The 113,310-nt window shown below is 59.1% G+C and carries 105 protein-coding genes, 4 pseudogenes and 2 riboswitches (1 of these 111 only partly in view); of the genes and pseudogenes, 59 read left to right on the forward strand and 50 right to left on the reverse strand.

Going from position 1 to position 113,310, the window contains the following annotated elements:
* From AO388_RS29505 to AO388_RS24410, 14 genes and pseudogenes are all read left to right on the forward strand, one after another.
* Positions 1-1,222 (forward strand): HNH/endonuclease VII fold putative polymorphic toxin (locus tag AO388_RS29505; protein ID WP_269085769.1); only part of this gene is annotated, 1,222 nt, incomplete at its 5' end.
* On the forward strand, positions 1,212-1,847 hold the full coding sequence (locus tag AO388_RS24350) for a hypothetical protein (protein WP_236713960.1): 636 nt from the start codon (positions 1,212-1,214) through the stop codon (positions 1,845-1,847). The genes AO388_RS29505 and AO388_RS24350, both read left to right, overlap by 11 nt.
* A 995-nt stretch (positions 1,848-2,842) precedes the next feature.
* Positions 2,843-3,298 (forward strand): hypothetical protein, encoded by a 456-nt coding sequence (locus AO388_RS24360; protein ID WP_153004017.1) that lies wholly within the window; start codon positions 2,843-2,845, stop codon positions 3,296-3,298.
* Positions 3,299-3,556: 258 nt separating this feature from the next.
* Positions 3,557-3,736, forward strand: a pseudogene (locus AO388_RS28125) (transposase); the annotation flags it as partial.
* Positions 3,737-3,912: 176 nt separating this feature from the next.
* Positions 3,913-4,449: a DUF5625 family protein gene (locus tag AO388_RS28135; RefSeq protein WP_226995490.1), complete on the forward strand. Its 537-nt coding sequence runs from the start codon at positions 3,913-3,915 to the stop codon at positions 4,447-4,449.
* A 535-nt stretch (positions 4,450-4,984) separates the two neighbouring features.
* Complete coding sequence (locus tag AO388_RS24370; protein WP_080348697.1) at positions 4,985-5,896, forward strand: LysR family transcriptional regulator; 912 nt, start codon at positions 4,985-4,987, stop codon at positions 5,894-5,896.
* 277 nt (positions 5,897-6,173) lie between these two features.
* Positions 6,174-7,202 (forward strand): nucleoid-structuring protein H-NS, encoded by a 1,029-nt coding sequence (locus tag AO388_RS24375; protein ID WP_046719274.1) that lies wholly within the window; start codon positions 6,174-6,176, stop codon positions 7,200-7,202.
* Positions 7,199-8,389: an isocitrate/isopropylmalate dehydrogenase family protein gene (locus AO388_RS24380; protein ID WP_058417336.1), complete on the forward strand. Its 1,191-nt coding sequence runs from the start codon at positions 7,199-7,201 to the stop codon at positions 8,387-8,389. The genes AO388_RS24375 and AO388_RS24380 overlap by 4 nt, the downstream gene beginning before the upstream one ends.
* Positions 8,373-9,086, forward strand: a complete 714-nt coding sequence (locus AO388_RS24385) for an RraA family protein (RefSeq protein WP_046719276.1) — start codon at positions 8,373-8,375, stop codon at positions 9,084-9,086. Before AO388_RS24380 ends, AO388_RS24385 begins: the two co-directional genes overlap by 17 nt.
* Before the next feature lie 77 nt (positions 9,087-9,163).
* The gene (locus AO388_RS24390; protein ID WP_005731727.1) at positions 9,164-9,646 is read left to right on the forward strand and encodes a flavin reductase family protein; all 483 of its coding nucleotides are present in this window, start codon (positions 9,164-9,166) and stop codon (positions 9,644-9,646) included.
* Between the two features lie 40 nt (positions 9,647-9,686).
* A complete protein-coding gene (locus AO388_RS24395) occupies positions 9,687-10,049 on the forward strand; it encodes an antibiotic biosynthesis monooxygenase (RefSeq protein ID WP_046719277.1) in 363 nt (120 codons plus the stop codon).
* Positions 10,050-10,126: 77 nt separating this feature from the next.
* A complete protein-coding gene (locus AO388_RS24400) occupies positions 10,127-11,098 on the forward strand; it encodes an NAD(P)H-dependent flavin oxidoreductase (protein WP_058417337.1) in 972 nt (323 codons plus the stop codon).
* A gap of 72 nt (positions 11,099-11,170) precedes the next feature.
* A complete protein-coding gene (locus tag AO388_RS24405; protein WP_003364638.1) occupies positions 11,171-11,944 on the forward strand; it encodes a hypothetical protein in 774 nt (257 codons plus the stop codon).
* Positions 11,941-12,798: a DUF6282 family protein gene (locus AO388_RS24410; protein WP_058417338.1), complete on the forward strand. Its 858-nt coding sequence runs from the start codon at positions 11,941-11,943 to the stop codon at positions 12,796-12,798. Before AO388_RS24405 ends, AO388_RS24410 begins: the two co-directional genes overlap by 4 nt.
* Before the next feature lie 50 nt (positions 12,799-12,848).
* Here AO388_RS24410 and AO388_RS24415 read toward each other — a convergent pair whose 3' ends face one another.
* The 3 genes from AO388_RS24415 to AO388_RS24425 form a co-directional block, all read right to left on the reverse strand.
* Positions 12,849-14,027: an LLM class flavin-dependent oxidoreductase gene (locus AO388_RS24415; RefSeq protein WP_054081040.1), complete on the reverse strand. Its 1,179-nt coding sequence runs from the start codon at positions 14,025-14,027 to the stop codon at positions 12,849-12,851.
* An 82-nt stretch (positions 14,028-14,109) separates the two neighbouring features.
* Positions 14,110-15,087, reverse strand: coding sequence for an LLM class oxidoreductase (locus AO388_RS24420; RefSeq protein WP_058396285.1), 978 nt, complete (start codon positions 15,085-15,087; stop codon positions 14,110-14,112).
* On the reverse strand, positions 15,084-16,649 hold the full coding sequence (locus tag AO388_RS24425) for an MFS transporter (protein ID WP_058417339.1): 1,566 nt from the start codon (positions 16,647-16,649) through the stop codon (positions 15,084-15,086). The genes AO388_RS24420 and AO388_RS24425 overlap by 4 nt, the downstream gene beginning before the upstream one ends.
* 159 nt (positions 16,650-16,808) lie before the next feature.
* Here AO388_RS24425 and AO388_RS24430 point away from each other — a divergent pair, with 159 nt between their 5' ends.
* Positions 16,809-17,705, forward strand: a complete 897-nt coding sequence (locus tag AO388_RS24430; RefSeq protein WP_054081039.1) for a LysR family transcriptional regulator — start codon at positions 16,809-16,811, stop codon at positions 17,703-17,705.
* A 42-nt stretch (positions 17,706-17,747) separates the two neighbouring features.
* Entirely contained in the window at positions 17,748-18,374 is a 627-nt protein-coding gene (locus AO388_RS24435; protein WP_058417340.1) for a glutathione S-transferase N-terminal domain-containing protein, read from the forward strand.
* 120 nt (positions 18,375-18,494) lie between these two features.
* On the opposite strand, the gene AO388_RS24440 is transcribed toward AO388_RS24435, so the two are convergent.
* Complete coding sequence (locus AO388_RS24440) at positions 18,495-19,823, reverse strand: sensor histidine kinase (RefSeq protein ID WP_058417390.1); 1,329 nt, start codon at positions 19,821-19,823, stop codon at positions 18,495-18,497.
* A gap of 464 nt (positions 19,824-20,287) precedes the next feature.
* Here AO388_RS24440 and AO388_RS24445 point away from each other — a divergent pair, with 464 nt between their 5' ends.
* The 8 genes from AO388_RS24445 (at position 20,288) to AO388_RS24480 (ending at position 29,535) form a co-directional block, all read left to right on the forward strand.
* Positions 20,288-21,895, forward strand: coding sequence for a M10 family metallopeptidase (locus AO388_RS24445; RefSeq protein WP_058417341.1), 1,608 nt, complete (start codon positions 20,288-20,290; stop codon positions 21,893-21,895).
* A 310-nt stretch (positions 21,896-22,205) separates the two neighbouring features.
* Positions 22,206-23,609, forward strand: a complete 1,404-nt coding sequence (locus tag AO388_RS24450) for an amidase (protein ID WP_058417342.1) — start codon at positions 22,206-22,208, stop codon at positions 23,607-23,609.
* 80 nt (positions 23,610-23,689) lie between these two features.
* Complete coding sequence (locus AO388_RS24455) at positions 23,690-24,448, forward strand: DeoR/GlpR family DNA-binding transcription regulator (protein ID WP_003364616.1); 759 nt, start codon at positions 23,690-23,692, stop codon at positions 24,446-24,448.
* The gene (locus tag AO388_RS24460; protein WP_058396280.1) at positions 24,426-25,706 is read left to right on the forward strand and encodes a Zn-dependent hydrolase; all 1,281 of its coding nucleotides are present in this window, start codon (positions 24,426-24,428) and stop codon (positions 25,704-25,706) included. Before AO388_RS24455 ends, AO388_RS24460 begins: the two co-directional genes overlap by 23 nt.
* A gap of 10 nt (positions 25,707-25,716) precedes the next feature.
* Positions 25,717-26,670 (forward strand): aminoglycoside phosphotransferase family protein, encoded by a 954-nt coding sequence (locus AO388_RS24465; protein WP_058417343.1) that lies wholly within the window; start codon positions 25,717-25,719, stop codon positions 26,668-26,670.
* Entirely contained in the window at positions 26,667-27,602 is a 936-nt protein-coding gene (locus AO388_RS24470) for a choline kinase family protein (RefSeq protein ID WP_003364609.1), read from the forward strand. The genes AO388_RS24465 and AO388_RS24470 overlap by 4 nt, the downstream gene beginning before the upstream one ends.
* 146 nt (positions 27,603-27,748) lie before the next feature.
* A complete protein-coding gene (locus AO388_RS24475) occupies positions 27,749-28,009 on the forward strand; it encodes a hypothetical protein (protein WP_003364607.1) in 261 nt (86 codons plus the stop codon).
* Entirely contained in the window at positions 28,006-29,535 is a 1,530-nt protein-coding gene (locus tag AO388_RS24480) for a sodium:solute symporter family protein (RefSeq protein ID WP_004413851.1), read from the forward strand. The genes AO388_RS24475 and AO388_RS24480 overlap by 4 nt, the downstream gene beginning before the upstream one ends.
* A 13-nt stretch (positions 29,536-29,548) precedes the next feature.
* Here the strand turns inward: AO388_RS24480 and AO388_RS28140 are convergent.
* Both AO388_RS28140 and AO388_RS24485 read right to left on the reverse strand, forming a co-directional pair.
* Positions 29,549-29,659, reverse strand: a pseudogene (locus AO388_RS28140) (LysR family transcriptional regulator); the annotation flags it as partial.
* Positions 29,660-29,671: 12 nt separating this feature from the next.
* Positions 29,672-30,508, reverse strand: coding sequence for a pirin family protein (locus tag AO388_RS24485; protein ID WP_058417344.1), 837 nt, complete (start codon positions 30,506-30,508; stop codon positions 29,672-29,674).
* A 112-nt stretch (positions 30,509-30,620) separates the two neighbouring features.
* On the opposite strand from AO388_RS24485, the gene AO388_RS24490 reads away from it, so the two are divergent.
* Positions 30,621-31,532, forward strand: coding sequence for a LysR family transcriptional regulator (locus tag AO388_RS24490; RefSeq protein WP_004413849.1), 912 nt, complete (start codon positions 30,621-30,623; stop codon positions 31,530-31,532).
* Between the two features lie 30 nt (positions 31,533-31,562).
* On the opposite strand, the gene AO388_RS24495 is transcribed toward AO388_RS24490, so the two are convergent.
* From AO388_RS24495 to AO388_RS24525, 7 genes are all read right to left on the reverse strand, one after another.
* On the reverse strand, positions 31,563-32,012 hold the full coding sequence (locus AO388_RS24495) for a helix-turn-helix domain-containing protein (protein WP_054081032.1): 450 nt from the start codon (positions 32,010-32,012) through the stop codon (positions 31,563-31,565).
* Positions 32,013-32,296: 284 nt separating this feature from the next.
* Positions 32,297-32,920 (reverse strand): PqiC family protein, encoded by a 624-nt coding sequence (locus AO388_RS24500; RefSeq protein ID WP_044309353.1) that lies wholly within the window; start codon positions 32,918-32,920, stop codon positions 32,297-32,299.
* Positions 32,917-34,596: a PqiB family protein gene (locus tag AO388_RS24505; RefSeq protein ID WP_003364592.1), complete on the reverse strand. Its 1,680-nt coding sequence runs from the start codon at positions 34,594-34,596 to the stop codon at positions 32,917-32,919. The genes AO388_RS24500 and AO388_RS24505 overlap by 4 nt, the downstream gene beginning before the upstream one ends.
* Positions 34,589-35,203, reverse strand: coding sequence for a paraquat-inducible protein A (locus tag AO388_RS24510; RefSeq protein WP_003364588.1), 615 nt, complete (start codon positions 35,201-35,203; stop codon positions 34,589-34,591). The genes AO388_RS24505 and AO388_RS24510 overlap by 8 nt, the downstream gene beginning before the upstream one ends.
* Positions 35,200-35,829: a paraquat-inducible protein A gene (locus AO388_RS24515; RefSeq protein ID WP_044309352.1), complete on the reverse strand. Its 630-nt coding sequence runs from the start codon at positions 35,827-35,829 to the stop codon at positions 35,200-35,202. The genes AO388_RS24510 and AO388_RS24515 overlap by 4 nt, the downstream gene beginning before the upstream one ends.
* Before the next feature lie 266 nt (positions 35,830-36,095).
* Positions 36,096-36,395: a protealysin inhibitor emfourin gene (locus tag AO388_RS24520; protein WP_003364583.1), complete on the reverse strand. Its 300-nt coding sequence runs from the start codon at positions 36,393-36,395 to the stop codon at positions 36,096-36,098.
* Between the two features lie 41 nt (positions 36,396-36,436).
* On the reverse strand, positions 36,437-37,507 hold the full coding sequence (locus AO388_RS24525; protein ID WP_004413842.1) for a M4 family metallopeptidase: 1,071 nt from the start codon (positions 37,505-37,507) through the stop codon (positions 36,437-36,439).
* Positions 37,508-37,774: 267 nt separating this feature from the next.
* Here AO388_RS24525 and AO388_RS24530 point away from each other — a divergent pair, with 267 nt between their 5' ends.
* Complete coding sequence (locus AO388_RS24530; protein WP_003364578.1) at positions 37,775-38,116, forward strand: hypothetical protein; 342 nt, start codon at positions 37,775-37,777, stop codon at positions 38,114-38,116.
* A 91-nt stretch (positions 38,117-38,207) separates the two neighbouring features.
* Here AO388_RS24530 and AO388_RS24535 read toward each other — a convergent pair whose 3' ends face one another.
* Positions 38,208-38,525: a DUF883 family protein gene (locus AO388_RS24535; protein WP_003364576.1), complete on the reverse strand. Its 318-nt coding sequence runs from the start codon at positions 38,523-38,525 to the stop codon at positions 38,208-38,210.
* A gap of 153 nt (positions 38,526-38,678) precedes the next feature.
* Here AO388_RS24535 and AO388_RS24540 point away from each other — a divergent pair, with 153 nt between their 5' ends.
* The 3 genes from AO388_RS24540 (at position 38,679) to AO388_RS24550 (ending at position 41,085) form a co-directional block, all read left to right on the forward strand.
* Complete coding sequence (locus AO388_RS24540) at positions 38,679-38,933, forward strand: hypothetical protein (RefSeq protein WP_003315380.1); 255 nt, start codon at positions 38,679-38,681, stop codon at positions 38,931-38,933.
* Between the two features lie 117 nt (positions 38,934-39,050).
* Positions 39,051-40,412 carry an MATE family efflux transporter gene (locus tag AO388_RS24545; RefSeq protein WP_058417345.1) on the forward strand — a complete coding sequence of 454 codons (1,362 nt, stop codon included), beginning with the start codon at positions 39,051-39,053 and terminating at the stop codon, positions 40,410-40,412.
* A 22-nt stretch (positions 40,413-40,434) separates the two neighbouring features.
* Entirely contained in the window at positions 40,435-41,085 is a 651-nt protein-coding gene (locus AO388_RS24550) for a TetR/AcrR family transcriptional regulator (RefSeq protein ID WP_004413838.1), read from the forward strand.
* Between the two features lie 16 nt (positions 41,086-41,101).
* On the opposite strand, the gene AO388_RS24555 is transcribed toward AO388_RS24550, so the two are convergent.
* A complete protein-coding gene (locus tag AO388_RS24555) occupies positions 41,102-43,843 on the reverse strand; it encodes a glycoside hydrolase family 3 protein (RefSeq protein WP_058417346.1) in 2,742 nt (913 codons plus the stop codon).
* On the reverse strand, positions 43,840-44,082 hold the full coding sequence (locus AO388_RS24560; protein ID WP_044309348.1) for a hypothetical protein: 243 nt from the start codon (positions 44,080-44,082) through the stop codon (positions 43,840-43,842). The genes AO388_RS24555 and AO388_RS24560 overlap by 4 nt, the downstream gene beginning before the upstream one ends.
* Positions 44,083-44,673: 591 nt before the next feature.
* On the opposite strand from AO388_RS24560, the pseudogene AO388_RS30120 reads away from it, so the two are divergent.
* A pseudogene (locus AO388_RS30120) lies at positions 44,674-44,970 on the forward strand (hypothetical protein); the annotation flags it as partial.
* Between the two features lie 37 nt (positions 44,971-45,007).
* Here AO388_RS30120 and AO388_RS24565 read toward each other — a convergent pair.
* Together AO388_RS24565 and AO388_RS24570 are read right to left on the reverse strand one after the other, a co-directional pair.
* The gene (locus AO388_RS24565) at positions 45,008-45,886 is read right to left on the reverse strand and encodes a glycoside hydrolase family protein (protein WP_058417347.1); all 879 of its coding nucleotides are present in this window, start codon (positions 45,884-45,886) and stop codon (positions 45,008-45,010) included.
* Between the two features lie 130 nt (positions 45,887-46,016).
* Positions 46,017-46,496 carry an LEA type 2 family protein gene (locus AO388_RS24570; protein WP_003411342.1) on the reverse strand — a complete coding sequence of 160 codons (480 nt, stop codon included), beginning with the start codon at positions 46,494-46,496 and terminating at the stop codon, positions 46,017-46,019.
* A gap of 190 nt (positions 46,497-46,686) precedes the next feature.
* Between AO388_RS24570 and AO388_RS24575 the strand changes: the two genes are divergently transcribed.
* Both AO388_RS24575 and AO388_RS24580 read left to right on the forward strand, forming a co-directional pair.
* Entirely contained in the window at positions 46,687-47,895 is a 1,209-nt protein-coding gene (locus AO388_RS24575; protein ID WP_058417348.1) for an acetyl-CoA C-acyltransferase, read from the forward strand.
* Positions 47,896-47,984: 89 nt separating this feature from the next.
* On the forward strand, positions 47,985-48,758 hold the full coding sequence (locus AO388_RS24580; protein WP_058417349.1) for an enoyl-CoA hydratase: 774 nt from the start codon (positions 47,985-47,987) through the stop codon (positions 48,756-48,758).
* Here AO388_RS24580 and AO388_RS24585 read toward each other — a convergent pair.
* Entirely contained in the window at positions 48,698-50,320 is a 1,623-nt protein-coding gene (locus tag AO388_RS24585) for a type VI secretion system Vgr family protein (RefSeq protein ID WP_046719292.1), read from the reverse strand. The two genes, AO388_RS24580 and AO388_RS24585, sit on opposite strands and share 61 nt — an antisense overlap.
* A gap of 326 nt (positions 50,321-50,646) precedes the next feature.
* On the opposite strand from AO388_RS24585, the gene AO388_RS24590 reads away from it, so the two are divergent.
* Positions 50,647-51,351, forward strand: coding sequence for a YebC/PmpR family DNA-binding transcriptional regulator (locus AO388_RS24590; protein ID WP_003364547.1), 705 nt, complete (start codon positions 50,647-50,649; stop codon positions 51,349-51,351).
* 20 nt (positions 51,352-51,371) lie between these two features.
* Here AO388_RS24590 and AO388_RS24595 read toward each other — a convergent pair whose 3' ends face one another.
* Both AO388_RS24595 and AO388_RS24600 read right to left on the reverse strand, forming a co-directional pair.
* Complete coding sequence (locus AO388_RS24595; protein WP_046719293.1) at positions 51,372-52,676, reverse strand: leucine-rich repeat-containing protein kinase family protein; 1,305 nt, start codon at positions 52,674-52,676, stop codon at positions 51,372-51,374.
* A 78-nt stretch (positions 52,677-52,754) separates the two neighbouring features.
* Entirely contained in the window at positions 52,755-53,300 is a 546-nt protein-coding gene (locus AO388_RS24600; RefSeq protein ID WP_046719294.1) for a TetR/AcrR family transcriptional regulator, read from the reverse strand.
* Positions 53,301-53,406: 106 nt separating this feature from the next.
* Here AO388_RS24600 and AO388_RS24605 point away from each other — a divergent pair, with 106 nt between their 5' ends.
* Positions 53,407-54,636: an MFS transporter gene (locus tag AO388_RS24605; protein WP_058417350.1), complete on the forward strand. Its 1,230-nt coding sequence runs from the start codon at positions 53,407-53,409 to the stop codon at positions 54,634-54,636.
* Positions 54,637-54,672: 36 nt separating this feature from the next.
* Here the strand turns inward: AO388_RS24605 and AO388_RS24610 are convergent, their stop codons facing one another.
* From AO388_RS24610 to AO388_RS24620, 3 genes are all read right to left on the reverse strand, one after another.
* Positions 54,673-55,809, reverse strand: a complete 1,137-nt coding sequence (locus tag AO388_RS24610) for a M14 family metallopeptidase (protein WP_024662357.1) — start codon at positions 55,807-55,809, stop codon at positions 54,673-54,675.
* A gap of 101 nt (positions 55,810-55,910) precedes the next feature.
* Complete coding sequence (locus AO388_RS24615) at positions 55,911-56,462, reverse strand: DUF4880 domain-containing protein (RefSeq protein ID WP_003350221.1); 552 nt, start codon at positions 56,460-56,462, stop codon at positions 55,911-55,913.
* A 492-nt stretch (positions 56,463-56,954) separates the two neighbouring features.
* Positions 56,955-57,422, reverse strand: a complete 468-nt coding sequence (locus AO388_RS24620) for an Lrp/AsnC family transcriptional regulator (protein WP_004413813.1) — start codon at positions 57,420-57,422, stop codon at positions 56,955-56,957.
* Positions 57,423-57,594: 172 nt separating this feature from the next.
* Between AO388_RS24620 and AO388_RS24625 the strand changes: the two genes are divergently transcribed.
* Complete coding sequence (locus tag AO388_RS24625; RefSeq protein ID WP_054081107.1) at positions 57,595-61,077, forward strand: indolepyruvate ferredoxin oxidoreductase family protein; 3,483 nt, start codon at positions 57,595-57,597, stop codon at positions 61,075-61,077.
* 87 nt (positions 61,078-61,164) lie between these two features.
* Here AO388_RS24625 and cobM read toward each other — a convergent pair whose 3' ends face one another.
* From cobM to AO388_RS24645, 4 genes are read right to left on the reverse strand one after another with little or no spacing between them, the layout of a single operon-like run.
* Complete coding sequence (gene cobM / locus AO388_RS24630) at positions 61,165-61,914, reverse strand: precorrin-4 C(11)-methyltransferase (protein ID WP_003364531.1); 750 nt, start codon at positions 61,912-61,914, stop codon at positions 61,165-61,167.
* 32 nt (positions 61,915-61,946) lie between these two features.
* Positions 61,947-62,396, reverse strand: coding sequence for a cobalamin biosynthesis protein (locus AO388_RS24635; protein ID WP_044309339.1), 450 nt, complete (start codon positions 62,394-62,396; stop codon positions 61,947-61,949).
* The gene (locus AO388_RS24640) at positions 62,374-63,096 is read right to left on the reverse strand and encodes a CbtA family protein (protein ID WP_046719297.1); all 723 of its coding nucleotides are present in this window, start codon (positions 63,094-63,096) and stop codon (positions 62,374-62,376) included. Before AO388_RS24640 ends, AO388_RS24635 begins: the two co-directional genes overlap by 23 nt.
* A 10-nt stretch (positions 63,097-63,106) precedes the next feature.
* Positions 63,107-63,289, reverse strand: a complete 183-nt coding sequence (locus AO388_RS24645) for a CbtB domain-containing protein (RefSeq protein WP_003342053.1) — start codon at positions 63,287-63,289, stop codon at positions 63,107-63,109.
* A 99-nt stretch (positions 63,290-63,388) separates the two neighbouring features.
* A riboswitch (cobalamin riboswitch) is annotated at positions 63,389-63,603 on the reverse strand.
* A 58-nt stretch (positions 63,604-63,661) separates the two neighbouring features.
* Positions 63,662-63,883, forward strand: a riboswitch (cobalamin riboswitch).
* A gap of 119 nt (positions 63,884-64,002) precedes the next feature.
* Here AO388_RS24645 and cobW point away from each other — a divergent pair.
* The 4 genes from cobW to AO388_RS24665 are packed head-to-tail and all read left to right on the forward strand — an operon-like array spanning position 64,003 to position 70,534.
* Positions 64,003-65,067 (forward strand): cobalamin biosynthesis protein CobW, encoded by a 1,065-nt coding sequence (gene cobW, locus AO388_RS24650; protein WP_011268157.1) that lies wholly within the window; start codon positions 64,003-64,005, stop codon positions 65,065-65,067.
* A 3-nt stretch (positions 65,068-65,070) separates the two neighbouring features.
* Positions 65,071-68,835, forward strand: coding sequence for a cobaltochelatase subunit CobN (gene cobN, locus AO388_RS24655; protein WP_004413802.1), 3,765 nt, complete (start codon positions 65,071-65,073; stop codon positions 68,833-68,835).
* Positions 68,835-69,869: an ATP-binding protein gene (locus tag AO388_RS24660; RefSeq protein WP_003364520.1), complete on the forward strand. Its 1,035-nt coding sequence runs from the start codon at positions 68,835-68,837 to the stop codon at positions 69,867-69,869. Before cobN ends, AO388_RS24660 begins: the two co-directional genes overlap by 1 nt.
* A 53-nt stretch (positions 69,870-69,922) precedes the next feature.
* On the forward strand, positions 69,923-70,534 hold the full coding sequence (locus AO388_RS24665) for a vWA domain-containing protein (RefSeq protein WP_042930244.1): 612 nt from the start codon (positions 69,923-69,925) through the stop codon (positions 70,532-70,534).
* Between the two features lie 158 nt (positions 70,535-70,692).
* Here the strand turns inward: AO388_RS24665 and AO388_RS24670 are convergent, their stop codons facing one another.
* Positions 70,693-70,959: a hypothetical protein gene (locus AO388_RS24670; RefSeq protein WP_003315350.1), complete on the reverse strand. Its 267-nt coding sequence runs from the start codon at positions 70,957-70,959 to the stop codon at positions 70,693-70,695.
* Positions 70,960-71,287: 328 nt separating this feature from the next.
* Between AO388_RS24670 and AO388_RS24675 the strand changes: the two genes are divergently transcribed.
* Positions 71,288-72,613, forward strand: coding sequence for a sigma-54-dependent transcriptional regulator (locus AO388_RS24675; protein ID WP_004413796.1), 1,326 nt, complete (start codon positions 71,288-71,290; stop codon positions 72,611-72,613).
* Here the strand turns inward: AO388_RS24675 and AO388_RS24680 are convergent.
* Positions 72,590-73,135, reverse strand: coding sequence for an AAA family ATPase (locus AO388_RS24680; protein WP_003364515.1), 546 nt, complete (start codon positions 73,133-73,135; stop codon positions 72,590-72,592). The genes AO388_RS24675 and AO388_RS24680 overlap by 24 nt on opposite strands.
* On the reverse strand, positions 73,132-73,695 hold the full coding sequence (gene pnuC / locus AO388_RS24685) for a nicotinamide riboside transporter PnuC (RefSeq protein ID WP_004413793.1): 564 nt from the start codon (positions 73,693-73,695) through the stop codon (positions 73,132-73,134). The genes AO388_RS24680 and pnuC overlap by 4 nt, the downstream gene beginning before the upstream one ends.
* Positions 73,696-73,946: 251 nt before the next feature.
* Between pnuC and AO388_RS24690 the strand changes: the two genes are divergently transcribed.
* Together AO388_RS24690 and AO388_RS24695 are read left to right on the forward strand one after the other, a co-directional pair.
* A complete protein-coding gene (locus AO388_RS24690; protein ID WP_004413791.1) occupies positions 73,947-74,777 on the forward strand; it encodes an undecaprenyl-diphosphate phosphatase in 831 nt (276 codons plus the stop codon).
* Entirely contained in the window at positions 74,774-75,208 is a 435-nt protein-coding gene (locus tag AO388_RS24695) for a DUF1294 domain-containing protein (RefSeq protein WP_032609763.1), read from the forward strand. The genes AO388_RS24690 and AO388_RS24695 overlap by 4 nt, the downstream gene beginning before the upstream one ends.
* On the opposite strand, the gene AO388_RS24700 is transcribed toward AO388_RS24695, so the two are convergent.
* Entirely contained in the window at positions 75,203-75,571 is a 369-nt protein-coding gene (locus AO388_RS24700) for an MmcQ/YjbR family DNA-binding protein (RefSeq protein ID WP_058417351.1), read from the reverse strand. The genes AO388_RS24695 and AO388_RS24700 overlap by 6 nt on opposite strands.
* 126 nt (positions 75,572-75,697) lie before the next feature.
* Here AO388_RS24700 and pcaD point away from each other — a divergent pair, with 126 nt between their 5' ends.
* The 4 genes from pcaD to AO388_RS24720 all read left to right on the forward strand — a co-directional run bounded on the left by pcaD (position 75,698) and on the right by AO388_RS24720 (position 79,801).
* Positions 75,698-76,489: a 3-oxoadipate enol-lactonase gene (pcaD, locus tag AO388_RS24705; RefSeq protein WP_003364505.1), complete on the forward strand. Its 792-nt coding sequence runs from the start codon at positions 75,698-75,700 to the stop codon at positions 76,487-76,489.
* A gap of 80 nt (positions 76,490-76,569) precedes the next feature.
* Entirely contained in the window at positions 76,570-77,529 is a 960-nt protein-coding gene (locus tag AO388_RS24710) for a LysR family transcriptional regulator (RefSeq protein ID WP_003364502.1), read from the forward strand.
* 74 nt (positions 77,530-77,603) lie between these two features.
* Positions 77,604-78,212 carry an FMN-dependent NADH-azoreductase gene (locus AO388_RS24715; RefSeq protein WP_003364501.1) on the forward strand — a complete coding sequence of 203 codons (609 nt, stop codon included), beginning with the start codon at positions 77,604-77,606 and terminating at the stop codon, positions 78,210-78,212.
* Positions 78,213-78,760: 548 nt separating this feature from the next.
* A complete protein-coding gene (locus tag AO388_RS24720; RefSeq protein WP_004413784.1) occupies positions 78,761-79,801 on the forward strand; it encodes an alpha/beta hydrolase family protein in 1,041 nt (346 codons plus the stop codon).
* Positions 79,802-79,810: 9 nt separating this feature from the next.
* On the opposite strand, the gene AO388_RS24725 is transcribed toward AO388_RS24720, so the two are convergent.
* The 10 genes and pseudogenes from AO388_RS24725 to glgA form a co-directional block, all read right to left on the reverse strand.
* Positions 79,811-80,464, reverse strand: coding sequence for a glycosyltransferase (locus AO388_RS24725; RefSeq protein ID WP_003364497.1), 654 nt, complete (start codon positions 80,462-80,464; stop codon positions 79,811-79,813).
* Positions 80,433-81,059, reverse strand: a complete 627-nt coding sequence (locus AO388_RS24730; protein WP_003364496.1) for a class I SAM-dependent methyltransferase — start codon at positions 81,057-81,059, stop codon at positions 80,433-80,435. The genes AO388_RS24725 and AO388_RS24730 overlap by 32 nt, the downstream gene beginning before the upstream one ends.
* Positions 81,056-81,829, reverse strand: a complete 774-nt coding sequence (locus AO388_RS24735; protein WP_054081016.1) for a PIG-L deacetylase family protein — start codon at positions 81,827-81,829, stop codon at positions 81,056-81,058. Before AO388_RS24735 ends, AO388_RS24730 begins: the two co-directional genes overlap by 4 nt.
* A 13-nt stretch (positions 81,830-81,842) precedes the next feature.
* A pseudogene (locus AO388_RS24740) lies at positions 81,843-82,843 on the reverse strand (acyl-CoA dehydrogenase).
* Positions 82,840-85,023, reverse strand: coding sequence for a glycogen debranching protein GlgX (gene glgX, locus AO388_RS24745; protein ID WP_004413777.1), 2,184 nt, complete (start codon positions 85,021-85,023; stop codon positions 82,840-82,842). The pseudogene AO388_RS24740 and the gene glgX overlap by 4 nt, the downstream one beginning before the upstream one ends.
* A 156-nt stretch (positions 85,024-85,179) precedes the next feature.
* Positions 85,180-85,581, reverse strand: a complete 402-nt coding sequence (locus AO388_RS24750; protein WP_058417352.1) for a DUF2934 domain-containing protein — start codon at positions 85,579-85,581, stop codon at positions 85,180-85,182.
* Positions 85,582-85,598: 17 nt separating this feature from the next.
* Positions 85,599-88,382, reverse strand: a complete 2,784-nt coding sequence (locus AO388_RS24755) for a malto-oligosyltrehalose synthase (RefSeq protein WP_058417353.1) — start codon at positions 88,380-88,382, stop codon at positions 85,599-85,601.
* Entirely contained in the window at positions 88,379-90,457 is a 2,079-nt protein-coding gene (malQ, locus tag AO388_RS24760) for a 4-alpha-glucanotransferase (RefSeq protein WP_058417354.1), read from the reverse strand. The genes AO388_RS24755 and malQ overlap by 4 nt, the downstream gene beginning before the upstream one ends.
* Positions 90,447-92,261 carry a malto-oligosyltrehalose trehalohydrolase gene (treZ, locus tag AO388_RS24765; protein WP_004413771.1) on the reverse strand — a complete coding sequence of 605 codons (1,815 nt, stop codon included), beginning with the start codon at positions 92,259-92,261 and terminating at the stop codon, positions 90,447-90,449. The genes malQ and treZ overlap by 11 nt, the downstream gene beginning before the upstream one ends.
* A gap of 16 nt (positions 92,262-92,277) precedes the next feature.
* Complete coding sequence (glgA, locus tag AO388_RS24770) at positions 92,278-93,876, reverse strand: glycogen synthase GlgA (RefSeq protein WP_004413769.1); 1,599 nt, start codon at positions 93,874-93,876, stop codon at positions 92,278-92,280.
* Positions 93,877-94,492: 616 nt separating this feature from the next.
* Here glgA and AO388_RS24775 point away from each other — a divergent pair.
* Positions 94,493-94,984 (forward strand): GNAT family N-acetyltransferase, encoded by a 492-nt coding sequence (locus AO388_RS24775; protein ID WP_058417392.1) that lies wholly within the window; start codon positions 94,493-94,495, stop codon positions 94,982-94,984.
* A gap of 161 nt (positions 94,985-95,145) precedes the next feature.
* Here the strand turns inward: AO388_RS24775 and AO388_RS29470 are convergent, their stop codons facing one another.
* Positions 95,146-95,319, reverse strand: a complete 174-nt coding sequence (locus tag AO388_RS29470; RefSeq protein WP_003364475.1) for a DUF6026 family protein — start codon at positions 95,317-95,319, stop codon at positions 95,146-95,148.
* Between the two features lie 263 nt (positions 95,320-95,582).
* Between AO388_RS29470 and gnd the strand changes: the two genes are divergently transcribed.
* From gnd to AO388_RS24795, 4 genes are read left to right on the forward strand one after another with little or no spacing between them, the layout of a single operon-like run.
* A complete protein-coding gene (gnd, locus tag AO388_RS24780) occupies positions 95,583-96,608 on the forward strand; it encodes a phosphogluconate dehydrogenase (NAD(+)-dependent, decarboxylating) (protein ID WP_072366055.1) in 1,026 nt (341 codons plus the stop codon).
* On the forward strand, positions 96,608-98,140 hold the full coding sequence (zwf, locus tag AO388_RS24785) for a glucose-6-phosphate dehydrogenase (RefSeq protein WP_004413763.1): 1,533 nt from the start codon (positions 96,608-96,610) through the stop codon (positions 98,138-98,140). Before gnd ends, zwf begins: the two co-directional genes overlap by 1 nt.
* Positions 98,133-98,942: a Cof-type HAD-IIB family hydrolase gene (locus AO388_RS24790; protein WP_058417355.1), complete on the forward strand. Its 810-nt coding sequence runs from the start codon at positions 98,133-98,135 to the stop codon at positions 98,940-98,942. The genes zwf and AO388_RS24790 overlap by 8 nt, the downstream gene beginning before the upstream one ends.
* A gap of 50 nt (positions 98,943-98,992) precedes the next feature.
* Complete coding sequence (locus AO388_RS24795; protein WP_058417356.1) at positions 98,993-100,810, forward strand: glycoside hydrolase family 15 protein; 1,818 nt, start codon at positions 98,993-98,995, stop codon at positions 100,808-100,810.
* On the opposite strand, the gene alkB is transcribed toward AO388_RS24795, so the two are convergent.
* Genes alkB through AO388_RS24810 form a run of 3 tightly spaced genes read right to left on the reverse strand, consistent with a single transcriptional unit; the run spans position 100,811 to position 102,024 of the window.
* On the reverse strand, positions 100,811-101,497 hold the full coding sequence (gene alkB / locus AO388_RS24800) for a DNA oxidative demethylase AlkB (protein WP_054081010.1): 687 nt from the start codon (positions 101,495-101,497) through the stop codon (positions 100,811-100,813).
* A gap of 24 nt (positions 101,498-101,521) precedes the next feature.
* Positions 101,522-101,704 carry a hypothetical protein gene (locus AO388_RS24805; protein WP_003364465.1) on the reverse strand — a complete coding sequence of 61 codons (183 nt, stop codon included), beginning with the start codon at positions 101,702-101,704 and terminating at the stop codon, positions 101,522-101,524.
* A 14-nt stretch (positions 101,705-101,718) separates the two neighbouring features.
* Positions 101,719-102,024, reverse strand: coding sequence for a DUF1883 domain-containing protein (locus AO388_RS24810; RefSeq protein ID WP_003364463.1), 306 nt, complete (start codon positions 102,022-102,024; stop codon positions 101,719-101,721).
* Between the two features lie 167 nt (positions 102,025-102,191).
* Between AO388_RS24810 and AO388_RS24815 the strand changes: the two genes are divergently transcribed.
* Positions 102,192-102,545, forward strand: a complete 354-nt coding sequence (locus tag AO388_RS24815) for a hypothetical protein (RefSeq protein ID WP_003411257.1) — start codon at positions 102,192-102,194, stop codon at positions 102,543-102,545.
* Positions 102,546-102,600: 55 nt separating this feature from the next.
* On the opposite strand, the gene AO388_RS24820 is transcribed toward AO388_RS24815, so the two are convergent.
* A complete protein-coding gene (locus tag AO388_RS24820; protein ID WP_003400694.1) occupies positions 102,601-102,882 on the reverse strand; it encodes a hypothetical protein in 282 nt (93 codons plus the stop codon).
* Positions 102,883-103,256: 374 nt separating this feature from the next.
* On the opposite strand from AO388_RS24820, the gene galU reads away from it, so the two are divergent.
* The 3 genes from galU (at position 103,257) to AO388_RS24835 (ending at position 106,924) form a co-directional block, all read left to right on the forward strand.
* Positions 103,257-104,096 carry a UTP--glucose-1-phosphate uridylyltransferase GalU gene (gene galU / locus AO388_RS24825; RefSeq protein ID WP_003364457.1) on the forward strand — a complete coding sequence of 280 codons (840 nt, stop codon included), beginning with the start codon at positions 103,257-103,259 and terminating at the stop codon, positions 104,094-104,096.
* Positions 104,097-104,198: 102 nt separating this feature from the next.
* Positions 104,199-105,557: a glutathione-disulfide reductase gene (gene gorA, locus AO388_RS24830; protein WP_058417357.1), complete on the forward strand. Its 1,359-nt coding sequence runs from the start codon at positions 104,199-104,201 to the stop codon at positions 105,555-105,557.
* Between the two features lie 92 nt (positions 105,558-105,649).
* Positions 105,650-106,924, forward strand: coding sequence for a hybrid sensor histidine kinase/response regulator (locus tag AO388_RS24835; RefSeq protein WP_058417358.1), 1,275 nt, complete (start codon positions 105,650-105,652; stop codon positions 106,922-106,924).
* Between the two features lie 10 nt (positions 106,925-106,934).
* Here the strand turns inward: AO388_RS24835 and AO388_RS24840 are convergent, their stop codons facing one another.
* Positions 106,935-107,945, reverse strand: a complete 1,011-nt coding sequence (locus AO388_RS24840) for a DNA-binding protein (protein ID WP_054081008.1) — start codon at positions 107,943-107,945, stop codon at positions 106,935-106,937.
* 177 nt (positions 107,946-108,122) lie between these two features.
* On the opposite strand from AO388_RS24840, the gene AO388_RS24845 reads away from it, so the two are divergent.
* From AO388_RS24845 to ahpF, 3 genes are all read left to right on the forward strand, one after another.
* On the forward strand, positions 108,123-109,082 hold the full coding sequence (locus AO388_RS24845) for a site-specific integrase (RefSeq protein WP_058417359.1): 960 nt from the start codon (positions 108,123-108,125) through the stop codon (positions 109,080-109,082).
* 110 nt (positions 109,083-109,192) lie between these two features.
* Positions 109,193-109,756 carry an alkyl hydroperoxide reductase subunit C gene (gene ahpC / locus AO388_RS24850; protein ID WP_002553298.1) on the forward strand — a complete coding sequence of 188 codons (564 nt, stop codon included), beginning with the start codon at positions 109,193-109,195 and terminating at the stop codon, positions 109,754-109,756.
* 124 nt (positions 109,757-109,880) lie between these two features.
* On the forward strand, positions 109,881-111,443 hold the full coding sequence (gene ahpF, locus AO388_RS24855) for an alkyl hydroperoxide reductase subunit F (protein ID WP_058417360.1): 1,563 nt from the start codon (positions 109,881-109,883) through the stop codon (positions 111,441-111,443).
* Positions 111,444-111,536: 93 nt separating this feature from the next.
* Here the strand turns inward: ahpF and gloA are convergent, their stop codons facing one another.
* Positions 111,537-112,058: a lactoylglutathione lyase gene (gene gloA, locus AO388_RS24860; protein WP_003364444.1), complete on the reverse strand. Its 522-nt coding sequence runs from the start codon at positions 112,056-112,058 to the stop codon at positions 111,537-111,539.
* Between the two features lie 100 nt (positions 112,059-112,158).
* On the opposite strand from gloA, the gene AO388_RS24865 reads away from it, so the two are divergent.
* A complete protein-coding gene (locus AO388_RS24865) occupies positions 112,159-112,767 on the forward strand; it encodes a DUF4946 domain-containing protein (RefSeq protein WP_032609761.1) in 609 nt (202 codons plus the stop codon).
* A gap of 471 nt (positions 112,768-113,238) precedes the next feature.
* Here AO388_RS24865 and AO388_RS24870 read toward each other — a convergent pair whose 3' ends face one another.
* Positions 113,239-113,310, reverse strand: partial view of a histone-like nucleoid-structuring protein, MvaT/MvaU family gene (locus tag AO388_RS24870; RefSeq protein ID WP_058417361.1) — the end only. 291 nt of this gene lie beyond the right edge of the window; the window shows 72 of its 363 coding nt (coding positions 292-363); its start codon lies off the right edge, out of view; the stop codon is at positions 113,239-113,241.

The following is a 113,310-nucleotide window of genomic DNA, read 5'->3' on the forward strand; positions in this document are numbered from 1 at the left end:
TACGGGAATCGCTACGGGTGGCGCCATTGCCGCAGGCAAGATCGGTGATTTCACTCTGTTCGATGAGGGAAAACTCACCAAAGTCGGCATGCATGCCGTGCTTGGCGGGTTGATGTCCGAGGCAATGGGCGGCGATTTCCGAACGGGTGCCTTGGCCGCTGGCGCGAATGAAATGGTTGTCGATTATCTGGCGGAGAGGCTTCTGCCAAAAGGCGTTGACAGAGATTCTCAAGCCTATCAGGCAGGAGTCAGCAAGCTGATGACTGCTTCGCAGCTGATCGGTGCTTTGACTGCTGCCGCAACGGGCGGGGACGCATCGGCAGCAGCGGCGGTGACGGCTAATAGTACGCAATACAACAATCTTGACCACCCTTCGGCCCAGCGGTTGCTCGATGAGCTGCAAGGCTGTCGGGCTTCGCAAGGTTGCTCAGAGCAGAACATCCGCTCAATCATTGCTGACTACGAGAAGCTATCGAGCGAACGCTCAATGGCTATCAATGCTTGCACAAGCCGATCCTGCGTCGAGGACATTCAGAGAAGCGCGGTCTCGCTCACAGAGCCTGTCGCCAAAGACTTGCTTAACTTCTTGAAGCACAGCGTTTCGTACGATATGGCCGGTTTGCTTACAGGCAATCCCGGGGCGATTGCTGTTCCGTCACAAGGCGTGGATGGTTGGGGCGCGCTATTCGTTTCTGATAAGCAGATGGCTTACGCCAAAAACGTGAAGGAAGGATGGCTGACACCGGAGGAAACGGCCGGGCTTGATCAGTGGGTCAAAGACACGAGCTGGCTCGATGCTCAGAAGGGGAGATCAATAACAGATGTAAAAGAGCGTGCTACTCTGCTTACCGACCTGATGGCTGCTGGTGGGATAGCACTTCTTGGTCGAACTCCTGCGACCGTGGGTACAGTCGCTGTAAAAGGCACAGTTCCAGAAAATATGAGTCCCATTGGTGCTGCGCGAAGTGGTGCATTTAACGAAGCTAAGCGTCGATCAGGTATCCCGACAAGTCAGCAGCCTAGCAGTGTGCTACCCAACGTAGACAAGCGAGGTAATCCTCAGCCGGGAAAAATTTATGAATTTGAGGTGCCTGCGTCGGGTGGCGGCACTCGAACGGTAAGAATTCGCGACGATGAGGGAGGGCATGATTTCGGTGTAGGAAATCCACAAAATCGAGGCTCTCACTTTAATGATGAATCGGGGAACCATTATGACTACTGATGTCAGAGTCGCTAGTACGGTTAATGTTTTAAAGGAAAATGAAATAATCTATATCCCGTGCGCAGCCATCGCGGAGGGTGCGGTATTGTCGGCTGCAAGTTTTTCGATTTCACTAGAGGCACAAAAGCCACTAGGTCTTGTTCTAAGGTTTATCTATAAGTTGGTAGCCGAAAGATTTTCTCAGTATGATTTTTGGTTGTTCTTAGGTAATTCGGCAACACAGCCAGATACACGAGTGGTACGTCATAAGAAATTATGGGGGGCGTTGAGGTCGAGAGGGTTTGAGATACCTGATAGTAATGACGCGATTGAGACTATGGTTGAAGTTGGTGGAGGCGTGAAGTTTTTTGGCGTTATGTGTTTTTACGAGTCATCCATAGAAATAGTTGCGGATTTGATTGTGCATGAACGCTGTTCATACATTGCTGCATTGCCGAAAAGTTTTGATTTTCGGCGTGCTCTCGATATGAGATGGACTGGGGAGATATCTAAAGACTTTGATTGGCTCCGTTGTGTAAGTAAGGCAGCAGGTATTGTTTTTAAACGTGCCGGTGAGTTTGATGATGCCGAGAGAGGATTTGTGGCGATCGCGCTACCGGAGGTTATTAAAGAACTATTGATCTAAATTGTTCGTTTTAAGCTGCGGATGAACGCACCATGTTCAGGGGGCAAACACTTACTGTGCCTCTGCCTGATACACGGCATTTGGACGCGCACATGCCAGGAGGTTTTAGATATAATCCGGGCGGTCCAGAGGCTGCTCTCCCGGCATACCCGTCGAAAAAAGGAGCTGAATAATGCATTCAGAACCGCTAGAGCATGAAAAGCAACAGTTAACTTTCTACGTGGCTCAGGATTTGGATCAGCACATTAGATCTAAGGTGCAGCAGTTTGTGAATGAGGTCGCCGCCTCAAGAATATGGAGCATTGCCCCCGCCAAACTTTATTTATCCAATAGATGAAGGGAGCGCAGAAGTAGTGGGTAGAATATTAGAGCTTTATTCAGCACTGCAGCAAAATACACTCTCTATTAATATGGGCTCGAAAAATCTAGATGAGGTGGAAGAACTAATTCGTGCCGTAAAAAACTACCTGAAAAAAATATTTCCTTTGATTTTCAGTTAGTTACTACTTTTGTGAGCACCATTGATGATGGTGTTATTGATCGAGTCTTGCTGGAGGAGCTGCTTGTCCCGTGGCGAAATCATATCAAAGGCAAAAGTTGAGTTGGTCCAAAAGGCGTTCCCTCTACTGCTGAGTCAGGAGCGAGCAGCGCGGCCGAGAGGCGATTGGAACGACGCATGAAGGTACTGCGTTGTCTAAAATACCTAGCGGACTAAAAGAGCTTGGCTTTGAAGGGGGGCAGAGTATATGTCAGCTTTAAATGTAGACATTATTACCGATTCTATCCAGAGTGGCGCTTCAGTTGTAGCAAGTGTTAGGGCCGGTGCTGGTGCACATGCGATTGTTGTTGAGTCCGTTCAAAGTGGTCGGGCATTCATCAAAGACCCCTGGCCAGTTGGGGTGGGATCGTCTTACTCGGTGCCAATAGATAGCTTGAAATCAGTGTTGACTGGTAGTGGCGTGGTGATTCGACCATAAGATATTGTGAGGTTGAGAATGAAGTGTGATGCATTTGTATTGGGTCAGCATAAAGGTGCCGAATTTGGACCTTTGCATATATTTGATAAGAATTTTGTGTGTATGCCCGGGAAAAAATATTCTGGTTATCTGGGGTTGAATGTAGAAAGAGTGAAGATGGTTTCAATAGTTACTGAGTTGAAGCGTAAAGGGATTGAGGTCTTCAGCTCTCCTGTCAGATACAGAGATGTGAGTAATATTGAATTTGAAAAAGCTGCTGCTTTTGCCGTTGACTATGCGAGAGCTAAAGGTTTTGATGTCGTATTCGATTCTTCTCGGACGGAGAAGTCACCGCCAGTATTTTGGGTTTTTAGTATTGTTGGTGGAGATGAGGGGAAGGTTGGTGGGGTAGTTATGATTGACAGGCTGGATGGTCATGTGTGGGGTGAGTTGGAGTATATTGAATATATGTATGATTATAATAATGTTTTGTAGTTTTTAAGGCGAGAAATAGAGGGTGGGTCAGAACGGCTTGCTTGAATTTTTCGGATGTTGGATGTCCATTTTTTCTAGGTTTTGTACGAAAAGTCGGTTGGGTAGAATTGCCGCCATGATTGATTGAGAACTTTCTGCCAAAGCCCACTGGCGATATGGAAACGTGGTCATTACAACCTAAGTTTGCTACTCAAAAGTATATAGATGCGCCTGAGAGCTATTTGCGTGATATGGATTCCGAATTCAAAATACTCGAAACTTAACGCGCCGAGCTCGACCAAAAACAAGGAAGGCAAGCGCGATCCTGATATGCATCAGACGAAGAAAGGAAATCAATATTTCTTCGATATGAAAGCGCATATCGGCGTCGATGCCGAGTCGGGTTTAGCCCATAGCCTAGTGGGAACTGCGGCGAATGTAGCTGACGTGACTCAAGTCGGCTAGTGTGGACATCAAGCTGCCGCTGGACATGGCGGTGACGGCGGAAGCTAAGACCGGCAAGCAGCGGGTGATTGAGTATTTCCTGCGTACGTTACAGCGGCATGCGCAGGAGAATTTGAGAGAGCGGTTGTGGAAAAACTTTGGTGGGAGGGTGATTTTTCACGTATATAGATGTGTTGCTTTTTACTATATTAGGAGCTGTTCATATATGTCTTTTTTTTAACGGTTTCTTTACGCTGTTGTTATGTTTTCTTTTTGCAGGGTGTTCAGAAAAGGTGTTGATAGTTAAACCTATTGATGTTTCTTTGCCGAGTAAATCTGCGGTCGCACAATTCAGGGTTGGCGAACGTGGTGGCTATAGGATCGCTCTTTTATTCGTCTGGAGCAAAAATAAATCTGAAGCGGCTCGACAAGGGAAAGTGTGGGGCGGAGATATGCATAACGGGAAAGGTGTTGCTATTCCTGTTCATTTGCGAATTCTGAAAAATGGGAGCGTTTTTTTTGATGAGGTCGTCATAACTGAAGGTGTTAATTCCGGGCAGGCTTTTGAATATGAGGGTGATTATAAGTCTTCACAGGTCAGAGATATAAAACACTCTGCTTTTTTGCCGGGCGAGTACACTGTTGATGTGCTGACCCTTGAGCGGATTGATGCGTTTAGTGGTATCGAAAGTTATGTTGAGTTTTCTTATTATAATCGAAAAATTTAAGCTGGATTTCGCGGCGTTGGTGGAAGGGGTTTAAGGGGGGGCGTATAATGTACGTATATGGATAAGGAGGTGGAGCGTCGATGAAGCATTTGAAAGTGTTTTTTATGAACGTGGGTGATGTATTGCTGAGGAGTATGAATCTATTGGGGTAATGATTGAGTTCAACCTGAGAAGGTTGCCGTTCTACTCATTATGAACTGAAAGGCAACTGTAATAGTGTTTCTAGATGGGTATATCCCGTATAAAGCTAACAAGCAAAGATGCTCTATGCTTAGCAGTAACCTCTCTTTTCAATCTCACCACTTCTATCCCAAACCAATGCCCCCACTCCGGACACCCCCGTCCTAAAACATCCGACCCCCTCTCCGCAATACCCACCCGCCACTAATCTAAACTACCCAGCGGCACCCGCTCGCTCTTCGGGCCTGAGGAAGTTATCAGCATTATCCTTATCGTTCTGCACGTCTGCCACTACTCATCGTTGATATGTAATGAAGACCTTTATTCGCGCGAACCGTATAAGGATATGGCTTGAATGACAATGACTCCATCGGATGGATCAGTTTCCCTTGACGTTAACAACCTGTTCAAAAAACCGAAAGTCTGTTTTGACTGGGAGGACTTGCATTACTTTGTGATGTTTTCCGCCATCCGTTCCTTGAGCGGCGCTGCCAGGGTGCTGGGTGTGGAGCACGCTACTGTTTCGCGGCGTATCGCTTCGCTGGAAAAATCCCTGAATGTAAAGCTTGTCGACCGTCGCAAGCGGTTGTACGAGTTGACTGATGAAGGGCGGCGTCTGGCGGCTATCGGGCGGCAGATCGAGGCGCAGACCCAGGCCATTGGCCGTCTCGCTGTTGCCGCGCAGGTGGCGCAGGGTGTGGAAGTGACCATCAGCGCGCCGCCCTCGGTGGCGGTCGAGAAGTTGGTGCCGCAACTGGGGGCGTTTCGTGCCATGCACCCCGGCATTGTGCTGCGCTTGCTGGGGGATCATCAGTATTCGTCGTTATCCAGTTGCCAGTCTGACTTGTGCATACGGTTTTCCAGACCGGTTGAAAGTGGCATCGTCGCACGACGTATCGGCACCGCCTCATTTTCATTTTATTGCGCACGTTTTTATCTGGAGGAGCGGCACCCGGAGCACTATGAGTTTATTGCCTACGACAATGAACTGATGAGCGACAGTCAGAACGGTTGGCTCAGAAATATTGTCGGTGAACGCCCCTTCGTGCTGGAAGCCAAAACAGTAGAACTGCAAATTCGTGCCGCGGAAACCGGTGTGGGCATTGCCTTGCTTCCAAGTTTTGCGGTAGAGGCTAACTCTCGTCTGTGCCGGGTAGAGCTGTCGGCACCGCTGGAGGTTGATGTCTGGCTGGGCGTGCATGAAGACTTGCGCGCGGTGGCTTCCATTCAGGCCGCGATGAATTATGTAGAAAGCTGTTATCGCTAGTCGGGCCAGTGCTAGAAGTCGTTATTTCGGCAGACACATAAGGTGGCGGTGAAAAAATTCCCATCCCCTGATCAAATATCGACAATTTACAATGCGGTCGATTTTGACGAGGATCAATGTCGAGTTAAGAAGTCAATGATTCGAAACTCCGAGACGTTCAGGTGTCGGCTCGGCAATGTTTGCAGGTGCGGCGCTGTTGGATAACGACAAGAATAGAGGCAGTGGCAAGATCATCTCAAGCACCCTGTTTACAACCTAAGGACAGCCGGAGATTCTCATGGCCGACATAAAGATTCTCGACGTTACATTGCGTGACGGTGGTTATCGAAACAACTTCAACTTCACGGAAGACCAGGCTCGAGCTATTACTTCAGGCCTGGCGGATGCAGGCGTCGACCTCTGTGAAATTGGTTACTGCAAGGGATCATTTGCGCCGAAGGGCGAGCACGGGCTGACCAGTGATGTAGGCGCACGCTTTATTGAGAACATTGCGCAGGCCGCCGCTGGACGTATTGAGCTGGCGGTTATGGTTCACCCGAAAAACATCACGGTAGATGACTTCGCCATGCTCAAGGAGCAGGGTGTTTCGATGATTCGTGTCTGTCTGCGCCGCGATCAACTGGATGAAGGGCTGGCGACCTTGTCACTGGCCCGGGATCACGGCTTCAGTGTCAGCGCCAATGTAACGCATGTGACATCGCAGACGCCGGGAGCCGTGCTCGATACGGCCGCTCGTGCAGAGGGTGCCGGTGCGGACATCATCTGTTGCGCGGATTCCAACGGTCATATGCTGCCAGCCGATGTGCATCGGCTGTTCAGTCGCCTCGCAAGCCGGTTGCTGGTGCCACTGGGGTTTCACGCCCATAACAATCTGTCGCTGGCGCTGGCGAATGCATCGGCGGCTATCGAGGCCGGTGCTGAATACATCGACACGTCCATCTGCGGCATGGGTAAAGGGGCCGGGAATCTTCACTTGAGCATGCTGGTGGCTTATCTGGAGCGTATAGGCGTCAGCCACGGTTTTGACTTGGTCAAGGTGATCGAATTGTCCGCTGTCACAGCCAACTCGATACCGCATAACAATATGCCCAGCCCGCTGATGGATATCATTCTGGGCACTTACAACTTCCCCTACGATGTCAGTCAGCGGGTGCGAGACACCCTTGAACGGTTTCAATTGACCTCCGAGTACCGAGCGATCGAGGTCATGCATCAACAGGACAAAGTGGCGCGCCTTGCTCCGCGAGCGGCGTTGTCGAATATCTTCAGTGACCTGTCGCAAAGCGTAAAAGGAGTTGCGCTATGACCGGCCAAATATCCCGTAAGCGTATATGCATTCTGCCCGGCGACGGTATCGGCATTGAGGTCATGGAAGCGGCGCTTCCGGTGATTGCAGCGTTGCACCTGCCGTTTGATCTGATACCGGCGGATATCGGCTGGGAATGCTGGAAGCGCGAGGGTGAAACGGTTCCTGCCCAGACCTGGGAAGTCATGGCCAGCTGTGACGCAACGTTGCTGGGGGCAATAACCAGCAAGCCGCTGGCAGAGGCGGAAGCAGAGCTGCCCCTGGCACTCCAGGGCCAGAACCGCCGCTACGTCAGCCCGGTCATTCAGCTCAGGCAGAACCTGGACCTTTACGCCAATGTACGCCCGGTTACCGACATGACCGGTGAAGACAGATTTCGCTTTGTCGTGATCAGAGAAAACACCGAAGGTCTTTATGCGGGGCTGGACTTCGGGCATGTCCCGGATGCGCTGGTGCCCTTGCTTGAAGAGCGCGAAGCACTTGGCGCGCCGTGGCAGCGGGAAGGGCAGGAGGACGCGACCGTCACGTTGCGCCTGCAGACGCGCAGTGGTTTGACTCGTATTTTTGAATACGCATTCGATTACGCGCGCAAGAACACCTTCACCCGGGTCACGTTTGTCGACAAGCCGATGGTGCTGCGACACAGCAGTGCGTTTGCACGGGGTATCTTCGAAGAAATCGCACAGCGTTATCCGGACATAACCGGTGTTATCGAAAATGTCGATGCGGTTGCCTTGTGGATGGTGCAACGGCCCGAACGCTTCGGGGTGATTGTTGCCGAGAACATGTTCGGCGACATCCTTTCCGATCTGGGTGCTGGCGTAATGGGTGGCCTGGGTTTTGCGCCCAGCGGCAACTTTGGCAATTCAGGTGCTTACTTCGAACCTGTACATGGCAGTGCGCCTGCTCATGCAGGGTTGAACAAGGCCAACCCCAGCGCGATGTTCATGGCCATTGCACTGATGCTGGAACATCTGGGATACCCGGCCCAGGCGGCATGTATCACTCACGCCGTCAGCCTGGTTTCACAATCTGGCGTTCGCAGTTACGACCTTGGCGGTTCCCACACCACTGACCAGGTGGGCGAAGCGATTGTCCTGCAGTGCATCGAGTTGCAGGCCAGCTCTGTCGGCTACCGCGCCGAACAGGCCTCAGTTCAGGGAGAACGTTATGTCAGCGCACTTTGAAACGGTGGCAATTACGCAAACCGTGCTGGACGCATGTGAACATCTGGATACCGCTTCGCTGTCTGATGCACTGGACAGTCTCGGGATCAACGGAGGGCTGCCGGGTATTGTTTCGCAAGTGCCGGGCACTCGTTGTGTCGGTGTTGCGTTCACCGTGCAGTACGAAGCGGTCGATGCGCCAACAACCTTCAAGGGGGCGGCCAACTACATCGATCAGGTGCCTTGCGGCGCGGTGATTGTCTCCTCCAACGCCGGGCGTCATGACTGCACGGTATGGGGCGATATCATGACCCACTTCGCCTTGGCCAACGGCATCAAAGGCACTGTTATCGATGGCGTGGCACGTGATATCGATACCGTTATCAGGTGCAACTATCCGTTGTTCAGTCGTGGCCGTTTCATGCAGTCAGCCAAGAACCGCGCACAACTCAAAGCGGTACAAGTGCCTGTGGTCATTGATGGGGTTACTGTCCGGCCCGGTGATCTTCTGGTCTGTGATGGCAGTGGTTGCGTGGTTATTCCACAGCAACTGGCCGCCGAGGTTGTACGCCGTGCTCAGGCGGTCGAGCAGACTGAGCGCAGCATTATCGAGGCCATATCCACGGGCTCGACACTGGAGAATGCCCGCAGCACCTATCGTTACGACCAGCCCTGGCTGACGGACGCTGAAAAAGTCAGCGTGGGAGAACGACCATGAATCAGGCTTCCCGATTGGCAGCACGCGCAAATGTGCCTGAACCTCAAACTCGACTCAGCGCACCTGAGTCTCCCGACATGGATGTCGCTGCCTTCAAGAAAGCCATGCGCCGCCTGACGTCGACCGTCACCCTTGTGGCAACCGAACATGAGGGCACGCCTTACGGTATGGCAGCCACTGCCGTCAGTTCGGTATGCAGTGACCCGCCGTCCATTCTGGTGTGCATCAATCACAGCGCCAGTGTTTACCTGCCTTTGCTTGAGCGGGGAAAGTTCTCGGTCAACCTGTTGCAAACCGGGCAGGCTGAACTGGTCAGCGTGTTTGGCGGAGCAGTCAACGGGCCTGCGCGGTTTGAAAGCGGAGACTGGCAGCAGGACCAGGGGGTGCCTTATCTGCGTACCGCCCAGGCGACGCTTTTCTGTTCGGTGGCCCAACGAATGACCTGCGGCACTCACGAGATCATTATCGGGCTGGTCGAGAAAACGGCAGTGGCCGAGGTGATTTCACCGCTGCTCTGGCAAGACGGTAAACCGGCGGCTTCAACACCGCTTCTGGCTTGACTACGTGTTCTTATACTTCTTTTTATAAATGGAACTGATTATGAAAATGGAATTGTTCGATGCTCACTCCGTCACCGATGACAAGGCGGTGTATCTGATCAATGTTGTACAGGTCAATGAAGGTGCTCAGAACCTGGCTATCGAGATTCTCGAAGAAACGGTCAGTTATGTCGCACGGACTTACAGTGCATTCAAATGGAGCCGGTTGATGAAGAGCACGGACGGCAAGACCGTCATCAATCAGGCGCAATGGAGTGATCGCAGTCAGTTCGAGTCGCTGTTTACCGACAAAGAGTTTCTGTCGCGATACTCGCGGTTAAAGGAAACCGGTACCTGGGAATATCACCTCTATAACGTGGCCGAGTACATCACCCCTGAAATTGCATTACAAAAAGCGGGTTGATCCATTAGCTGCAGACGAAGGCTGCTTAGACGTCGCCTTCGTCTGACATTCACTCGGATTTTCACAGGTATCAGGCGATGGCCACGATCAATACAGCACTGACTTCTCTTCTTGGAATTGAACATCCTCTGATTCTGGCACCGATGGGTGGGGCGTCCGGAGGGCGTCTGGCGGCTGCAGTTTCCCGGGCCGGTGGTCTGGGTTTGGTGGGTGCCAGTTACGGCGATCCGCAATGGATGGCGCGTGAACTGGAGATGATGCACGACGTGCAGCAACCATGGGGTGTGGGCCTGGTCATGTTTACCGTGGCGAAGCAGTTCGAATTGCTTCAGCTGGCTCTCGAGTACCGCCCGGCAGTGGTTGCGTTGTCGTTTGGTGATGTACGTCCTTTCGTCCGGCCCATTCAACAGGCCAACGCCAAAGTCATCGTTCAGGTGCATGACGTCGACCAGGCGCTAGAAGCGCTGGACGCCGGTGCCGATGCGCTGATCGTGCAAGGCGCCGAGGCGGGTGGTCACAGTTTGCGCCGAGCTTCATTGCCGCTGTTTCCGGCAGTTCGCGACGCGGTGGGTGACGATGTTGTGCTTATCGGTGCCGGCGGGATTGCCGATGGCCGTGGCATGGCTGCTGCGCTTGCGCTCGGCATGGATGGCGTGATGATGGGGACGCGCTTTCTGGCTTCGAAGGAAGCACTGCCTTCCGAACGGGTAAAACAGCGCCTGGTGCAGGCTGTCGCGAGCGATACGGTGCGAACCCGGATCTTCGATGAGGTGCGCGGCATCGACTGGCCGCAGGGCTACAGCGGACGAGTGATCGCCAATAAATTTTCCGACAGTTGGGTAGGTGAGGAGCAGGCGTTTGCTGCATCAGCCGATCAATTGCGTCTTGAGTATGAAGCAGCACTGGCGGCCGATGATGTGAGTATCAGGGCGATCTGGGCCGGCGAAGTCGCGGACCTGATCAAGGAAGTGCTGCCCGCGCAACTGATCATCGAGTCGACCCTGCGCGGCTATGCCGCCAGTGTCGAACGCCTTCGCACGACCCGCTGAGCCTTCACGATGGAGCAACGACCTGACCCGCTCGACAAGGCGGGTCTTGTCATTTTTGCAGGAGCAAAAGCCATGAGTCATTGCATCACCTGCCAGACCTTCGGTGTCGGGCAATCAAGCGTATTCATTCTTTCACCGGTGATGCCGGTCTGGGACGCGGGTGGCTTCGCCAAACCGCTGATCGAGCATTTCACTGCGGCGGGTTATCAGGTCAGGGTTTTTGATTCCCTGTCCCTGCCGGTCAAGGCGGGCGAAGACTTTGACGGGTTTTCCCAGCGCTGGGTCAGCGCGCTAGAGCCTTGGGGTGTGCCGGATGTACTCGTCGGCGTGGCCTTGGGAGGTGCGTTGGTACAGGCGTTGGCAGGCACTTCATTACTGCGTTCGACGCCTGCGTTATTGCTGCTTTCTTCTCCCGCCAAAGCCGATGCGTTGCTGGATTCCAGGCTGGGACGTATGGCGGATCTGGCAGAACAAGGGCATGTCGAGCAAGCCAAACGCCTGCTGGACGATCTGGTGTTGCCTGAAGGCCAGAAACACGAGCACCCGTCCGTCAGCGAGAATGACGCAACGCTACCAACCCAGGGACAGCGTCTGACCCTGGGATTCCGGCTACTGAGCGGTCTGGATATCAGTGAGTGCCTGCTCGATTTCAAAGGGCGTGTGCTGAGCGTGTTTGGCGGGAAGTCGCAACTGGTTGGGGCGCGTCATGTGCTGCATACCAAAGGCCATAGACAACGCTCACTGTGTGTGCCTGATGGCGGGATGCGCCCGCTGGCAGATGATCTGGACCGGGTGCTGGAGAGCATCGATACATTTCTGATCGCCAGAGCGGAGTGTGTGCAATGAGTCAGATTGAGGAGCCAGGCTTCATTGATCTGCATTACCACGCCAATCCTGACGCGTTCATTCGCCGTCATGGAGCGATAGAGGCGGGCAGACGCTACGCTGCGGTGCAGGGCCGGGTCGTATTGAAAAATCACCTGGGGTGTACGGCGGCCCAGGCATGGGAAGCACGCAATCAGGGTTTTCCGGTCAGCGGCTCGGTGGTGCTGAACGAGATTGCCGGCGGCATCGACTACCGTGTGGTCGAGCGCAGCCTCTGTTTGCGTGGCGATGAATCTGGACGTTTCATTGTTCACTTGCCAACCGTCACAGGCAGAACGCATACCAGCACGCTGGCCCGCAACCTGAGCCTTCCGCTGTTGCGGGACAAGCCCATCAAGCCTGCCAGAGTGACATCGGAGAACGGCCGCCTGACGCCACAGGCGCTGGATATTCTGAGAATGGCGCGTGACTATCCGCTGGTGATCTCGACCGGGCATGCCGATGCCAATGAAGTCAGGACGTTGATCGACGAAGCGCTGCGGATCGGCGTGCCGAGGTTGATGCTCAACCAGCCTGCCAATCCGTTGACCGGTCTAGACGCGGCCGAGCTTGCGCTGATCGGCAAAGAGCCATCGGTCTACATCGAGCAGACCGCACTGACGTACCTGCTGGGCTATCAGGACCGGCAGGATTTCAGCGATGTGTTGAGTCATGTCGGCAATGTGGTCTACAGCTCGGACCTGGGGCAGACCAGTCAGATCGATGTCCACGAGTGGCTGTCGTTGAGCGGGCAGTGGTTCGATGCGTTCGGCTTGAGCGGCGAGCGCCGCACCGAGGTGACGCTGTTGAACCCGCAACGCATGTTGGCCCTTTAAGCTGTCCGGATAAAGCCGCCCTGGCCAGCACTGCCAGGGCGGCCTGGCCATCAGGCTACTTCTGCGGACACCTTCGAAGCAATCGCCTCCACAACTCTGGATTCACGCAGGCCCGCGTCTTCCATCAGTGGCAGTGTTTCTCTCACGAAGTCCTTTATACCCTCGTGGTAATCGAGCCACGTCAGGGCAATGCCGTCGATCCCCCAGTCAGAATACTTCCTGAACAGCTCCACGATCTTTTCGGGTGTGCCCACCAGTGGTACCCCGGCGAATCCGGCCTTGAAGTGGAAACGGAAACGCACGGCGTCTTCGGGGGTGAAAATGCCGGTCTGGATACCCAGCTCGCCGGTGATGATGTCGCAGCCCTCATCGTCACCCAACTGGTTGGCGTAATAGTCCAGGTAAGCGTCTGCTTGCTCCTGCGTGTCTTTCTGCACCACGTAGCCATAACACCATATCTTTATGTCACGACCGAACTTCTGTTTCGCGAGGTCCTTGTAGGATGCAATCTGCTCTCGCACCGCTTGTTCACCGTCCAGATGTTTGACGATCAGGAATGCGGCATCGCAATGTTCTGCACAGAACAGTTTGCCGCGCGGCGAGCCTCCTGCATTGATCAGGTAGGGTTTATTCAGGGGCTGTGGCTGCGAGATTGCGCCGCAGATGTTGAAATACTCGCCTTTGAAGTCGAACGGGGTCTGCTGCTCCCACGCATTTTTTGCAATGTGCAGCCACTCTTCTGCGTAGTCGTAGCGTTTGTCGTGCTCCATCATGTGGCCGCTGAACATGCGCATTTCCGCGCCATACCAGCCGCAAAGGATATTCAGTCCGAAGCGCCCGCCGCTGATGTGGTCGATGGTCACCGCCTGTTTGGCCGCGAACAGCGGGTGTACGGTGGGCAGGTGCGAGGTGGTGAAGACCGCGATCTGACTGGTCAGGGCTGCAATCCCTGCAGCCCAGGTATAGGTCTCGAAACAGACACCGCCCGTATTGTTGGTACCGCCGAAACCTTTCCAGCGGCCTACCGGTATGAAGGCTTCAAACCCCGCATCGTCGGCAATCCGTGCGATTTCCAGGTTGCCAGCCCAGTCGTCTCCGCGCAGGCGTTCAGGCGCATTGGTGACGGTGCAGCCACCCTCGGTATTGGTGGAGAAAACACCCAGCTGTATCTTGTTCGGGCTGCTGCGCATCGGGTTGGTTTTTATCGGATAGGATTTTTCAGCGCGCATCGTGACCTCCCAGGTCGGTAGTTGAATCGTTCGTCCTTACTACATCCTGAACCTGCGGTGGCCGTGCCGATGAAGTATTCGGTCAGGCATGATCACCCCGGCGGGTCGGGAAGTACGGCAGCACATACTCTTCCAGCTCTTGCAACACTTCTGTGGCCGGACGCCTCAGGGGCTTGAGGTTCAGCGCCACATGCGAAACCCCCTGTTCCCGCTGACGCTGCCACAGGGCGATGAGGGCGTTGCGCCCGGTACTGATTCCGCGTCCGACTTTCATCGGCGCGTCCTTGTTCTCGTCGAGGTCGAAGAACGTCGCATAGCCGTAGGGCTTGAAGTGCCTTTGCTCATTGGCACTGCGCCAATGATTGATCACTTCAGGCAAGGTGTCGAAGCCGCTCTGATGCCATATCCAGCCATCCATGTGATTGGCCAGCCATTTGATATCCTGCTGACAGCGCCCGATGGCAAGCATAGGCAGCCGCCCGAAAACCGGTTTCGGCAGTAGATCCAGCGTGCCATTGAGTTGCCCGTAATGGCGCGATCTGAACACTGGAAAAGACTGCTCGGTCACCGCGTGCAGCAGTTCGACGCCGTCTCTGAAGCGTTCCGCGCGGGTGTCGAAATGCTCGCCGAACGCAGGATATTCGCCGGGCCTGTCCCCCGTCGACACACCCAGCAGGAAGCGTCCCTCGAGCAACACGTCCACGCTGCACGCCTGTTTGGCGACCATCAGCGGATTACGCAGCGTCAATATGATGCCTGCCGTGCCGATGCAGATTTGCCGGGTGACGGCAGACAGCAGCGCGGCGTAGACAAAAGGATCGAACACCTGACCGGCGTCGCCGAACCCCGGGTCGAGAAGCGGTACGTCGCGCAGCCACAGCGCGGCGAAACCGGCTTTGTCGGCCTGAATGGCCAAGGCCAGATGGTCTTTCATGGTCGGTGCTGCGGAGTCGGGGTAGCCCTCCAGAGGCGCGATCAGCCCGAACGTGAGGTGACCTGGCGCGAATACCTTTGCAAAGGCGGGATGCCGCTTTGCGCCTGATATTTCATAGGGACTCACTTGATTTCGCCCGCCAGTTCAAGCGTGTCGGAGGCCTCTATGGGTGGTTCTTCATGAGCGCGGACGCGACCAAGCAGCGCAAAGACCGCCACGGCCGTCAGCACGGTGGCGGCGCTGAGAATGAACAGCAGATTGCGGAACGCGGTGGCGTACTGTTGGTGCAGCAGTTCTGCCTGGCCGGGCAGAAGACCGGTCGCATTCTGCAGGTCGCCCAATGCGGCGCGGTTGGCAGCGTTTGTCACCACATCAGGCGCGACACCCGTCAGGGCATCGAACAGACCCCACTGAATGAACGTGGCGAGCAGTGCGCCTGCGATCGCAATGGCTATGCCGTCGGCAGACACGCGTACGGCATTGAAGATGCCGGTAGCCATACCGGCGCGTTCCTTTTCAACCACACTGATCGCCATGCCATCCATCAGCCCCCAGGGCAGACCGATGCCGATACCGATCAAGGCCATCGGCAGCAAGGCGGTTTTGATTGCTCCGCCGTCCAGAGCCAGCGCAAGCCACAGCAGACCGACAGCCACCAGCAGCAAACCGATACCGGACAGTAGCCCGGAGGTGAAACGACGTGCCAGTTGTGCGGCAAGCATCGGTACGATCAGCAGGGGCGCGGCCAGTGCGGTCATCATTTGCCCGGTTTCCAGAGCGCTGAGACCGTCGATACCAATGAAGCGCGCTGGCAACATGATGATCAGCACGACAAAGAAAAATGCCGGACTGGCTGCAAGAATCTGCACGCCGACAAAGCGCGCGCTATTGAACAGTGACAGGTCCAGCATGGGACGGGCAACGCGCCGCTCCACGGCGATGAATATCCAGAACAGCAGCAGTGAGCCAATGATGCCACCCATCACCAGTGGATCGCTCCAGCCCTCTTCAGGGGCGAGCAGGATTGCGTAAGTGGACAGGGCCAATGCTGAGGTAAAACTGATTGCGCCCGGCCAGTCCATACCCGTGGCGTCGGGATCCTTTGATTCGGTGGCGCTGAACAGCACTAGCAGGAACCCCGCGACGCCGATGAGTGCAGTCGCATGAAATGACCATTTCCAGCCTGCCGAATCCACCAGCGAACCGGCTGCGAGTGGGCCGAAGGCCAGACCTATGCCGAAGGTGGTGCCCAGCAGGCTGAAGACTCGGGTGCGCTCGGCGCCATGAAAGGTCTGGGCAAGCGACGACATCGCCCCGGCGAACGCTGCCGCGCCGCCCAGGCCTTGAACCAGTCTGAGCAGGTCGATCTGGACCACGGAGGAAGCTGCCGGAATGGCGAAGGTGGAGAGCACGAATATCGCCAGCCCGATCAGCCAGACGCGTTTTCTGCCGTAGATATCCGTCAGGCTCCCGGCGGCCATCATGGCGCTGCCGTAGGTCAGGATGTAGGCGTTGATGACCCAGGTCAGCTCGACCGCTGATCCGCCCAGCGCCTGGTTTATCGAAGGCAGAACCACGGCAGGGCCGGTGAAGCATAACGGGATCAGAATGCCGGTCAGGCAAGCCGCGAGCAGTTGCCCCCATCGTCCCGCAGTGGGTTGTGTTTGGACCCGATGTGCTGTGGTCATGTGCAATGTCCCTGTGAAGCGTGCCCGGGTTTTGCTGTGATGCACGCGTTTTATCCAAGAGCGATTGCCCTGCCGGGAGATTAGGGGTTGCGCCCGCAAACAAAAACAGGCTTATGTTCCGAACGTATAGGACAGGGTTGTCCTGAATAGGAGTGGGTATTGGAATCGCTCGGAAGCATTGCCGTGTTCGTTCTGGTTGCCGAAACACGGAGTTTTACCCAGGCCGGAAAACGCCTGGGCATCTCTTCGTCGGGTATCGGCAAGAGCATTGGCCGTATGGAGGAGAGCCTCGGTGTACGGCTTTTTCATCGCAGTACGCGCAGTATCGCCCTGACGCTGGAAGGCTCGATATTCCTGGAGCGTTGCCGACGCATTCTGTCGGAGCTGGAAGCGGCGGAAATGGAGTTGATCAATGCCAGGGATCTGCCCAGGGGCAGGTTGCGGATCAGTCTGCCGTTGGTCAGCGGACTGGTCATGCCGGTGATCATCGACTTCATGCGCACCTACCCCGATATCGAACTGGATATCGATTTCTCGGACCGGATGGTCGATATCATCGAGGAGGGCTTCGATGTCGTGTTACGCACCGGAGATCCCGTCGACTCGGGCCTGATGTCGAAGCGGATGGGCAGCTTCCAATTGCGCATTGTCGGCGCTCCGGACTATTTTGCCCGGCATGGTATACCCCGGCATCCTGGCGACCTGAGTCAGCACGCCTGCCTGTTGCACAAGTTTCCCTCCTCGGGAAAGTTCGAACACTGGCCGCTGTGTCGTGAGCCAGGCGTCGATGATCTCGAGTTACCTCAGGCCATGGTGTGTAACACCACCGAGATTCTGGTGGACGTTGCGCGGGCCGGGTTGGGCATTGCCTGTCTGCCGGACTTCATGATTTCATCGGCCGTCCGCGACGGCGAGCTGATACCTGTCCTGGCTGATTACACGGTGCATACCGGAACGTTCAGATTGCTCTGGCCGTCCAGCAAGCATCTTTCGCTGCGCCTGCGAGTCTTCATTGATTTCATGCACGCCCATTTGTTTGCTCCTCCATCAGTATGACTGTACGGAGCGAGCCTGCAGCACCTGGCAAGGAGCACTGGCATGTACACGCTTTTCGGCACGGAACGTTCGGGTTCAGCGGCTATCGAGATAGCGCTTCAGCGCTGCTCGGTACCTTTTACAGTGTGCAACGCCTGTGGATGGGAGGAGGGGCCAGGCAAGGAGGCGTTGAGGCGGGTCAACCCGTTGATGCAAGTTCCCACGTTGGTGCTCGCCGATGGCTCGGTACTCACTGAAAGCGCTGCGATCCTGATCCATCTGGGCCTGGAGTACCCAGGTTCCGGGCTTCTGCCTGGCGATTCCGCGCAGCGTGCTCAAGCGCTTCGCGCGCTGGTTTACATGGCAGCCAACTGCTATGCCGCCATCGGGATCATTGATTACCCGCAGCGCTGGCTGACGAGTGCCGACGATGGGCTGGAGAGGCTGCTCGAAGCGGGCGCCCGGAGGCGGTTGCATCAAAACTGGGAGACGTTTGCCGACCTGTTTGCTGATGCCGGGGTTTGGCGTTGCGATTCACCCGGCGCAGTGGAGATTCTGGCCTCTGTCGTGACGCGATGGAGTGGCGCCCGGGAGCACCTGCATAACGCCCGACCGGATTTTCATGCGTTGTTGTTACGGGTTGAGGCTGAGCCGTTGGTCAACGCGGTCATAAGACGCCATTGGCCATGAAACACCCGACGTTAATGATGACGCAGGTTATAAAATTAAAAGGGCCGAACATTGAATGTTCGGCCCTTTTAATTCAAAGCGTGCCTGAAGTAACCACGCCTCGCTGGCGATGAGCTGTTGTTAATGTTCGGTTATGTGGGCTGGCGCGTTGGTTGCACTGATCGGCCCCAGTATTCTCAAATAGAGATGCACCGTAGTACCGCTTCCCGGTGCTGTTTCGACGCGTGCGCCTCCGCCGGCATTTACCGCGAACTCCTGCACCTGAACAAGGCCGAGCCCGGCACCCGGGTCGGCACTTCTGGTCGTGAAGAAAGGTTCGAAGATCTGCTCCTTGAGCTCGGCTGTCATGCCAGGCCCGTTATCGTTCACGCTGAGTACCAGATAATCGCCTTCCGGGAATTGCGGGTCTTCCTTGATGGACTCCAGCCGGGTCGAGATATGCACCTTGCCGGGGCCTGAAATTGCATCACGCGCATTGCTCAGCAGATTCAATAAGGTGGTATGCAATTGCGCTTCTGCGCACAACACGCCCCAGCCTCGGGCGGACAGGTCGAATGAAAGGTCCAGCGTGTCGCCTGCCGAACGCAACAGAAGGTCACGCGCGGCATCGATCCGTTCGCTGACATCGATGCAGATCAGTTCGGGACCGTCATGGCGAACGCTGTTGAGCAGGCGAGTCACCAGGTGGCGACCGTGATCCACTGCTCGCAGTCCGGTATCGCTGAGCGTCTCGACGTCGGTAGGGCGGCGTGAGCGCATGCGGATCAGTTGCAGGCTGGCACTCAGTGCCTGGAGCAGGTTGTTGAAGTCATGAGCGATGCTTGCCGTGAGCATGCCCAGCGAAGACACCCGTTGCGACTGGCGCAAATTGCGCTCCAGAGCCAGGCTTTGGCTCTGTGCGCTTTCGAGCCCCAGCGCCAGTTCGGCGGCGTGCTGGTCACGTTGCTCCGAGACCAGGCGGTATTGCATCAGGGCTGCGGTTTGCCGCGCCAGTGCCAGCAGGGCACGACGTTGCTGTTCGCTCAGTACGCGCGGCCAGATGTCGATCACGCAGACGGTGCCCAGCGCATGACCGGCCTCGGTACGAATCGGCGCACCTGCATAAAAACGGATGTAGGGAGGCCCGAGCACCAGCGGACTCTCTCTGAAGCGAGGGTCAGTGGTTGCGTCTTCCACCACCAGCACATCGGAAGGCTGCAGGATGGCGTGGGCGCAGAATGCCAGGTCGCGATGCGTCTCCTGCACGTCCAGGCCGATGCAGGCCTTGAACCACTGGCGTTCTCGGTCAACCAGCGAAACCAGCGCGATGGGCGCGTCGCACAATGTGGTGGCGAGCAGCACAATGTCGTCGAAGTCTTGCTCGGGAGCACTGTCCAGTATCTTGAGATGCTCAAGAGACAGGACTCGTTCTTCCTCGCTGGCGGGGAGTGGCGCAGGGTGGTGGGTCATGGGGCGCACCGCGATCGGATGAAATTGGGTCTTATGATGCCTATGATCCATAGAGTGCAGCAAGGTATACGCCGCATAAATCAGCTCGGCGTGCGCAGGTTTGAACGATGTCCCCTTTATTCAGCCTCCCCCCTCGACACGCAGTGAAGCAATCCTGCGCAATCGAAGGGCGTTCCGATCGTGTTCGAATACCCTCGAAACAGTCACTTCTTACTGTCTTGGCTGGTGCTCCGAACCCTATATGGCGACGCGCTATTAAATGGCACTTGTAATAGAAGTTAAAGTTCACTCGTCATAAGAAGTTGGCAGGTATTGAGAGTAATGAACCGGCCGTTCTGAACGCTATTTTTGTAACTTATTATGTCCATATTATGTGTGCTGTGTAATAAACTGCTGTCCGGTTTTTGCGCTGGCAAAGATCGTTGGCCTATCACTAACGTCTGTATTCTTCAGGAGCAACGCCGATGCCCGGCCCAAATGAATCAAGTCCTGCCGAACTCTTGCCCGAGGGGGCTGCCGACGACCGAGTTACCAGTCTGCTATGGGGGCCATTCTGGCTCGGGGATTCTTCCGGTACCCATCTGACTTACAGTTTTCATCGGGCCGACTCTGTCTATGCCACTGACTACAGTCGCTCTCAGGAACCCGGCGATGCCTATTCGCTGACCGACGCCCAGGCGGCAGCCGCAAAAAGCGCACTGGATGCCTGGAGCGCGGTGGCTGATATCAAGTTCACCGAGGTTCAGGACACCCCCGATAATGTCGGAGACATTCGCTTCGGCGGCTTCAAGGGCCTGCAAGGCACCGAGTTTGGCCAGGCTTACGCGCCGGGCACGCTGGGCCGCTCCGGCGATGTCTGGATCGGACCGAACGTCAACGCGGCCGATCCAGCCAAGGGCACGGACGATTACCTCACGTTCATGCATGAAACCGGTCATGCACTGGGCTTGAAGCATTCGTTCGAAGGCTCGCAGTACAACGATGTCCTGCTCGATGCCAAATTCGAAGATGCGCGTTACACCATCATGAGCTACACCAACAATTACAGCTTCAAGCCCACCACGCCGATGCTGCTCGATGTCGCGGCCATGCAGTTTATATACGGTGCCAACACCCACTATCACACTGGCGACGACGTCTATAAGTGGGCGCCCGGGCAATCGGTATTCGAGACCATCTGGGACGCTGGCGGCAAAGACACCATCGATGCCAGCAATCAGGAAGCTTCGGTGAAAATCAACCTCAACGAGGGTGAGTTCAGCACTATCGGCAAGGCGTTTCTCGATTACAACGCGAACCCTGACGCACCCACGCTGATGAATTCCGGATTGGCGATTGCCTACGGTGCGCACATCGAAAACGCCATAGGTTCTGCCTTCAATGACACGTTGATCGGCAACGATCTGGATAACGTGCTCAATGGCCGCGGTGGTCTGGATACCATGATCGGCGGACTGGGCAACGATACCTACGTCATCGATCAGGTCGGCGAACTGGACCTTGTTCAGGAAAAGGCCGATCAAGGCGTCGATACGCTGAAGATCACTTACGACAATACCTCGCCCATTGCACAGGTGATCAACCTCAATGCCGGGACGCTGGCGAACTTCGAGAATGTGCATCTCAAAGGCGAGGGTGCATTCACCGTGCTGGGCAATGACCGCAACAACACCCTGACCGGTAATGATGCGGACAACGTTCTGTTCGGCGGTGCCGGCAATGACAAACTGGTGGGCGGTCAGGGCGCCGATATCATGACTGGTGGTAGCGGTGCTGACCGTTTCGTGTTCAACGATCTGTCGGAAATGGGCAAAGGCCACAACAGCGACGTGATCACCGACTTCAATAGCCAGCAAGGCGACAAACTGAGCTTCCTGAAAATGGATGCCAACGTGGACACCAAGGCCCTCAATGCTTTCAGCTTCATCGGCAGCGGCGAGTTCACTGGCGCTGGCCAGCTGCGTTTCGCTGATCATGTGCTGTCCGGCAACGTCAACGCTGACCTACATGCGGACTTTGAAATCCAGCTGGTTGGCGTCACCGAGTTCCATGCCCACGATCTGGCGGTCTGATCGCTGACCTGAAAGACCGATCACAATGACAGGACTGCGCCGCTGACAGGCGCAGTCCTTTCCCGCCGACTTTCCCCTTCTTTTCTGGTTTTAATCGCGCACCGCAATTGGGCGAGGCAGCGTTTTGCGCGTTTTTTGGCACCGTGACGGTGCTGTTACAAAATTTAAAACCACAAATTCAATATATCCAACAAAACCCACTTGACTCATAAGGGCCTGCTGAATGTAATGCCCCGACAGCCGTTGGTGCCGTGCATTGCGCATAAGTGTCTGAGAGGTATCTGCTTTGATTGAGTCCAAGCCATCTTCCATGCCTAACGTGATTGAAGCTGCCACGCTTGTTCGCGAAGGGGGCCTGACGCCGATACGCTTGACCGAGTTGTGCCTTTCAGCGATTGAAACCCACAATTCCACACTGAATGCATTTGGTGATGTGTATGCCGAGGCGGCGCTTGAACAGGCCGCAGGCATGACAGCCGAACTGCAGCGCGGTGAGGTGCGCGGGCCGCTGCACGGCGTACCCTTTGGCATCAAGGATCTCTTTTCCACCGCAGGGCTGCGCACCACGCGGGGGTCGTTGACTGCGCTGGAGTCGGTGCCGGTTCAGGACGCACCCATCATCCGTCGCCTCAAAAACGCTGGCGCGATCATTCTTGGCAAGACCGCGACCACCGAGTTCGGCTGGACGGGCGCCAGTACGTCGCGGGTGTTCGGCAACGGGCGCAACCCGTGGGACCCGAACCTCACCAGCGGCGGCTCCAGCTCCGGTTCGGCCATTGCCGTGGCGGCGCGAATGGTGCCAGCCGCACTGGGCTCCGACGGTGGCGGCTCGGTACGTATTCCGGGCTCGTTCTGTGGCGCATTTGCCCTCAAGGGCACGCTGGGCCGTATTCCCACCTGGCCCTGGTCGGCCACCGAGATGCTCAGTCATGCCGGACCGATCACCCGCACCGTGCGCGACAGCGCATTGCTGTTCGACATTCTGTCGGGCCCCGATCCACTGGATCATCAGGCGCTGCCAGCCCCTGACGAGTCCTTTCTGGCCCGTTGCGACCAGCCGCTGAAACCCTTGCGCATCGGTTTCTGCCCGACGCTGTTCGACACGCCAGTCGATGCGCAAGTCGCAGCAGCGGTTGATGCCGCCGTGGGTACTATCGCCAGGTCGCTGCCCGTCACAGTCAGCACACTCAAACCGGATTGGCATGACCCGCTGGCGACCTTCGAAACCCTGTGGGTCGCCGGGCGCGGTATTGCCTATGGCAAGGCGCTTGCGCAGAAACTGGACCAGCTCGATCCCGGCTTTGCCGATCTGATCAAGCGGTCTGCCCAGTACAGCCTGAGTGATTATCTGCAGGCTCTTCAACAGCGTGCGGCGTTCGCCAATCAGGTGCACGCGCTGTTTGAAGATTACGATCTGCTGCTCATGCCCACGCTGCCGATCCTGCCGTTTGCCGCAGACGATGTCGCCCCCGTGGGCTATGCCGGGCAGGACGGCGCTGTGCCGTGGGCGCGCTGGACGCCGTTCACTTACCCTTTCAACATCACCGGCAACCCGGCCGCCAACCTGCCTTGTGGCTGGAGCTCCGAGGGGTTGCCGATCGGCCTGCAAGTCGTAGGTCCACGCTTTGCCGATGCCCAGGTGCTGCAGTTCTGTGTCGCTGTAGAAGCCATTGCGCCCTGGGATCAGCACCTGCCACCGGTTTCGGGGCAATAGACATGTCGCTCTCGCACACGGATCAGGGGCCCAACGGCCCGGACACTGGAGTCATCACTTTGCAACGGAATGTCACCCCCATGCTCAATCAGCCGCGTCTGGACGAAATCATGCGCCTGCTCGCTCAACAGCAGCGGGTCAAGGCGTCGGACCTTGCACAATTGCTGTTTGTCTCCGAAGAGACCATCCGCCGCGACTTCAAGCATCTGGAGGAAGAGGGCAGGTTAAGGCGCATTCACGGTGGCGCGATTCTGCCCAGGTCCAGCGAAGAATTGCCGTTGCAGGAGCGCAGCAGGCTCAAGCCTCGCGCCAAGGCGGGCATCGCCGTGCGTGCTGCGCAGCTGGTCAGCGAAGGCATGGCCATCTTCCTCGACACCGGCACCTCGACGCTGGCGCTGGCCCAGCAACTGACCCGGTTCAGTCAGTTGAAGATCATCACCAATTCGCTGGACATCGCCCAGTTGATATCGCACCAGAGCGACAATCAGGTTCTGGTTGCGCCCGGTGATGTGCGGCGCACCGACAACGCCTTGATCGGTCCCCATACGCTGGAATTCGCTCGGCAGTTTCACTACGACATTGCCTTCATGGGCATCGGCGGCATTGACCTGGACTTTGGCCTGATGGATTACCAGGAGCCAGAAGCCATGTTGCGCAGAACGCTGGTCAGGCATTGCACGCGCAGCGTTGTGCTGGCTGACGATGGCAAGTTCGGTCATCGCACCTTTATCAACACCCTGCCATTTGCCGCGATCACGACCCTGGTCACTAATCGCGCGCTATCCGACGAGTTTGCGACACGCCTGGAGAAAGATCATGTCGACACCCTCTATTCCTGAACTGATCGAGCCGGGCGCAGCTGATCTGGCAGCGTTCGAAGCATTGTTTCGGCAAAGCTCGGCGATCGGTGCCACACCCGCCGGTGGTTTGCATCGGCTGGCGGCTTCGGTCGAAGACGGTCAGGTACGCGACCTGTTTCGGGACTGGCTCGACGCGCACGGCTTCGAAGTCCGTATCGATGCGGTGGGCAACCTGTTTGGCCTCATGACCTTTGATCCTGACGCGCCTTATCTGCTCTGCGGTTCGCACCTGGACAGCCAGCCGAGTGCCGGGCGTTTCGATGGCGTATACGGCGTGCTTGCCGGCGCCGTGGCGGTGTCCAGTCTGACGCGGCAATTGCTTGAGCGTGGCGAAGTCCCACGCTGTAATCTGGCGGTCGTCAACTGGACCAACGAGGAGGGCGCGCGCTTTCAGCCGAGCCTGATCGGCAGTGGCGTGTTCACCGGTGCCTTGAAGCTGAACGACGCCTGGGAAAGCCGCGATGGTGATGGCATCCGTCTCAAGGACGCCCTGCAGGCCATCGGGTATCTGGGCAACGATCAGGTTGATGTGAACATTGCCGGGTATGTCGAGATTCATGTCGAGCAGGGTGCTGGCCTGGAAAGCAGCCAGACGGCTATCGGCGTAGTGCGCGAGACCTGGGCCGCGCTGAAACGGCGAGTGCGTTTCGATGGCGAGCAGAATCACACCGGCCCCACGCCCATGGCCGCGCGCCGGGATGCGTTGCTGGCTGCTGCACACACCATCACTGCGGTGCATGACGAAGCCTTGCAGCACGGCGTGCAGATGCACAGTTCGGTAGGACGTATCGAGGTCTACCCCAATTCGCCCAACGTCGTGCCTTCGCGGGTGTCGCTGCTCATCGAGTACCGCTCCCGCGACGTCGATCTGCTGAGTGCTGCCTCGGAACGCCTGGATGCAACGCTGCACGCGATCGCCGACAAGACCATGACCGCGTTTGAAGTGGAAAGCAGCGTCTTGCGCTCGCCTGCCAGGCTGCATGACGGATTCGCTGCACTGGCGCATGGCGTAGGCGCTGAGCTGGGTTTGTCGACCACCGACAGCATGACCGTCGCCGGTCACGATGCGATCAGTCTGAACCGGCGCTATCCCGTGTGCCTGCTGTTCATCCCCAGCAGCAATGGCGTTTCTCATAATGAGGCCGAGTACACCAGCGATCAGGACATGCACAACGGTTTGCGCATGCTGACCGGTCTGTTGCATCGGGCTTGCACCTCATCCGCGTCATTTAATTGAGGGGCTGAGCATGTCATATGCCGACGACCTGACCACACGCCTGCGCAGCGCACTGGCACCTTGCGGGTTCGCTGAGGACGCCGAGATCGAGAACGTGACGCAGGGCGTGGCCTCGCCTTCGAGATTGTCGACCGAGTGGGCAGGCTTTCGGGTCAGTAGCGCGCAGGGCGGTTGCTACGCCAAGGTTCTGCATGCCGACATGGCGCAACTGATCGATTTCGACACGGTAGCCCAGGCCAGCGAATGTGCCGGCCGCAGTACGGCGGCACCGCGTCTGCTTGGCGCAGACCAGGCCAATGGCGTGCTGATCTTCGAGGACCTGGGTTCGAACTGGCGAGCTGCGCGGCTCGACGATCTGCTCGCACCCGGTCGGCTTGCAGCGCTATGGGCACTCAAACGGCAGGTGCATGCCGGACCTGTGCCTGATGCCGTGCGCTCGCCGATGGCGGATATCGAGCGTCTTCGCACCTTGTGCGGGCGCGATAACGTTGCGCTGCCTGCCGAGCATCAATGGATCGACCGCTGCGTCGACATGGCCTGCCAGGCGCTGCAGAGCCACGCCGTGCAAGCAGTTCCGCTGCACGGTGACGGAGTGTCCAGCAACGTCATGGTGTCCAGCGAAGGCCAGTTGCGTCTGGTGGATTTTGACTACGGTGGCTGCATGGACCCGTGGTACGACGTGGCGATTACCCTCAATGAGCTTTATTCGTTCGAGCGTCAGTGGCGCGAGGGGATCAGCGCGTGGGCCGGACAATGCCTGGAAATCGACTACGCCGTGTGCCGTCTGTATGCGCTGATCAACGACTGGTACTGGACATTGTGGGGGCTTTGGGCCGGTACCACGTCCTCGCGGCCACTGGAGTTTTCCAAGGTCGGGCAATGGACGCTGTTGCGCTGCCGACAGTGCGTTCAGGACCCGCGGCTGGAAGGCTGGATGCGTCAGGTTCAGGAGGGTAGAGCATGAAAACGTTAGGGCAGTCGGTCAGTACCCAGGAACGACAACTGGAAGCCGCCGTGCGCAGCATCGACAGCTGGCAAGGCCGCCGCGTTGACTACGAGCCGGTCAGTGGCGGCATTTCCAATACCAACTGGCGGGTCGAGGTCGAGGGTGCGGACACGGCTTATTTCTTCAAGGTGCCAGGCGTCGGTACAGAGATGTTCATCGACCGTCACACCGCCCACGAGGCCAGTGTGAAGGCTGCGCAAACCGGGTATGGCGCGCCGGTTTTCGCTTTCCTCGAAGCCTTCGGTGTCGAGGTGTTCGAGTTCATGGAGGGCTGGCGGGCGTCGTCCAACCATGACTTCCTGCAACGCGACATACGCCACAGTGCCTTGCGCGGGCTCAAGGCGTTCAACGATCAGCCGCTGCTGCAACAGACCAAGACCGTGTTCGACATGATCACCGAGCACCAGAGCCAGGTGGCCGAGCTCAAGGGTATCAAGCCTCAGGATGACGACTGGCTGTGTCTGCAATATCAGCGCGCAAAGGCTGCGCTGCAGGCTTCCGGGATCGACTTGGCGCCGTGCATGAACGACACGCTGGCAGGCAACTTCATGCTTAATGCGGATCGCCAGATTCGCCTGGTGGATTTCGAGTACGCCTCCAACAACGACCGCCATTACGAATTGGCGCTGTGGTTCGGCGAGATGTTTTTCAGCGACGACATGGAGCTGGCGCTGATTGAGGACTACTTCGGCCAGGTCAGCGCGCAGACCGTCGCGCGGATCAAGCTCAACAAGGCCTTGGCCGACATCAAATGGTCGACCTGGGCGATGGTGCAGCACGCGGTGTCGCAACTGGACTTCGACTTTTACAAGTACGGCACCTGGAAGCACATGCGGGCGCGCAGCATCATCAATGATTCGCAATGGGAAACCTGGCTGCGGCAGGTCTGAGTCGATCTCGTCCTGTGAGCCTTCGAATACGTAAAACAAGTACTTCAATAATAAAAAAGTAGCGGGTAACCGCGTGTTTCTTTCACTGCTTGAGTTTTATCCGATCACTTATCCATAGCCAGATCCTGAAATTCAAGGAGCACTCCATGAGTAACGTTCCGTCCCTTTCTACCCCCGGCCGCCTGAAGAATCTGGTGTTTGGCCTGTACTTCTTCGCGCTGTTGATGATGGCGCTGTTTCCGCCGTTTTACCTCAAAGTCAGCGGCAGCAGCGTGCTGGTGCTCGGCATTCCGCTGCCGATCTTCTACTGGATTCTGATCGCGGTGCTCATGGGGCTGGGCCTGTGGATGCTCTACGTGGTCGAGTCGCTGCTGGGTGAAATTCCACAAGAGGGGGACGGGCAATGATCAGTACGACTATGGTTTCGGATCTTTACATCACCTTCGGCCTCATCGGTGTATTTCTGGCGGGCATGATTGCGGTGCTGTACGCGACGAACCGCAAGAGCGAGAGCTTTTCCGATTACGCCGTGGGTGGCCGCTCTTACGGGCCGTGGTTCATCGCCATGTGCTACACCAACTCCTGGTGGCCGGGCGCAACGTTCACAGCGTTTTTCGCCTTGTCGGTCGGTGGCGCGCTGGGCTTTTACGGCATGGTCTACGCCACGCTGGGCGTGACTGCGATGTACCTGATGGCCAACCGTGCCTGGACCTGGGGCAAGCGCTTCAACCTGACCACCCAACCGGATTTGCTGGGGATGCGCTTCAACAGTCCCGTGGTCAAACGCATTGCGTCGATCATCGGCATCATCTCGGTATTCCCCTGGGTGGTGATGGGGATTCAGGCCCTGGCGACGCTTTTTCAGTTCGCCAGCTTCGGCCGCTGGGGCGTGACCACCTGCCTGTTGGTCGGGGTGGTGGTGATCCTGATTCGTCAGTACTGGACGGTGAGCATGGGCATGCGCGGCCTGATCATGACCGACATGTATCAAGGTTTGATCGCCTACGTACTGTGCGCTGCGCTGTGCATCTTCCTGCTGTTCGGTGCGCAGGCGTCGTTCAGCAACCTGTCGCAGTTGCCCGCCAGCATGCTGGTGATTCCTGGCGGAGCAGGCAGTACCTATGGGCCGATGTACATGTTCAGCCTGATCTTTACCGGCGTGATCGGCTCGATGTGCTGGCCGATGAGTTTTCAGCGTATCTACACCGCCAGCGGCGTGCGCTCGGTGAAGAAGGGCACGCTGCTGACCATCCTGCTGGTAGGCGGCTTTTACGGGATTCTTATGCTCTTCGCCGCGGCGATCAGCCAGGACCCGAACGTTGCCGCTCATCCGCAACACGGCTGGTTCCTGTCCCTGTTCGACATCGGCGGGCCATGGCTGCTCGGCGTGGCAATCATGATCGTACTGGCAGCCAGTATCGGCCATGTCGACGGCTGCGTGCAGGTGTGCGGTACGCAGTTTGCCAATGACCTGGCGACCTGGAGCAAGCCGCGCAGTGATCGCGAGAAGACCATTCTCGCCAAGGTCGGCATGGTGGTGTTCATTGCGGCGGCCTCATTGCTGGCCTACCTGACCTTCGACTATGCCCGCCTGCAATTGCTGGCGCAGATTTCCTATCAGGGCATCATCCAGTTGGCCGTGCCGCTGTTTTTCGGCGTGTTCAGTCGTCATGGCAACAAGCAGGGCGCGATTGCCGGCATGCTGGTGGGGATCGTGATCGCCATCGTGCTGACCACGATCTACCCGGATGACATTCCGGCACTGGGCTCGTTGACCAGTGGCATCGTCGGTCTGATTTTCAATGCGGGCATCTTCGTTGCCTGTGCCGTTGCCATCAAACCGAGTGCGGATGAAGTCAGACGCGTCGATGAGTTGTTCGCCATGGCGGCGCCAGCTCGGCGTGGCGTGGGTCCGGTTGTGGCGATGAGCTGACGCTGCCTGTGGCTCAGCGCGCATTGATAAAGTCGATGAAAGCCCTCAGCGGCGAGGGCAGGTAGCGGCGCCCCGGGTCGTACAGATACGGCCTGGTAAAGCGCTGCCACCAAGGCTCGAACAGGAGGCTGCTTAATCAGAGCCTGCCTTCCTCGCGCAACAGTGCGCCAATGCGTTCTATCTCCAGCTCGCCCTGAATCAGCGCGGCTTTGCTGGTGTGTACCGAGTAGTAGCCTGTGACCAGGTCGTGCGGGTGCTTGACTGCCGATCCCAGCACGAAGTGGGCATCACCCTTGGCGACGATGTCGATGGGGCGATCCGATTCCTCGAAAATCACCAGCTCACCCGCGCCGATCGGGCCGCCTGCGTCCAGCTGTCCGGTGTGGACTGCCAGCCAGCCCACGCTATGGCCAGCGGGTGGTGTATAGCGCCAGTGCTCGCCATCCTTGAGCTGTACTGCCAGATAATTCATGCCTTCCGGTGCCGGCAGGCTGCTTTTTGCGCTGCCATAGCGTCCCAGAAGCACGTTTGCCGGGCCTTGTTGCGCAACCTGCGCTGCCGACAGGTATACGCTTTGTGCCGGGCCATTTTCCTGCGCGGCGGGCAGTGCGACCCATAGCTGAAAGCCCCTGACTGCCGAACCGCTGATTGGTTGGGCGTCATGCCAGACGCCATTGCCGGCGTTCATCCATTCCACACCGCCGCTCGGCAGTACTCCGGATTTGCCGGTGGTGTCTTCATAGGTGAGTTCGCCTTCGATCATGTAGGTCAGCGTCGCGATACCCGAATGCGGGTGCATGCCGAATCCTGTTTTCCCCGGCTCGGACGTGAAGCCGATTCGATCCAGAAACACGAAAGGCTTCAACAATTGACCCAGATCGCCCGGGCTCACCAGTCGGGTGATCGGCCCGCGGGTTTTGCCGGTAGTGCGATGGGTAATGGCGCGTGGCCGAATACTGGCGATGCTGTTCATGGCGTTCTCCTCTGGGCCTTGATGCCTGAGCGCCAAGAATAAGCGTCAATGGATTGCTTGATTAGCCGGTATAGTTGGCTTGGACTGATCCATAAATTGAAGGAATCCGGGCATGGTGTTCGATCTCAATGACGTTGCCCTGTTTGTGCAGGTGGTGCGCAGCGGCAGTTTTGCCCAGGCAGCAAGGCACTTGGGCATGCCTTCCAATACGATCAGCCGCAGGGTTCAGCAACTGGAAATGCAGCTGGACACTCGCCTGTTGCAGCGATCGACGCGTAAGCTGGTGCTCACTCAGGCTGGAGAGGATTTCTACGGCCGTTGCGTCGGTGCGGTCGACGGAGTGATGGAGGCCGCAGAACAGCTTGCTTCAGGGCGTGATGAGCCGGGTGGTCTGGTACGTATCGCAGCGATGGCTGATTTCTTCGACTTTTTCTCGATGGACTGGGTGGCCGGTTTTCTTGCCCGCTACCCGCGCGTTCAACTGGAGTTCGTGCTCAGTGATGATCACGCTGACCTGATCGCTGACAGGCTGGACATCGCCTTTCGGGGCGGCCCCTTGCAGGACTCGGGATACGTTGGGCGGCAATTGATCGATGAAAGTCATGACACGATGGTCGCCAGTCCGACTTATATTGCCGCTTACGGCATGCCTGATTCCCTGCAGAGCCTGCACAGCCATTATTGTGTCAGCGCAGCGCATCGCGGTGGCGTCACAGCCTGGCGGTTGCTCGGGCCGGACGCGAAGATGCATGAGGTGCACATTGCCAGCCGGTTCAATGCCAACACCGCGCAGGCGTTGCGCAAGGCGACCCTTGCCGGGCTCGGTATCGCGTTGTTGCCAGCGACGCTGATCCGCTCGGATCTGCGGGATGGCCGACTGGTGCCGGTACTGGCGCAGTACCAGCGCACCAGCCATGGTTTGCATGTGCTTTACCCCAGTCGGCAACATCTGCCGCCAGCGGTGTCGGCATTTATTGCGTTGGTGATGGAGAAACTAAGGGACAAGGCGTTTGCGGCGCAATGAGCAGCCTTGGCGGCACGCGATACTTGCGCGTTACTTGATTCGTGACGTCATATAGATCAGCCGAACGGTGGCGACGGTGATCGCTTCGGCGTCGTTCTTGATGTTTTCCAGCTGATTGCTGTCCACATTGCCAACGCCTGGATTCGATTCGATCAGGCGGGTGAACAGGTAAAGGTTCTGGGTCACGTCGTGCAGGTTGCCGTGCAAGCGTTCGACGACGCGGTTGAGCGGGGCGCAGCTGGGGCTGTCCGACGTTATGACAGTGGGGACGTTATGCGTAGCGCTGAGGCCGGTGACCACATAGGCCACATCAACGCCGGCATTCGAAATGCTGGACAGATAATCCGCACGGGGAGAGCGGACGCCGTTCTCGTAATTGCCCTGAGCGTTGGTTTCCACGCCACCTATCGCGCCCAGTGCGCTTTGCGAAAGCTTGAGGCGCAAACGTTCCTTTTTCAGCCGTGGTCCGATCCCTGTCATCCGTTTGTCCTCGATAAACTGTGCATCGCTACAGCCAGGGTTAACAAGCGTTTCCGGCATCGACTGATCAGACATCCCGGCAAAGGCGAGAGGTTGCGTGTTCGGTCCGATCAGGTACTAACGTGCCAGACAGGCGGCAGAGTGTACGTAGGAATCAGTCAGGGTGATACATTTTTGTACGGAATTGAACGCTTCTGAGCTGCGACGTCCAGGCGGCTGGCAGAAGGGTTTCAGGCCGAATGCAGCGAAATCGGGAGGCCTTGTGCGCAGGCCTCCCGAGAGGTTTACAGGCAGCGAGAACCAGGCTGTGCGGTCCAGCGCGCTGCCGTGGTGGCGATCTTGTCCGCCAGTTGGGCAACCGCTTTCTGGTGAGCAATGATGAGATTTTCCATGCCTTCACCGGCCTGCTCGCGGATCACGCTGCTGCAGGTCAGGCTCTGCCGTTTGCTGCCCGCCGTGGCACCGGCGTCGCGAAGGCCGAGTGTCCACACCACATCAATGAGTGCGTAGTTGCCGGGCATCGACTCGAAGCGCCTGACGTCCGTACGGATCGACAGCGTTGGCTGATCGCTGTTCTTTGGCAAACCGGCCATGTCGCGGCTGCCGAAACGGCGCTCCAGCTGCGGGGTCAGCGCGTCATGAAACTCGTCGCCCAGCGGTGATCCCCAGCGTTCAGTGTCCAGAATGGCCAGGCTGCCGTTACCCTGACGAACCACCAGCGGCGGCTGGTCGACCTGCACCGGCATGATGACCGGCAGCATCTCGAACTGGAACGGCATGGGTTTGCTGGTGGCAGCGCTCGTCGCGCCCATTGGCGCGATCAGCGTGTAGTAGTGGGTCTGTGTCGATGTGCAGGCACCCAGGCCCAGTGCTGCGGCAAGTACCACCAGTTTCAGGCGCAAGGTCATTGTTTTGGCTCCGGATCAATGGCTCGGGACGAGGACGGGGCGTTGAACGAGCGTGGGGCAGCATCGCCCGTGCGGCCGCGAATCAACGACTCAGGATGGCGGCTGAGGAAGTCGGTCAGGACCCGCACCGAACGCGCGGTACGTTGCACTTCATCCATGGCCTGGCCCAGTTGCTGACGCGCCGGTGAATCTTCGGCGAACGAGTCGTTGGCAGTGCCCAGGGTTTTCTCGGCCTGCTGCAAGGTGCCACGCATCTGCGGCAACACGCTGCTGTTGACCTGCTTGAGGGTTTTCTGCAACTCGCTGAGGGTGCCGTTGAGGTTGCCGGCCAGTTGGTCGATCGGCAAGTTGCTGAGCTTCTCGACGAATGCCTGCAGTTGCTCCTGCAGCTTGTCGAAGCTGCCCGGCACGGTAGGGATCTCCAGCGGTCGGGCCTTGGCGTTGAACGCGACCTTCGGCGCCTTCGGATCGAACTCCATGGCGATGTACAACTGGCCGGTCAGCAGGTTGCCGTTACGGACCTGGGCACGAAGACCATTGGCCACGAAGGCGCCCAATACCCGGGCAGACTGTTCTTCTTCATCACCCGAGCCGCCGAGTTCCTTGAGCTTGGACTCGGCCGCCCCCAGGCGCTTGGGATAAATCACCGCGCCAACGATGCCGGGGAAGGTCTTGGTGGCCGGGTCATAATCCAGATCGACCGATACCACCTTGCCGATATTGACCCCGAGGAAGTCTACCGCGGCATTGACCGTAAGACCGCGCAGCGATTGATTGAAGCGCATGCGGATGTAGCGTGGCTCGCCATCGGGAGGTGCCATCGCCGTGGTCTGGTCATCGAATATCTTGAATTCTGCGTTCTCGTCCGCCGGCTTCGAGTCCGGGCTCCAGTTGGGCTCGCGAAAGGCGATGCCCCCGGAAATGATCGAGGTCAGGGACTGTGTATTGACCTTGACCCCTGATGCGCCGACGGTGATGTCCACACCGCTGGCGTTCCAGAAGCGTGTGTCAGTGGTGATGTACTGATCGTTCGGTGCGTTGATGAAAATCTGGATATCGACGCCGCGGCCGTCCTTGGACAGATCGTAAGCTACCACCTGACCGACCTGAATGCGTCGGAAGTAGATCGGTGAACCGATGTCCAGCGAGCCCAGATCGTCAGTGTGCAGGGTGAAGCGCTTGCCTTTTTCGCCAAAGGTCACTGGAGGCGGGGTTTCCAGGCCGGTGAAGCTGGTCTTGGTTTCCTCTGCGCTGCCGGCGTCGGCGCCGATGAAAGCACCCGAAAGCAGTGTGTCTACACCCGAAACACCGTGTGCGCCGATGCGTGGGCGCACCACCCAGAACTGGCTGTCGACCCGTGTGAACGGAGTAGCACTGGTGTTCAGCTCGATGTTGGCCAGCACATGCGTGCGGTCTTCACTGAGGCTGATATCCGTGACCATGCCGATGACCACGTTCTTGTATTTGACCTGGGTCTTGTTGGCTTCCAGGCCTTCGGCTGTCAGGAAGCTGACAGTGATTCTGGGGCCGATGTTCATCCAGTCATGGAAGGCCATGGATATGCCAATGATCGCAGCAACGATCGGTACCAGCCAGATCAACGAGACACGCAGGCGACGACGTTTGACTTCAGGGCGTGGCACTGAAGCAGGCGGGGGGAGGGTACTATCAGACATCTTCAACCTCTGCGTCCCAGATAAGCCGGGGATCGAAACTCATGGCGGCGAACATCGTCATCACCACTACCAAGCCAAAAAACAGAATACCGAGTCGCGGCTCGATGGTGCTGAGCTCACGAAACTGAACAAGAGACGCTACAAGGGCTACAACCAGCACATCGAGCATCGACCAGTAACCGATCAATTCGATGAAACGGTACAGACGCGCGCGCTCGCGCATTGCCCAGGTGCTGCGACGCTGGCAGGTGATCAGCAGCATGCCGAGCACCAGAAACTTGATGCACGGCACCAGAACACTGGCGACGAAGATCAGGATGGCGATGTCCCAGGAGCCGCTTTCGAAAAACTCGATGACGCCGCTCATGATCGTGCTTTCGCTGCGGTTGCCCAGCAGGTTGGTGTACATCACCGGCAGTACGTTGGCCGGGATATAGAAAATCAGCGCGGCAATCAGATACGCCCAGGTGCGGCTGATGCTGTTGGGCTTGCGCCTGTGCACCGGCGAATCACAGCGCGGACAGCGCGTAGCGTCCTCCTGGCAGGCATAGCCACAGGTGTGGCACAGGCAGAGCTTGTGTTCATGGGCGAAGGGGATGCCGTTCATTGCGGCTGCACTCCCAGTTCATCCCACAACCGGCGGATATCCTTGTTGGCGATCAGCAGGATCAGCACCATCAGCATTGCCATGGCCCAAAGGCCGACGCCGGGGTGTACGTCAAGCATCCCGGACAGTTTGATGATCGCCACCAGAATGCCGAGCATGCACACTTCGAGCATGCTCCATGGGCGCAAATGCTCAAGCGCACGCATACAGGTTCTGAAGCCGGGCGCAACGATGCCCTTGTGTGCATGTACCAGCACCCAGAACAGCAGGACGATTTGCAGCAGCGGCGCAAAAATGATCGACAGCCCGGCCACCAGTGCAATGATCGTGATTCGTCCTTGAGCAAGGGCTTCAACCGACTGCCAGAGCGTGACCTCGTTGGACAGGCCCTTCATGTTGATGCTGATGACCGGGAACAGATTGGCGAACAGGAAAAGCATGGCTGCGGCGATGGTCAACGCCAATAGCTGTTCTATGGTCACCCGATGGCCACGACCGAGCAGCGCTTCGCAGCGAAGGCAGAATGCCGCCTCGCCGGGTTGCAGAGGGTGAGCTTCGTAGAGCGAGTCGCAATGCTCGCAGATGATCAGGCCGGAAGAGTGTTCGATAGGATGCACAGTGCTCATCGACGCCATTGATGCAGAGGTAAGGAGGTAAGAACGCGCAGCACGAAAAGATACCTCGTTAATGGCAGTGTGAAGCGTTTTTTTTTGTACGGTCAGCGCTAGCGGGCTGGTACAAATCATTGACCGTCAGGGTGTCGGGTGGTTCACATGTCACTGCGCCATTATTCCATGCGCGGAGAATAGTGGCGAATCCGGTAGCAGCGATGCCCTCCATCTGTCGACGAAAGGGCATCGCTGCAGCCAGAGTCCTTTGACAAACGCCTGTCTCAGAGCTTGCCGGGTTTGACGCGCTGCTTGAGAAAGCCGAGCAACTGGCGGGCGGATGCAGGCACGTTGTGTTCGTCGAACGTCAGGCAGATTGCCCTGGCGTCATCCTCGATGGTGATTTCGTACTGATTCAGGTCCCGCGCTTCGTCATTAAAAGCACTGCTGGACTGGTTCAGGCCGCTGTCGCTCACCAGCCGCTGCAACTGCTCGGCTTCGGGCTGCTCAAGGGTCGCTGTATCGACTTCACAGCGTTTGACTGCACCTGCAAAACCGCCGGATTGCACTAGACAGACCTTCATTTCAAGCACCTTTTTGATGGTTATGCCTTGGCTGACCTTGGCTATACCTTGACGCCGACCTCTTTCCAGGCCGCTTGTACGGCTTTTTTGGCTTTGGGGCCGAAGCGCGGGTCGGAGGCGATTTTTATGCTGGCCTTGGCACAATCGACGAATTGACTGTCCGACGCCAGCTTCAGCATCGTTTCATACCAGATTCTGCCCGCCACTTCCCAGGCATTTCCGCCCAGCGCCTTGGCCACCAGTACGAATGCCCGGTTGGGAATGCCCGAGTTGATGTGTACACCGCCGCGATCCTTGGCTCCGGTGTACAGGTCGGCCATTGTCGCGGGTTGTGGATCATCACCCAGATCCGGATCGTTGGAATACGCCGTGCCGGGTTTTTCCATATCGCGAATGCCTCGTCGCGTCGGGGCAGGCACCAGTAGCTCCTTGCCCACCACCCAGTCCGACTCGGCGGCGCTGGTGCCTTGTTTCCACTGGCGCACCAGCATGCCGAATACGTCGGCAAAGTGCTCGTTCAAGGCCCCGGATTGCCCGCGGTAGTCCAGGTTCGAGGTGAAGCTCTGCACGCCGTGGGTCAGCTCATGACCGATCACTTCAAGGCTGCCGGTAAAGCGCTTGAAGACCAGGTCATCTCCATCGCCGTAAGCCATCTGGCTGCCATTCCAATAGGCATTGCTCAGCGGTACATGATCACCGTTGAAATCCACCTCGGCGACGTGCACCGTCGAGACCAGCGACATGCCACTGTCGTCCAGTGAGTTGCGTTCGAACAGTTGCGCATAGAAGTCATAGACGTCACCTGAGCCATCGTAGGCTTCATCCGTTGCCTTGTCGCCCGTGGCTGCCTGGCCTTCCTTGCGCACCACGGCGCCGGGGAGATTGTCAGTGCCCTTGGCATCATGAATCACGCGGTGCTTTCGTCCGTCAGGCGATTTGATCGCGTGCATGGAGGGCATGGTTCGGGCGGTCAGGCGGGAGGCGAGGAACGCCGAACTGCTCGTCAGGTTGGCAATGGCCCGGGCGCTGACCAGGGTCTTGGGGGACTGCGCCATACGCTCGAGCATGTAAGGCGGAATGAAGCAATGCAGGGGATTTCGGTCGTCGCACATGATGAACTCCTGTACTAATGCACCGATGGCGGCAAGCCACCGATCAACATGGTCGCACTCGTGTGACACCTCCCGTGGCGTTTATATGCAACGAAATATCCGATTACATGATCAGTGGTTACTGCCAAACCTGACTGAAGTGGCAATAGCCCCGTATTGCGGGTACTTCAAGTCATTCCAGGGCCCATGCGACACCTCGACACAGGCGATCAACGGGCCGCGCGGCAATGTTAGACTCGCGCCACTTCAGACGAGGAGCAGACCTACGTGCGCAAGACGGTAATGATGATAGCGGTACTGGCTCTGGCCGGATGCGATGGAGGCGGGCCCGCCAGGGATAAAGTCCAGGGGGCGGCAGCGACCGCTCCGGTCTCTACGCCACAGTGGTTCATTCAGATGAACTCGCGGGAGGCGGTCAGCGATTCCAGCGCCTGGTTACTCGAGCGCAGTTATGCCCCGATCATCGTGGACGTGGACGGCAAACAGCAGGTATTGATAGGGCCTTATGAAAGCCAGGCCAAGGCTGAGGAAGAGCGCGTGGCGTTACAGGCGAAGGTGACCAAGTCGCACCGTTTTGCCGAGCCTTCGGTGGTACAGCACACCCGATAGGGCGTTCGCCGGGTTTAGATCTGCTTCATCACACTTCAGTGCATCGGCATCGCGGGTCAGCAACTGGCCCGCGATGCCGTTCATCAGTCGATCAACGACGACCCAGCAGCAGGCCAACTACCAGGCCAAAGCCCGCAGAAATAGCCACGGTCTGCCATGGGTGACCACCGATGTAGGTTTCGGTTGCTTCGACAACCGGCTTGGTGCGCTCGCGGACGCTGGCCATCGAGTCCAGTGCCTGCTTGAGTTTGACACTCAACTGCGCGCGCAATGTCTCTGCTTCTTCACCCACCAGAGCAGCACTTTCCTTGAGCAGTTTGTCGGATTCTTCGATCAGTGCCTGCAGGTCACTGAATGCCTGATCCTTGATTTGATCGGCAGCTTGTTGAGCAGGGGTCTTACGAGCCATGGGTGTATTCCTTTCAAGTGGTGGCAACAGTGTTCAATGGAGTCTCGCGTATCCTTAAAAGTTGCAATTGCTTGAATGACCCGACGCAAGACTCTGCAAGCAATGCCCCTTACGGGTGTAAGATGCAGCCGTTTTTAGCCGTAGGTGACTGTGATGAGTTTCAATCTGGCCAATCGGCCGCTCCCTGAGCGTACCGCTCTCGAAGACGAAAAATCCCGTCTGTTCGAACTGTGGCAGAGCAATCTGGGCAAGGCCAAGGGCGAGGCGGCGCGCTTGATGGGCGAGCGCGCCAAGCGCAAGGGCAAGTGGTCTGAATGGGTTCGGTCCGAGCTGGACACCATGAGTCCGCCGGAATACGCCAACATGGTTCGCAGTGAAGTGAATCGTCTGATGGCGGCGAGCAGGTAGCAGCACAACCCGACAGCGCCCGACAATCCGCGCCGATCATTCTTCACGCTTCAGCGTGAGGGTGTCCTGGTGAGGGGGTCTTGCCTTCCTGACCCGTCAGGCCTTTTGAGAACATTGATGGCCCAAGCCAGTGCAAGATTTACCCAGGGCAGCGTAGCGCGCCATATCGTCGTTACCGCCAGTGCCAGTGCCTTGAGTCTGTTCGCCGTCTTTCTGGTCGACATTCTCACGCTGGTCTACGTATCGATGCTGCATGACCCCGCGCTTCTGGCGGCTGTCGGCATTGCCAAGGTCCTGATGTTTTTCAACGGCGCGCTGGCAACCGGCCTGATTATCGCCGGGGCCTCGGTGCTTGCTGCACGCATCGGCCATCGGGCAGCCAGATCGATACCCAGGCTCACCGCCAGCCTGATGCTCATGGTGATCATGGTCAGCGGTCTGGCCGCCGCCGCGCAATTGACGTTTATCGTGCCGATCATGCGATGGCTGGGTGCCGAGGCGGCCACTTACGAGGCAGCGCGCAGTTTTATCTGGCTGACTTTGCCTTTTACCGCGTTGCAGGCGGTGATGCAGATGTCGGCGCAAATGCTCAGAACCATTGGTGACAACCGTAGGGCCATGGGCGTCGTGCTGTCCGCTGCCGCCACACTGGCAGTGGCGGACCCGTTTTTCATTTTTGGGCTCGGCCTGGGGCTCGACGGTGCTGGTATCGCGTTTGCCGTGTCTGCAGCAGTTTCCGCGTCCATCGGTCTGTATTGGGTGCGCAGCCGAATAGGCATGGTGTTCACGCGTCATCTGAAACTGTTGCGCCTGCACGCGCGGCATACCTTCAGGCTGGCGCTCCCGGCGATGGCGGCAAATCTGGCGACGCCAGTCGGTTTGGCTTATCTTGTCGCCTCGCTTTCGGCATTCGGCACCTCGGCTCTGGCCGCGATGACCGTGCTGGATCGAGTCATACAGTTTTCGTACTGCGCTTTTTTTGCCTTGCCTGGCGCGCTGGCTCCGGTGCTGGGTCAGAACATTGGTGCGGGCCGCGATGATCGCGTGCGTTCCGCGGTCACTTTTACCCGGCGACTGGTGGTCTGCTACGGGCTGGCCGTGTGGCTGGTGCTGGTGCTTTGTGGAGGCATGATCGCCGACCTCTACCAACTGGGGGACGAAGCCCGCGCCGTGTTCATGGCCTTTTGTTTGTGGGGCGGCGGTCTCTGGGTTCTGATTGGTCTGGATTTTGTCGCCATCGCGGTATTCATCACCATGAACAGGTCGTGGTGGGTCGCGGTGTTTGCCTGGCTCAGGGCAACGGCGGGTACAGTGCCGTTCGTCTTCGCCGGGACCCACTGGTTCGGCAGCAGCGGCGCCTTGCCCGGCATGTTTACCGGCAATGCGCTCATCGCGCTGATCTCCATCACCACGGCGTCGCTGACGGCGAAACGGTTTTTTACCAGCAGGGCCCCGGTCATGAGCATCGGGGCACATTGAATCAAGGCGTTATCAGGTTTTTATGGTCATCGAAGAATCAGGGAATGAATCCGCAGAAACGGCTCCACCCAAGCGTCGCCGCGCACCCAAGGGAGACATGCGCCGAAAGGCCTTGCTGGACGCCGCTACTGTTGTTTTTGCCAGAGACGGCTATTCGAGTGCGTCGATGCGCGAGGTTGCACTGCTTGCCGGTATCACCACGGTCGGATTGCTTCACCATTTCCCCAACAAGGAAGCATTACTCGCGGCCTTGCTGGAGCGCAGGGACCAGCGGGTCACTTCGCGCTTTCAGGATCTGGTCACCGAGCCGACGCTCGAAGGGTTTCTGAAGTTTCTCAAGCTGAGCATGAGTTTCAGCATCGAGAATGCCGAGGAGTGTCAGGCAGCGTTGCTGATGAATACCGAGAGCCTGTCGAAGGCGCACCCGGCCTGGGCCTGGCACCTTGAACGATTCCAACTGACCCACGAACACGCACGCGGGCATTTGCAGGGGTTGATAGAGGCGGGGGAAGTGCGCAGCGATATCAATGTCAAAGCCCTGGCCCAGGAGATCTTCTCGGTCATGGACGGCTTGCAGATTCAGTGGCTGCGAAGCCCTCAGGACGTGGATGTCATGGCGGTTTTCGATATCTACGTGCAGCGATTGGGAAGGGATATCAAGGCTCATCCATGAGCCTTGAAGGGGTACATCAGTAGGTCTGTGCCGCGCTGACCTGGACTGCCTTGCGCAGTGGCAATGGCAGCGGGTTGCTGTCACGCGTGGTCAGTTTTTCCGGGTACAGGGTGATCAGCGTCCTGTTGAGTGTGAGGTTCTCCGAATCCGCACCGACGAGGATCTTGAACTTCCCGGCATCGACGTCCCAGCTTGCAGTCTTGTCGACGTAGTAAGCCAGGGAGCGCGAGTCTATCGGTACGCTGACGGTCTTGCTCTCGCCCGGCTGCAGGTACACCTTGGTGAAGCCCTTGAGCTCTTTCTCCGGACGGTCCACAGCAGGTTTGACCGGCTGCACATACAACTGCGCCACCTCGAAGCCTGCCTTGTCGCCGGTGTTGGTCACCGTGAATTTTACGTCGATCGTCGAGCCTGGCGTCAGCACGTTGGTCGACAGTTTCAGGTCGCTGTAGCTGAACGTGGTGTAGGACAGGCCATAACCGAACGGATAAAGCGGCTTGGCGTGTTTCTTGTCATACCCGCGATAACCCATGTACAGGCCTTCGCTGTAGGTCATCTCGGTCAGCGGGTTGCTGCCGCGATAGGCCGCCGGATCCGGATAGGAGGCATAGCTCGGGTTATCCTCGATCTTTTTGTCGATCGTGACCGGCAACTTGCCCGACGGGTTGACCTTGCCGTAGAGAATCTCGGCCAGTGCCTGACCGCCTTGCTGACCCGGGAACCACGCTTGCAGCGTGGCGCCGACCTTGTTCGCCCATGGCTGCATGTTGGCCACGCCACCGCCGTGCATGACGACGATGGTGTTGGGGTTGGCCTTGGCGACGAAGCTGATCAGTTCAGCCTGTTGGTCCGGCAGATCGAAGCCATGGTCGGAACCTTCACCTTCGTTTTCAGACGTAGTCCCGGTCGCAACCACCACCGCATCGTATTTCGACAGGTCCTTTGGCGGACGCAACGCAGCCCAGCTCATCTGCACGCCTGTCAGGCCGCCCAGTACCGGAATGAAATTACCCTGCACGCGCTGGTATTCCAGTTTCACGGTGTAGGTCTTGCCGGCCGACAATGCTGCAGTTTTCCCCGACGTTGTCAGCGCATTCACCACATCGCCCGAGTAAGGCACACCGTCGCTCTGCACGATGAGCTCATCGTTGACCCAGAGTTTGTATGGGCCGTCCGCACGCACCTTGAACGCCTGGGCGCCCGAGATGGTGGGCTTGATGGTGGTGGTGAAACGTGCCGAGAAGGCGCCGGGTGTCGGGCTGAAGCCAGACACCGCAGTGCTGCCTGTGTTGGTCACGTTGCTGCCGGTGGTCCAGTTCAGGTTCACGCCGGGTTCGACACGCGTCAGCACCGGGTCACCGGAAAAGCTGGTGTTGGAGAAGTATTCGGCTTTTACCCCGGCGTTGCTGATCCCGTTATCGCCGGTTGCTGGCTGATACCACACCGAACTCGCCGGATTCAGGCTCATCTCTGACAGATACGTGACATCGCTGCTGCTGGATGCCAGTTGCTGCAAACCGCTCAGCTCGGTCACGTAGCTGTTGGGCGGGGAATTGGCGGTGCCGAAAGGCGACGCCGGTACGTCGTGCGCCCAGTTGCCGATCACGGCGATTTTTGCCGAACGGTCCAGCGGCAGCAGTGGTTTGCCGGCAGCGGTGTTCTCGTTGCGCAGCAACACGATGGATTCGCGCGCGGTATTCAGCGCGGCACGCATGCCGTATTCCGGATGCTCGAGTGTCTTGGCGGTGTTGAGGTTGTTCTGGAGGTCGTAGCTGACGATGCCGCGCAGGTTGCGTTTGACCTTGTCGTCGATCACGTTCTGGGTCAGTTGCCCGCTCCACAGGTAGGGCAGGAGTTTGGCTTCGGTAAACTGCAGGCCGGAGGGCATGTCGATGTCCGTACCGGCCCACGCGCCCTTGAAGGCATCATGAATGGCGTTGAAGTCACTGATGACCATACCCTGATAGCCCCATTCGCCCTTGAGCACTTCGGTGATCAGGTGATGGTTTTCACAGGCGTAGTCGCCGTTGATCTTGTTGAAGCCACACATGATCGAGGCGACATTGGCGTTCTTCACCATCGACTCGAAGCCTGGCAGGTACAGTTCGCGCAGGGTGCGCTCATCGACCTTGACGTCGACCGCCTGACGATTGGCTTCCTGTTCGTTGGCCAGGTAGTGCTTGCCGCTGGCCTGGATACCCTGAGCCTGAATGCCGTTGACGATAGCGGGTGCCAGCACGGCGCCGAGGAACGGGTCTTCACCGCTGACGTATTCTGCCGAGCGGCCGTTGTAGGGTGTCCGGTACAGGTTCACGCCTGGCGAGAGCATCTGCTGACCGCCGGAAATGCGCGTTTCATAAGCGATGGCCAGACCGAACTCCTTGGCCCGGTTGATGCTCCAGGTCGCTGCCAGCGCAGACTGCGAAGGGTATTGCGCGCCGAACGTGGCGTTGTTGACGTGTACCCCCATGGACGAGTCATACGCCACGGTGCCCTTGATGCCCCACTTGAGCAGGGACGGGATCATGTGGCCGTCGTCGACGCGGGTGAAGTTGATTTTTTCCGACTGGTTCATGTTGTCGAGAATCGAGCTGACGCGCGCTTCGACTTCGTTGCCGGTCGCCGGGGTCACGGCGGCGAGTGCCAGGTTGGCCTGCATGACGCTGAACGTCAGCAGACTCAGGCCCAGGGTCTGTTTGAAAGCTGACAAGGCAAGTGTCCTTCCGGTCGATGTGATCGGTTGATTGAGGTTGTTCATGGTCGTTGTGCCTGGGCAGGGGCGTCGTCGGTGTCCACCGGCGTTTCGAGCAGGGACGACGAACTCTGTTGTTGAGCCGGTTTGATCTTGTCGGCGCCTGATAACTGGTCGCGCTTGGCTTCCACCTGCGTCCGGATCTGTTGATCGGACCCGGTGGCAGGTGTGCTGGAAGTTGAGTCCGCGGCGAAAGTTAAGGCACTTTGCGCGCACAGAAGTACTGCACTGAAAACAGACAGCATTGATCTAGTCATCGATTGAATCTCGATTGATGGTTTGCAGGATAAAAACGGACGGCTGTTGTAATCGCCTATTGCTCGGCTGAACACTCAGTCCAGCGAGAGCGAAAAAAGTTCACCGGTCGCTAAAGTATGAGTAATGAAGATTTTAATAAATGATGTCATGTGGCTATCATCTGATTTTTCCAGATGAAGGCAGAGAATTTAAGCGCATTTTTAAGCATAAATTAGATAAAATGGCTATTTTAAAGCTATAAAAATCCAAAATAACGGAGAAAAATAGGGGTTTATTGTTTTTTGATAAACCTAATTGTCGTTAGGTTTAGAGGGCTGGTAAGCTTTGCATCCTCGCGGTTCGTGCGCGCTTTAAAAAGCCTGGTACGAGAGATAAAAGTATTGGGATGCGCCAGTTATTTAATTAACCTGTAAAGGAATTGTTCAGGGATTACCGTGCGCGACTGATAATCGGCGTCATTAATTTTATTCGTGGCCATTTAAAAAATGGACGTGCAAGTGTGCATTGTCGATTGACCGAAGCTGTGTGTCGACGCAGAAAAACGACAGGCATATTCAGTCGGTCGCGCGTCAGGTTTCATTAAGTTAAAGGCAACAGTGGTGAGTGACGAAAAACAACGGCTGGACCTTGCAGTGCTGCACATCGTCAGTCGCCTGTGCTTCAGCAAACCGCAAAAACTGACATTCGGTCAGATCTACAGGGAGCTGGTGCGCGCGTATTCAAGCGCTCCGGCAATCCACGTCTGTGTGGCAACCGTCGACACGCTGGTCGGGGAAGGGCTGCTGATCTCGACAAGAGTCCTGGAGCCCGATCAATCATTTCCCTATACCCAGCACATCATCAGCGGTCTGACCGAGATCGGCGCGGCCTCGCTGAGAGGCTGCAAAGACGCGTTGGCCGAGCAGCGGGAGGTTACTCGCTGTGTGGCAGCGAGAGGTAATACTGGCCCAGTTCGGTCAGCTTGCCCTCAGCGTCCAGCAAGCTGGAAAAGTGCGGGTCAGGGTTCATCCGGCCCGTGAACCAAGCGTATCTGAACACGTCCTGGCGCTGCTCGAGAGTGGCGACCATTTCCGCCATCTGCTGCTTCTGCTTGTCGACTGAATCAATCTGCGCACCGTCATCCAGGGCGTGCCAATTGGCGAACTCGGTGATCCAAAAGGGTTTTCCGTACTTCGACAGCCGATCGAGCATTCCCGGCAAGCCATAGTCGTACCAGTGAAAAGCCAGGTAATCGATGCGCGGGTCCCGATTCTGATTCATCGATCGATAGGCTGTGTAAAAGGCATCGAGCCACACCACCGGGTCGCCGTAGCCCGGCATGGTTCCCCAGTTCATCGCTGGCCCCACCAGTTTTACGCCGGTCTGGGCGGCGATCTGTTCCAGCCTCGGCCAGAAGCTGGCTGCCGCTTCGGGCGTCATGTTGGCCTGGTCGAGCAGATTCGGCTCATTGATCACCAGCAAATAGCGGATGGCTGAATGAGCCAGCAGGTATTGCTTCAACTGCCCGTCGTCAACGTTGCCGTTCCATACCATCGGGATGAAATCCACGCCGTACATCGATGCATAATCGTACGACGCCAGACGGTCATGGGGTCTGGGGCTCCAGTTGTACCACCAGCTCACGCCCGAAGATAACGCACTCAGGTCGGCGGGCAGGGCGATGTCGTAGGCAATGCCGCGCTTGGCGCTTTTTTCTGCAGCCCATGTCGGTGCCATGCACAGGCTGAACATCAGCGTCACAAGGGCCAGAAAGGTCGGGAAAAAACGTGCTGACGGATTCTGCGGGGTCATTGGCAAATCTTCCTTGAGGGTGGGGAGGCGCAGGGCATGCGCTGCAGTCAGCGAGCAGAAAGCATGCCACCTGTATCGTCCCGTTTACCCTGCCAGAACCCGGACAGGCAGTGCCACCCATAATCACTTGTTACCAGGGATCTCCCTCGGCCTGGCGCAAATCCAGCGTGCCGCTGTCACTGAAGCGCATCGTGCCGAACAGGCCGCCAGCCAGTTTGCCGCGAAGCGTATAGGGCAGATTGTCCAGACGCTGGCTCTGACTGAGCCCCAGTGCCTGGCGCAAGGCAGCGAATGCCGACACGCTGACCGGCACCACCAGCACCGCCTCGGAGAAGCGTCCTACAGTGCCTTTCTGGTTGCTGACCCCGGAGGCCAATAGTCTGTCGTTCACGTCGAGGTCCAACGCGACGCCGTTGTAGTTGATCTCGGTTTCGTTTGGGTTCTGCACCCGCAACGTGACCGCCATGCGCAGTTCCAGACCCTGGCCGGGGATGGGTTCGATACCCACGACGCTGATTGTCAGCGGGTCTCGATGGGGAATCAGCGCACAGGCGCTCAAGCCGAGGATAAGCAGCCCGGAGAGCAGGGCGCGGATCAGGCGTAGCGACATTCGTGTGCTCCAGCGTCAGGTTCAGTGATCTTCAGACCTCGCCAGTGGTGAGAGATTCGTCGCGTCGGGCACGATGCCGGGATAGCGGCTAATCTGCCTGCCTCAACCATTGCGTCTGCACGGCAGCAGGTTGATGATTCCCGCGTACCTATAGAAAACCGTACCTATAAAAACAAGACTGGAGATAGCCATGTCCATCGAAAGGACACCCCCTCATCAAGACCCCGTGGTCATTGTCAGTGCCCTGCGCACGCCCATGGGTGGTTTTCAGGGCGACCTGCAGAGCCTCAGCGCCACCGCGCTGGGATCTATCGCCATCCGTGCCGCTGTAGAACGCGCAGGCATCGAGCCTGCAGACGTGGAGCACGTGCTGTTTGGTTGTGTATTGCCGGCAGGCCTCGGCCAGGCACCCGCTCGACAGGCGGCGCTGGGTGCCGGGCTGAGCCATGCGACGCTGTGCAGCACGGTCAACAAAATGTGCGGTTCCGGCATGCAGGCCGCAATCATGGCCCATGACCTGTTGCTGGCAGACAGGACTGCGGTGGTGGTGGCTGGCGGCATGGAGAGCATGTCCAATGCGCCTTACCTGTTGGACCGCGCGCGCAGCGGTTATCGCATGGGGCATGGCAAAGTGCTCGATCACATGTTTCTCGACGGCCTTGAGGATGCCTATGAGCCAGGTCGGCTGATGGGCACCTTCGCTGAGGACTGCGCGCGGCTCAACGGTTTCACTCGCGAGGCGCAGGATGCCTTTGCGCTGGCGTCACTGGCTCGCGCGCAACAGGCCATTGCCGGAGGCCATTTCGACGCCGAGATCGTGCCGGTGCAGGTCACCGTAGGCAAAGAGTCGAAGCAAATCACCCACGACGAGCAGCCGCCCAAGGCGCGTCCGGACAAGGTTCCCACACTCAAACCCGCGTTTCGCGAGGGCGGCACGGTCACCGCAGCCAACTCCAGCTCTATCTCCGATGGCGCGGCAGCGCTGCTGTTGATGCGCCAGTCCGAGGCTAGGCGGCGTGGCCTGCGGCCTCTGGCGGTGTTTCATGCGCACGCGGCGTTTGCCGACCAGCCGGGCCTGTTTCCAACGGCGCCGATAGGGGCCATTCAGCGCCTTCTGGGCAAGACGGGCTGGAGCCTGGACGACGTGGACCTGTTCGAGATCAATGAGGCGTTCGCCGTCGTGCCGCTGGTGGCGATGCGCGAGCTGGGGCTTGAGCACGAAAAGGTCAACGTCAATGGCGGTGCCTGCGCGCTGGGCCATCCGATCGGTGCCTCGGGTGCGCGTATCATCGTGACGCTGCTGGCAGCGTTGCAGCGTCGACAGCTCAAGCGCGGCATTGCGGCGATCTGCATCGGCGGCGGCGAGGCTACTGCAATCGCTGTCGAGATTTTGAATTAGCCTTACTAATCAATAACTTGATCTAATAATCGAATGTTGATTCTATAAAAAATATTAATTGCCTAATTAAATAAAAAGGATATTTATCAATGCTTTACGAGACTATTCTCATGGAGGTTATAGATAAAGTAGGTCTGATCAAGCTGAACCGGCCCCAAGCGTTGAACGCCCTGAATGCGCGCCTGATCAACGAATTGAACCATGCCCTCGACCAGTTCGATGCGGACAGCGCGATCGGCTGCATCGTACTGACCGGCTCGGAAAAAGCTTTCGCCGCCGGTGCGGACATCAAGGAAATGGTCGACCTGTCCTACCCGCAGATCTATCTCGATGACCTGTTTCGTGAAAGCGACCGGGTCGCCGCGCGACGCAAACCCGTGGTGGCTGCGGTGGCCGGTTTTGCCTTGGGGGGCGGCTGTGAGCTGGCATTGATGTGCGATTTCATTCTGGCTGCCGAAAACGCCAGGTTCGGACAGCCCGAGATCAATCTCGGCGTGTTGCCCGGCATGGGCGGTACGCAGCGACTGACTCGCGCGGTCGGCAAGGCCAAGGCCATGGAAATGTGCCTGACCGGCCGATTGATCGATGCTCAAGAGGCCGAGCGCGCCGGTCTGGTGGCCCGCGTGCTGCCGCTCGATCAGTTGCTGCCGGAAGCGCTGGCAGTGGCAGCGGTGATCGCCAGTAAATCCCTGCCAGTGGCGATGATGGTCAAGGAGAGCGTCAATCGCGCATTCGAGGTCAGCCTGGCCGAAGGTATTCGCTTCGAGCGCCGGGTTTTTCACGCCGCCTTCGCCAGCCAGGATCAGAAAGAGGGCATGCGCGCCTTTATCGACAAACGCCAGCCCGACTTCAAGGACTGCTGATCTTCATGGCCCACGATCAGGATACGTTGCGCGTCGACCTGCAGCGCCGCGGTTTGCCCGCGTACCAGCAATCCGTCGTGGGCATTGACGTGCAAGTGCCGACCGCTCGCCACTCGAATACAGCCAGCCGGCTGTGCGGTCATCCCGTCCAGCTCATGACCCGGTGACAGTACTGCGCAAATCACCGGCCGTTCGGGATGATTGTCGAGGTAGCGCACCAACACACGTGCGCCCGGCGGTAGCCGATGAACCTCCGCGCAAGCGACCTCGGCCAACGGCCAGCGCTGTGCGGGTTCGTCTTCCAGATCCTGTACGTGCCAGTCGAAGCGGATTGAGCGATATCCGGGTGGGTCCGGCTGCATGCCGTTGCGCTGTAATGTGGCGAAATGCTCACCGGTGACCGCAGGTCGAGGGTGGCTGATCGAGGGGCGAAACGGCGTCGCCCAGGGTATTACCCTGAAACTGTTGCAGTAGCCGTTGCCTTGCAGCTGTTCAGCCTCGGGTGACGAACGTTGCGCTTCCACGAGGATGCGCAGGATTGCCAGCGCATCATGAGCGGCGACACCCTTCAGCACCTGTAACTGCCTGCCAGCGTGAGCGACTTCGGTCACTAGCCATTGGTCGTTGAGCAATGGCTCTGGGTGATCGAGCACCTGAATGACTTCACCACACTGTAAGGCGGTGTCGGTGCTTTGGCCTCTGACATCGCGCCGCTCGCAACGCAGGCGCTCCAGCCTGCGACTGCCACGCTGCCGACTCAGTGCCTCCTGGTGACTGATTGCTCCACGAACGCCTGGCGGTTGAAAGGCATGATTGGCCGCTATCGTCAGAGGATGTTCATCGTGCAGCGATGAGGGTGCATGCGCAGGTTGCGGGTGCTCGGCGACTTGTTTTGAAACGTGCGCAAACGCCAGTCGCTCGGCCAGGTGCAACAGCGTATCTCGTAACGCGCCTGACGCTTGCGGTCGCTTGAAGCGCACCGGCAATGGCTGCGCCGGAAAGCTGGCTGGGTCGTCCGAGAACACCAGCCGGTGGCCGCTCCGTCGATGCTCGAAACGGAAATGCATGCCTTCTTCCTCACACAGGCGCTGCAACAGGTGCAGATCGCTTTCGTCGTACTGGATGTGCAACGGTTTGGCAGGATAAAGGCCGTTCATGTGCTCGAAGCGGTAAGCGTTTGCTCCGATGCCGTGCGCTTCAAGCAATCGCATGATCAGTTGAGGGATCGCAAGGTCCTGATAGGTGCGGCGATGTCGATGCTGCGCCAGTTGTTGCAGATCAGGCATCAGGATCAGATGGTAAAGGCTCATTCGAGCCCCCCTGTGGAGCCGGGCCGCATGCTCGATACGGCCATGCCTGCCGCCGCCGGATTCGCCGAAGCTTAAAAACGCTTCGCGTTGCAGCAGGCTGTGCACATCCCACTGCGGGTCGCTGCCGATCATCCAGATGTCGAAGCGATACGTTTCGTTGAGGGCTTCATGGCCGGCGAAGCTGATGATATGCAGATCCGGCTGGCAGTCGGTGATCGCCAGCATGAAGGGCACTTGCAGGTCCTTGCGCATCCGCGGGGCTCTCTAGCTTCAAAAACGGGGCCGCGAAGGTTACGGAATACGGGGTTACAAAAGCATTGCTGCAAGGTTTTTCGGAAAGAGCCTACAAGCGTTGATGGAAAGACGATGAGTGCCGTTGGCCGGATTGATAGTCATCTTGGCCAGTTCGTCAGGCCAATCTGCCTGTCGGGGGTTTCATCTGCCGTGATCGCGTATAAAATGCGCCGCGCCGGACAGGGTATTTGCCGGTGACCCTTTTTCAGCGCCTTGCCTGCGCCGCGTTCTGTGAGTCATGCAGACGCAGGCGGCGAGGCGCCTAGCGAATCAAGAGAGCAGACATGGGCGCACAGTGGAAGGTCAAGCATAAAGAAGCGGCAGCCAATGCCAAGGGACGTACGTTTGGCAAGCTGTCCAAGGAAATCATGATCGCGGCTCGTGCTGGTGCAGACCCGGACATGAACTCGCGTCTGCGGCTGGTGGTCGAGCAGGCCAAAAAGGCCTCGATGCCGCGCGAGACTCTGGAACGCGCCATCAAGAAAGGCGCCGGCCTGCTGGGCGAAAGCGTCAACTTCGAGCGTCTGACCTATGAAGGTTTTGCGCCACACCGCGTGCCGGTGATCGTCGAGTGCCTGACCGACAACATCAACCGGACGGTCTCGGAAATTCGCGTGCTGTTCCGCAAGGGCCAGCTGGGTGCTGCGGGTTCGGTTTCGTGGGACTTTTTGTATCAGGGCATGATCGAGGCTGTTCCTGCAGCAGCGGATGCCGACCCGGAGCTGGCGGCAATCGAGGCCGGTGCCCAGGATTTCGAGCCAGGTGAAGAAGGCGCGACGCTGTTCCTCACCGAGTCCACCGACATGGACGCAGTCTGCAAGGCGCTTCCGGAATTCGGTTTCACCGTCCAGTCCGCGCAACTGGGCTACCGCCCGAAAAGCACCGTGGACGGCCTGACCGATGAGCAGATGGCCGAAGTCGAAGCGTTTCTCGAAGCCATCGACAACCATGATGACGTGCAGAACGTTTACGTGGGTCTGGCAGGCTGATCACTGCGCAATGGAGCGCTTTACGCGCTCCATGTTTTTATCTGTAGAAGAATCTCTGCCAGCGACGGTCGTTGCTGGCAATCAGGCTGCACGCAGCTTGCCTGCAGCGCCGTTAGACCCGCCATGACGTCCTGATCCTGCGGATCTGCCTCGCAACGTTCGAGCAATTCCCCCAGCAAGATACCGAATGCCCGCGTTTCGATGCGCTCCAGCGCCTCTCCCAGCCCGGCTGACGGGTGAAAGGACGCCGCACCGAAGTCGCTCAGCAGGCAATTGCCATCCTCCTGCACAAGAATGTTGTGGCCATACAGGTCGCCATGCGTGATACCGCGGGCGTGCAGGTGCGCGGTAACCGATGCAATGCCTTCAGCGAGGCGCAGCAGCACGGGCAGGGAAAAGCGCGTGTCACTGGCGTAGACATCGCGGCTACAGGATTCCAGGCTCGGCGGGCCGGCAAGATTGCCGAAGTCGGGGGCTATCAGCGCCATGACCAGGCCGCGCTGATGCTCGGGATGCCCGCTGATCTGTCCAAGCACCTCGATCAGCTGTGCGTGGCGGCCTGCGGCGATGCAGGCGGCCATTTCATTGAGCGGCGAGCCATCGCTGGTGACCGCGCCCTTGTACAGCTTGACCGCTGCCATGTGCTCATCGCCGGCGTCTTGCCAGACCGCCTGCTGAATGATCCCCGACGCACCTTCGCCCAAGCGTTGATGGAGGCTGAGGTGTTGCCAGGGGATTTCACGAATCGGCGCGGTGGGGCGTTCAGCGCACAGCGGGTTGTCGGCGAAGGCGAGCCATGCCAGGGCAGGCAGGCTCAGCAGCCAGTCCGGCAGCTCGGTCAGACGATTGGCCGCAATGCGGATCAGCTCCAGCTTGTGACACTGCGCGAGGGTCGCGGGCAGGGTGCGCAAGCGGTTGCCGGCGAGCATCAGCTTTTGCAGGTCCGGGCGGCGGCCCAGTTCGTCGGGCAGCGACTCGATGCGGTTGTCGGTGAGGATCAGCCAGCGCAGGCGCGGCGGCAGTGCTGCGGCGCTGACCTGTTCTATGCGATTGGCCTTGAGGCCGACAATCTGCAACTGTTGGCATTGGCCAATGCTTTCCGGCAGGTGCGTAAAGGCGTTATCTGACGCGAACAGCACGCGCAGGCGGGTCAGGCGACACAGGTCGTCAGGCAGTGAGGTCAGCCTGTTGCCACTGAGATTCAAGACTTCCAGCGTGTCGGCCAGGCCAAAGATTTCAACCGGGAATTCGCTCAGGTCACAGGAGAGGTCAAGCCGTTGGGTGCCTGCCAGCTTGCCGGCGCGTAGATCTGCGAGGGTGTGCATGAATAGGTTCGGTCATTGATGTCGGACGAGGCGCGCATGATAACGGGAGTTGCGCCCGCTGACTCCCTGCAAAGCGGCTCAGCTCAGGCAGCGGTCGACCCATTGACGCACGCGTTCGGGCGTCGGCGCCGATTCGGCATACAGAATCCGGTAAATCATCGGCGCGATGACGGCATCAATAATGTCGTCGGCACTGGGGGAAACCTCGCCGCGAGCGATGGCGCGATCGATCATGACCTGCAGCTGCTCGCGAACCATTGCCGCACACTTGCCGACACAGCCGGAGGTACTGGCGGCGACATCGCGCATCAATGCCCGGCCAGGTGCCGAGGACATTTCGTCCAGATACATTTCACTCCAGGTCAGCAGGTCCTGATGCAGACTGCCCTGATCGATCGGTACGTCAGGGCGCAGACGCTCCAGGGCAGCGTCCGCCAGCAACGTGGTCAGATCACCCCAGCGGCGATAAATGGTCGACGGCGTAACGCCTGCGCGGGTCGCGATCATCGGCACGCTGAGTGCCGACCGATCGTGCTCCTGCAACAAATCGCGGACGGCGCGGTGGATGGATTCCTGCACACGGGCACTGCGGCCTCCGGTGCGAACTGCTTCTTTAATAGCCATACGGCGGACCTTAACACAAAGTATTTGCTTTAAGCGCTATCACGTCGCACACTCCGCAAAAGCTAATTTATGGCTTTAACAGGTTGCATTGGCGGAGAGCGTATCCATGTCCCTTTCTTCACACGATTCGACGTCGCCAGACGTGAAGTCTGACGGTCGGGCACGAAACCATCTCGGGTTTCTGGCGTTTACCACGTTATGCTTTTTTGCCGCGTCCAGCACGCCCACGCCGCTTTATCACCTTTATCAGGAAGCATGGGGATTCTCGGCGGGCGTGCTTACCCTGATTTTTGCAGTCTATGCATTCAGCCTGCTGGCTGCCTTGTTGATGGGCGGGTCGCTGTCTGACTATTTGGGGCGGCGCCCGGTGATTTTCGGCGCCTTGCTGCTGCAAAGCGTCTCGATGCTGCTGTTCATTCTGGCCAGTGACGTCAACTGGCTGGTGGCTGCGCGCCTGCTGCAGGGTTTTGCAACAGGTCTGGCTGCCAGCGCACTGGGCGCAGCCTTGCTGGACAATGATTCGGTCAAGGGGCCGTTGATCAACAGCATTTCGCCGATGCTCGGCATGGCCGTTGGCGCTCTGGGGACGGCACTGCTGGCGCAGTTCGCGCCGTTGCCGTTGATGCTCGGTTACTGCTTGCTGCTGGCCGCATTTCTGAGTCAGGCCCTGTACCTGGGACGCGTCGAAGAAACCGTCAGTCCTCAGCCCGGTGTCTGGCAATCCCTCAAGCCCTCGCTGCATGTACCGCAGCAGGCACGGCGCATGCTGTGGCTGGTTCTGCCGGTGGACATCGCCGCGTGGGCGCTGGGTGGCTTCTTTCTGTCGTTGAGCCCGTCCTTGCTGGTAGCGGCGACCGGCTCCACCTCACCGCTCAATGGCGGCCTGGCGGTTGCGGCGCTGACCCTCAGCGGCGCGGCGGCGATTCTGACGTTGCGTCAGCGCGAGCCGGTACTCGGCTTGTGGGTAGGTGCGAGCTTTCTGCCGCTGGGTGTCGCGGTGATCCTGCTTTCGATCAACCTGGGTTTGCTGTGGCTGTTTTTCGTCGGCGCAGTGGTCGCAGGTGTGGGTTTCGGGTCGAGCTTTCTGGGCGCGCTGCGCATGCTCATGCCCTTGGCGCATGCCCACGAGCGGGGCGGGCTGATGTCTGCTTTTCTGGTGCTCAGCTACCTGGCCTTCTGCATACCGGCACTGGTCGCCGGCTTCTTTGCCCACTCGGCGGGGCTGGTGATGACCAGCAATGTCTACGGGGCAGTGGTGATCACGCTGGCGCTGATCGCGCTGGCCAGTCTGATCGTACGCCGTGCCGCCAGCGCAAACAAAAATGCCCGCGCATAGGTGGGCATTTCGGTTTGCCTGAAGGCAGGACAGCCCTTAACGCAGCTCTTTTACCATCTCGGACAACACGGTCAGTATATCCCCGGCCAGTTGCGCGGAGCGCTTGCCTGACCAGCCGGTGACCGGGTCTGGCGCGTTGTCGTGATCCTTGAACGGCATTTCCAGGGTCAGTGACAGGCACTTGTAGCGTTCGCCCACAGCATTGGCGGCCAGGTTCATGTTGGCCTGACCGGGCGCGCTGCGTGGATAGCCATGAGTCGTCTGGAAGTTGTCGCTGACCTCGCACAGGCGGCTGCGAAATCGCTCTTCAAGCTGGCGTTGCTGTGCGCTATACCCCGGATTACCTTCGCAGGCGGCAGTGAATACGTAGGGGATTTCCTCGTCGCCGTGCACGTCGAGGAACATGTCCACGCCGTACTTTTCCATCTGCTGCCTGATGAAAGACACTTCCGGACTCAGCGCTTCGGTACTGTCCTGCCAGGCACGATTAAGGTCCTTGCCGTTGGCGTTGGTGCGCAAGTGGCCATGAAAGGCACCGTCCGGGTTGACGTTCGGTACCAGGTAAAGATCCGCTTCTGCCAGCAATTGCTGCAGCGCGGCGTCATCCTTTTGCTGGAGGCGTTCGATTACGCCCTCCATGAACCATTCGGCCATGTGTTCGCCAGGGTGCTGCTGAGCAATCATCCAGATCCTGCGTTTGCCTTCGGCACCGTTGCCTTTGCGCAGCAGTTGAATATCCCGACCCTCGACGCTTTTGCCGACAGCCAGCAACTGCGCACCGGCTTTTTCCTGCGCCTGTTCGATCAGCCACTCATGGCGTTCGCGGCTGTAGGGTTCGAAGTACGCAAACCAGACTTGCGGCTGGTCCGGGGCCAGGCTGAAATTCAGCGCCTTGCCGTCGAAATCCGACGCTACCCGAAACCAGTTCTCATGGTCGTAGGACGCCACGGCGTTGTAGCCGGTCCAGGCACTGTTGAACGTGGATTCGCTGGCATTGGTCAGGCTGAAGCCATAGGTCTGGCCGACGTTCAGGCCTTCTGCCTTGAAATGAAACCACTGGAAATGCGCGCTTTGCGTGTCGGGCCGAATCGCCAGCCTGATATGCGCCGGGTCGCTTGCGTCGAGAACCTGAATGTTGCCGCTGTCGAAATCTGAACCAATAGTGAGAGTCAAGATAGGTGCCTGCTTGCGTAGATGCCTTTTCAGGCCACTACTGTACACCGATCAACATCGCGCCCTGCGACGTAAACTTCACTGCAACGGTCATCTGCGCCTCAGGATATGGCCTCGGCGGTGACCATCAGGCTGCAGATGAAGGCGGTCAGCAGGCACCAGATCAGATACACACTGCGCTTGCGCCGATGCCAGCCGGATGCGCCGAGCAGCGAGGCGGGCGCCTGCAACTGACGCCACAGTCGCTCGCTGTTCTGGAAGGCCGAAAGGTGCGCGGCGTCGGCGTCCAGCCAGTGGCGAAATTCGATGCGTTCGCTGGCGGTTGCCGCTGGGCTCTGCAGGTGCACATACCAGCGACTGGCCTGATTCTGAATGGCAGCCTGAATGGCAGCGCTTGGGGTGTCTGCCGCGCCAGGTACGTGGGCCTTGCCCAGCGCACGAAGCATCGCACGCTCTACCCGGGCGATATCGACGTTCATGAAGCGCGCGATGTCGGGATAGGCCAGTCCGTCGAGTCGGCTGAGCAGGAATATCTGCCGGGTCCGGCGCGAGAGCTTGCCCAGTCGGTGACCGAGTTCAATGGCCTGCAGCGTGGGTTGCGGCTCGGGCACGCGGACAGGGAGGTGCAGTAGAGACGAGAGCTGATTACTCATGATGTATAGCTCGCTGATCGTCCATGGGAGTCTTCCTTGTGATGTCGGGTAGCGTCCGTGACAAGAATAGACTAGTGAATACGAGAATCATTCTCAAGTGAAAAGTCGCAGCAATTACTTTTTATCTGCCGCATCGTGGCGTTTTTGCCCTAAAAGCATGGCCTTGATCGAGTGGCCTTTGCTATGATCCGCGTCATTGCAACACACCGCGCAACACCCAGACTTCATTAGCCTGAAGCAGCGAAACCATAAAGAAAGAACCAAAAAAAGACCCGGCAAAAAGCCGGGTCAAAAACCGTGATTAGCCTGATGAGGAGATAATCAGGAAGCCGACCTAAGACTTCCCGGTTATCCAGCGAGTCTCGCGACCCGCTGATGCAATAATAATCATTATCATTTGCAAGTCAAATGTTTTTATTGCCCTCATTGATACCGATAATCCGCCAGCGCTCGCTCGGCGGATTTTCTTTTCTGGCTTCTCCCCGATATCGCCTAGTCCAGCGGCAGCTCCGTGGTGCGCTTCACCGTGCTCATGGCGATGTTTGAATGGGCTTCGTGGACGTGGGGCAATTGCAGCAAATGATCGCGCAGAAAGCGCTCGTAGCTGGCGATGTCCTGAGCGACCACCTTGAGCATGAAATCCATCCCCCCGGCCATCGTGTAGCACTCCAGCACCTCGGGGTGGCCGATGATCGCCTCCTCGAACTCCGCCAGATAGCGACGGCCATGGCCTGACAGCTTGACCTCGACGAACACCGTCATGCTCAGTCCCAGCTTCTGGGTGCTGAGCAGGGCGACCGTGCGTTCGATCACCCCGTCTTCCTGAAGGCGGTGAATGCGTCTCCAGCAGGGCGATTGCGACAGCTCGACGCGTTCGGCGATTTCCGCTGCCGACAGGCTGGCGTCATGTTGCAGCAGACGAAGAATCCTGCGATCGATAGGGCTCAATTTTGGCTGCATGAATTGACCTTGTTTTTTGTTCTGGCCGAAAAAAGCATGCTGAATATCAGCAGATTTGCGCGCATTTAGAAAGAAAAAGCCTCTTTGCTGCTGGCAGTCTAGTTGCAAGGCTGCCGGGCAGGACCGTCCCGGTGCAAATGACCTGACTTATAAGAACAAGAGAGGTATGCGCATGTCCCTGGCTGATATTCGTCTGGATGATAAATACCGGCTTGCCACCGGCAATCTGTACCTGACCGGCACACAGGCCCTGACCCGCCTGCCGATGCTGCAAAAGCAGCGCGATGAGGCGCAGGGCCTGAACACTGCCGGGTTCATCTCTGGCTACCGCGGTTCGCCGCTGGGTAATCTGGACAAGAGCCTTTGGGACGCCAAGGACTACCTGCAACAAAACGCCATCCATTTTCAGCCGGGCATCAACGAAGAACTGGCCGCCACGGCGGTCTGGGGCAGTCAACAGGTCAACCTGTTCCCGCATGGCAAGTACGATGGCGTGTTCGCCCTCTGGTACGGCAAGGGGCCGGGCGTAGATCGTTGCGGTGATGTGTTCAAGCACGGCAACTCGGCCGGTGTTGCGGCCAATGGCGGCGTGCTGATCCTGGCGGGCGACGACCACGGCTGCAAATCATCGACCATCGCTCACCAGAGCGAGCATGCGTTCATCGCCTCGATGATCCCCGTGCTCAACCCCAGTAATGTCCAGGAGATTCTCGACTACGGCATCATTGGCTGGGAGCTGTCGCGCTACAGCGGTTGCTGGGTGGCGATGAAGACCATTGCCGAGAACGTCGACTCTTCCGCGGTGGTCGAGGTCGATCCATTGCGGATCAAAACCCGTATCCCTGAAGACTTCGACATACCCGAAGGCGGTTTGCACATCCGCTGGCCGGACCCGCCGCTGGCTCAGGAGGCCCGACTCAATACCTACAAGATCTACGCCGCCAGGGCCTTCGCGCGCGCCAACCAGTTGAACAAGGTGGTGATCGATTCTGCGCAACCCCGGCTGGGGATCATCACCACCGGCAAGTCCTATCTGGACGTGCGGCAGGCCCTCGAAGAGCTGGGTATCGATCAGGAGCTGTGCGAGAAGGTCGGGATTCGCGTGCTCAAGGTCGGCATGAGCTGGCCGCTGGAACCGGTGTCGGTGCACGATTTTGCCGAAGGGCTGGACGAAATTCTGGTGGTCGAGGAAAAACGCAGTGTCATTGAAGACCAGCTGACCGGTCAGCTCTACAACTGGCCTGTTGAACGGCGGCCAGTGGTGGTCGGCGAGTTCGATGAGCAGGGCCGTTCACTGCTGCCGAACCTCAGTGAGCTGACCCCGGCGATGATTGCCAGGGTGATCGCCAAACGCCTCGCGCCGTTCTATAGCAGCCCGCAGATCGACGCGCGCCTGCAGTTTCTCAGCGACAAGGAGCAAGCGTTGCAGGCACCGCTGTTCACTACCCAGCGCACCCCGCATTTCTGCTCCGGCTGCCCGCATAACACCTCGACACGGGTTCCGGAGGGCAGTCGCGCCCTGGCCGGGATCGGCTGCCATTACATGACCATCTGGATGGATCGCGAAACCGATACGTTCACCCAGATGGGCGGCGAGGGCGTGACCTGGATCGGTCAGGCACCGTTCACCGAAACTCCGCACGTTTTCCAGAACCTGGGCGACGGTACCTATTTTCACTCGGGGCACCTGGCGCTGCGTGCGGCAGTGGCCTCCAAGGTCAACATTACTTACAAGATTCTCTACAACGATGCGGTGGCCATGACCGGTGGCCAGCCGATCGACGGCGTGCTGCGCGTCGATCAACTGAGCCGTCAGGTGTTCAACGAAGGCGTGCTGCGCATCGCGCTGGTTTCCGACGAGCCGGACAAGTACCCGAGTCGTGAGGACTTCGCGCCGATTACCACCTTTCATCACCGGCGCGACCTGGACAGCGTGCAGCGCGAGTTACGCGAGTTCAAAGGCGTGTCGGTCATCATCTACGACCAGACCTGCGCCACCGAAAAGCGCCGCCGTCGCAAACGCGGCACCATGCCTGACCTGGAAAAGCGCGCGTTGATCAACCCGGCGGTGTGCGAAGGCTGCGGCGATTGTGGGGTGAAATCCGGATGCCTGTCTGTGCTGCCCAAGGAAACGGCACAGGGGCGCAAGCGCGAAATCGATCAGAGCGCCTGCAATAAGGATTTCAGTTGCGTCGAGGGTTTCTGCCCAAGCTTCGTTACGGTGCATGGCGGCAAACTGCGCAAACCTGTGTTGCCCAAGCAGGTCGAGGCGTTCGCGCGTCTGCCAGAACCGGCACTGCCGTCGCTCGACAGGCCGTTCAATATTCTCCTGCCGGGTGTCGGCGGCACAGGGGTGACCACCGTCGGCGCGATGCTGGGCTATGCCGCGAATCTGGAAGGCAAGGGCTGCAGCGTGCTTGATCAGGCCGGTCTGGCACAGAAATTCGGTCCGGTGGTCAGCCATATCCGCATTGCCGCGCGCCAGGAGGATCTGTTCGCCGTGCGTATCGCCGCCGGTGAAGCGCACCTGCTGCTCGGCTGTGACTTGCTGGTGGCTGCCGGCCCGGATGCGATCGCCAAGCTCGACAGCAAGATTTCCCATGCGGTGGTCAACAGCCAGCAAACACCGACCGCCGAGTTCACGCGCAATCCGGATGCCGTGTTCCCGGCCGAGGCCATGAAGCAGACCATCATCGAGGCGGTCGGCGCGGCGAAGACCCACTTTGTCGAAGCCACCTCGCTGGCCACCCGATTGATGGGCGACAGCATCGCCAGCAACCTGTTCATGCTCGGCTATGCGTTCCAGCTGGGCCTGATTCCATTGACCTCGGCGGCCATCGAGAAGGCCATCGAACTCAACGGCGTTGCGGTCAACCTGAATCAGCAGGCGTTTCTCTGGGGCCGTCGTACCGCGCATGATCCCGCCGCCGTGGAGGCCTTCGTCAATCCGCAAGACAAGGTCAGCGAGCCGCAACCGATGGACCTTGATCAGCGTATCCAGAGCAACGTCGATGCCTTGAAGCAGTATCAGAACGCGGCTTACGCCAAGCGCTATCTGGCGTTGGTGCAACGCGTACGCGACAGCGAATCGCGGGCGTTCCCCGGTCAGCAGCCGACGCTGACCGAGGCTGTGGCGTTCAATTACTTCAAATTGCTGGCGTACAAGGACGAATACGAAGTGGCGCGGCTGTACAGCAACGGCGAGTTTGCCCGCCAGTTGCAGGCGCAGTTCGAAGGTGACTATCGACTGGAGTTTCATCTGGCACCGTCGTGGCTGGCCAAGCGCGACCCGCACACGGGCCTGCCACGCAAACGCAGCTTTGGCCCGTGGATGCTGCGCGCTTTCGATGTGCTGGCGGCGTTCAAATTTCTCCGTGGTACGGCGCTCGATCCGTTCGGTCGCAGCCTTGAGCGTCAGCAGGAGAGGGCGCTGATTGATCGCTATGTCAGCGATGTCGAACTGATCCTGCAGCACCTTCAGGCGCAGAATCGCCACACCGCCTTGAGTCTGGCACGCCTGCCGGAACGCATTCGCGGCTATGGCTACATCAAGGAAAGCGCCATGAAAGCAGCTGCCGTGCAGGCCGATATTCTGCGCAAGAGCCTGGAAAGCGGCGAAGTGGCCGCGCCGAAGCTGTATGAGGCGGCTGCCTGAGGAGGGCAATACCAATCAGCGTGCCAGCTCAGCGTTGGCACGCTTTTCATTACGCAATGCGATCGTCGTGCCGCGTAGAGGTACTGACTACACCGGCCTGAACAGGTGGGCATGCCCGGCGCGGTACAGCGAGGACTCGCTAAAGGTGTCATCGGCAAGCACACGTCCGACCAGAATCAGCGCTGTACGGCGAAAGCCCTTGGCCTGTACCTTTTCCTGAATATCCGCCAGCGTGCCAACGGCCCAGTCCTGATCCGGCCAGCTGGCGCGGTGCACCACGGCAATCGGGCAGTCGGCGCCGTAATGTGGCACGAGCTCTTCGACGATCCGCTGCAGGTTGTTCACCCCCAGATGAATCGCCATTGTTGCCCGATGGCTGGCCAGACTGGCCAGTTCCTCGCCGCTGGGCATTGAGGTCTTGTCGGCATAGCGGGTCAGAATCACGCTTTGCGAAACGTCCGGCAGGGTCAGCTCGACGCCCAGCAATGCAGCGCAGGCAGCGGTCGCGGTCACTCCCGGAATGATTTCGAACGGAATGCCCAGTTCGCGCAGATGGCGGATCTGCTCGCCGATAGCGCCATACAGGCTCGGGTCTCCGGAGTGCACGCGTGCGACATCCTGGCCCTGTGCGTGTGCGCGCTTGATCAGCTCGATGATCTGCTCCAGATGCAGCTCGGCGCTGTTGGTCACCTGCACGGCCTGATGACCTTCCAGCACAGCGAGGGGGACCAGCGAGCCTGCGTAGATAATGACCGGGCAGTTGCGAATCAGGCGTTGTCCCTTGACGGTGATCAGCTCCGGATCGCCAGGGCCTGCGCCGATGAAATAGACAGTCAATGAATTCTCCGGGGTGAATGAGCGCGGGGAGATTATCCGCTGTGCGCAGGGCTGATTGCCAAGGCAAATGTGGCCTGCGCGCTTTTCTGTCGTTCTATCAGCAGCGTGGCCGTACCGTCTCCCAGTTGCGCCGCCAGTGCCAGGGCCGAGCCTTCGGCGACGCCATGACAGCCAGTGCTCTGGAAGACCTGCGCAGAGCGGTGCGTGAGGTGCAGTTCCCACGCTACCAGTTGCGCGGCGTTGAAGCATACCAGTGGCACTGCCAGTTGCCCGGCCAGCTCAAGCAGACCGGGCTCGGTTTGTTTCAGGTCGATGGACGCCAGCGCGGTCACCCGGGCAATGTCCAGCTCAAGTGCCTGCAGGCTTTGCTCAAGCAGATCGCGCAACAGCGCAGCCGAGCAGCCGCGCCGACAGCCCAGCCCGGCGACCAGAGGTGCGCCGGGTTGAAGGGTAACTGGATCAGGCCTGATGCAGGTCGACATGGTCGGCGTGCACATCGTTTTTGCGGAACAGCCAGGCACTGATCAATCCCAGAGCGACCCAGAACAGCGCGTTGGTCAGCAGCGAGGCCATCATGAACTGCGATTCCAGAGCCTCGGGAGCCAGGCTTTCATGGACCAGCGGCTGTGGCGCGCCAAGCACATGCGGGACCAGCAGAATCGCCACACCCAGTGCTTTGAGCAGCCAGTTCTGGCCGAACACCAGCAAGGCCAGCCCGACGGCAGTCGACGCAGCAGCGCCGAGCCACCATAGCTGACGCTGACTCAACTCGGCGGCGGCCGTGCCTGGCAGTTCGGGTGGCAGGCCAAGGGTCGGGGCCAGCACGAACACGGCAAAACCGGCCAGCCCCCACCATGCGCCTTGCACGGTGCGACCCGGTGCCCGCAGGGTGTAAAGCCCGGCAAGCATCAGCGCAAAGCCCACCGCGACCACCAGGTTGCCGCCGGTGGTGGACAGCACACGCTGCCAACCGTTTTCGGGCTCCCAGGCCGCTTCTTCATGGGCATGGCTGTGTTCGGCCAACGCGCCGTCCGTGTGCTGATGCAGTTGCTCGGCAGGCGCGTTTTCGTAGGTCTCGGCCTGCTGGATCAGCGGCACCACCCACAGGCTTTGCAGCAGGGTCAGCAGCAGGGCGGCGAGCAGGCCGGTGAAACCTGCGGTGTAGGCGATTCGCTTGAACATTGTGTAGCCCTCAATGGCAAGGAAAGGCAGCGCTGTGACGGGTGTCGTGTGCCGCGTTGTGCACGGCCGCGATGTGCGAGAAACCGGCGAAGTACACCAGGCAGGCGCCGAGAAGCGCAGCGCTGATGGCGGCTGTCAGGCGTTGAGTGCGTGTGGAGCTGGGCGCGGCGGCGTGGCTGCTGATGGTCGACATGGCGTTCCCTCTTGTTGGTAATCGGCAAGTGGGCCACGCGCAAAAGAACCTGCCGGCAGATACCGGAGGTTTCAACTGCGCCCGCCCACCGCGGGTTTGTCATTGCAAGCATATCGGGCCGGTCTCCGGGCTCGCGAGGGGCCAGGACGTCAGTGCGTCAAAGCCTGCAAGGTCACCTTCCCATGCCAGCGGCACAGTGGATCAGACCTACTCTCGCTTACCGTTGCGGGGGCAGCACCGGACTTGCTCGACAACGCGAGCGCACCGGTTTCCCGTTTCACCCCGTGAGGGGCACCCGAAACAAGGCGCACAGGAGAGCATGGGCGGCGGGGCAGCGTCAATCTGAACGATTGACCTGTCTGCAGTCACTGCGTAGCCTTGCTGACTCGAGGTTCTCCCCGGGTAAAACATCACCCAGTGGAGCTAAGACGGGAATGCGGTACAAGCCGCAGCTGCCCCCGCAACTGTAAACGGTCATGTTCATTGCACAGCCACTGCTGCGGCGGGAAGGCGCGATGAATGCGTGTCGGCGTTTCTCACTGCCTGCCGCACGCCGCCGTGAGCCAGGAGACCTGCCTCGAACGGGCCACACATGCTGCGGCCCTGGAGAATTCTCACTACAACCGGGCGGGGTGATCCGGTGGCGATCCGATCTGCGTGTCATGCATGCGGTTCTCGTCCTGTTTGCCCGCCGCATTGCCAAAGGGCACCTGATGAAAACACTGGCCAAGCTTCCCGTCACCATCGTCACCGGCTTCCTCGGCTCGGGCAAGACCACCCTGTTGCGGCACATGCTCGACAACGCCGAAGGGCGGCGCATTGCGGTCATCGTCAATGAGTTCGGCGAGCTGGGCATCGACGGAGAAATCCTCAAGCAGTGCACGATCGGCTGCACCGAAGAAGAAGCCAACGGCCGGGTGTACGAACTGGCCAACGGCTGCCTGTGCTGCACCGTGCAGGAAGAGTTCTTCCCGGTCATGCGCGAACTGGTCGCGCGCCGTGGTGATCTGGACCATATCCTGATCGAAACCTCGGGGCTGGCGCTGCCCAAGCCGCTGGTCCAGGCTTTTCAATGGCCGGAAATCCGCAACGCCTGCACGGTCGATGCGGTGATTACGGTGGTCGACAGCCCGGCGGTACTGGCTGGTACTTTCGCTGCCTTCCCTGATCAGGTCGATGCGCAGCGCAAACTTGATCCCAACCTGGACCACGAGTCGCCCCTGCACGAACTGTTTGCCGATCAACTGGCCAGCGCTGATCTGGTGATCCTCAACAAGGCCGACATGATCGACGCCGAAGGTCTGGCGACGGTGCGTGCCGAAGTTGCCGAAGAGTTGCCGCCTGCGGTCAAGGTGATCGAAGCCAGCAGTGGTCGCCTGCCGATCAGCGTGTTGCTGGGTGTCGGTGCCGAGTCGGAACTGCATATCGATGCGCGCAAGACCCACCATGATCACCACGACGATGACGATCATGATGACCACGATCACGACGCGTTCGATTCGATATCCCTGAAACTGCCGCAAGCTGACGAGAAAGTCCTGCTCGATGCACTGAATCAGTTGGTGGTGCAGCACGGCATTCTTCGTGTGAAGGGCTTCGCGGCCATTCCCGGCAAGCCGATGCGCCTGCTGATTCAAGGTGTCGGGACGCGTTTCGACAAGCACTTCGACCGCGCCTGGCGTGCCGATGAAGAGCGTGCCACACACTTGGTGCTGATTGGTCAGGAGCTGGATGCCGCAGCCCTGCAAGCGCAACTCAACGCTGCGATTGCCGGCTGACCCATGCATTTACTGAGAACCCAGCCCGGCGGTTTCGTACCTGACGACAATATTGCCGATCTGGGTCAGACCCCGGCCGAGCTGGTGATTCTCTGCAGCGGCGACTCCAGCCTGGCGCTGCTGGCCGAGGCTGCCCGGCAGCTCCCCGAAGACTACCCCAGCCTGCGTCTGGCCAACCCGATGCAGGTCCAGAATCACGCCTCTGTCGACCTGTACGTCGATGAAGTGCTGCGTCACGCAAAGGTCATCCTGATTTCTCTGCACGGCGGTATTGGCTACTGGCGCTACGGCGTCGAGCGGCTGATGGAGCTCGCGGCACGCGGCGTTCAGGTCATTCTGGTGCCGGGTGATGACCGCCCTGATCCAGAGCTGAGTGATTTGAGCACCGTGCCTGCCGTAGAGCGCGACCGACTCTGGCAGTTTTTGCGTCAGGGCGGCCTGCAAAACGCGCTGCAACTGTACAACTGCATGGCCAGTCGCTGGCTGGACCGCGATTATTCCTGGGTCGAGCCCGCGCCGTTGCCGCGCATGGCGATCTACCATCCGCGTTTGGCAAGCGCGCAGCTTGCCGATTGGCAGGCAGACTGGCTTGCCGAGCAGCCGGTGGTAGCGCTGCTGTTCTATCGCTCGCACCTGCAGGCCGCCAATACCGGTTTCATCGATGAGTTCTGTGTGCGCTTGCAGGCGCAAGGCATCAACCCGCTGCCCATAGCCGTGGCCAGCCTCAAGGAGCCCGGCTGTTTCACTCAGGTGGAGGACTGGCTGGATGAGGCTGAAACCGAGCTGATCCTCAATACCACCGGTTTTGCCCAGTCGAGTCCGGAAGCGCCGCATCTGCGGCCGTTTCGGCGCAACGTGCCGGTCATTCAGGCCATCTGCGCGCAGGACAACGAGCCTGCCTGGCAGGCCAGCGAACAGGGCCTTGGCGCTCGTGATCTGGCGATGCACATTGCCTTGCCGGAGCTGGACGGACGGATCATCAGCCGGCCGATCAGCTTCAAGGACCTGGCCTGGCGCAGTGAGCGCAGCCAGTCGGACGTGGTCTGCTACCGCGCCCAGCCGGACCGGATGGATTTCGTCGCGCAACTGGCGCGGCGCTGGATCGAGCTTGCGCGCCTGCCCAATGGCGAAAAGCGCGTGGCGCTGATCCTCGCCAACTACCCGACTCGCGACGGGCGGATCGGCAATGGTGTGGGGCTCGATACGCCTGCTGCGGCGCTGAATATCCTGCGCGCCATGCAGGCAGAGGGCTATCCGCTGGCGCCGTTGCCGGACACTGGCACTGAACTGATCCAGCAACTGCTCGGCGGCGTGACCAATGATCTGGACAGTATCGACCAACGCCCGTGTCACCAGAGCATGGCGCTGGAGGAATACCTGGCGGCGTTCAACGAACTGCCGCAGGAAAATCGCGACGCGGTGAACGCCCGTTGGGGCACGCCGGACACCGATCCGATGTTTCGCAGCGGCCGGATGATGATCGCCGGGCTGCGCTTTGGTCTCACCTTCATCGGGATTCAACCGGCACGGGGTTATCAGGTCGACCCGAGCGCGGTGTATCACGACCCGGATCTGGTTCCACCTCATGGCTATCTGGCGTTCTACTTCTGGCTACGCAAGGCCTACGGCGCGCATGCGGTGGTGCATGTCGGCAAGCACGGCAACCTCGAATGGCTGCCCGGCAAGGGTGTGGGGTTGTCGCGAACCTGCTGGCCGGACGCGGTGCTGGGCGCCATGCCGAACATCTATCCGTTCATCGTCAACGATCCGGGCGAGGGCGCACAGGCCAAGCGGCGCACTCAGGCGGTCATCATCGATCACTTGATGCCGCCGCTGACCCGCGCGGAGACCTACGGCCCGTTACGCAATCTGGAACTGCTCGCCGACGAATTCTACGAAGCGCAATTGCTCGATCCGCGCCGCGCGCGCGAGCTGCAGCGTGACATTCTCGAGCTGGTCCGTGAAACCCATATCGACCGCGAACTGGCGCTTGGCGAGAACCTCGACAGCGATGCCGACGCGGCGCTCTGGCTGCCACGGCTGGACACTTACCTGTGTGACCTGAAGGAATCGCAGATTCGCGATGGTCTGCATATCTTCGGTCAATCGCCGCAAGGTCGTCTGCGCATCGATACCTTGCTGGCCCTGCTGCGTATTCCGCGTGGTGACGGGCGTGGCGCGCAGTCCAGTCTGTTGCGTGCGTTGAGCAAGGCGTTCGAGCTGGACTTCGACCCGCTGAACTGCGAATTGGCCGAACCCTGGACCGGCCCGCGTCCCGCTGCATTGCAGGCCCTGAGCAGCGATCCCTGGCGCAGTGCCGGCGATGCTCGAGAGCGGCTGGAGCTTTACGCCGCCATCCTTATCGAACGCGTCATCCAGGGCGAAGCGTTGACTGACTTGCCTGCACACGATGATCTGGCCCAGATCCTCGACAGCCTGCGTGACGTCGTCGCACCGCGTCTGGATGCCTGCGGCCCCGGCGAAATGCAGGGCATGCTTGATGCCCTGAGTGGTCGTTTCGTGCCGGCAGGTCCCAGCGGCGCGCCGAGCCGGGGGCGTCTGGATGTGCTGCCCACCGGCCGCAACTTTTTTACCGTGGATGTGCGCAACCTGCCGACCACCACGGCCTGGCGAATCGGCTTCCAGTCCGCCAATCTGCTGCTGGAACGACACCTCCAGGACCATGGTGACCACCTGCGCCAGTTGGGCCTCTCGGTGTGGGGCACGGCGACCATGCGTACCGGCGGTGACGACATCGCCCAGGCCATGGCGCTGATGGGCGTGCGTCCGGTGTGGGCGACGGGCAGTCAGCGGGTCGATGACTTCGAGATTCTGCCGATCAGCCTGCTCGACCGCCCACGAGTGGACGTGACACTGCGGGTCTCCGGCTTCTTCCGTGACGCGTTCGCCAACCTCATCAAGCTGTTCGACGCTGCGGTGCAGGCCGTCGCGGCGCTTGACGAGCCCGACGACCTGAACCCGCTGGCGGCCAGGGTCCGTGAAGAACGGCAGGGCTTCATCGCAGAAGGTCTGAATGAAGACGAAGCGGCGCGTCAGGCTGGCTGGCGGATATTTGGTGCCAAACCCGGTGCCTATGGCGCTGGCGTGCAGGGTGCTATCGATGGCCGCCTGTGGCAGAGCCGCGATGACCTTGCCGAGGTTTACCTGAACTGGGGCGGTTACGCCTATGGCGCTGCCGATGAAGGTACGCCCGCACGCCAGCGCTTTGCCCAGCGGCTTTCTCAGGTGCAGGCGGTGCTGCAGAATCAGGACAATCGCGAACACGATCTGCTCGACTCAAACGACTACTACCAGTTTCAGGGCGGCATGCTTGCCGCTTCGGAAAGCCTCAGCGGGCAGAAGACCGCCAGTTACCACGGCGATCACAGCCAGCCCGACCTGCCGAAAATCCGTACCCTCAAGGAAGAGCTGAACCGGGTGATACGTTCGCGCGCAGCGAATCCGAAATGGATCGAAGGGGCCAAGCGCCATGGTTACAAGGGGGCGTTCGAGATGGCCGCGACCGTGGATTTCCTGTTCGCGTTCGATGCGACCACCGAGCTGATCGATGATCACCAGTACGCGCTGCTCGCCGACGCCTATCTGCTGGACCCGGCGACTCGCGATTTCATCGCTCAGCACAATCCTGATGCCTTGCGCGACATGACCGAGCGCATGCTCGAAGCCCAGCAGCGCGGCCTCTGGCAGGAGCCTGGCGAGTATCAGCAGGCGCTGGAAGACCTGCTCCTGGACATAGAAGAGAACTGATGACCGTGTCTGATTCAACGATGAGTGAAACTCCGCATTTTCCGCTGGCCGCTGTGGTCGGTGCTGATGACCTGAAACTGGCGTTATGCCTGACTGCCATCGACCCGCGCATCGGCGGCGTGTTGATCGAAGGGCCGCGGGGCATGGCCAAATCGACGCTGGCCCGCGGGCTGGCCGATGTGCTGGCCAGCGGTCAGTTCGTCACCTTGCCGCTGGGTGCTACCGAAGAGCGTCTGGTCGGCACGCTGGACCTTGACGCCGCACTGAGCGAGGGTCGCGCGCGCTTCTCTCCGGGCGTGCTGGCCAAGGCCGACGGCGGCGTGCTGTATGTCGATGAGGTCAACCTGCTTGCCGACCATCTGGTCGACCTGCTGCTGGACGTCGCGGCCAGCGGCGTCAACCTGGTCGAGCGCGACGGTATCTCCCATCGTCATGCTGCGCGTTTCGTGCTGATCGGTACCATGAACCCCGAAGAAGGTGAATTGCGCCCGCAGTTGCTGGACCGCTTTGGCCTCAATGTGGCGCTGAGCGGTCATACACTGCCTGCCGAGCGCAGCCAGATCATCCGTCGCCGTCTGGATTTCGACACCGATCCGCAGGGCTTCTGCCAGCAGTGGCAAGCGCAGCAGGATGCCTTGAAGCTGCGCTGTGAACAGGCCCGTCAGCTATTGTCGAGCATCGAACTGGATGACCAGTCGCTGGCAATGATCACCGAGCGTTGCTTTGCCGCAGGTGTCGACGGCATGCGTGCCGATCTGGTCTGGCTGCGGGCTGCGCGTGCTCATGCGGCGTGGCGGGGTGCCGGGCACATTGAAGAGCAGGACATCGAAGCGGTTGCCGAATTTGCCTTGCGTCACCGGCGTCGCGAGCCCTCACCGCCACCGCAGAATTCCGAGGCGCCGCCACCGCCTCCGGGCTCGTCCAGCAAACAGGCCGAGCCTGACGGCGGGCAGGGCAGCTGGGGTGAGTTGCCCGCCCAGGCCGTCACGACCGGCTCACGCCGCGAAGTGCCGAGCTGGCCAAAAAAGCCCTAGGCATCCGTCCCCGCGCCATACAGGGGGCGGATGCCATTCCCCGTCCCGGTCGACTGGCCTGCGGCAGGCAGGGCGCTGTGCGTGTCGGTGCTGATGGCCCGGTGCAATGGCTACCGACCTTTCTGCGCGGTCAGCCGAAGAGCCACAAGGATTTGGTTCGCCAGCCGCGCAGCAGCCGGCCCAGCGAGTTATTGCTGGTGATTGTCGATGCTTCGGCGTCTACCCGCCGCCATCAGGCGTTGAGTCAGGCCAAGGGCCTGCTGTCGCAGATGTTCGACGATGCCTATCGACGCCGCGCGCGGCTGGCCTTACTGACCGCCAGCGGCACTGCGCCACGCTGGCAACATCAGGGGCTGAAGGCCTCATCGGCGTTGACACCCTGGCTGGATGCACTGGGGGCTGGCGGTGGTACGCCGTTGCCGGAAGCGCTGCGACAGGCAGCTGAATGGCTGGGGCAACGGCAAAAACGCTATCCGGCCGAACAGCAGCGGGTTCTGGTGCTGACCGATGGCCGGATCAAGTCGTTACCGGCACTCCCTGCGTTCGACTGCGCCAGCTTGCTGATCGATATCGAGAAAGGCCCGATCCGCCTGGGAAGGGCGCGGGAACTGGCATCGAGTCTGGGGGCTGAGTACCGGCACATCGATGAGTTGAAGCGGGTCTGAGGGTGGGGAACCCCTCAGGCCAGGCTCTCTTGCCGATGCTCTGCGGGGGTGGCGCGCGCAGAGCATGGCACTGAAAACACACCTCTGTGGGCGCGGCAAGGGCGGCGATCCCACGGGGTTTTCCATTACGCCAAGCGGGGAGCCCGCTCAGTCAGCCATCAAGCCGGCATGGTCCACGGCTCAAGGTCGTAGCCTTCGTTGCTGATTTCTGCACGGGCCTGTTCCAGCGCGCTGGCCAGTTGGCGCTTGTCGGAATAGGTGCTGCTCGGGATCTGCTTGCGACCGATACGGTTGCTGGTGCGGTCGATCACCGTCAGGCTCAGTTCGCCGTTACCGTCCTGTGGTGCCCAGGCAACACACTGGAAGGGTTCAAAAGCGTGTCCAGCGATCAGAAGTGCATCGTTGAAGCGCAGTGGGGCGTTCATGGTCGTTTCCTCAAGTGCCCATATCAATTCAGTCTCGGCGGCGGGCTGACCGTCCGGCTGGTTACTTGTGTTGATGAACGACAAGGGGGCATGAGTCACACCGTTCATTGAAAATATTTGCGAATTATTTTTGATGGGGCGCGTGGAAGGCTGCCTGTTGCCGCAAGAACCGGGCAGGTAGCGCACTAATGACAGCAGGTTATGAGCGTTAGACCCAAACGGTACAACGCTGCGTCAAATATTTGCTAGGGTGATGAGTGGGCTCGCCAACAGACTGTTTATAAAAAGCTTTTCAAATCTTCCATACGCCGGGCGCCAAGGAAACCTCATGCATGGATCGGCCCCAACACGACGTCTGTTAATGCTCGACGGCGGTGACGACTGTCATCCATTGATCCCCGTTCTGGTCGAGGCCGGATGGACGGTGCAGGAAAGCCCATCGGGTTCGGCAATCATTGCTGATTGTGATGTAGGCCTGATTCACCTGACCCCCGATCATTTTGAACACTTGCCCAGGCTCGAGGCGCTGTTCATTAACAGCCCGGTGCGCTGGATTGCAGTGCTGGCAGTCAGTGATTTGCGCCGCGAGAAAATCGGTGATTTCGTCTGCCGCTGGTTTTTCGACTTTCATACGCTGCCTTTCGACGCGGATCGGCTGCATGCCTCGCTAGACAGAGCGTTTACGGCCGGGCGGCCGCAATTGCAGGGCTCGCCTTTGCAATTCAGCGTGGAACCCGAGTGGCTCGGCGACAGTCGGCCTGTCCGTGAATTGCGCAGGCTGCTGAGCAAACTGGCGCCCACCGATTCGCCGGTATTGATCAGGGGCGAACGGGGCACGGGCAAGGAACTGATCGCGCGCAGCCTGCATGTTCAGTCCTTGCGACGCGACAAACCCTTTATCGTGGTCGATTGCGCAGCGTCTGACGGGCAGTCGATCCACGCCGTGCTGTTCGGTCATGAGGACGGCGGGTTTGACGATGCTCAGGAACGTAGGGTCGGGTTGCTTGAAGCCGCAGACGGCGGCACGCTGTTGCTCGACGAGGTCGGTGAGCTGCCGCTGGATACCCAGGCGAGCCTGCTGCGCTTTCTCGAAGACCGGCAGATCGAGCGCGTGGACGGTAGCGAACCGATTGCAGTGGATGTGCGGGTGCTGGCCGCGACCCGCGAGGATCTTGAAACGGCGGTGCGCAAAAAGCGCTTTCGCGAGGACCTGTATTACCAGCTCAATGTGCTGCAGGTCGGGGTGGCGCCATTGCGCGAGCGTCATGGCGATCTGGCGTTGCTGGCCAACCATTTCGCCCATTTGTACAGTCAGGAAACCGGCAGGCGGGCGCGCAGTTTCAGTCAGGATGCTTTGGTTGCGCTGGGCAAGCACGATTGGCCGGGCAATGTGCGCGAGCTGGCCGGTCGCGTTCGGCGCGGGCTGGTGCTGGCCGAAGGCAGGCAGATAGAAGCGGCAAATCTCGGCCTGCTGGGTGAGGAGGACAGTGTTGGCAGCATGGGGACGCTGGAGGATTATAAGTCGCGGGCCGAGCGTCAGGCGTTGTGTGACGTGTTGACGCGCCACAGTGACAATTTGAGTGTGGCGGCCAGAGTGCTGGGTATTTCGCGGCCGACGTTTTACCGGCTGTTACACAAGCACCAGATCCGCTGAATCGCCCAGCAACTGCGAGACAGCGGTCAGCGCCTGTACGCGGCGCTGCTCCCAGTTACCGCCCACTACCCGGTAAGCCTGCCGGTGGTGTTCCAGCCATTCCCGGCTGGCGTCGAAAAAGGCCTGGCGTTCACCCAATTGCGGCTGGCAGCGCTGGCCGTCGCTGATCCAGTCAACGCCTTCAGGCGACAGCAGCAGATGCAGGTCATAGGTACGCCTCAGCAGTTGCTGTTCGATCCACGCAGGGCAGTCGCCGAACAGCGTGCGGCTCCAGAGCATGTTGCTCAACAGGTGCGTGTCGAGTATCAGCAAGTCTGGCTCGGCGCCGCGCGCGGCGTCCTCCCAGGCCAGTTGGCCCTGGGCGATGGCCGGAATATCGGCGTAAACGGTATCGCGGCCCTGCTGATCGATGAACTGCCGGACATATTCGCCGACCAGCAGGCCGCCGAACCTGTGTTGTATTTCCGCCGACAGCCAGCTCTTGCCGCTCGACTCGGGGCCGGTGAGAACCAGAACTTTCATCGCGCCAGCGCCAGATCGTTGCGCCACTCGCGCCAGCCCTGTACCGCCAGCAGGGTGAACAAGCCATACAGCGCAGCCGTCAGGTACAACTCTTTGTAGATGAACAAGCCGACGAAAATCACATCGAGCAGGATCCACAGCGGCCAGCACTGAACGCGTTTTTGCGCCATCCAGACCTGCGCCACCAGACTGAACCCGGTCAGCGCGGCGTCCAGCCAGGGCTGTGCCGCATCGGTGAAATGCGCCATGCCTGCCCCCAGTGCGACGCTGACAAGTGCGCCGACCGCCAGCCCCTTGAGCACCGAACGGTTCTGCAAGGTGGTCACGGCTTTGACCGGCAGGCCGTCACCGTGCCGCGTCCATTGCAGCCAGCCATAGACCTGCAGGCCTGCGTAGATGACCTGCAGGAGCATGTCCGAATACAGCTTTACGTCGAAGAATATCCAGATGTAGATCACCACCATGACCAGGCCGATTGGCCAGCACCAGGGATTCTGCTTCACTGTCAGCCAGACCGCGATAACGCCGATGGCGGCAGCGAAGAGTTCAAGCCCGGACATGGCGGCTCCTTGGTGAGGGTAGTGAGGGGCGGGGCCGGCGATTGTATGCGCTTCTGCGCGCTGCGTGCAGCTTGTGTTGCGCCAGACCTTACGTCAGCAGGCTTTGTGCGTGCAGGTCTGCTAGCATTCCGCGCCTTGCATTTGCGCGAGTTTCTTCAAGCTTCGTTCAGGCATGTGGCGGCATAGTGGCAAGCATTTTTTACACGACAACATTAAACAGCGAGCCTGCGGCATCGCTTCATGGGGGAATGATGGATCTTTGGACCGCTGCTCAGGCGTTGATATTGGGTGTTGTAGAAGGGCTGACGGAGTTCCTGCCGATCTCCAGTACCGGGCACCAGATCATCGTCGCCGACCTGATCGATTTTGGCGGCGAACGTGCCATGGCCTTCAACATCATCATTCAGTTGGGGGCGATTCTGGCGGTGGTCTGGGAGTTTCGGCGCAAGATCCTCGACGTGGTCGTGGGGTTGCCGAAACAGCAACAGGCGCAGCGTTTCACCCTCAACCTGCTGATCGCCTTCATGCCGGCCGTGGTGCTGGGCGTGATTTTCGCCGATACCATCCACCACTACCTGTTCAATGCCATTACCGTGGCCACGGCACTGGTCGTTGGCGGGGTGATCATGCTTTGGGCCGAGCGCCGCGAACACACCGTGCGCACCGAAACCGTCGATGACATGAGCTGGAGCGATGCGCTCAAGGTAGGCTTGGTACAGTGCCTGGCGATGATTCCCGGCACCTCGCGTTCGGGTTCGACGATCATTGGTGGCCTGCTGTTCGGCCTGTCCCGCAAGGCGGCGACCGAATTCTCGTTCTTCCTGGCCATGCCGACGATGGTCGGTGCCGCAGTGTATTCGGGCTACAAGTACCGTGACATGTTTCGCCCTGACGACTTCGCGGTGTTTGCCATCGGCTTCATCACCTCGTTCATCTTCGCGATGATTGCAGTGCGCGGTTTGCTCAAGTTCATCGCCACTCACAGTTATGCGGTGTTCGCCTGGTATCGCATCGCCTTCGGCCTGCTGATCCTGGCGACCTGGCAGTTTGGCTGGATCGACTGGGCATCGGCCAAGGCATGACGGCGAGCCGCGGGTCGTCACGGCCAGCCAGCCTTGGCAGGCCGCCGGTCCGGCAATTGCGCTTGAAGATTCTGGTGCTGTTGCTGCTGTGTGCGTTGCCAGTCTACGGCTCGGCATCGCTATGGCTGAGGCAGGTCACGCCGATCCCGGCGCTGGTCCTGATCGTCATGAGCCTGCTGGCGTTCGTGCTTTACCGGCATGACAAGCGACAGGCCGGCAGTGCTGGCCAGCGCACCCCGGAGAACGTCCTGCATGGTGTCGAGCTGCTCGGCGGCTGGCCCGGCGCGCTGCTCGCGCAACAGGTGTTCCGGCACAAGACCCGCAAGGTGTCTTTTCAGGTCGTATTCTGGCTGATCGTGCTGGTGCATCAGGCGTTGTGGATTGACTGGCTGTTTTTGGGCAAGCGGCTTGTGCAGCTGTTGCCGTTATAGCGTCAGGCCGATCTGTTGCCGTTTCGGCAGCCTGCCGACCACCAACTGGTGCGAGCGGGTCAGCAGGTCGCGCAACTCATCGGCGCTCAGCGTCTGCAGATCTGCCACGCTGATCCAGTGCGCACGCGCCAGGTAGGGCGCAGGTCGTATGCCGGGGCGATCCACGTAACCCAGAAACAACTCTGGGTGGACCTTGAACGCGAGGTCCTCGCCGGCCAGGTCAATGACCGCGAACATTTTCTTTTCGGCGACGGAAAAAACCCGTACGCCGCCCCACTTGTAGTCTTCACGCGCGCCCGGCAGGTCGAGGCAGAATCTGGCGATGTCTTCCTTGTGCAGGGTCTTTTGCGGGCTCTTTGGCATGGATGCTCCCTGGGGGCGGACGGCGCACGGTAAGCTGTTCGATAGCCGCACGGATATTCGATCAGCGGATTGTATGCTGCTGCGACACTCATTAGTGTGCAGCTTTGCCTTTATCCGGAGTTTCGAATGTCTGCCGTGCAACTTGCTGATGGTCAACTGAACTACCTGCTCGAAGGCCCGGCGGGCGCGCCGGTGCTGGTCTTGTCCAATTCCCTGGGCACTGATCTGCACATGTGGGATAACCAGGTGTCTGCATTCACCCGTCACTTTCAGGTATTGCGTTACGACACCCGCGGTCATGGCAAATCGCTGGTCAGCGAGGGCAGTTACAGCATCGAGCAAAACGCTCGCGATGTGTTGGCGCTGCTTGACGCGCTGGACATCGACAAGGCTTTTTTCTGCGGCCTGTCCATGGGCGGGCTGATCGGCCAATGGCTGGCAATCAATGCGCCGCAGCGCCTGCACAAGGTCGTGCTGTGCAATACGGCCGCCAAAATCGGCAATCCCGATGTCTGGAACCCTCGCATCGAAACCGTTCTGCGTGACGGCCAGTCAGCCATGATCGCGTTGCGCGATGCCTCGATTGCGCGCTGGTTCACGCCTTCCTTCGCGGTCGCCGAACCTGCTGCGGTCGACACGGTTGTCGGCATGCTGGCACGCACCTCGCCACAGGGTTACGCGGCCAATTGCGCGGCCGTGCGCGATGCGGATTTCCGTGAACAGATCGCTTCCATCGAGCTGCCGGTGCTGGTGGTCTGTGGCACGGAGGATGCTGTAACGACCCCGGCGGACGGGCGTTTCATGGTCGAACGGATTCAGGGCTCGCAGACCATCGAGCTGCACGCGGCCCACCTGTCCAGTGTCGAGGCGGGTGAGGCATTCACTGTGCCGGTACTGGCATTTCTGACTGCCGAATAGCCGGGCGCGGTCCTAAGTCCCGGTCTTGAGACACGGGGCACGGCGTTGCATACTCCCGGCTCTGAAAACGAGGTGGCCGGGTGTTTGATCTCAACGATCTGTTTTATTTCGTCCAGGTGGTCGAGTGCCTGGGCTTTGCGCCGGCAAGCCGCAAGCTGGGGATCCCCAAGTCCAAACTCAGCCGGCGCATTGCCGGGCTTGAGGAGCGCCTGGGTGTTCGGCTGATTCACCGCTCGACCCGCACCTTCGCGGTGACCGAAAGCGGGCGTGACTATTACGCGCATTGCGTGGCCATGCTGGTCGAGGCCGAGGCTGCCGAAGAGGCCATCCTGCGTTCCAAATCCGAACCGCAGGGCAGGGTGGTGATCAGTTGTCCTCCGGCGTTGGCAGCGATGGGCTTCAACGAGACCATCGCCCGCTTCGCGGCCGAGCACCCCAAGGTTCAGATCCAGGTCGAAAGTACCAACCGACGCGTCGACCCGCTGACCGAGAACATCGACATTGCGCTGCGTGTGCGTTTTCCACCACTGGAGGACGACGGCCTGGTGGTCAAGAAGCTCGGGCACAGCGCTCAGCGTCTGGTGGCACGCGCGGACCTGGCGGCCAGGCTGTCGGCAACGCCTTCTCTAGAGGCGCTGTCGACACTGCCCAGCCTCGATATGCCCTCTTCGAATCACGAGCATCGCTGGTTGCTGGAGACGCAGCCCGGCCACTATGCCGAAATACGCCACACGCCGCGGCTCATCAGCTCGGACCTGGACATGATGCTGCAGGCCGCCTTGCAGGGAGTCGGCGTGGCACAGCTTCCCGAGCTGATTGTCAGGGAAGCCTTGCAGGACGGACGCCTGGTAGAGCTGTTCAGCGAGCATCGACCCAAGTGCGGCATCGTGCATGCTGTGTTCGCCTCGCGCCGTGGCCTGCTTCCCGCCGTCAGGGGCCTGCTGGATGCGTTCGAGACCTCGTTCAAAGAACTGAGCCTCAGTCCGGACTCACTCTATTGTTCTCTTAATAGAACGAACAGTCGCATTCAAGACCACTAATCATCTATTGCGATCAAGGATAGGATGCTCGCCACTTCATCGCTCAGTGGCGATTTTCTTAAGGGAGCTACGTTATGAAACTATTGCACCTCGACTCCAGCATCCTCGGCGATCACTCCGCTTCGCGTCAGCTGACCCATGAGGTTGTCCAGGCCTACCTGAATGCGCACGCCGACAGCCAGGTCACCTATCGCGATCTTGCCAGTGACGCGCTTGGGCATTTCTCTGCTGCCAGCCTCGCTGCGGCGGGCACGCCGGTAGAAGTCCGTGACGCCGCCCAGCAGCAGGAAGTGGCAGGCAACGAAGCCACTTTGCAGCAGTTTCTCGATTCGGACGTGCTGGTCATCGGCGCACCCATGTACAACTTCACCATTCCGACCCAGCTGAAAGCCTGGTTTGACCGGATTCTGATCGCGGGTCGCACGTTCCGTTATTCCGAAGCCGGCCCTGAAGGCCTGTGTGGCGGCAAGAAAGTCATTATCGTTTCCACCTCGGGCGGTCTGCACGCCGGACAACCCACTGGCACCGGTCACGAAGAGCTGCTCAAGACGCTGTTCGCCTTCATCGGCATCACCGACCTGCAATTCGTCCGCGCCCACGGCCTGGCGTATGGCGAAGAGCCGCGTGCCAGCGCCATGAGTGCTGCCCAGCACTACATTCAGAACGAGCTGTTCGCGGCCTGATCAAAAGCCGTCTTCACGAAACTCTACAACCTGCGCGGGGTTTTCCTGGCGGGTTGTGGAGTTTTTTTGTTTCTGATGCATGGCGATGGGCTGCGCTGAACGGCGCGTTAACGGGATACAACCTTGACAGCTTTCTTACAGGTAACGGGGTTCTTACGGGACTAGACTGGGTTTGTACGAAAAGTCGGCGAGCGAAGGTCAGGCAAGGCAAAAACAGGCGAGGAACGGCCGGGGTCGCGTTCAACCCTACGTGTTGTAAATGAGCATTCAGATTGGACTCGCATCCGAGCCTGTTTTTAACGCAGCATCACCGAGCGCAGCCACTTTACGTACAGAGCCTAGGGTTTTCGAGCATCGCCTTGTCAGGCTGGCGGGAGTATTCGCCCTCGAGAAAAAACAACGGGCAGTTTATGGCCCGGCTTGTGCACTATTTCTGTTTTCAACACTCATATCTGGGTGGGAACGGCGCGCTGGAGCATGATGCTCGACACAAGCGCTTGATGGATTGTCCGGGCGAAGTTCCGGATTTGCAAAGGTTGGGCCTTGCCATGGTACGTCTTTGTGCAGTGATGCTGGTTTTCCTGCTCGATAGCCTTGTTTCGGTGCACGCTCAGGCGGATGAAGCCTGGAGCGCGGGCTACCACCAGTTGAGTTTCCCTGATCCGCTGGATTCCCAGCCGGTGCAGGCCATCGCGTTTTACCCGTCCACCGCCGCCGAGCAAGTGAGTACCCTTCACGGCTATCGTGTCGAAGCCGGTGAAGAGGCGCCTATCGCAATGGGCCGCTTCCCCCTGTTGTTGCTGTCACACGGCAACACAGGCACTCCGCTTGCGCTGCATGACCTGGCCACTTCGCTGGCGCGCCAGGGGTTTGTGGTGGTTGCCGTGGTTCATCCTGGCGACAATGATCGCGATCACAGCCGTCTTGGCAGCCTGAGCAACCTGTACGGCCGCCCGCTGCAGATTTCCGAAGCGATCAGCACGGCCTTGCTTGACCCCTTGCTGGCCCCCTATCTCAATGCCCGGCAAGTGGGCGTGATCGGTTATTCGGCCGGTGGCGAAACCGCGCTGATTCTTGCTGGCGCGCAACCTGATCTGCAGCGTCTGCGTCAGTACTGCGCCGAGCGCCCGACAGACCGCGATGCGTGCAAGACGCAGGGCGAGCTTGTCGCAGACCGTGATGACCTTCACGCTCAGGCTGATCCACGGGTTGGCGCGCTGATGTTAATGGCCCCGCTGAGCCTGATGTTCGGCCGCCACACGCTGGGTGATGTGCACGTGCCGGTGCTGATGTACGCGGGGGATGACGATCAGTTGCTGGCGATCGACCGAAACGCAGAAGCACTGGCGCGCAAGCTGCCGCAGCCGCCCGACTACAAGTTGCTGGCCGGGGCAGGGCATTTTGTCTTCATGGCACCGTGCAGTGACGAGCAACGCGCGACTGCTCCGTTGCTGTGCAATGACCCTGATGGCGTGGACCGCGAGGATATCCATCGTAACCTGAGTGCCGAAGCGGTGCGTTTCTTCAGCGCCGCGCTCAATTCGGCCGACGATGACCGTTCAGGCATGCAGACAGCGCATCACCAGTAAGCACGCCCTTCAGGCGTTCAGCGAACTCAGAAAATCACCGAACCCGCCCCTGGCTTTCGAGTCGAGGCGGGTGCTGGTGGTGACCCTGGGGCGGCAGCTCCAGGCGATCCGTGCTCCGATCAATTCCAGTTGCCGGACCAGATGCACGTCTTCATGGCAGGTCAGGGCCGGAAATCCACCGGCGCTGATATAGGCAATCGAGCTGACACCCAGATTGGCACCATGAATGTGTCGGTGACCGTCACGGTGCTGGTAATGCTGCAGATAAGCAGCCTGCGCAGCAGCCGAGATGTCCTTGCTCCAGTCGCCGGGCGTCACCGTTCCGCACACTGCGTCGGCATCCAGCGCCAGCTGTTCGGCAAGCCAGTCACTGGCCACGGTACTGTCGCCATCGGTACACGCCAGCCAGCGTGCGCCTCGGTCGAGGAGAAACGCCGCGCCCTGTGCGCGTGCCTGCCCCACGTTGCGCGCCGAGACTTCAAGAATCATCACACCATGGGCTCGTGCGATCTCCGCCGAGCGGTCAGTGCAGCTGTCGAGCACCACCAGCACTTCCACGCATTCGCCCTTGAGGTCGGGGTGGGCAGCCGCCTGCTTTATCGTTTCGAGACACAAGTCGAGTAACTGCTCTTCATTGTGCACCGGGATCAGAATGCCGATCATCGGAGAATTCCTGTTCTGCTACGGAGGTTCCATCACGACTCCACAGGTCCAGCAGGAAATCCTGTTCGTGATGACTGAAAAGTCGGTGCATGGACAATCGTGCAGCAAGGATGTCGTGGACCGCCTGGGCGTTCAGCGGGCAGCCTTCGATATCGGGCCGCCAATGACAGGCGAGCAACTGGCCGTCCGGTGACAGGGCCGCCAGTGCGCGGTCGATCAGGCCGTGCAGGTCGTCGGCGTCCAGGTAATAACCCATCTCGCTGAAGACGATCAGGTCGAATTCGCCTTGCGGCCATTGCTGTGGCAAACGCGCCTGTAACACTCTGGCATGGGGCAAGTCGGCCAGACGCTTGCGTGCCAGGTCCACAGCCAGGTTAGAGGTGTCGCAGCACACCAGCGCGTCGCAGCGCCCGGCAAGATCGGCACTGAGTTCGCCATTGGCGCAGCCGGGTTCGAATATCGAACGGTAGCGCTCGCGGGGCAGGGCGGCCAGGGTCAGTGCGCGCTTGCGCCGTTCGTACCAGCGTTGCTTGAATGCCCACGGGTCATCGTTGTTGAGAAACAGCTCATTGAAATAACTGTCCTCGACGCTCATGTGAACACCACTTCAAAGGGGCGCAGCAGTCTTTCCAACACTGCAGCCGGCAAAACCGGCGAAAGACCGATTGCCGGATCACCCTGCAGCTGGCTGGTGAACGCTTGGGCGGCGTTGCGTTTGTGGGCCAGGGTCACCGGATCGAGCAGCAGCTTGCGCGCTCTGTCCCATGGCAGACGTTCATCTTCGGGGTCGGCCCAGTGCCAGGCCCAGACCGGTACTTCGTAAAACTGTGCTCCGGTCGTCGCGCAGGCTTTTGCACTGGCTCTGCCGACCGCTTCATGGTCGCTGTGGCCATCTTCTGCCCAGGTGGCGAACACCACGTCCGCAGGGCCCAGATGCTGTTCGAGAAAGGCCACCAGCCGTTCCTCCGACTCGGCCACGGCGCCATCCTGAAAGCCGCAACGCAACCATTCGAGGCCCTCGGCAGGTATACCGAGACGATCCAAGGCTTCGGCACTTTCCTCGGGCCGGGCTCTGGACAGACGATCGACAGGCCACAGGGTGGAGCCTGGATGGCTGGCTGTACCATCGGTGACCGAGATCAGTAACAGGCTGCGCTCCAGTTGTGCCAGTTGGCTCATCAGTCCGCCACAGGCCAGTACTTCATCATCCGGATGCGGGGCGATGATCACGGCTCGGCAATTGGTCGGCACCAGCAAGTCGGCAGTGATCGCTGGCAAGCCGTTCAGCCTGACCGAAGCATTCCAGGCAGCAAGGGATGTCCCCTGGCCGGACTCGTCATCACTCACTACGAACCCTTCGCTCATGCTCTATACGCTCTCATAGTGACCACGTCCGTGCAGCGGGCAACGCCTTGCCGACTGATTGGCCCAATGCTGCCAGGTCCTGTTCGGCGTGGCTCTGACGCAGGAAAACCGGCAGGTCGGTGATCAACCGGGCAAAGTGCGGATCTTTGCAATAAGGCCCGGCGCCGACGGCCCGGCCCACATGCTGGATGACCAGATCGGCAGCTTGTTCGACATAGGCGCGGCAACGTCTGGCAAGCATCTCTGCATCGTCGGCCGGCGCTTGATCCAGGTGCGCGGCAGCTGCGCGCAGCACCTCGATTGCGGCATGCAGCGCCACGTCCGCAGCGCCAAGGTGCGCGAGGGCGTGCGGCTCCTCGCGCTTGCCGACATGGGCCAGCAGGCGCTGCGCGATGGCGCGGGATGCGCCGTACCAGCAGGCCGCAATGCCGATGCCGCCCTGCCAGAAGCCAGCTCTGTCGAGATAGCCACCCGGCGCACCGATCGCTTGACCGACGGCATTGTCGAAAACCACATCGATGCTGCCGGTAGCACCCATGCCCACTGCGCGCCAGCCGTCGCCGGTCATGTGTACGCCGGGCTGGTCAAGGCGCACTGCAATCAGTTGCTGCCGATGCTCGGCGTCCCATGCCGTTATCAATGCATGGCTCAACGCCGAAGCGCCCGAGCACCATGCCTTGCGGCCGTGCAGGCGAAGTGCATCGCCAGCGCCGCTGATATTCACCCGTGCCTGTGGCGGCTCTGCCGCCCACATGCCCCAGGTGCTGAATTGTTCGGGGGGCGGGGCACCCAGTTCCGCCATGATCGCCAAGGCGTCCGTGTGCCCCTCGTACAACTTGCACAACCCCAGGTCGTGGCCTGCAACGCAGGCCAGCGCNGTGTCTGACCGCGGGCAGGCAGGGGAAGCTGATCCAGACCTTCGTTGACCAATGCCTGCAAGCACTCGCCCAGCGCACGCGTATCGGCATAACCGTGCTTGCGCCAGTCGAGAAACTCACTCAAGGCATCGATCATTGCTGGTCTTCACGCTTCAGTTCGAACAGCAACAGCGAACGCGGCGTCACGGTGTATTCCGAACCGAACGCAAAGTGCTCCTTATTGCGTGCATCATCCTGATTGGTGTCGATCAGGCACTCGTAATGGGTACCTTCAGGCACTTCCGGCAGGGTGAAGTTGACACCGTCATGATGCGCGTTGACCACCAGCAACAGCGTCGCGTCGGCACCCGCGCGACGGATACCGGTTTCCTGTGCACGACCATCCATCAGCATGCCCAGGCACCGGCCATTGGCATCGTGCCACTGCTCGACGCTCATCTCGTTGCCATCCGGAGCGAGCCAAGTCACATCCTTGACGCCGATTTCCTCGTTGTAGTCGCCTACCAGAAAGCGGCTGCGACGCAGGATCGGGTAGGTCTGACGCAGCTTGATCACGCGGGTGACGAACTTGAGCAGCGCTTCGCCATCTTCGTCCAGATCCCAGTTGATCCAGCCAATCTCGCTGTCCTGGCAGTAGGCATTGTTGTTGCCGTGCTGGGTACGCGCGAATTCATCGCCCGCAACGATCATCGGCGTGCCTTGTGCCAGCAGCAGGGTGGCGAAGAAGTTGCGCATCTGACGCAGACGCAGGCTGTTGATTTCCGCATCTTCGGTCGGACCTTCGACGCCATGGTTCCAGGACAGGTTGTTGTTGCTGCCGTCCTGGTTGTTTTCGTCGTTGGCTTCGTTGTGCTTGTCGTTGTATGACACCAGGTCATGCAGCGTGAAACCATCGTGCGCGGTGATGAAGTTCACGGACGCCTGCGGACGACGGCCACGCTGATTGAACATGTTGCCGGAGGCGGTCATGCGCGCAGCGAAATCTGCCAGTTGGCCTTCGTCACCTTTCCAGAAGGCACGAACGGTGTCGCGGAACTTGTCGTTCCATTCCATCCAGCCTGGCGGGAAACCGCCCACCTGGTAACCGCCCGGACCGCAATCCCAAGGCTCGGCGACCAGTTTGACCTGACGCAGCACCGGGTCCTGACGACAGGCGACCAGGAAGCTGTGGCGCTCGTCGAAACCGTCGTGGTAGCGGCCCAGAATGGTCGCCAGGTCGAAGCGGAAACCGTCGACGTGCATTTCCGAAGCCCAGTAACGCAGGGAGTCGGTGACCATTTGCAATACGCAAGGGTGGCTCAGGTCGAGGGTGTTGCCGGTGCCCGAGTCGTTGATGTAATAGCGCTTGTCGTCAGGCATCAGCCGGTAGTACGAGGCGTTGTCGATACCGCGCATCGACAGGGTAGGACCCATCTCGTTGCCTTCTGCGGTGTGGTTGTAGACCACATCGAGGATGACCTCGAGGCCCGCGTGATGCAGGTGCGCAACCATCTCCTTGAACTCGGCAATCTTGCCGCTCGCCAGATAACGCGGGTCCGGGGCGAAAAACGCGATGCTGTTGTATCCCCAGTAGTTGGTCATGCCTTTCTGCAGCAAATGCTGATCGTTGACGAAGGCATGGATCGGCAGCAGCTCGACGGAGGTCACACCCAGCTTGCGAATGTGCTCGACGACCGGCGCTGATCCCAGACCGGCAAACGTGCCGCGCAGCTCTTCGGCCACCTCAGGGTGACGCATGGTGATGCCGCGTACGTGGGTTTCGTAGAAAATCGTCTTGTCCCAAGGCGTACCAACGCGCTGATCACGGCCCCAGGTGTAGGCCTCGTCGATCACTTTGCTTTTCGGTACGAAAGGGGCGCTGTCGCGTTCGTCGAAGCTCAGGTCGCCGTCAGGATGGCCGATGGTGTAACCGAACAGCGCTTCCGACCACTTCAGTTCGCCGACCAGTTGTTTGGCGTACGGGTCGATCAGCAGCTTGTTATGGTTGAAACGATGACCATTCTTCGGATCGTACGGACCGTACACGCGGTAACCGTAGATCAGGCCCGGGTGCGCGTCCGGCAGGTAGCCGTGGTAAATCTCGTCGGTGTATTCCGGAAGTTCGATGCGTTCCAGTTCGATTTCGCCGGTGGAGTCGAACAGGCACAGTTCTACCTTGGTGGCGTTGGCCGAGAACAGGGCGAAGTTGACGCCCAGGCCATCCCAGCTTGCACCGAGAGGAAAGGGAAGTCCTTCACGAATGCGAGACGGGGTACTGCCAGGGTTGTCTAGCGGGGCCGAATTATCTTCTGCCGGTGTAGTGGACTTCGTATTCATGATGACTTCCTGACGTCGAATGATTTTCTGAGCGGCCAAGACCGCTATCGAAGCCGCAGGCTCCGATACTGACGATAATCTAAGGGGGTGTAGCAGGCCTCATCTCTGGTCAGAGCGAGACCTGCAATAACTGACCGGTGCGCGGCCAGAAGAGTTTCAAGAATTCGACGGCTTGCGCGGCTTCTTCGGAGCAGGCTTGGCAGGAGCCTCTTTGGCAGGGGCGTCGGTTGCAGCGGCTGCAGCGGGCTTGGCCTTGGGTGCAGGTTTGGCGGCCGCCTTGGGAGCAGGCTTGGGCTTGGCTTCACCGGCAGGCTTTGACGCAGGCGCCGATTTCGCTGCGGGCTTGGCTGCGCCTTTAGCCGGGGCCTTGGCGCTGTCTACCTCAGGCAGCTTGGGCTTGGTCGATTTGCGTACGCTGGACTTGTTCGGCGCCAGCGCTTCGGCTTCGGCCAGCTTGCGCGCCATTTCCCAGTGACGCTCGTCGTGACCGGAGGGTTTGCCCTCCGATTCCCAGATTTGGTAAGCAAAGTCGCGAATTCTTTTTTCGTCGGCACTCATCTTGAGACTCCCAGCTATTACATAGTTTGAATAAGCAGATTGACGGAAAATCTTTCAAGCGCTGCACTGAGCGGTACTTCCCGATCACTCGTCACGACAACGTCAGAAAAGAGTCCCTTCCAGTCAGAACCGGAGTCGGCAAACGGCAATATGATCCGCGTGTCGCCCCAATTGGCAGCATTAATCAATGGAGTTTGCGCAGTACCCAATAGTTCACTGCATGTGCGTGGTACTACGATGATAGCGCGCACTCCTTGCGTCTCCCGGGCAAAGGCCATCACCTGCTCGGCGTGACTGCCCTTTATTTCCAGAGGTTGATAACTGCCCTCGCTGAACAATACCGGATGTTCGGCGCGCAGGTTCAAGACCTTCGCGATCAGAGCCTGCTTGATGCGTCCGTCCTTCCAGTCAGTCAGCAGCTCGGCAACGCTTGCGTCTTCGGCCAGGGCCTGTTTCCGTGCAGCGTAGTCAACCGGGCGACGGTTGTCCGGGTCCACCAGGCTGAAATCCCAGAACTCGGTGCCCTGATACAAATCGGGAACACCGGGTACGCTCAAGCGTAGCAAGGTTTGCGCCAGGCTGTTGAGCGCGCCTGCGGTGGCAATACGGTTGGCCGTCGCACTGAGGGATTGGCGCAACGCCAAGGCTTCCGGTGCCAGCAGCAAACGCTCCAGAAATTCGCGGCAAGCGGTTTCGTAGGGCTGATTCGGTGCACTCCAGCTACTTTGCAGCTTGGCTTCGCGCAGGGCTTTCTCTTGCCACTGGACCATGCGTTTCGCGTATTCCTGGTGAGCTTCTTCACCCTCCAGGCTCAGCGGCCAGCTGCCCAGCAAGGCCTGGTAAAGCATCAGCTCGTCGCCGGCACTGATGGTCGGCTCGTCACCCTTGAGCGGCATTGCCAGCTGTCTCCAGCGCTCAACCTGTTCGGCGTACCACGGGGCGCACTCACTCAGGACCGCAAGACGTGTACGCGTATCTTCACCGCGCTTGTGATCGTGTGTTGCAGTGGTCAGCAGGTTGTCCGGAAACTTCTCCAGACGCTGCAGGCAGACCTGATGGAAGTCATCTACCGGCGCACTGAAGTGCTGCGGATGAAAACCCACATCGTTGCGCGAGAGCAGCACGGCAGAGCGGTAGAACGACGTGTCTTCGACTGACTTGGCGGCAACCGGGGAGGTCAGTTGCTGGAAGCGTACGCAGGCATTCTTGTAAAGCTTGCGCAGCGGGCCGCGTGGCAGTTTTCGCCACGGTTCGCCACCGAGCCAGCGTGCCAGGTAATCCAGCACTGGCCAGTCGCCTTCGTTCAGCGTCGCACGCGCGCCTTCCATTGCCTGCTGGAAATACTTGTCGTCCTGCGCCGAACGGCCGCATACCGAGATGTAGGTACGATAAATCGGGAAATTGACGATCAGCGCGAGCAGGGCACGGCGAATTGCACCCAGGGTCAGGTCGCGACTCATCAGGTCGCTGCGAGCAATCTGCAACAACGATTGGGCAACGTTCTCGAAATCGCCCGCCAGTGTGCCGTGCAGGACCAGATCCCGGGCCACCAGCACTTCCTGATCGAAGTCGGCGGTACGCTCGGTCAGGCGGCTCCACAGCTCACCCAGAGGCTCTTCGCCCTTGGGGTCGTGTTGCAGCAATGACACCTGATTCATGAACTCGTAACCCGTCGTGCCGTCAACGCTCCAGTCTTCACGCAGCGGCTCGTCGGGGCCGAGAATTTTCTCGACGAAGATCGGCAGATGATCGATCTGTGCATGCTCGGGACGCAGCTTGAGCAAGCTCTTAACCCGGCGGTGCAGCTTGCGACCGTAGCCGCGCGGGTCCGCCAGACCATCGATGTGGTCGATACGCAGCCCGTCGACCAGGCCGTCGGCAATCAGCTGGAATATTTTTCCGTGGGTCGCCTCGAACACCTGTGGCCGCTCGACACGCAGGCCGCCCAGCTCGTTGATGTCGAAGAAACGCCGCCAGTTGATGTCATCGCCAGCGGTGCGCCAGCTGGCCAGACGGTAGTGCTGACGCTCCAGCAACCGGTGCAGGCGCTGGAAGCCTTCCGGCTTGCTCGAATCGAAATGCGCGAGAATCTGCTCAATACCCTTGAGTACCTGCGGGTCCTTGGCCAGTTCGGCCAACTCGGTCCTGGCCTGGCGCGCGCGCTCATAAGCTTGCGGGAACTGCGCCAGAGCGGTGAAACGCTGGGCCATTTCCTTGAGTTGCGGGTGATCCACGGCCTGCAACAATGAGTCGTAGGTCAGTGGGCAGATCGGAAAGTGATGCTGATAGTGCTCGATGTAAAACGAGCCATGCTCGGCATCGAAGCGCAGCGGAATTTCACCGGCCTGCAATACCGTGCCGTAATCACTGCTCAGGAATGGCAGCAACAGCTGGCCTTCCAGCAGCGGGTCCGGCGAATTCCATTGGATGTCGAAGAACTCTGCATACGGGCTGCGACGGCCCCATTCGAGCAGGTCCAGCCACCATGGGTTGTCGGCACCGCCGACCGCCATATGGTTGGACACGATGTCGAGAATCAGCCCCATGCCGTGCTCGCGAAGGGTCTCGACCAGGCGCAGCAGGGCAGGCTCGCCGCCCAGTTCCGGGTTGATGACCGTGGGATCAACGACATCGTAGCCGTGCATCGAGCCGGCACGGGCTTTGAGCAGCGGTGACGCGTAGACGTGGCTGATACCCAGGCTGGCGAAGTAGGGCACCAGTGGCACAGCGTCGTTGAGAGTAAAATCCTTGTGGAATTGCAGGCGCTGGGTGGCGCGCAAAGGCTGTAATGGACGGGTCATTGATCACGCTCCGTAGCCTGCAGCCGGGATCGGGAAAGCAATTCCAGTCGTCGAGCAGCATTCGGGTTATCAAGCAGAGAGGCCGCATCGCCGGGAAGACGTCTGCGCCAGTTGGGGTGGCTGTCAATGGTGCCGGGCAGGTTGGCCTGCTCTTCGACACCCAGGGCGTCTTCTATCGGCAGCAAGACCAATGGCGCACGTGTATGGCCAAGGTAGCTGATGCTCGCGTCGATGATCTGGGCCGGGTCTTCAGTACCGGAGGGCATACTGTCGATGTTCTGGCTCAAGGCACGCCGCAGGCTTTCATATTCCCGCGTGCGCTCTTCGCGCCACTGCGATTCATGCTGATCGTCAATGTGACCGAGGCGCGCGTTCCACTCGATATCCAGCTCGCTGAGCCAGCCTGCGAGGGTAGGCAGGTCGTGGGTACTGGTGGTCGCCAGCGCTTGATCCGACCAGTCGAGAATCGGCTTGAACTGACCGTTGTTTTGTTCGAACAGCAGTACGCGCATGCCAAGAATCGCCCTGGCACTGAGTTTTTCGCTCAGGCCTTCAGGCACCGTACCAAGGTCTTCACCCAGCACGATCGCCTTGTGCCGCCAGGATTCCAGGCTCAGCAGGCGAAGCATGTCGTCTAGCGGGAAATTAAGGTACGCGCCTTCGCTGGGAGGCGCCCCCTGCGGGATGACCCACAGGCGCTGCAAGCCCATGACATGGTCGATACGCAAGCCGCCGGCATGGGCGAAGTTGGCCCGCAGCATCTCGATGAACGCACGAAAACCGTTGCGCTTGAGGCCGTCCGGTGAAAACGCGGAAATCCCCCAGCTTTGGCCAGCACGGTTGAGAATGTCGGGTGGTGCGCCGACGGTCAGGGCTGACAGCAGCTCGTCCTGGCGGCTCCAGGCCTGGCTTCCGGCGCCATCGGCACCCACGGCCAGATCGGCAATCAGGCCGACGCGCATGCCGCTGCTGCGTGCTGCCACCTGCGCGCGCTCCAGACCACGGGCTATGAGCCATTGGGCGAACGCATGAAAGCTGATTTGCTCGCTATGGTTTTTGGCAAACTCTGCGACGGCTTCACCGCGAGGGTCTTTGAACTGTTCCGGCCATTCATGCCAGTTGTTACCGATGTTCAGTGTTTCGGATTCGGCACACAGCGCTTCGAAGCGGCAGTGATTTTCCAGCGCTTCACCACCGCTGTGGCGGAAGCTGTTGAAGTCTTCGTGCAGTGGGTGATCACCCGCACTGAAGCCCTCATAAAGCGCGTGAAGCGCTTTCCATTTGGCATTGGCCGCAGCTGGCCAGTCGATCAGCGTCTGTGTTTCAAGACGCTTCATCTCGTCGCCGACACGCGCGTCTTCGATTGCCTGACGCCACGCACTTTCACCGAGAATCGCACCCGGCGACGCATACAGGCTGTTGAGAAACAGCCTGCTGGAAGGTGAATAAGGGCTGTAACGGTGAGGGTCGTTGGCGAACATGGCGTGGATCGGGCTGATGCCCAACGCGTCGGCACCTCGTTCCCCGGCAGAGCGCAAGACCTTCTCCAGTGCCTCGGTGTCACCAAAACCGCCATCACCTTCACGGCGCAAGCTGTAGAGCTGAGCGGTCAGTCCCCAGCCGTGCGGCTTCGAGGTGTCGGTCGCCATTGCCATGCTGAAGCAGGTTTTCGGTGCGACCGCGATGGTCAGGTGCTGGCCGGCAATTTCCAGCTGTTGGTAGCCGGGCGGGGCAAGTGCCGGAAGCTCTGCACTGGAGGTCAGTCTGGCATCCAGTGAAGAGCCGTCTTCGAGGTGAAGCGTAAACGGCGTTTGTGGAGCAAACCATTGCGACAGGTCCAGGTTGCTTTCTACATCGACCGTCAGCAGCGGCGGGGCAGTGGTGCCGTGACTGGCCTTTTGCAGGCGCAGCAGGCTGGCATCGATAGCCTCGCCGTTTTCAGCCGGATAGCCCAGCGCCTCCAATACCTTGCGCAGCACATCAGGGCTGACGGTCTGCGGTCGAGCGTTGGCATCGACCCAGTGAACCGACAATCCTGCCTCGGTTGCAAGCCTCTCCAATTGCTCATTGTTCATCCTGTTCCTCCAGAACATCGCTTGCTTTCAGGCTGACAATGGCCGTGTAAGCATTGAGGATGCCGCGTGGGGAAAGTTCGGACGATTTTTCGGCACTGGAGAATATCTCGCGGGCACCCGTTTGCGGCGGTGCGTCGACCGCGTGCTCACTGAGATTGAGATCAATGCGCAGTTCGCTGCCATCACCCAGCGTCCAGCGCGCACTGACCGCCTTGTCACCAAGAATATCGGTCTTCAGGAAGCGTGCACCCTGCAGGCGCGGCATGATTTCCTTGTGCCGCAAGGCCAGCAACTGCGTGTAGAACTCCAGCCAGCTGCGATGATCAAGGCCTATGTCGGTGTCGAGATCGACCGCGGAAAACGCCGGGCGCGACGCTTCGAACGTCTTGATGTCATTGGGATCAGGGATGTGCTCGCGCTTTTCCGGGTCGGCAAACGCGGCGAAATCAGCGAACTCCTTGCGACGTCCTTCACGTACCGCATCGGCCAGTTCGCCGTGGTGGCTGGTGAAGAACAGAAACGGCTCGCTGGCCGCCCATTCATCGCCCATGAACATCAACGGGATCATCGGTGAAAGCAGCAACAGGGCGGTGGCGGCCTTCAATGCAGCAGGCGCGCAGAGCTGCGGGAGGCGTTCACCGAGTGCGCGGTTGCCGATCTGATCGTGGTTCTGCAGAAACAGCACAAAGGCCGACGGCGGCAGATGCGCGCTGGGCTCGCCTCGCGTGTGCCCATGACGCGTCGGTTCGCCTTGGTAGACAAACCCCTCGCTGAGCAGGCGCGCAAGCTTCTGCGTCGGCTCTTTGGCAAAGTCGGAATAGTAGGCGTCGGTTTCACCGGTCAACAGCACGTGGAGGGTGTTGTGACCGTCGTCGTCCCATTGTGCATCGAAGCCTTTTTCCAGAAGACTGGCCTGGTTGAACTCGTTCTCAAGGTTCAGCCACACGTGCCTGCCCGGTTCAATGCGCCCGCGAACCCGCTCAGCAAACTCCGGCAGGAAGGTCTTGTCGCGAATGGCGTGCACCGCGTCCATGCGCAGGCCGTCGAAGCGATACTCGAGCAGCCACATCAGGGCGTTATCGACGAAAAAGTCGCGCACCTGCGGGCGCCTGAAGTCGATCGCATCGCCCCATGGGGTGTGCAGGTCGCTGCGGAAAAACTCCTTGGCGTAACTGCCCAGGTAGTTGCCGTCCGGGCCGAAGTGGTTGTACACCACGTCCAGAATCACCATCAGGCCAAGACCGTGAGCGGTGTCGATCAGTTGCTTGAGCTGTTCAGGCGTGCCGTAGGAGGATTGCGGAGCATAATGAAGAACGCCGTCGTAGCCCCAGTTGCGATCACCGGGGAACTGCGCAAGCGGCATCAGTTCGATCGCAGTAACACCCAGTTTGGCGAGTCGCGGCAGGTGCTTTTCCACGCCAGCGTAGCCGCCCATGGCGCCCACGTGCAGTTCATAGATCACCGCTTCATGCCATGGACGTCCGTTCCATGCAGTGTTTTGCCATGAATAAGCGTCAGGGTCGACTACAAGGCTTTCAGAGTGAACGTCATCGAGCTGTGCGCGGGAGGCGGGGTCAGGAACGTCCAGTTCGTGGTCGATCCTGAAGCGGTAGCGAGTACCCGCCTTGCAGCGGGCCTCAAGGACGAACCAGCCGTCGGACTGAGGCAGCATGGCCAATGACTGGCCATCCTGCAGTTCGACATTTACGAAGGAGGCATCCGGTGCCCAGAGGGCAAACCGGGTGTGTTCAGGGTCCAACAAAACGGCGCCGTGGCGCCAGTTATCGTCTGTACGCAGGGGCATCCATTAAATCCTTAACCTAGTAGTTGCTGGAAATACTCACGTTTTTCTTCAACAGATCGCGATAGAGATCTGCGTAGGGCTCTACCGCCTGATGCCAGTTGAAGGGAGCCGCCATTGCACGGCAGCGCATGGCGTTGAGCAGTTCGGGATGAGCAAAGACCTGAAAAGTACGATCCAGGGCCTTGGTGTAGCTTTCGACTGTCGATTCGTTGAAGAGGAAACCAGTGACACCGTCTTCAATCGTATCGGCCAGGCCACCGGTATTGCGTGCGACAGGCAGAGAGCCGAAGCGTTGCGCATACATCTGGCTCAGCCCGCAAGGCTCATAGCGGGACGGCATCAGCAGGAAATCGCTGCCAGCGAACATGCGTCGCGCGTCGGTTTCGTTGAAGCCTATGCGCACGCCGATACGCCCGGGGAAGCGTGCCGCCAGTTCACGCATGGCCTCTTCTTCCTCGGGTTCACCGCGGCCGATGATTGCGATCTGCCCGCCATTGTTGACGATGTGTTCGGCGACGCCGATCGTCAGGTCCAGACCTTTCTGATACACAAGGCGTGATACCACTGCGTACAGCGGCCCGGTCGAGGCGTCCAGTTCGAACAACTCACGAACGTAGTCAGCGTTGATTTCCTTGCGCATCCATTCATTGGGCGCAAAGTGGCAGATCAGGTGTTCGTCGGTGGCCGCATCCCAACTTTCGTCGATACCGTTGGGGATACCGCTGAGCTGACCCTTGTTGGCCTTGCTTTGCAGGAAGCCTTCCAGGCCGCAACCAAACTCCGGAGTAGTGATTTCCCGAGCGTAGGTGGCGCTGACGGTCGTGATGTGGCTGGCAAAGGCCATTCCAGCCTTGATGAAAGACAGCTGGCCGTAAAACTCCATGCCTTCAGGGGTAATGGCGGAGTCCGGAATGCCCAGCTCACGGCTCGACGTCGTACTCACGGTCCCTTGATAGGCGAGGTTGTGAATAGTGAAGATGCTTGGCGTGGACTGCCCGCGCCAGCGCATGTAAGCAGGCGCCAGGCCGGCTGGCCAGTCGTGGGCATGAACCAGCTCGGGGCACCACTGGCTCTTGACTTCGCCAGCGGCGAACTCGGCAGCTGCCAGGCCCAGACGGGCGAAGCGAATATGGTTATCGGACCAGTCACGGCCGGTGCTGTCGGCATAAGGGGTGCCTTCGCGCTCGTAAAGCTCCGGGCAGATCAGCACGTAGATCACCAGGCCATCTTTCATGTCCATGCGACCCACCTTGCAAGGCGGCAGCGCTGCATGCCCGCCCAGCTGGCTGATGATATGGATCGGATTACCGCTGTTGATGACCTGCGGATAACCTGGAATCAGCACTCGCACGTCGTGCAGGTGGCGCATGGCTCGCGGCAGTGCGGCAGACACATCGCCCAGGCCACCGGTTTTCACCAGATCGGCCAGCTCGGAGGTCACGAACAACACTTTGCGTCTGTTGACTTGAGACATGGTCGGCTGAGGCTGAACAGTCGACGTTGGCATTTGCAGCACAGGAACGCTCTTGGTAGAGAACACCGGCAGATGAGTCAGCTCGCCGACAGGCTGGTTAAAACTCTCTCCCTTCTGGGTTTTCACAGCGGCGCTAATCATCAATTTTCCCCTTAAAACAGTCTTGGTGCATCACTTGATTTTTATTGGCCATTTCCTATGGCCGGGTACACATACGTGCACTACGCAAGATCGATACCCGTTTGGACCATGCATAGTGACAAAGCGGTGTGATGTCGCCATTACCGGATGTCAGCCAATAGCATAGATGCTCTAATCAGCTGACCCGGCCGTTTTGGAGAAGTTTCGACTTTTTTATTTGCGAATGTCTGGAACAGGCTTCGACGCCGCACGTGATGGCACGCTGCAGGTAGCAGCCGGGCGGTCGATGCGCTTTTTTACCGCTGTTTTTGGCGTCCGTAGGGCTCATTACCGGTCGTCGGATCGTTGGACAATCCCGTCCAGGCGTTTGGTCTTCATCACTAAATTCCGATGCTGTCAGGCCGTAATGAGCAGCAACGGTGCGTAGCGCCTTTTCCGGGTGCGTGTAGCGGTCAATCTGCGGGCACGACGAGAAAATCCTTACATCTGCGTCGGAACATTTTGAATCAGGGCAGGATAGAATCGGGCCACAAGCCCCGACCTTGACGTTGGCCTGAGGCATTTACCCTATGACTGATTTCACTGAATCACTCTGATTGAATTGACGAGGATGGAAATGGAAGCCCCCGAGGTACTGGTACTGCAAGCGAGTTACACCAATCCTGTGCACGCGGATGCAATCGGGTTCGTATTGAATGAGTATTCAATGGATGCCTTGGGGACGGGGCGGCCTCTGTCGAGCGACACCCGTCAGCAATTGGCAATCGAACTTGCGAAGCGTCCGTATGCGTTCAGTGTGCTGGCGTTTATCTCGGGAGAGCCGGTGGGGCTGGTCAACTGCTTCGAGGGGTTTTCAACCTTTGCCTGTCGTCCGTTGGTCAATATTCATGACGTCGCAGTGATCTCGCAATATCGAGGCCTCGGTATCAGCCAGAAAATGCTGCTCAAGGTCGAGGAGATTGCACGCCAGCGTGGCTGCTGCAAGCTGACGCTGGAGGTACTGGAAGGCAACGAGATTGCGCAGGGGGCCTACAGAAAGCTTGGTTTTGACAACTATCAGTTGAGCCCTGAAATGGGGCGCGCGATGTTCTGGCAAAAAACGCTATAGAGAGCCGATTCGCCAGGGTTCTTTTCCTGATGGCGCTGGTGCAGACGTGCACTGCCCGGAGAGTGGAACTGGTTGCGGGGATCGACAGGAGGGCAGGTCAGGTGGGCAAGCCGAGTTATCGGGCTTGCCCTGAGGCGTTTTGAAGGATGATACAGTTACGGTCAGGCCTGAAGCATCTTGACGGGGGCGGATAACTGCGATTGCTGCAGCATCGAGCTCAAATGAGCCACTTTTTTCTGCAACTGCTCGCGCTCTTCTTTTAATGTGCGCAGTTCGTCACGACGGATAGTGACATACAGGGTTTGTGGTGCAAGTGCTGGTAGTACAGTGCCCATTGCTCACCTCGCAAATGGCGGATTCAACCTCAGAGAGGCCCGTGGCAATGACTTTCAATCCCTGACCGCCGCTGCTTACCCTCTCTATCGGCACCGATTTTGATTTCTTTTGCATGATTTTGGAACTTTTTTATTTTTAATTGTCGCGAATGTCTCTTAATCGCGACAAAATGCACCACAGGAGGGCGCTCGCGTCTTCATCTTCTCGCAAGGGAACCGACGTTCCGCCTCGCTTGACTAATCAGCATGCTCGTAACCTGTCGATGCGCTGGACGGCAAGCGAGGCACCTTTTTACGATTTAAGGAGCACCTTCATGCAACTTGGGATTATTGGACTGGGCCGCATGGGCGGCAACATTGCACGCCGTCTGATGCTGAATGGTCACACGACTGTGGTGTACGACCGTGATGAAGCATCGCGCAACGCCCTGGCCAATGACGGTTCGACTGCGGTCGCAGATCTGAAGGAACTGGTCAGCACGCTCGCCAAGCCCCGTGCTGTCTGGGTAATGCTCCCGGCAGGTGCGCCCACCGAAGACACCATTCAGACCCTCAGCGAGTTGCTTGACGCCGATGACGTGATCATCGACGGCGGTAATACTTTCTACAAGGACGATATCCGGCGCGCTCAGGAGCTCACTGAAAAGGGCCTGCATTACGTCGATGTCGGTACGTCAGGTGGCGTCTGGGGGCTTGAGCGTGGCTACTGCATGATGATCGGAGGCGAGGCCGCCGTTGTCGAGCGCCTCGATCCGCTGTTCGCGACACTGGCTCCGGGCCTTGGCTCGATCGAGCGCACTCGTGACCGCAAATCGACCGACGACCGCGCCGAACGTGGCTATATCCACTCCGGCCCTGCGGGTTCCGGGCATTTCGTGAAGATGATCCACAACGGCATCGAGTACGGAATGATGCAGGCCTTCGCCGAAGGCTTCGATCTTCTCAAACAGAAAAATTCCGAACACCTGCCGCCTGAACAGCGTTTCGACCTCAACACGGCCGACATTGCCGAAGTCTGGCGTCGTGGCAGTGTGGTGTCGTCCTGGCTGCTGGACCTGACTGCCGATGCCCTGGCTACCGACCCGCACTTGGATGCTTTCTCCGGTTCGGTTGCCGACAGCGGCGAAGGTCGCTGGACCATCGAGGCGGCCATCGAGCAGGCGGTTCCGGTTCCTGTTCTGTCCAGCGCCCTGTTTGCGCGTTTCCGTTCTCGCCAGACAAGTTCGTACGCGGACAAGATGCTGTCCGCCATGCGCTTTGGATTCGGTGGCCACAAGGAACCCAAGTAATGGGCCTGTCGCGTGGCAGTGCCGAGCAAAAAACCGAGGTAGCCCCACCCACGACCCTGTTTCTGTTCGGTGCGCATGGAGACCTGGTCAAGCGCCTGTTGATGCCGGCGCTTTACAACCTGTCACGCGACGGTCTGGTGGATGAAGGGCTGCATATCGTCGGCGTCGATCACAATGCGATCAGTGATGCCGACTTTGCGAAAAAGCTTGAGAACTTCATTCGGGATGAAGCCGCCGGCAAGGTGGCTGGCGGTGGCAAGGATCCCCTCGACCCGGCGCTGTGGAGCAAGCTGGCCGAGCGCATCAGTTATGTGCAGGGCGACTTCCTCGACGATTCCACTTATCAGGACATCGCCAGCAAGATCGAGAGCACTGGCACCGCGAATGCGGTGTTCTATCTGGCCACTGCGCCGCGGTTTTTCAGTGAGGTTGCCCAACGGCTGGGTTCGTCAGGTTTGCTGCAGGAAACCGAAAACGGGTTTCGTCGCGTCGTGATCGAAAAGCCCTTCGGCTCCGATCTGGCCAGTGCGGTCGAGCTCAATGGCTGCCTGCTCAAGGTCATGAGCGAGAAGCAGATTTACCGGATCGACCATTACCTGGGCAAGGAGACGGTGCAGAACATTCTGGTCAGCCGTTTCTCCAATGGCCTGTTCGAGTCGTTCTGGAACAATCACTACATCGACCATGTACAGATCACGGCTGCGGAAACCGTAGGCGTCGAAACCCGTGGCAGCTTTTACGAACACACCGGTGCCTTGCGCGACATGGTGCCCAACCACCTGTTCCAGCTGCTGGCGATGGTTGCGATGGAGCCGCCTGCCGCTTTCGGTGCCGATGCCGTTCGCGGCGAGAAGGCCAAGGTGGTCGGTGCAATCCGGCCCTGGAGCCAGGAGGAAGCCCTGGCCAATTCGGTGCGTGGCCAGTATGCGAAGGGCGTGATGGGCGACAAGCAGGTCGTCGGTTATCGCCAGGAAGATCGCGTGGAGCCGGACAGCAACACCGAGACCTACGTTGCGCTCAAGGTCATGGTCGACAACTGGCGCTGGGTGGGCGTGCCTTTCTACCTGCGCACCGGAAAGCGCATGAGCGCTCGCAGCACTGAGATCGCCATCTGCTTCAAGCCTGCTCCGTACGCGCAGTTCCGCGATACCGAAGTCGACCGGCTCAAGCCCAACTACTTGCGGATCCAGATCCAGCCCAACGAAGGCATGTGGTTCGACCTGTTTGCAAAGCGTCCTGGCCCGGAACTGAAGATGGAAGATATCGCGCTGGGCTTCGCCTACAAGGATTTCTTCGAGATGCAGCCCTCCACCGGGTACGAAACCCTCATTTATGACTGCCTGACCGGTGATCAGACGCTCTTCCAGCGGGCCGACAACATCGAGAACGGCTGGCGTGCAGTGCAGCCGTTCCTCGACGCCTGGGCCGCGCAGCCGCAAGTGCAGCTTTACGAAGCTGGCAAGGATGGTCCGCAAGCGGGCGAAGAGTTGCTGAGTCGTGATGGTCGGGAATGGAGAGAATTGAATGTCTGAACTGCCCGTACAGTTCCTGTTGTCCGACATCGACGGCACATTACTGCGCCGTGATCACAGCCTTAGCCAAGCCAATATCGACGCCATCAAGCGCCTGCGTGATGCCGGCGTTCACTTCACGCTGGCCAGCAGTCGCCCGCCCAGGGCCATGCGCCAGGTGATCGAAGCGCTGGATGTGGATTTGCCCACCGTTGCATTCAATGGCGGCACCATCACTCATCCCGATGGCAGCCTGTTGGTGGCTCATCGCATTGACCCGCGCGCCGTTCGCATCTGTCTGGAGTTGTTTGCCGGGCAAAACGTTGCCATCTGGGTATTTGCCGATGATCAGTGGCTGCTGCTCGATCCCGATGCCGATTACGTCGATCATGAGCTCGATGCGCTGGGCTATGACTATGTTCAGGTCGAGAGTTTCGAGCCGTATCTGGATCGCGTCGACAAGATCGTCGCGGCCAGCGGTGATTTCGAGTTGCTCAAGACCCTTGAGGCGCAGCTCAATCCGCAGATCCAAGGACTCGCGCTGGCGGCCCGCTCGCAAAAATACTACCTGGATGTCACCGCGCTGGAGGCCAACAAGGGTTCCGCTCTGGTCGCGCTGGCGGACTATCTGGGCGTCGACCTGTCGCGTACGGCGGCCATAGGCGACGGCGGTAACGACGTGGCGATGTTCCACAAGGCAGGCTTGTCGATTGCCATGGGGCAGGGCGAGCAGACAGTCAAGGGACAGGCTGATCATGTTACTGATAGCAATGAGCAGGACGGAGTGGCCAACGCCATCGAGCGTTACATCCTGAACGCCTGATCAGCTGTTTACCCACGTTAACGAATCATCATCACGACGGGCATTTCTGGATGGCTGCACTGATCGAAGACTACGCATTGCTGGGCAACTGCGAGACGGCGGCGCTGGTCGCCCGTGATGGTTCGCTGGACTGGTTGTGTTTCCCCCGCTTCGACTCGACGGCCTGTTTCGCCGCTCTATTGGGGAGTGATGAGCATGGCCGCTGGAAGATTGCGCCGACCGCCGAGGTTATTGCCGTCGAGCGCCGTTACCGCGACGGCACGCTGATTCTCGAAACCGTTTTCGAAACCCGTGACGGTCGCGCCATGCTGATCGATTTCATGCCCATGAAGACCTCCGGCCACGTGGTGCGCATGGTGATCGGGCTGTCCGGTCGGGTCGAGTTCGCTGTAGACCTCGCCATCCGTTTCGATTACGGCAGCAGTGTGCCCTGGGTCGAGCGAAAGGATGCTCATACGCTGACGGCAGTGGCCGGGCCGGAAATGCTGGTTTTGCGCAGCCCTGTGGCACTGCATCCTCAGGATCATCACACCGCCAGCCGTTTTCACGTCGATGAAGGCGAGCGCGAGGTCTTCACGCTGGCCTATCAGGCATCCTTTGCACCCTTGCTCGAGCAGATCGATGCCGATCAGGCTCTGGAAAGCACCGCTGCCTACTGGCGCGAGTTTTCTGATCGTTGCCCTGACGTCGGGCCGTGGACGGCTCAGGTAAAGCGCTCGCTGATAACGCTGAAAGCCATGACCTACGCGCCCACCGGCGGCATCGTTGCCGCCGTGACCACCTCACTGCCCGAACAGTTGGGTGGCGAGCGCAATTGGGATTACCGCTATTGCTGGCTGCGCGACGCCACCATGACCCTTCTGGCATTCATGAATCTGGGTTATTTCGAGGAAGCTGAGGCCTGGCGGGACTGGCTGTTGCGCTCGGTTGCCGGTAACCCGGAACAGATCCAGATCATGTACGGCGTAGGCGGCGAGCGGCGTTTGCAGGAGTATGAGCTGCCCTGGCTGGGTGGCTATGAGAACTCACTGCCGGTGCGCGTCGGCAATGGTGCGGCGACACAGGTTCAGCTGGACGTCTACGGCGAAGTGGCCGACGCCATGATCCAGGCGCTGCGCGGCGGTATGGCGCAGCACCCGCGCAGCGTGGCGATTTCCAAAGTGGTCATGCCGTATCTGGAGAAGATCTGGCACCTGCCGGATGCGGGCATCTGGGAGATACGTTCCGAGCCGCGGCACTTCACGCACTCGAAAGTCATGGCCTGGGTGGCCTTTGACCGTAACGCCACGCAGATCGCCCAGGCTGCCGAGAGCGATGAGGATCGTGCGCTGGCAGTGCACTACCGGAAAGTGGCGGACGAAATCCATGCCGATGTCTGTCGCCACGGTTTCGATGCCGAGCTTGGCAGCTTCGTACAGACCTATGGCTCGACAGAAGTGGATGCCAGTCTGCTGCAGATTGTGCTGACCGGTTTTCTTGCGCCTGAAGACCCGCGAGTTATCGGTACTGTCGCGCAGATCGAGCGTACGCTGATGCAGGATGGTCTGCTGCTGCGCTATGACAACGAGCGCAGTGTCGATGGCGTTGCCGGTCGGGAAGGGACGTTTCTGGTCTGTTCGTTCTGGCTGGCCGATGCCTACGTCTTGCTGGGCCGGGCTGATGATGCCGCGCGGCTGTTCGAACGGTTGGTGGGTCTGTGCAATGACGTTGGTCTGCTGGCCGAACAGTACGATCCGAAGGGCGGGCGCATGCTGGGCAATTTCCCGCAGGCGTTCAGCCACATCGGCATCATCAATACAGCACTTAACCTGCACCGGGCGGTATGCCCGGCGCTGGCCCGGACGTCCGGCGTGCTCGAAGAGGCCTGATCAGCTGTCGCGGCCGGCCTTGCGAAAGGTCAGGTTGATCCGTTGCTCACCCAATTGCGGATGTTCTGCCTGCTTGATGGGCAGAATGCCGTGAAAGCGCAATCTGTCCTCGCCGCCCCAGACCACCACGTCGCCATGAAACAGGGAAATGCGTTGAGTCTTGTCGCTGCGCAGCAGGCCGCCGAACTGAAAGATGGCCGGTATGCCCAGTGATACCGACACTACTGGCCAGCGATGGTCGTGTTCGTTTCGGTCCTGATGCAGGGACATCCTGGCGCCCGGGATATAGCGGTTGATCAGACAGGCGTCAGGCACGAACCCGGCATAGCCGGCTGCGAGTGCGGCGTCCTGCGCCAGGTGCATGAAGGCGTCCGGCATCGCCGGCCAGGCCTGTCCTGTTTGCGGGTCGGTTGCCGTGTATCGATAACCATGACGGTCGGTTATCCAGCCCAGTTGTCCGCAACTGCTCAGCGCTGCAGACATGCTCAGACCGCTGGGGGTCTGCATGTGCCGGAACGGCGAAAGGCCCAGCGTTTCCTCAAGGGCGGCCAACAGTTGCGGCATGGCGGTCAGCGCAAAGCCTCTGAACAGCCACGACCCAGGCCCGATCCGCTCATCGCTGCGAGGCTGGGCCGTCTGGTCTGCGAACAGGTCCAGCGTGGCGGGAGTGTCACCTTTGCGTTGCATGATCGGATCGAGCTCCGGTGAGTATCAGAGAGCCTTGCTGACCTTGACGTCCGTAATAAGGTCGTCGCTCTCGCCGTGCATTTTCTTCAAGGCGGCTTCGGCTTCCTCGGTGGACGCCGATTGCAATTGGGCAAATTCGAAGCGGCGTTCGCCATTGAGCTTATAGCTGACAGCGAATTTGGTCGTACGCGGGGCTGGATTGTTCACGGTGACTCCTTGCATCATCCCAGGCGAGAGGTCGAGCGCCGGACGATCTTGATCTTGTGAGTGAAAGGCAGTTTGCGTCCGGCGTTGGTGTCTGCCTTGCGGCCTGCAGTATCGATGGTGATGTTCCAGAAACCGGTGCTTGGCGCGGCGATCTTGGCCGGAAATCTGTCGAACGCGCCGCCATGATAGGTGTGCCGACCACCATTTTTAAAGCTGCGAAAATTCGCATCGTTCATCAGGCGAATATTGCAGGTCTGAGAGCACTCGATGACGACAAGGTCGTCCTCGTTGAGATGCTCACGCTGGTGTACGAATTTCATGACGGGCTCCGAAATGGGGGTTTTTCTGAAAAATCAAAACGATAGCATGCGACGCCCGCAATTTGACGTCGGTGAGCATTAATTTGCCGTGTTTCCGGGAAAAAATGCCTCAGCCGGGATTTAATTGCGCTGGGGCTTGTCGTAGGACCTTTATTTGGAGGCTTTGTATGAAACTGGCTGCTGTAGTAGTCCTGGCCCTGGCAATGACTGGCTGTGCCACAGTGAACGACATTGAGCATACACCCCCCACCATGAACGTGATGTCGGGCAAAAATCCTCAGGAATACGCCGATTGCTTCGCTGGCAAGATCAGCAGCAGTCGCAAGCCGCCTCTGATCGAGCCTCGGCATGACGGCCTGCGGGTCATCGTCGCGCAGAAACTCAGCAAGTCACCCGCGGCAGTAGTGGATATCGAAAGCCGCTCGGGCGGTAGTACGATCAAGGTCTACGAACGACTTTCCAACGTGCCCATTCGTTTCAGGGATGTGCAGAACGCTGCCGAAGCGTGCATTTCAGGCTGATCAGTCAGGCCGGGTCAGCTGGCCCTGTTCGCGGTGGACAGGGCGGCAGACCTGATTACTTGCAGACCACCAGCACGCTGCGGCTTTTGTAGTTGCCAACGTCCACGCCCAGCGTCTTGTCGCTTTCGGCAGGTTGCGGGGTGCCATCTGTGCCGACAATTTCATAACCTGTGCCTGCACAGGACGCATCCGCCTTTTCGTAGCAGCTTGCCCAGGACATCGCCTCGCCGGAGCAGTCGATGCTCAAGCCCTGTTTGCCGTTTTTCAGGTAGGTATTGGAGGCGGTTGCGCAGCCGGTGAGGCCCAGCACAGCAATAATGGACAAAATTCTGATCATGTTTTTCGCTTCGAGATAAGGCCAGGGAATTAACAAATGCGAGCGTTGGACTGATAACGGGTGCCATCGTTCCGCCATGTTTTGCATCATAAACTGCCTGCCTCCCACTTGTCGCCGCTTGCCGTTGGCGAAGCCGGGTGTAAAGTCCGCGGTCGCCTAGAAGCGGTGTTGAGGTCCGGCCGCGCAGGCCTTGAGGGTAGTTTGACGGTGCCTTGAGCTGCTTTTATGTAAAGGCAATATCCAGAAAGTGCGGAACTATCTGTACGAGTATTCCTCTATCATGGCATCGGACGGCCAAAGGCGGGGCATTGTAAGGTGCCTGCCTCATCATTAGACTGCGCCGTTAACACCAACAGCCCTTACCAAGGACTTTTATGATCAAGAAATGCTTGTTCCCAGCAGCCGGTTACGGTACTCGCTTCCTGCCAGCGACCAAGGCCATGCCCAAGGAAATGCTGCCGGTGGTCAACAAGCCACTGATCCAATACGGTGTTGAGGAAGCCCTCGCTGCAGGCCTGACCGAAATTTCCATCGTGACCGGTCGTGGCAAGCGCGCTCTTGAAGACCACTTCGACATCAGCTATGAGCTTGAGCACCAGATCAAGGGCACTGACAAGGAAAAGTACCTCGTTGGTATTCGCAAGCTGATCGACGAGTGCAGCTTCTCGTACACCCGTCAGACCGAAATGAAAGGTTTGGGCCATGCCATCCTGAGCGGTCGCCCACTGATCGGCAACGAAGCTTTCGCCGTGGTTCTCGCGGACGACCTGTGCGTCAACCCTGAGGGTGACGGCGTGCTGGCGCAGATGGTCAAACTGCACAAGCATTATGGCTGCTCGATCATCGCCATTCAGGAAGTCGATCCGCAGGAAACCAACAAGTACGGCGTGATCGCGGGTGAAGAGATCAAGCCGGGCCTGTTCCGCGTGACCAACATGGTTGAAAAGCCTAAGCCTGAAGATGCGCCGTCCAACCTGGCGATCATCGGCCGCTACATCCTGACTCCGGACATTTTCGAGAAAATCGAACAGACCGAGCCGGGCAAGGGTGGTGAGATTCAGATCACCGATGCCTTGATGAAGCAGGCTGCCGAAGGCAACGTACTCGCTTACAAGTTCAAGGGTGAGCGTTTTGACTGCGGTGGTGCGGAAGGCTACATCCAGGCGACCAACTTCTGCTTCGAGCATTTCTACAAAACCGGCAAAGCGCATTGATTTCTGATTGATGACGCCCGGGACAAAGCCACCTTCGGGTGGCTTTGTCATTTCTGACTGGCCGCCAAGCGGCTATGCTGTGCCTCTGCCAAGGAGATATCGATGGCCTTTGATTTTGATCTGTTTGTAATTGGCGCCGGCTCGGGCGGCGTCAGGGCGGCGCGTTTCGCTGCCGGTTTCGGCGCAAAGGTCGCTGTGGCCGAGAGCCGCTATCTGGGCGGAACCTGCGTCAACGTAGGATGCGTACCCAAAAAGCTATTGGTGTACGGGGCGCATTTTTCCGAGGATTTCGATCATGCCAAGGGCTTCGGCTGGTCGCTGGGTGAGGCCCAGTTCGATTGGGCCACGCTGATCGCCAACAAGGATCGTGAGATCAATCGCCTTAATGGCATCTATCGCAAGTTGCTGGTCGACAGCGGCGTGACGCTGCTTGAAGGGCATGCGAAATTGACCGGCCCGCAGCAGGTCGAAATCAACGGTCAGACCTACAGTGCCGAGCGCATTCTGATTGCCACCGGCGGCTGGCCCCAGGTGCCTGACGTACCAGGGCGCGAGCACGCGATCACCTCCAACGAGTCGTTCTATCTCAAAACGCTACCCAAGCGGGTCGTCGTTGTGGGTGGCGGCTACATCGCGGTGGAGTTCGCCTCGATTTTCAACGGGCTCGGTGCCGACACCACGCTGGTCTATCGCCGCGAGTTGTTCTTGCGTGGCTTTGATGGCGGTGTCCGCACCCATCTTCACGAAGAGTTGCTCAAGCGCCACATGACGATTCGCTTCAACAGCGATATCGAGCGTATCGACAAGCAGGCCGACGGCAGTCTGCTGTTGTCCATGAAAGGTGGCGGCACGCTCGAGACCGATTGCGTGTTCTACGCAACAGGGCGCCGCCCAATGCTCGACAACCTCGGTCTGGACAGTGTCGACGTCAAGCTGGACGAGCACGGCTATATCAAGGTCGATGACAATTACCAGAGCAGCGAGCCCTCTATCCTGGCCATCGGCGATGTCATCGGGGGTGTGCAGCTGACGCCGGTCGCTCTGGCTGAAGGCATGGCGGTCGCGCGCCGACTGTTCAAGCCCGAGCAGTATCGCCCGGTAGACTACAATCACATCCCGACGGCGGTTTTCAGTCTGCCGAACATCGGTACGGTCGGTCTGACCGAAGAGGATGCAATCAAGGCCGGGCACGATGTGCAGATTTTCGAGAGTCGTTTCAGGCCGATGAAGCTGACCCTGACCGATGATCAGGAGCGCACATTGATGAAGCTGGTCGTCGATGCCAAAACCGATCGTGTGCTGGGCTGCCATATGGTCGGGCCGGATGCTGGCGAAATCGTCCAGAGCCTGGCCATTGCCATCAAGGCTGGCGCGACCAAGCAGGTATTCGACGATACTATCGGGGTACACCCGACCGCGGCAGAAGAGTTCGTTACCATGCGGACGCCTGTCAAACGTTAAGTCACGCAACGCCCGGAGTTCAGGAAGAACTCCGGGGTAAGAGTTTCGAGAGGATGGATCCCGACGTGAATAGAGAGCAGCCACCGGCCAGAATGCCATTGCATTCTGCCGAGCAGGACCGCGAAGTCGCGCAGCACATTGATGCCTTGCGTGAAAGCGAGCGTCAGTTCAGGGCATTGGCTGACAACATGAGTCAACTGGCCTGGACTGCCAGCCCCCGCGGGCAAATCCATTGGTACAACGAGCGTTGGCATGCGTACACCGGCGCTTCGCTCGAGGCCATGACTGCCCTGGGGTGGCGCTCGGTTCTGCACCCCGAACATCGCGAGCGCGTGATGGCGCGTCTGCAATACTGCTTTTCCACTGGCTCGATCTGGGAAGATACATTTCCGATACGTGGCAAGGGCGGCGCTTTCAACTGGTTCCTTTCGCGTGCGCTGCCGCTGCGCGACGCAAGGGGGCACATTACCCACTGGCTGGGTACTCACACCGACATCACCGCTCAGGTCAATGCAGAAGAGGCGTTGCGCGAACTCAACGAAAGTCTGGAGTTGCGCGTCGCCGAGCGCACGCGTGAGCTGGAAGCTGCAAATGAGCTGTTGCAGGCTGAAATTGCCGAGCGGGCGATGGCTGAAGAGGTCTTGCGCCATGCGCAGAAGATGGATGCTATCGGTCAGTTGACTGGTGGTATCGCCCATGACTTCAACAATGTACTTTCCGGCGTGATTGGCGCACTGGACATGATCAGGCTGCGTGTGGCTGCCGGGCGTGTCAGTGAGGTCGATCGCTACCTGGATGCCGCAGCGAGTTCTGCAAACCGTGCTGCTGCACTGACCCGCAGGCTGCTGACATTTGCCCGTCGGCAGTCGCTTAACGTCGCCGTGGTGGATGTCAATTGCATGGTCCGCTCCATGGAAGAGTTGTTGCGGGGGACGGTCGGCGCTCATGCGCACCTGGAGATCGAGCTGGAGGAGGGGCTGAGCGCGGTGCGCACCGATGAGCATCAGTTGGAAAATGCCTTGTTGAATCTGGTCATCAACGCGCGCGATGCCGTACCTGTCGGAGGGAGGTTGTGCGTGCGCAGCCGCGCGTTAACGCTGGAGACGCAAAAAGACGGTCTGCTGCCTGGCGACTACGTACAGCTTAGTGTTGAAGATAACGGCTGTGGCATTGCTCGGGATGTTATCGATCAGGTGTTCGATCCGTTTTTCACCACCAAACCGGTAGGCCAGGGAACCGGCCTGGGTTTGTCGATGGTCTACGGCTTTACCCGGCAAGCCGGCGGACACGTGCATATAGAAAGCGCCGAAGGTCAGGGCACCCGGGTTGATTTGCATCTGCCATGCGGCGAGATAGCGCTGGCCTGAAGCTTGCTGATCAGGCTTTGTCTGATGGTTTCTTTCTGGTGGCTTTGGGTTTGTCCGGCTGATCGAGCCTTGTCTGCAGGTTCTCCAGTGCCGCTTCCTTCTTGGTCAGCAGCAGTTCCAGCATGCGGCTCTGTTGCTGCGCATCGGTCATGCCTTGTTTAAGTGCGGTGTTTTCGTCCTGCGCGCTGCGTAACCTTTCTTCCAGCAACGCGCATTGGGTGCGGGTGTGGTGCTGTTGTTCGGCGAAGGCGGCATTCTGCGTGTTGGCCTGCTTCAGCTGGTCGGTCTGGCTGTGCAGTTCGCGCAGGGTGTTGCGATTTTCAGCCAGCAACCTTTCGTTATCTCGATTGAGCTGTGTAATGTTTTCCTGGTGCATGGCAAGGCCTTGCTGTGCCTGTCGCAGTTCCATTTGCAGCTGCTGAACCTGGGTTTCGTGGCGTCGCTGCTCCTGCTCGCGTTGCTCCCTGATCGAGTTGCGATAGTGCTCCAGTGTCTCGCGGGCGTGCTGGTGTTTTTCTTCAAGCGAATGGATCTGCCCGTCCTTGTCGCGCAGGCGTGCCTCCAGGTCCTGATTGGCCTGAAGCAACCGGGCGTGTTCTGTCTGCACATCCTGCAGTGTGCCTTGCGTGTGGAGCAGGGCGGCGGCCTGCTGTTCCAGAGCCTGTTCACGCTGCTGTGCGTGTTTTTCCAGCTGGCTGATCTGCTCTTGAGTGCCCGCAAGTTGCCGCTGCAGGGTGTCGCGCTCGGCCTGATATTCATCGCGCGCCTGATCAATACGCTCTTGCGCCTGTTCCTGAAGCCTTTGGGCGAGATGCGCGACCAGATCGCTCAATTCCTCATTGATATCCGGCGCTGGGGCTTGCGTGGATTCAAGCTCCTTCAGATAGCGGTGGATAGTGGTTTTCGAGCCGGTATTGCCCATTTCGATACGTACCGCGTCGATGCTGGGGTTTTCGCCTCGGGACAGCAGGGACGCTCTCGCTTTCTGCACTAACGCCTTGTTTACACCGCCACGGGCCATGCTGTCTCCTACGATTTCATACTGTGGTATGTACTCTGTAATTACATACTATATGTTTTGAAATAATTAGCCATTTTTTGAATTAATTAACACGGGATATTGGCGTATTATCCCGTGTCAGGCGTCTTCAGCTCCCTTTACGGCGCCCTTACCGGTACACCCGAGCAGGTTTGAGCCATGAATGACGTTGATCGCTACATCGAGGCGGCGACCCGCGACAACACGCGCCGCAGCTATCGGGCTGCGATCGAGCATTTCGAGGTGACATGGGGCGGGTTTCTGCCGGCGACCAGCGAAAGCGTGGCGCGTTACCTGGCCAGCCATGCCGGGACGCTGTCGGTGAACACCTTGAAGCTGCGTTTGTCAGCGCTGGCCCAGTGGCACGTCAGCCAGGGTTTTGTCGATCCGACCAAGGCACCGATGGTGCGCAAGGTCATCAAGGGCATTCGTGCGCTGCACCCCGCACAGGAAAAGCAGGCCGAGCCCTTGCAGTTGCAGGATCTGGAAAAAGTCATCGCCTGGCTGGAGATCGAAATACGCGAAGCAAGCGCACAACACGATCAGCCACGGCTGTTGCGCGGCCGACGCGATTCGGCGCTGATCCTGCTGGGGTTCTGGCGCGGGTTTCGTAGTGACGAGCTATGCCGCCTGCAAGTACAGGACGTCAAGGCCATCGCCAACTCGGGAATCAGCCTGTATTTGCCGCGGAGCAAAGGCGATCGAGAAAATCTGGGCCGCACCTATCAGACCCCGGCCTTGCAGCGGCTTTGCCCGGTTCAGGCCTATATAGAGTGGATCAACTGTACCGCGCTGGTACGCGGTCCGGTCTTTCGGGCAGTGGACCGCTGGGGTAACCTTAAAGAGGAGGAGTTGCACGCCAACAGCATCATCCCGTTGCTGCGTCAGGCGCTCCAGCGTGCAGGCATCGCCGCCGAGCGCTACACCAGCCACTCGTTGCGTCGCGGTTTTGCAAGCTGGGCGCACAGCAACGGCTGGGACCTCAAGTCACTGATGTCCTATGTAGGCTGGAGGGACATCAAGTCGGCGATGCGCTACATTGATGCCGCTCCGTTCCTGAGCCCATCGGAGGCGGGGAGCGGTCCGAAGGTTTCTTCTATCGATAAGCTGCCTTCATAGTGAAAAGCAATCAGTGACATCAGGTTTGCCAATGAGCGATTGTCATCGATCATGCGTAAGCTTCACTCCATCGAATTCACAACCCATCCAACCCATCAGGAGATATACCGATGCCTATCATCAACAGCCAAGTAAAACCGTTCAAGGCTACCGCATTCAAGAACGGCGCTTTCGTTGACGTCTCGGACGCTGACTTCAAAGGCAAGTGGTCTGTCGTATTCTTCTACCCGGCCGACTTCACTTTCGTATGCCCGACCGAGCTGGAAGACCTGGCTGACAACTACGAAGAGTTCAAGAAGCTGGGCGTTGAAATCTACAGCGTTTCGACCGACACCCACTTCGCCCACGCTGCATGGCACAACACTTCGCCAGCAATCGGCAAGATCCAGTACACCATGATCGGTGACCCGACCCTGACCATCTCCCGCAACTTCGACGTGCTGATCGAAGAAGCCGGTCTGGCGGATCGCGGTACTTTCGTGATCAACCCTGAAGGTCAGATCAAAATCGTCGAACTGAACGACGGTGGCGTTGGTCGTGACGCTTCCGAGCTGCTGCGCAAGATCAAGGCTGCTCAGTACGTTGCCGCTCACCCGGGCGAAGTCTGCCCAGCCAAGTGGAAAGAAGGCGAAGCTACTCTGGCTCCGTCCCTGGACCTGGTTGGCAAGATCTGAGTCGCATGAATCGGCTGGGGGCGTTGAGCTCTTGAGCAAGTAAACCGCATCGCCCCAAAAAACGCCCGGGCGGTAATCGCCTGGGCGTTGTTATTTCTACCCTTTGTAAACAGGAAGCCGCCACATGTTGGACGCCAATCTTAAAGCCCAGTTGAAATCCTATCTGGAGCGGGTTACTCGCCCCATCGAGATCGTCGCGTCCCTTGATGACGGCGCGAAGTCTCAGGAAATGCTTGCACTGCTCAATGATGTGATCAGTGTTTCCAAGGACGTCACCCTGAATGACAGCGGCACCGACGCACGTACGCCGTCGTTCTCGCTGAGCAGCCTTGGCCACGATATCAGCCTGCGTTTTGCCGGTATCCCCATGGGTCACGAATTCACCTCGCTGGTCCTGGCGCTGCTGCAAGTCGGCGGCTATCCACCCAAGGTCAGTGCGGAAACCATCGAACAGGTTCGCGCACTTCAGGGCGAATTCCATTTCGAAACCTATTTCTCGCAGTCCTGCCAGAACTGCCCGGACGTCGTCCAGGCCCTGAACCTGATGGCAGTGCTGAACCCTGGTATCAAGCACGTCGCTATCGACGGTGCACTGTTCCAGGAAGAAGTTACCGATCGCAAGATCATGTCGGTGCCCAGCATCTATCTGAACGGTGAGTTGTTCGGTCAGGGCCGCATGGGCCTGGAAGAGATTCTGGCCAAGATCGACACCGGCGCCGGTGCGCGTCAGGCGGAAAAACTCAACGCCAAGCAGGCTTTCGATGTGCTGGTCGTCGGCGGTGGCCCGGCTGGCTCGGCCGCGGCAGTCTATGCTGCGCGTAAAGGCATCCGCACCGGTGTTGCTGCCGAGCGTTTCGGCGGTCAGGTGCTCGACACCATGGCCATCGAGAACTTCATCTCGGTACAACATACCGAGGGGCCGAAGCTGGCCGTGGCGCTTGAAGAGCACGTCAAGCAGTACGAAGTCGACATCATGAACCTGCAGCGTGCCGACAAGCTGATTCCTGGCGCAGCCGGCGAGTTGCACGAAGTGAAGTTTGCCAGCGGTGCCAGCCTCAAGGCCAAGACGCTGATCCTTGCCACTGGCGCACGCTGGAGGGAGATGAACGTGCCGGGTGAGCAGCAGTACCGTAACAAGGGTGTGGCTTATTGCCCGCACTGTGACGGTCCTTTGTTCAAAGGCAAGCGCGTCGCTGTCATCGGTGGCGGTAACTCGGGTGTCGAGGCTGCAATCGACCTCGCAGGTATCGTGTCTCACGTGACTCTACTGGAGTTCGACGTGCAATTGCGTGCCGACGCGGTGCTGCAGCGCAAATTGCACAGTCTGCCGAACGTGACCGTGATCACCAGTGCGCAAACCACTGAAGTGACAGGTGATGAGCAGAAGGTCAACGGCCTGCGCTACAAGAACCGCACCACAGGCGAAGAGATCAACGTACCGCTCGAAGGTATCTTCGTGCAGATCGGCCTGCTGCCCAACAGTGAGTGGCTCAAAGGTGCCATTGAGTTGTCGCCGCGCGGTGAGATCGTGGTCGATCCTCGCGGTGAAACCTCGGTGCCAGGCATCTTCGCTGCCGGTGACGTGACGGTTGCACCGTACAAGCAGATCATCATCGCCCTAGGCGAAGGTGCCAAGGCCTCCCTGAGCGCCTTTGACCACCTGATCCGTACCTCCGCCCCGGCCTGATCGGAGAGCGGTAAACGAAAAGCCCCGTGAGCGATCACGGGGCTTTTTGCTTTCTACGCGGATCGCCCCTTGCCGAAGCGATCACCGGCAGTCTCAGAGCGGCGTTGGCTGGATGATCTCTACCCAGTAACCGTCCGGGTCCTTGATAAAGGCCAGGCTGTTCATGCGGCCATCGGACAAGCGCTTCTGAAAGTCGACGCCCAGGCTTTCAAAACGCTCGCAGGCGACTTTCACATCCGGCACCGACACGCAGATATGGCCAAAGCCGCGCGGGTCGCTGTTGCCGTTATGGTAAGACGCTGTGGCATCGCTTTCGGTACCGTGGTTATGGGTCAGCTCCAGAATGCCGGGGATCGACTTCATCCATTCGTTGCGGGCGGCGTCGTCTTCCGGGATCTGTGCCTTGTCGACCAGCGCCAGGAAGTACAGGCTGAATTCGGCTTCCGGGAAGTCACGCTTCTCGACCAGGCTGAAGCCCAGTACGCGGGTGTAGAAATCAAGCGATTTGGTAATGTCCTTGACGCGCAGCATGGTGTGATTGAACACAAACTGCCGGGTGGCCGCTTCAGGATCGGCTGTGACGCCCGGTAGTGTGTTGAGTTCGTGCAAGCTCATCAATGTGTCTCCAACAGAATGTACAAATAATGCCAAATGATACGGGGCAGGGCGCGCAGTGCCAAACCCGGCTCGGATAACGTCGCGTCGGCCTTGCTCGATGCCGACAACAGGCTCAGAATTTCGGGTCAACCGTTCTGGCGACCCGATCATGATCCTTTCGCACTACCGACGCTCCGTGCCAAGCCTTTGCCTGTTCCTGCTGTTGGGCACTGCACAGGTGCATGCCGCCGATGCAATGATCGTCTGGCCCGCAGGCTGGGAGGTCGAGTCGATACCGACCGAGTCGGGCGAGCCCGTTCAACCTTCCGTGCAAGTCAGACAGCGCGCGGTGAAAAACGATCAAAGTGGAAATCCGCTGATGGTCATGGAACTCACCCAGACGCGCCTGACGCCAGGGCATGAAGTCAATGTCCAGGGCGTTCTGCTGGAAATGCGCAAGTCGATTCAGGTCAATTTTGCCCGGAGCGGACTGCAGAGCGCTTGCACGCATGTCCGTGAAAGTCGACTCAGCGTCGTGCCCGCACTCGAAACCACCTGCACCATTACTCAGAATGGTGTGCACGTGCTGACCCAGACACTGGTCGCGGCCGCCAGCAAGGAGCTGGCCTGGTCGTTGTCCTATGCGGGATCGGCAGACGGCTATGCGAACAACAAGGATGAGGCACTGCGTATTCGCGAGAGTCTGCGCCTGGACGATACGCAGTGACCTCTGCCTTTTCGCAGGCAAAAAGAAGCCCGCCGAGGCGGGCATGGGGCGCTATTCCTTTAGCGGTCTTCATCATCCGAGAGTGCATGTGAAAAAAGTGTGAAGCTCCGCTGTGCTGCGAATGTGGTGCTCTTCGACGCGCCGAATCATTGAGAAACAAATAAGGATGTATCTCATTACACCGCCAAACTGAATAATTACTCTACACACTTCAGGGACTGTTCAGGTTTGTAACTGTGTGCTGAATCGCATAATCCAGATTTATTGGCGTCATTATTCTCGCGGTATTTTCCCGGTGCCCTGAAGTATATGTACCGGGCAGTTCACTCAATCATGTATATGAATTCCCGGTGTCCAACGAAAGGAACTGTGTGTGCGTCCGGGCAAAAAGCTGCAGTGCGCAGGTGATCATATGCAGCGGCGCAGACAAAAAAGCCCTGCACGTGCAGGGCTTCAAGTGACAACTTGCAATCAGGCACGAAGCCATGAATCAACAGTGTCTACACCGTATTGCTCTTTCCACGCCTTGAGGCCGCGATGGTT

The organism is Pseudomonas sp. ICMP 10191 (assembly GCF_001467335.1).
GTDB classification, from domain to species: domain Bacteria; phylum Pseudomonadota; class Gammaproteobacteria; order Pseudomonadales; family Pseudomonadaceae; genus Aquipseudomonas; species Aquipseudomonas cerasi.

Excerpts from the sequence above, each read along its gene's own strand:
- AO388_RS24350 (WP_236713960.1), top strand. The coding sequence starts at position 1,212 with ATGACTACTGATGTCAGAGTCGCTAGTACGGTTAATGTTTTAAAGGAA.
- AO388_RS24360 (WP_153004017.1), top strand. The coding sequence starts at position 2,843 with ATGAAGTGTGATGCATTTGTATTGGGTCAGCATAAAGGTGCCGAATTT.
- AO388_RS24370 (WP_080348697.1), top strand. The coding sequence starts at position 4,985 with ATGACAATGACTCCATCGGATGGATCAGTTTCCCTTGACGTTAACAAC.
- AO388_RS24375 (WP_046719274.1), top strand. The coding sequence starts at position 6,174 with ATGGCCGACATAAAGATTCTCGACGTTACATTGCGTGACGGTGGTTAT.
- AO388_RS24380 (WP_058417336.1), top strand. The coding sequence starts at position 7,199 with ATGACCGGCCAAATATCCCGTAAGCGTATATGCATTCTGCCCGGCGAC.
- AO388_RS24385 (WP_046719276.1), top strand. The coding sequence starts at position 8,373 with ATGTCAGCGCACTTTGAAACGGTGGCAATTACGCAAACCGTGCTGGAC.
- AO388_RS24390 (WP_005731727.1), top strand. The coding sequence starts at position 9,164 with ATGGATGTCGCTGCCTTCAAGAAAGCCATGCGCCGCCTGACGTCGACC.
- AO388_RS24395 (WP_046719277.1), top strand. The coding sequence starts at position 9,687 with ATGAAAATGGAATTGTTCGATGCTCACTCCGTCACCGATGACAAGGCG.
- AO388_RS24400 (WP_058417337.1), top strand. The coding sequence starts at position 10,127 with ATGGCCACGATCAATACAGCACTGACTTCTCTTCTTGGAATTGAACAT.
- AO388_RS24405 (WP_003364638.1), top strand. The coding sequence starts at position 11,171 with ATGAGTCATTGCATCACCTGCCAGACCTTCGGTGTCGGGCAATCAAGC.
- AO388_RS24410 (WP_058417338.1), top strand. The coding sequence starts at position 11,941 with ATGAGTCAGATTGAGGAGCCAGGCTTCATTGATCTGCATTACCACGCC.
- AO388_RS24415 (WP_054081040.1), bottom strand. The coding sequence starts at position 14,027 with ATGCGCGCTGAAAAATCCTATCCGATAAAAACCAACCCGATGCGCAGC.
- AO388_RS24425 (WP_058417339.1), bottom strand. The coding sequence starts at position 16,649 with ATGACCACAGCACATCGGGTCCAAACACAACCCACTGCGGGACGATGG.
- AO388_RS24435 (WP_058417340.1), top strand. The coding sequence starts at position 17,748 with ATGTACACGCTTTTCGGCACGGAACGTTCGGGTTCAGCGGCTATCGAG.
- AO388_RS24440 (WP_058417390.1), bottom strand. The coding sequence starts at position 19,823 with ATGACCCACCACCCTGCGCCACTCCCCGCCAGCGAGGAAGAACGAGTC.
- AO388_RS24445 (WP_058417341.1), top strand. The coding sequence starts at position 20,288 with ATGCCCGGCCCAAATGAATCAAGTCCTGCCGAACTCTTGCCCGAGGGG.
- AO388_RS24450 (WP_058417342.1), top strand. The coding sequence starts at position 22,206 with ATGCCTAACGTGATTGAAGCTGCCACGCTTGTTCGCGAAGGGGGCCTG.
- AO388_RS24455 (WP_003364616.1), top strand. The coding sequence starts at position 23,690 with ATGCTCAATCAGCCGCGTCTGGACGAAATCATGCGCCTGCTCGCTCAA.
- AO388_RS24460 (WP_058396280.1), top strand. The coding sequence starts at position 24,426 with ATGTCGACACCCTCTATTCCTGAACTGATCGAGCCGGGCGCAGCTGAT.
- AO388_RS24465 (WP_058417343.1), top strand. The coding sequence starts at position 25,717 with ATGTCATATGCCGACGACCTGACCACACGCCTGCGCAGCGCACTGGCA.
- AO388_RS24470 (WP_003364609.1), top strand. The coding sequence starts at position 26,667 with ATGAAAACGTTAGGGCAGTCGGTCAGTACCCAGGAACGACAACTGGAA.
- AO388_RS24475 (WP_003364607.1), top strand. The coding sequence starts at position 27,749 with ATGAGTAACGTTCCGTCCCTTTCTACCCCCGGCCGCCTGAAGAATCTG.
- AO388_RS24480 (WP_004413851.1), top strand. The coding sequence starts at position 28,006 with ATGATCAGTACGACTATGGTTTCGGATCTTTACATCACCTTCGGCCTC.
- AO388_RS24485 (WP_058417344.1), bottom strand. The coding sequence starts at position 30,508 with ATGAACAGCATCGCCAGTATTCGGCCACGCGCCATTACCCATCGCACT.
- AO388_RS24490 (WP_004413849.1), top strand. The coding sequence starts at position 30,621 with ATGGTGTTCGATCTCAATGACGTTGCCCTGTTTGTGCAGGTGGTGCGC.
- AO388_RS24495 (WP_054081032.1), bottom strand. The coding sequence starts at position 32,012 with ATGACAGGGATCGGACCACGGCTGAAAAAGGAACGTTTGCGCCTCAAG.
- AO388_RS24500 (WP_044309353.1), bottom strand. The coding sequence starts at position 32,920 with ATGACCTTGCGCCTGAAACTGGTGGTACTTGCCGCAGCACTGGGCCTG.
- AO388_RS24505 (WP_003364592.1), bottom strand. The coding sequence starts at position 34,596 with ATGTCTGATAGTACCCTCCCCCCGCCTGCTTCAGTGCCACGCCCTGAA.
- AO388_RS24510 (WP_003364588.1), bottom strand. The coding sequence starts at position 35,203 with ATGAACGGCATCCCCTTCGCCCATGAACACAAGCTCTGCCTGTGCCAC.
- AO388_RS24515 (WP_044309352.1), bottom strand. The coding sequence starts at position 35,829 with ATGAGCACTGTGCATCCTATCGAACACTCTTCCGGCCTGATCATCTGC.
- AO388_RS24520 (WP_003364583.1), bottom strand. The coding sequence starts at position 36,395 with ATGAAGGTCTGTCTAGTGCAATCCGGCGGTTTTGCAGGTGCAGTCAAA.
- AO388_RS24525 (WP_004413842.1), bottom strand. The coding sequence starts at position 37,507 with ATGTGCGACGACCGAAATCCCCTGCATTGCTTCATTCCGCCTTACATG.
- AO388_RS24535 (WP_003364576.1), bottom strand. The coding sequence starts at position 38,525 with ATGGCTCGTAAGACCCCTGCTCAACAAGCTGCCGATCAAATCAAGGAT.
- AO388_RS24540 (WP_003315380.1), top strand. The coding sequence starts at position 38,679 with ATGAGTTTCAATCTGGCCAATCGGCCGCTCCCTGAGCGTACCGCTCTC.
- AO388_RS24545 (WP_058417345.1), top strand. The coding sequence starts at position 39,051 with ATGGCCCAAGCCAGTGCAAGATTTACCCAGGGCAGCGTAGCGCGCCAT.
- AO388_RS24550 (WP_004413838.1), top strand. The coding sequence starts at position 40,435 with ATGGTCATCGAAGAATCAGGGAATGAATCCGCAGAAACGGCTCCACCC.
- AO388_RS24555 (WP_058417346.1), bottom strand. The coding sequence starts at position 43,843 with ATGAACAACCTCAATCAACCGATCACATCGACCGGAAGGACACTTGCC.
- AO388_RS24560 (WP_044309348.1), bottom strand. The coding sequence starts at position 44,082 with ATGCTGTCTGTTTTCAGTGCAGTACTTCTGTGCGCGCAAAGTGCCTTA.
- AO388_RS24565 (WP_058417347.1), bottom strand. The coding sequence starts at position 45,886 with ATGACCCCGCAGAATCCGTCAGCACGTTTTTTCCCGACCTTTCTGGCC.
- AO388_RS24570 (WP_003411342.1), bottom strand. The coding sequence starts at position 46,496 with ATGTCGCTACGCCTGATCCGCGCCCTGCTCTCCGGGCTGCTTATCCTC.
- AO388_RS24575 (WP_058417348.1), top strand. The coding sequence starts at position 46,687 with ATGTCCATCGAAAGGACACCCCCTCATCAAGACCCCGTGGTCATTGTC.
- AO388_RS24580 (WP_058417349.1), top strand. The coding sequence starts at position 47,985 with ATGCTTTACGAGACTATTCTCATGGAGGTTATAGATAAAGTAGGTCTG.
- AO388_RS24585 (WP_046719292.1), bottom strand. The coding sequence starts at position 50,320 with ATGCGCAAGGACCTGCAAGTGCCCTTCATGCTGGCGATCACCGACTGC.
- AO388_RS24590 (WP_003364547.1), top strand. The coding sequence starts at position 50,647 with ATGGGCGCACAGTGGAAGGTCAAGCATAAAGAAGCGGCAGCCAATGCC.
- AO388_RS24595 (WP_046719293.1), bottom strand. The coding sequence starts at position 52,676 with ATGCACACCCTCGCAGATCTACGCGCCGGCAAGCTGGCAGGCACCCAA.
- AO388_RS24600 (WP_046719294.1), bottom strand. The coding sequence starts at position 53,300 with ATGGCTATTAAAGAAGCAGTTCGCACCGGAGGCCGCAGTGCCCGTGTG.
- AO388_RS24605 (WP_058417350.1), top strand. The coding sequence starts at position 53,407 with ATGTCCCTTTCTTCACACGATTCGACGTCGCCAGACGTGAAGTCTGAC.
- AO388_RS24615 (WP_003350221.1), bottom strand. The coding sequence starts at position 56,462 with ATGAGTAATCAGCTCTCGTCTCTACTGCACCTCCCTGTCCGCGTGCCC.
- AO388_RS24620 (WP_004413813.1), bottom strand. The coding sequence starts at position 57,422 with ATGCAGCCAAAATTGAGCCCTATCGATCGCAGGATTCTTCGTCTGCTG.
- AO388_RS24625 (WP_054081107.1), top strand. The coding sequence starts at position 57,595 with ATGTCCCTGGCTGATATTCGTCTGGATGATAAATACCGGCTTGCCACC.
- AO388_RS24635 (WP_044309339.1), bottom strand. The coding sequence starts at position 62,396 with ATGTCGACCTGCATCAGGCCTGATCCAGTTACCCTTCAACCCGGCGCA.
- AO388_RS24640 (WP_046719297.1), bottom strand. The coding sequence starts at position 63,096 with ATGTTCAAGCGAATCGCCTACACCGCAGGTTTCACCGGCCTGCTCGCC.
- AO388_RS24645 (WP_003342053.1), bottom strand. The coding sequence starts at position 63,289 with ATGTCGACCATCAGCAGCCACGCCGCCGCGCCCAGCTCCACACGCACT.
- cobW (WP_011268157.1), top strand. The coding sequence starts at position 64,003 with ATGAAAACACTGGCCAAGCTTCCCGTCACCATCGTCACCGGCTTCCTC.
- cobN (WP_004413802.1), top strand. The coding sequence starts at position 65,071 with ATGCATTTACTGAGAACCCAGCCCGGCGGTTTCGTACCTGACGACAAT.
- AO388_RS24660 (WP_003364520.1), top strand. The coding sequence starts at position 68,835 with ATGACCGTGTCTGATTCAACGATGAGTGAAACTCCGCATTTTCCGCTG.
- AO388_RS24670 (WP_003315350.1), bottom strand. The coding sequence starts at position 70,959 with ATGAACGCCCCACTGCGCTTCAACGATGCACTTCTGATCGCTGGACAC.
- AO388_RS24675 (WP_004413796.1), top strand. The coding sequence starts at position 71,288 with ATGCATGGATCGGCCCCAACACGACGTCTGTTAATGCTCGACGGCGGT.
- AO388_RS24680 (WP_003364515.1), bottom strand. The coding sequence starts at position 73,135 with ATGAAAGTTCTGGTTCTCACCGGCCCCGAGTCGAGCGGCAAGAGCTGG.
- pnuC (WP_004413793.1), bottom strand. The coding sequence starts at position 73,695 with ATGTCCGGGCTTGAACTCTTCGCTGCCGCCATCGGCGTTATCGCGGTC.
- AO388_RS24690 (WP_004413791.1), top strand. The coding sequence starts at position 73,947 with ATGGATCTTTGGACCGCTGCTCAGGCGTTGATATTGGGTGTTGTAGAA.
- AO388_RS24695 (WP_032609763.1), top strand. The coding sequence starts at position 74,774 with ATGACGGCGAGCCGCGGGTCGTCACGGCCAGCCAGCCTTGGCAGGCCG.
- AO388_RS24700 (WP_058417351.1), bottom strand. The coding sequence starts at position 75,571 with ATGCCAAAGAGCCCGCAAAAGACCCTGCACAAGGAAGACATCGCCAGA.
- pcaD (WP_003364505.1), top strand. The coding sequence starts at position 75,698 with ATGTCTGCCGTGCAACTTGCTGATGGTCAACTGAACTACCTGCTCGAA.
- AO388_RS24715 (WP_003364501.1), top strand. The coding sequence starts at position 77,604 with ATGAAACTATTGCACCTCGACTCCAGCATCCTCGGCGATCACTCCGCT.
- AO388_RS24720 (WP_004413784.1), top strand. The coding sequence starts at position 78,761 with ATGGTACGTCTTTGTGCAGTGATGCTGGTTTTCCTGCTCGATAGCCTT.
- AO388_RS24725 (WP_003364497.1), bottom strand. The coding sequence starts at position 80,464 with ATGATCGGCATTCTGATCCCGGTGCACAATGAAGAGCAGTTACTCGAC.
- AO388_RS24730 (WP_003364496.1), bottom strand. The coding sequence starts at position 81,059 with ATGAGCGTCGAGGACAGTTATTTCAATGAGCTGTTTCTCAACAACGAT.
- AO388_RS24735 (WP_054081016.1), bottom strand. The coding sequence starts at position 81,829 with ATGAGCGAAGGGTTCGTAGTGAGTGATGACGAGTCCGGCCAGGGGACA.
- glgX (WP_004413777.1), bottom strand. The coding sequence starts at position 85,023 with ATGAATACGAAGTCCACTACACCGGCAGAAGATAATTCGGCCCCGCTA.
- AO388_RS24750 (WP_058417352.1), bottom strand. The coding sequence starts at position 85,581 with ATGAGTGCCGACGAAAAAAGAATTCGCGACTTTGCTTACCAAATCTGG.
- AO388_RS24755 (WP_058417353.1), bottom strand. The coding sequence starts at position 88,382 with ATGACCCGTCCATTACAGCCTTTGCGCGCCACCCAGCGCCTGCAATTC.
- malQ (WP_058417354.1), bottom strand. The coding sequence starts at position 90,457 with ATGAACAATGAGCAATTGGAGAGGCTTGCAACCGAGGCAGGATTGTCG.
- treZ (WP_004413771.1), bottom strand. The coding sequence starts at position 92,261 with ATGCCCCTGCGTACAGACGATAACTGGCGCCACGGCGCCGTTTTGTTG.
- glgA (WP_004413769.1), bottom strand. The coding sequence starts at position 93,876 with ATGATTAGCGCCGCTGTGAAAACCCAGAAGGGAGAGAGTTTTAACCAG.
- AO388_RS24775 (WP_058417392.1), top strand. The coding sequence starts at position 94,493 with ATGGAAGCCCCCGAGGTACTGGTACTGCAAGCGAGTTACACCAATCCT.
- AO388_RS29470 (WP_003364475.1), bottom strand. The coding sequence starts at position 95,319 with ATGGGCACTGTACTACCAGCACTTGCACCACAAACCCTGTATGTCACT.
- gnd (WP_072366055.1), top strand. The coding sequence starts at position 95,583 with ATGCGCTGGACGGCAAGCGAGGCACCTTTTTACGATTTAAGGAGCACC.
- zwf (WP_004413763.1), top strand. The coding sequence starts at position 96,608 with ATGGGCCTGTCGCGTGGCAGTGCCGAGCAAAAAACCGAGGTAGCCCCA.
- AO388_RS24790 (WP_058417355.1), top strand. The coding sequence starts at position 98,133 with ATGTCTGAACTGCCCGTACAGTTCCTGTTGTCCGACATCGACGGCACA.
- AO388_RS24795 (WP_058417356.1), top strand. The coding sequence starts at position 98,993 with ATGGCTGCACTGATCGAAGACTACGCATTGCTGGGCAACTGCGAGACG.
- alkB (WP_054081010.1), bottom strand. The coding sequence starts at position 101,497 with ATGCAACGCAAAGGTGACACTCCCGCCACGCTGGACCTGTTCGCAGAC.
- AO388_RS24810 (WP_003364463.1), bottom strand. The coding sequence starts at position 102,024 with ATGAAATTCGTACACCAGCGTGAGCATCTCAACGAGGACGACCTTGTC.
- AO388_RS24815 (WP_003411257.1), top strand. The coding sequence starts at position 102,192 with ATGAAACTGGCTGCTGTAGTAGTCCTGGCCCTGGCAATGACTGGCTGT.
- AO388_RS24820 (WP_003400694.1), bottom strand. The coding sequence starts at position 102,882 with ATGATCAGAATTTTGTCCATTATTGCTGTGCTGGGCCTCACCGGCTGC.
- galU (WP_003364457.1), top strand. The coding sequence starts at position 103,257 with ATGATCAAGAAATGCTTGTTCCCAGCAGCCGGTTACGGTACTCGCTTC.
- gorA (WP_058417357.1), top strand. The coding sequence starts at position 104,199 with ATGGCCTTTGATTTTGATCTGTTTGTAATTGGCGCCGGCTCGGGCGGC.
- AO388_RS24835 (WP_058417358.1), top strand. The coding sequence starts at position 105,650 with ATGCCATTGCATTCTGCCGAGCAGGACCGCGAAGTCGCGCAGCACATT.
- AO388_RS24840 (WP_054081008.1), bottom strand. The coding sequence starts at position 107,945 with ATGGCCCGTGGCGGTGTAAACAAGGCGTTAGTGCAGAAAGCGAGAGCG.
- AO388_RS24845 (WP_058417359.1), top strand. The coding sequence starts at position 108,123 with ATGAATGACGTTGATCGCTACATCGAGGCGGCGACCCGCGACAACACG.
- ahpC (WP_002553298.1), top strand. The coding sequence starts at position 109,193 with ATGCCTATCATCAACAGCCAAGTAAAACCGTTCAAGGCTACCGCATTC.
- ahpF (WP_058417360.1), top strand. The coding sequence starts at position 109,881 with ATGTTGGACGCCAATCTTAAAGCCCAGTTGAAATCCTATCTGGAGCGG.
- gloA (WP_003364444.1), bottom strand. The coding sequence starts at position 112,058 with ATGAGCTTGCACGAACTCAACACACTACCGGGCGTCACAGCCGATCCT.
- AO388_RS24865 (WP_032609761.1), top strand. The coding sequence starts at position 112,159 with ATGCCGACAACAGGCTCAGAATTTCGGGTCAACCGTTCTGGCGACCCG.